The sequence below is a fragment of the Paenibacillus sp. NPDC056579 genome (assembly GCF_042793215.1).
Classification (GTDB): domain Bacteria; phylum Bacillota; class Bacilli; order Paenibacillales; family NBRC-103111; genus Paenibacillus_S.
In genome coordinates this window covers 344,595-459,937 of record NZ_JBHTVD010000003.1, presented here as the reverse complement: position 1 = coordinate 459,937, position 115,343 = coordinate 344,595, and the positions used below count along the sequence as shown (strand labels likewise).

General features: G+C 51.1%; 106 protein-coding genes, 1 other RNA gene and 1 other annotated feature (2 of these 108 cut by a window edge). Of the genes, 96 read left to right on the top strand and 11 right to left on the bottom strand.

The genetic code is table 11. The features are described 5' to 3' along the window. The 10 genes from ACFQ88_RS14665 to ACFQ88_RS14620 all read left to right on the top strand — a co-directional run. Nucleotides 1–424, top strand: the 3' end of a protein-coding gene (locus ACFQ88_RS14665) for a class I SAM-dependent rRNA methyltransferase (protein WP_379454589.1). 944 nt of this gene lie to the left of the window's left edge; only the last 424 of its 1,368 coding nucleotides appear in the window; its start codon lies off the left edge, out of view; its stop codon occupies nucleotides 422–424. A 218-nt stretch (nucleotides 425–642) separates the two neighbouring features. Next, nucleotides 643–1,227, top strand: a complete 585-nt coding sequence (locus ACFQ88_RS14660) for a nitroreductase family protein (protein WP_379454907.1) — start codon at nucleotides 643–645, stop codon at nucleotides 1,225–1,227. 155 nt (nucleotides 1,228–1,382) lie between these two features. Then, nucleotides 1,383–1,814 carry an ester cyclase gene (locus ACFQ88_RS14655; RefSeq protein WP_379454588.1) on the top strand — a complete coding sequence of 144 codons (432 nt, stop codon included), beginning with the start codon at nucleotides 1,383–1,385 and terminating at the stop codon, nucleotides 1,812–1,814. Between the two features lie 113 nt (nucleotides 1,815–1,927). Further along, the gene (locus tag ACFQ88_RS14650) at nucleotides 1,928–2,395 is read left to right on the top strand and encodes a MarR family winged helix-turn-helix transcriptional regulator (protein WP_239627081.1); all 468 of its coding nucleotides are present in this window, start codon (nucleotides 1,928–1,930) and stop codon (nucleotides 2,393–2,395) included. A gap of 189 nt (nucleotides 2,396–2,584) precedes the next feature. After that, complete coding sequence (locus tag ACFQ88_RS14645) at nucleotides 2,585–3,685, top strand: rhamnogalacturonan acetylesterase (protein ID WP_239627078.1); 1,101 nt, start codon at nucleotides 2,585–2,587, stop codon at nucleotides 3,683–3,685. A gap of 272 nt (nucleotides 3,686–3,957) precedes the next feature. Next, on the top strand, nucleotides 3,958–7,668 hold the full coding sequence (gene addB, locus ACFQ88_RS14640) for a helicase-exonuclease AddAB subunit AddB (RefSeq protein ID WP_239627076.1): 3,711 nt from the start codon (nucleotides 3,958–3,960) through the stop codon (nucleotides 7,666–7,668). After that, on the top strand, nucleotides 7,649–11,701 hold the full coding sequence (locus tag ACFQ88_RS14635) for a UvrD-helicase domain-containing protein (RefSeq protein ID WP_379454587.1): 4,053 nt from the start codon (nucleotides 7,649–7,651) through the stop codon (nucleotides 11,699–11,701). Before addB ends, ACFQ88_RS14635 begins: the two co-directional genes overlap by 20 nt. Nucleotides 11,702–11,786: 85 nt before the next feature. Next, nucleotides 11,787–12,941, top strand: a complete 1,155-nt coding sequence (locus ACFQ88_RS14630) for an exonuclease SbcCD subunit D (RefSeq protein ID WP_379454586.1) — start codon at nucleotides 11,787–11,789, stop codon at nucleotides 12,939–12,941. A 59-nt stretch (nucleotides 12,942–13,000) separates the two neighbouring features. Next, the gene (locus ACFQ88_RS14625) at nucleotides 13,001–16,468 is read left to right on the top strand and encodes an AAA family ATPase (RefSeq protein ID WP_379454585.1); all 3,468 of its coding nucleotides are present in this window, start codon (nucleotides 13,001–13,003) and stop codon (nucleotides 16,466–16,468) included. 43 nt (nucleotides 16,469–16,511) lie between these two features. Next, nucleotides 16,512–18,674 (top strand): stalk domain-containing protein, encoded by a 2,163-nt coding sequence (locus tag ACFQ88_RS14620; protein WP_379454584.1) that lies wholly within the window; start codon nucleotides 16,512–16,514, stop codon nucleotides 18,672–18,674. 3 nt (nucleotides 18,675–18,677) lie between these two features. On the opposite strand, the gene ACFQ88_RS14615 is transcribed toward ACFQ88_RS14620, so the two are convergent. Continuing rightward, on the bottom strand, nucleotides 18,678–20,633 hold the full coding sequence (locus ACFQ88_RS14615) for an FAD-dependent oxidoreductase (RefSeq protein WP_379454583.1): 1,956 nt from the start codon (nucleotides 20,631–20,633) through the stop codon (nucleotides 18,678–18,680). Nucleotides 20,634–21,115: 482 nt separating this feature from the next. Here ACFQ88_RS14615 and ACFQ88_RS14610 point away from each other — a divergent pair, with 482 nt between their 5' ends. The 24 genes from ACFQ88_RS14610 (at nucleotide 21,116) to rnpB (ending at nucleotide 41,954) form a co-directional block, all read left to right on the top strand. Then, a complete protein-coding gene (locus ACFQ88_RS14610; protein ID WP_239627064.1) occupies nucleotides 21,116–21,460 on the top strand; it encodes a histidine triad nucleotide-binding protein in 345 nt (114 codons plus the stop codon). Nucleotides 21,461–21,566: 106 nt separating this feature from the next. Beyond that, complete coding sequence (gene rpsU / locus ACFQ88_RS14605; protein ID WP_010491812.1) at nucleotides 21,567–21,740, top strand: 30S ribosomal protein S21; 174 nt, start codon at nucleotides 21,567–21,569, stop codon at nucleotides 21,738–21,740. Between the two features lie 12 nt (nucleotides 21,741–21,752). Continuing rightward, nucleotides 21,753–22,196 (top strand): GatB/YqeY domain-containing protein, encoded by a 444-nt coding sequence (locus ACFQ88_RS14600; RefSeq protein WP_239627062.1) that lies wholly within the window; start codon nucleotides 21,753–21,755, stop codon nucleotides 22,194–22,196. Between the two features lie 156 nt (nucleotides 22,197–22,352). Further along, on the top strand, nucleotides 22,353–23,744 hold the full coding sequence (locus ACFQ88_RS14595) for an NfeD family protein (RefSeq protein WP_379454582.1): 1,392 nt from the start codon (nucleotides 22,353–22,355) through the stop codon (nucleotides 23,742–23,744). A 74-nt stretch (nucleotides 23,745–23,818) separates the two neighbouring features. After that, nucleotides 23,819–24,811, top strand: coding sequence for a flotillin-like protein FloA (floA, locus tag ACFQ88_RS14590; RefSeq protein WP_239627058.1), 993 nt, complete (start codon nucleotides 23,819–23,821; stop codon nucleotides 24,809–24,811). Between the two features lie 33 nt (nucleotides 24,812–24,844). Further along, nucleotides 24,845–25,354: a hypothetical protein gene (locus ACFQ88_RS14585; protein WP_379454581.1), complete on the top strand. Its 510-nt coding sequence runs from the start codon at nucleotides 24,845–24,847 to the stop codon at nucleotides 25,352–25,354. Nucleotides 25,355–25,541: 187 nt separating this feature from the next. Then, a complete protein-coding gene (gene yqfC, locus ACFQ88_RS14580) occupies nucleotides 25,542–25,820 on the top strand; it encodes a sporulation protein YqfC (protein ID WP_239627054.1) in 279 nt (92 codons plus the stop codon). A 14-nt stretch (nucleotides 25,821–25,834) separates the two neighbouring features. Next, a complete protein-coding gene (gene yqfD, locus ACFQ88_RS14575; RefSeq protein WP_379454580.1) occupies nucleotides 25,835–27,016 on the top strand; it encodes a sporulation protein YqfD in 1,182 nt (393 codons plus the stop codon). Between the two features lie 31 nt (nucleotides 27,017–27,047). Further along, nucleotides 27,048–28,022: a PhoH family protein gene (locus ACFQ88_RS14570; RefSeq protein WP_379454906.1), complete on the top strand. Its 975-nt coding sequence runs from the start codon at nucleotides 27,048–27,050 to the stop codon at nucleotides 28,020–28,022. Between the two features lie 38 nt (nucleotides 28,023–28,060). Beyond that, the gene (locus tag ACFQ88_RS14565; protein WP_379454579.1) at nucleotides 28,061–30,313 is read left to right on the top strand and encodes an HD family phosphohydrolase; all 2,253 of its coding nucleotides are present in this window, start codon (nucleotides 28,061–28,063) and stop codon (nucleotides 30,311–30,313) included. 3 nt (nucleotides 30,314–30,316) lie between these two features. Continuing rightward, entirely contained in the window at nucleotides 30,317–30,889 is a 573-nt protein-coding gene (gene ybeY / locus ACFQ88_RS14560) for an rRNA maturation RNase YbeY (protein ID WP_379454578.1), read from the top strand. Nucleotides 30,890–30,897: 8 nt separating this feature from the next. Then, nucleotides 30,898–31,587, top strand: coding sequence for a diacylglycerol kinase family protein (locus ACFQ88_RS14555; RefSeq protein ID WP_239627040.1), 690 nt, complete (start codon nucleotides 30,898–30,900; stop codon nucleotides 31,585–31,587). Nucleotides 31,588–31,606: 19 nt separating this feature from the next. Further along, nucleotides 31,607–32,026: a cytidine deaminase gene (gene cdd, locus ACFQ88_RS14550; protein ID WP_239627037.1), complete on the top strand. Its 420-nt coding sequence runs from the start codon at nucleotides 31,607–31,609 to the stop codon at nucleotides 32,024–32,026. Next, on the top strand, nucleotides 32,023–32,934 hold the full coding sequence (era, locus tag ACFQ88_RS14545) for a GTPase Era (protein WP_239627035.1): 912 nt from the start codon (nucleotides 32,023–32,025) through the stop codon (nucleotides 32,932–32,934). The genes cdd and era overlap by 4 nt, the downstream gene beginning before the upstream one ends. 160 nt (nucleotides 32,935–33,094) lie before the next feature. Then, nucleotides 33,095–33,241 (top strand): YqzL family protein, encoded by a 147-nt coding sequence (locus ACFQ88_RS14540; protein WP_379454577.1) that lies wholly within the window; start codon nucleotides 33,095–33,097, stop codon nucleotides 33,239–33,241. A 29-nt stretch (nucleotides 33,242–33,270) separates the two neighbouring features. Next, the gene (gene recO / locus ACFQ88_RS14535; protein ID WP_379454576.1) at nucleotides 33,271–34,017 is read left to right on the top strand and encodes a DNA repair protein RecO; all 747 of its coding nucleotides are present in this window, start codon (nucleotides 33,271–33,273) and stop codon (nucleotides 34,015–34,017) included. Nucleotides 34,018–34,211: 194 nt separating this feature from the next. Next, nucleotides 34,212–35,024, top strand: coding sequence for a pyruvate, water dikinase regulatory protein (locus ACFQ88_RS14530; RefSeq protein ID WP_239627029.1), 813 nt, complete (start codon nucleotides 34,212–34,214; stop codon nucleotides 35,022–35,024). Nucleotides 35,025–35,119: 95 nt separating this feature from the next. Further along, on the top strand, nucleotides 35,120–35,581 hold the full coding sequence (locus ACFQ88_RS14525; RefSeq protein ID WP_379454575.1) for a YaiI/YqxD family protein: 462 nt from the start codon (nucleotides 35,120–35,122) through the stop codon (nucleotides 35,579–35,581). Between the two features lie 40 nt (nucleotides 35,582–35,621). Continuing rightward, a complete protein-coding gene (gene dnaG, locus ACFQ88_RS14520) occupies nucleotides 35,622–37,454 on the top strand; it encodes a DNA primase (RefSeq protein ID WP_239627025.1) in 1,833 nt (610 codons plus the stop codon). Between the two features lie 42 nt (nucleotides 37,455–37,496). Further along, nucleotides 37,497–38,612 carry an RNA polymerase sigma factor RpoD gene (gene rpoD, locus ACFQ88_RS14515; protein ID WP_239627024.1) on the top strand — a complete coding sequence of 372 codons (1,116 nt, stop codon included), beginning with the start codon at nucleotides 37,497–37,499 and terminating at the stop codon, nucleotides 38,610–38,612. Nucleotides 38,613–38,738: 126 nt separating this feature from the next. After that, the gene (locus ACFQ88_RS14510; protein WP_379454574.1) at nucleotides 38,739–39,569 is read left to right on the top strand and encodes a hypothetical protein; all 831 of its coding nucleotides are present in this window, start codon (nucleotides 38,739–38,741) and stop codon (nucleotides 39,567–39,569) included. A 2-nt stretch (nucleotides 39,570–39,571) separates the two neighbouring features. After that, entirely contained in the window at nucleotides 39,572–40,342 is a 771-nt protein-coding gene (locus ACFQ88_RS14505) for a tRNA (adenine(22)-N(1))-methyltransferase (RefSeq protein WP_379454573.1), read from the top strand. Then, nucleotides 40,309–41,424 (top strand): Nif3-like dinuclear metal center hexameric protein, encoded by a 1,116-nt coding sequence (locus tag ACFQ88_RS14500; RefSeq protein WP_379454572.1) that lies wholly within the window; start codon nucleotides 40,309–40,311, stop codon nucleotides 41,422–41,424. The genes ACFQ88_RS14505 and ACFQ88_RS14500 overlap by 34 nt, the downstream gene beginning before the upstream one ends. 120 nt (nucleotides 41,425–41,544) lie before the next feature. Then, an RNA gene (rnpB, locus tag ACFQ88_RS14495) (RNase P RNA component class A) lies at nucleotides 41,545–41,954 on the top strand. Nucleotides 41,955–41,998: 44 nt separating this feature from the next. On the opposite strand, the gene ACFQ88_RS14490 is transcribed toward rnpB, so the two are convergent. Continuing rightward, entirely contained in the window at nucleotides 41,999–43,927 is a 1,929-nt protein-coding gene (locus ACFQ88_RS14490; RefSeq protein ID WP_379454571.1) for a S8 family peptidase, read from the bottom strand. A gap of 196 nt (nucleotides 43,928–44,123) precedes the next feature. Between ACFQ88_RS14490 and ACFQ88_RS14485 the strand changes: the two genes are divergently transcribed. From ACFQ88_RS14485 to ACFQ88_RS14425, 13 genes are all read left to right on the top strand, one after another. Further along, nucleotides 44,124–44,624 carry a YpuI family protein gene (locus ACFQ88_RS14485; RefSeq protein ID WP_239627017.1) on the top strand — a complete coding sequence of 167 codons (501 nt, stop codon included), beginning with the start codon at nucleotides 44,124–44,126 and terminating at the stop codon, nucleotides 44,622–44,624. An 84-nt stretch (nucleotides 44,625–44,708) separates the two neighbouring features. After that, entirely contained in the window at nucleotides 44,709–45,839 is a 1,131-nt protein-coding gene (locus ACFQ88_RS14480) for a glycoside hydrolase family 15 protein (protein ID WP_379454570.1), read from the top strand. 48 nt (nucleotides 45,840–45,887) lie between these two features. Next, entirely contained in the window at nucleotides 45,888–46,091 is a 204-nt protein-coding gene (locus ACFQ88_RS14475) for a DUF1540 domain-containing protein (protein ID WP_239627014.1), read from the top strand. Between the two features lie 29 nt (nucleotides 46,092–46,120). Continuing rightward, nucleotides 46,121–46,525 (top strand): hypothetical protein, encoded by a 405-nt coding sequence (locus ACFQ88_RS14470; RefSeq protein ID WP_379454569.1) that lies wholly within the window; start codon nucleotides 46,121–46,123, stop codon nucleotides 46,523–46,525. A 145-nt stretch (nucleotides 46,526–46,670) separates the two neighbouring features. Beyond that, nucleotides 46,671–47,384, top strand: a complete 714-nt coding sequence (locus ACFQ88_RS14465; RefSeq protein ID WP_379454568.1) for a lytic transglycosylase domain-containing protein — start codon at nucleotides 46,671–46,673, stop codon at nucleotides 47,382–47,384. 242 nt (nucleotides 47,385–47,626) lie between these two features. Next, nucleotides 47,627–48,793, top strand: coding sequence for a cysteine desulfurase family protein (locus tag ACFQ88_RS14460; RefSeq protein WP_379454567.1), 1,167 nt, complete (start codon nucleotides 47,627–47,629; stop codon nucleotides 48,791–48,793). A 2-nt stretch (nucleotides 48,794–48,795) separates the two neighbouring features. Further along, the gene (thiI, locus tag ACFQ88_RS14455) at nucleotides 48,796–49,998 is read left to right on the top strand and encodes a tRNA uracil 4-sulfurtransferase ThiI (RefSeq protein WP_379454566.1); all 1,203 of its coding nucleotides are present in this window, start codon (nucleotides 48,796–48,798) and stop codon (nucleotides 49,996–49,998) included. Between the two features lie 60 nt (nucleotides 49,999–50,058). Beyond that, a complete protein-coding gene (locus ACFQ88_RS14450; protein ID WP_379454565.1) occupies nucleotides 50,059–50,727 on the top strand; it encodes a TerC family protein in 669 nt (222 codons plus the stop codon). A 199-nt stretch (nucleotides 50,728–50,926) separates the two neighbouring features. Next, nucleotides 50,927–52,774 (top strand): translational GTPase TypA, encoded by a 1,848-nt coding sequence (gene typA, locus ACFQ88_RS14445; RefSeq protein ID WP_239627008.1) that lies wholly within the window; start codon nucleotides 50,927–50,929, stop codon nucleotides 52,772–52,774. Between the two features lie 104 nt (nucleotides 52,775–52,878). Continuing rightward, nucleotides 52,879–53,148 carry a YlaH-like family protein gene (locus ACFQ88_RS14440; protein WP_239627006.1) on the top strand — a complete coding sequence of 90 codons (270 nt, stop codon included), beginning with the start codon at nucleotides 52,879–52,881 and terminating at the stop codon, nucleotides 53,146–53,148. Between the two features lie 34 nt (nucleotides 53,149–53,182). After that, a complete protein-coding gene (locus ACFQ88_RS14435) occupies nucleotides 53,183–53,620 on the top strand; it encodes a hypothetical protein (protein ID WP_379454564.1) in 438 nt (145 codons plus the stop codon). A 293-nt stretch (nucleotides 53,621–53,913) separates the two neighbouring features. Then, nucleotides 53,914–54,186 carry a hypothetical protein gene (locus tag ACFQ88_RS14430; RefSeq protein ID WP_379454563.1) on the top strand — a complete coding sequence of 91 codons (273 nt, stop codon included), beginning with the start codon at nucleotides 53,914–53,916 and terminating at the stop codon, nucleotides 54,184–54,186. Between the two features lie 177 nt (nucleotides 54,187–54,363). Continuing rightward, nucleotides 54,364–54,816 (top strand): pyridoxamine 5'-phosphate oxidase family protein, encoded by a 453-nt coding sequence (locus tag ACFQ88_RS14425; RefSeq protein ID WP_239627000.1) that lies wholly within the window; start codon nucleotides 54,364–54,366, stop codon nucleotides 54,814–54,816. A 43-nt stretch (nucleotides 54,817–54,859) separates the two neighbouring features. Here the strand turns inward: ACFQ88_RS14425 and ACFQ88_RS14420 are convergent, their stop codons facing one another. Further along, complete coding sequence (locus ACFQ88_RS14420; protein WP_239626998.1) at nucleotides 54,860–55,408, bottom strand: YhcN/YlaJ family sporulation lipoprotein; 549 nt, start codon at nucleotides 55,406–55,408, stop codon at nucleotides 54,860–54,862. A 104-nt stretch (nucleotides 55,409–55,512) separates the two neighbouring features. On the opposite strand from ACFQ88_RS14420, the gene ACFQ88_RS14415 reads away from it, so the two are divergent. Next, entirely contained in the window at nucleotides 55,513–56,844 is a 1,332-nt protein-coding gene (locus tag ACFQ88_RS14415; RefSeq protein ID WP_239626997.1) for a PhoH family protein, read from the top strand. Nucleotides 56,845–56,895: 51 nt separating this feature from the next. On the opposite strand, the gene ACFQ88_RS14410 is transcribed toward ACFQ88_RS14415, so the two are convergent. The 3 genes from ACFQ88_RS14410 to ACFQ88_RS14400 form a co-directional block, all read right to left on the bottom strand. After that, complete coding sequence (locus ACFQ88_RS14410) at nucleotides 56,896–57,387, bottom strand: hypothetical protein (RefSeq protein ID WP_379454562.1); 492 nt, start codon at nucleotides 57,385–57,387, stop codon at nucleotides 56,896–56,898. Nucleotides 57,388–57,486: 99 nt separating this feature from the next. Further along, complete coding sequence (locus ACFQ88_RS14405; protein WP_379454561.1) at nucleotides 57,487–58,584, bottom strand: hypothetical protein; 1,098 nt, start codon at nucleotides 58,582–58,584, stop codon at nucleotides 57,487–57,489. 113 nt (nucleotides 58,585–58,697) lie between these two features. Then, nucleotides 58,698–59,684: a hypothetical protein gene (locus tag ACFQ88_RS14400; RefSeq protein WP_379454560.1), complete on the bottom strand. Its 987-nt coding sequence runs from the start codon at nucleotides 59,682–59,684 to the stop codon at nucleotides 58,698–58,700. A 135-nt stretch (nucleotides 59,685–59,819) separates the two neighbouring features. Here ACFQ88_RS14400 and ACFQ88_RS14395 point away from each other — a divergent pair, with 135 nt between their 5' ends. Continuing rightward, a complete protein-coding gene (locus ACFQ88_RS14395; protein WP_379454559.1) occupies nucleotides 59,820–60,938 on the top strand; it encodes a class I SAM-dependent methyltransferase in 1,119 nt (372 codons plus the stop codon). Between the two features lie 61 nt (nucleotides 60,939–60,999). Here ACFQ88_RS14395 and ACFQ88_RS14390 read toward each other — a convergent pair whose 3' ends face one another. Further along, on the bottom strand, nucleotides 61,000–61,230 hold the full coding sequence (locus ACFQ88_RS14390; protein WP_239626992.1) for a DUF2626 domain-containing protein: 231 nt from the start codon (nucleotides 61,228–61,230) through the stop codon (nucleotides 61,000–61,002). A gap of 372 nt (nucleotides 61,231–61,602) precedes the next feature. Here ACFQ88_RS14390 and ACFQ88_RS14385 point away from each other — a divergent pair, with 372 nt between their 5' ends. The 3 genes from ACFQ88_RS14385 (at nucleotide 61,603) to ACFQ88_RS14375 (ending at nucleotide 63,746) form a co-directional block, all read left to right on the top strand. Next, on the top strand, nucleotides 61,603–62,250 hold the full coding sequence (locus ACFQ88_RS14385) for an RsfA family transcriptional regulator (protein WP_239626990.1): 648 nt from the start codon (nucleotides 61,603–61,605) through the stop codon (nucleotides 62,248–62,250). A 107-nt stretch (nucleotides 62,251–62,357) separates the two neighbouring features. Beyond that, on the top strand, nucleotides 62,358–63,329 hold the full coding sequence (locus tag ACFQ88_RS14380; protein WP_379454558.1) for a ketopantoate reductase family protein: 972 nt from the start codon (nucleotides 62,358–62,360) through the stop codon (nucleotides 63,327–63,329). A 21-nt stretch (nucleotides 63,330–63,350) separates the two neighbouring features. Beyond that, nucleotides 63,351–63,746: a DUF3397 domain-containing protein gene (locus ACFQ88_RS14375; protein ID WP_239626985.1), complete on the top strand. Its 396-nt coding sequence runs from the start codon at nucleotides 63,351–63,353 to the stop codon at nucleotides 63,744–63,746. Between the two features lie 65 nt (nucleotides 63,747–63,811). On the opposite strand, the gene ACFQ88_RS14370 is transcribed toward ACFQ88_RS14375, so the two are convergent. After that, nucleotides 63,812–64,168: a helix-turn-helix domain-containing protein gene (locus ACFQ88_RS14370; protein ID WP_379454557.1), complete on the bottom strand. Its 357-nt coding sequence runs from the start codon at nucleotides 64,166–64,168 to the stop codon at nucleotides 63,812–63,814. 172 nt (nucleotides 64,169–64,340) lie between these two features. Here ACFQ88_RS14370 and ACFQ88_RS14365 point away from each other — a divergent pair, with 172 nt between their 5' ends. The 37 genes from ACFQ88_RS14365 (at nucleotide 64,341) to ileS (ending at nucleotide 107,597) form a co-directional block, all read left to right on the top strand. Next, nucleotides 64,341–65,330 (top strand): asparaginase, encoded by a 990-nt coding sequence (locus ACFQ88_RS14365; RefSeq protein ID WP_239626979.1) that lies wholly within the window; start codon nucleotides 64,341–64,343, stop codon nucleotides 65,328–65,330. A 391-nt stretch (nucleotides 65,331–65,721) separates the two neighbouring features. Then, nucleotides 65,722–67,377 (top strand): peptide ABC transporter substrate-binding protein, encoded by a 1,656-nt coding sequence (locus tag ACFQ88_RS14360; protein WP_379454556.1) that lies wholly within the window; start codon nucleotides 65,722–65,724, stop codon nucleotides 67,375–67,377. A 271-nt stretch (nucleotides 67,378–67,648) separates the two neighbouring features. Beyond that, nucleotides 67,649–68,584, top strand: a complete 936-nt coding sequence (locus ACFQ88_RS14355; protein ID WP_239626975.1) for an ABC transporter permease — start codon at nucleotides 67,649–67,651, stop codon at nucleotides 68,582–68,584. Continuing rightward, nucleotides 68,584–69,498, top strand: a complete 915-nt coding sequence (locus tag ACFQ88_RS14350) for an ABC transporter permease (RefSeq protein WP_379454555.1) — start codon at nucleotides 68,584–68,586, stop codon at nucleotides 69,496–69,498. Before ACFQ88_RS14355 ends, ACFQ88_RS14350 begins: the two co-directional genes overlap by 1 nt. A 66-nt stretch (nucleotides 69,499–69,564) precedes the next feature. Beyond that, nucleotides 69,565–70,590: an ABC transporter ATP-binding protein gene (locus ACFQ88_RS14345; RefSeq protein ID WP_379454554.1), complete on the top strand. Its 1,026-nt coding sequence runs from the start codon at nucleotides 69,565–69,567 to the stop codon at nucleotides 70,588–70,590. Next, a complete protein-coding gene (locus tag ACFQ88_RS14340; protein ID WP_379454553.1) occupies nucleotides 70,587–71,543 on the top strand; it encodes an ABC transporter ATP-binding protein in 957 nt (318 codons plus the stop codon). The genes ACFQ88_RS14345 and ACFQ88_RS14340 overlap by 4 nt, the downstream gene beginning before the upstream one ends. 159 nt (nucleotides 71,544–71,702) lie before the next feature. Beyond that, nucleotides 71,703–73,343: a bacillithiol biosynthesis cysteine-adding enzyme BshC gene (gene bshC, locus ACFQ88_RS14335; protein WP_239626966.1), complete on the top strand. Its 1,641-nt coding sequence runs from the start codon at nucleotides 71,703–71,705 to the stop codon at nucleotides 73,341–73,343. Nucleotides 73,344–73,430: 87 nt separating this feature from the next. Continuing rightward, nucleotides 73,431–74,693 carry an adenosylhomocysteinase gene (locus ACFQ88_RS14330; protein ID WP_239626965.1) on the top strand — a complete coding sequence of 421 codons (1,263 nt, stop codon included), beginning with the start codon at nucleotides 73,431–73,433 and terminating at the stop codon, nucleotides 74,691–74,693. 178 nt (nucleotides 74,694–74,871) lie between these two features. Then, nucleotides 74,872–75,939 (top strand): DUF4349 domain-containing protein, encoded by a 1,068-nt coding sequence (locus ACFQ88_RS14325; RefSeq protein WP_239626963.1) that lies wholly within the window; start codon nucleotides 74,872–74,874, stop codon nucleotides 75,937–75,939. A gap of 117 nt (nucleotides 75,940–76,056) precedes the next feature. Beyond that, nucleotides 76,057–76,494 carry a division/cell wall cluster transcriptional repressor MraZ gene (gene mraZ, locus ACFQ88_RS14320; protein ID WP_239626960.1) on the top strand — a complete coding sequence of 146 codons (438 nt, stop codon included), beginning with the start codon at nucleotides 76,057–76,059 and terminating at the stop codon, nucleotides 76,492–76,494. Nucleotides 76,495–76,523: 29 nt separating this feature from the next. Next, complete coding sequence (gene rsmH / locus ACFQ88_RS14315) at nucleotides 76,524–77,474, top strand: 16S rRNA (cytosine(1402)-N(4))-methyltransferase RsmH (protein WP_379454552.1); 951 nt, start codon at nucleotides 76,524–76,526, stop codon at nucleotides 77,472–77,474. A 58-nt stretch (nucleotides 77,475–77,532) separates the two neighbouring features. Then, the gene (gene ftsL / locus ACFQ88_RS14310; protein ID WP_239626956.1) at nucleotides 77,533–77,964 is read left to right on the top strand and encodes a cell division protein FtsL; all 432 of its coding nucleotides are present in this window, start codon (nucleotides 77,533–77,535) and stop codon (nucleotides 77,962–77,964) included. 24 nt (nucleotides 77,965–77,988) lie between these two features. Further along, nucleotides 77,989–80,283 carry a penicillin-binding transpeptidase domain-containing protein gene (locus ACFQ88_RS14305; protein ID WP_379454551.1) on the top strand — a complete coding sequence of 765 codons (2,295 nt, stop codon included), beginning with the start codon at nucleotides 77,989–77,991 and terminating at the stop codon, nucleotides 80,281–80,283. 81 nt (nucleotides 80,284–80,364) lie between these two features. Next, nucleotides 80,365–82,299, top strand: coding sequence for a stage V sporulation protein D (locus ACFQ88_RS14300; RefSeq protein ID WP_239626952.1), 1,935 nt, complete (start codon nucleotides 80,365–80,367; stop codon nucleotides 82,297–82,299). Nucleotides 82,300–82,394: 95 nt separating this feature from the next. Beyond that, a complete protein-coding gene (locus tag ACFQ88_RS14295; protein ID WP_379454550.1) occupies nucleotides 82,395–83,885 on the top strand; it encodes a UDP-N-acetylmuramoyl-L-alanyl-D-glutamate--2,6-diaminopimelate ligase in 1,491 nt (496 codons plus the stop codon). After that, nucleotides 83,878–85,281 carry a UDP-N-acetylmuramoyl-tripeptide--D-alanyl-D-alanine ligase gene (locus ACFQ88_RS14290; RefSeq protein WP_239626949.1) on the top strand — a complete coding sequence of 468 codons (1,404 nt, stop codon included), beginning with the start codon at nucleotides 83,878–83,880 and terminating at the stop codon, nucleotides 85,279–85,281. The genes ACFQ88_RS14295 and ACFQ88_RS14290 overlap by 8 nt, the downstream gene beginning before the upstream one ends. Nucleotides 85,282–85,451: 170 nt before the next feature. Beyond that, nucleotides 85,452–86,414 (top strand): phospho-N-acetylmuramoyl-pentapeptide-transferase, encoded by a 963-nt coding sequence (gene mraY / locus ACFQ88_RS14285; protein WP_239626948.1) that lies wholly within the window; start codon nucleotides 85,452–85,454, stop codon nucleotides 86,412–86,414. Nucleotides 86,415–86,417: 3 nt separating this feature from the next. Continuing rightward, entirely contained in the window at nucleotides 86,418–87,839 is a 1,422-nt protein-coding gene (gene murD, locus ACFQ88_RS14280; protein ID WP_379454549.1) for a UDP-N-acetylmuramoyl-L-alanine--D-glutamate ligase, read from the top strand. A 55-nt stretch (nucleotides 87,840–87,894) separates the two neighbouring features. Beyond that, complete coding sequence (gene spoVE, locus ACFQ88_RS14275) at nucleotides 87,895–88,992, top strand: stage V sporulation protein E (protein WP_239626946.1); 1,098 nt, start codon at nucleotides 87,895–87,897, stop codon at nucleotides 88,990–88,992. A 5-nt stretch (nucleotides 88,993–88,997) separates the two neighbouring features. Then, a complete protein-coding gene (locus ACFQ88_RS14270) occupies nucleotides 88,998–90,065 on the top strand; it encodes an undecaprenyldiphospho-muramoylpentapeptide beta-N-acetylglucosaminyltransferase (RefSeq protein ID WP_379454548.1) in 1,068 nt (355 codons plus the stop codon). 205 nt (nucleotides 90,066–90,270) lie between these two features. Next, entirely contained in the window at nucleotides 90,271–91,176 is a 906-nt protein-coding gene (gene murB / locus ACFQ88_RS14265) for a UDP-N-acetylmuramate dehydrogenase (protein WP_239626944.1), read from the top strand. 15 nt (nucleotides 91,177–91,191) lie between these two features. Beyond that, nucleotides 91,192–92,460 (top strand): UDP-N-acetylglucosamine 1-carboxyvinyltransferase, encoded by a 1,269-nt coding sequence (murA, locus tag ACFQ88_RS14260; protein ID WP_239626940.1) that lies wholly within the window; start codon nucleotides 91,192–91,194, stop codon nucleotides 92,458–92,460. A 141-nt stretch (nucleotides 92,461–92,601) separates the two neighbouring features. After that, a complete protein-coding gene (locus ACFQ88_RS14255; protein WP_239626938.1) occupies nucleotides 92,602–93,498 on the top strand; it encodes a cell division protein FtsQ/DivIB in 897 nt (298 codons plus the stop codon). 178 nt (nucleotides 93,499–93,676) lie between these two features. Beyond that, entirely contained in the window at nucleotides 93,677–94,927 is a 1,251-nt protein-coding gene (gene ftsA / locus ACFQ88_RS14250; RefSeq protein WP_239626935.1) for a cell division protein FtsA, read from the top strand. A 44-nt stretch (nucleotides 94,928–94,971) separates the two neighbouring features. Next, complete coding sequence (gene ftsZ, locus ACFQ88_RS14245; protein WP_239626933.1) at nucleotides 94,972–96,102, top strand: cell division protein FtsZ; 1,131 nt, start codon at nucleotides 94,972–94,974, stop codon at nucleotides 96,100–96,102. 260 nt (nucleotides 96,103–96,362) lie between these two features. Continuing rightward, nucleotides 96,363–96,818, top strand: coding sequence for a flavodoxin (locus ACFQ88_RS14240; RefSeq protein ID WP_239626932.1), 456 nt, complete (start codon nucleotides 96,363–96,365; stop codon nucleotides 96,816–96,818). Nucleotides 96,819–97,123: 305 nt separating this feature from the next. Continuing rightward, on the top strand, nucleotides 97,124–98,044 hold the full coding sequence (gene spoIIGA / locus ACFQ88_RS14235; RefSeq protein WP_379454547.1) for a sigma-E processing peptidase SpoIIGA: 921 nt from the start codon (nucleotides 97,124–97,126) through the stop codon (nucleotides 98,042–98,044). Nucleotides 98,045–98,167: 123 nt separating this feature from the next. After that, nucleotides 98,168–98,890 (top strand): RNA polymerase sporulation sigma factor SigE, encoded by a 723-nt coding sequence (gene sigE, locus ACFQ88_RS14230; protein ID WP_239626930.1) that lies wholly within the window; start codon nucleotides 98,168–98,170, stop codon nucleotides 98,888–98,890. Nucleotides 98,891–99,060: 170 nt separating this feature from the next. Next, on the top strand, nucleotides 99,061–99,843 hold the full coding sequence (gene sigG / locus ACFQ88_RS14225; RefSeq protein ID WP_079910477.1) for an RNA polymerase sporulation sigma factor SigG: 783 nt from the start codon (nucleotides 99,061–99,063) through the stop codon (nucleotides 99,841–99,843). A 178-nt stretch (nucleotides 99,844–100,021) separates the two neighbouring features. Then, nucleotides 100,022–100,321: a YlmC/YmxH family sporulation protein gene (locus ACFQ88_RS14220; protein ID WP_239626929.1), complete on the top strand. Its 300-nt coding sequence runs from the start codon at nucleotides 100,022–100,024 to the stop codon at nucleotides 100,319–100,321. A 196-nt stretch (nucleotides 100,322–100,517) separates the two neighbouring features. Further along, a complete protein-coding gene (pgeF, locus tag ACFQ88_RS14215; RefSeq protein WP_379454546.1) occupies nucleotides 100,518–101,375 on the top strand; it encodes a peptidoglycan editing factor PgeF in 858 nt (285 codons plus the stop codon). A gap of 29 nt (nucleotides 101,376–101,404) precedes the next feature. After that, nucleotides 101,405–102,088, top strand: a complete 684-nt coding sequence (locus ACFQ88_RS14210; RefSeq protein WP_379454545.1) for a YggS family pyridoxal phosphate-dependent enzyme — start codon at nucleotides 101,405–101,407, stop codon at nucleotides 102,086–102,088. Between the two features lie 162 nt (nucleotides 102,089–102,250). Then, nucleotides 102,251–102,685 (top strand): cell division protein SepF, encoded by a 435-nt coding sequence (locus ACFQ88_RS14205; protein WP_239626924.1) that lies wholly within the window; start codon nucleotides 102,251–102,253, stop codon nucleotides 102,683–102,685. Nucleotides 102,686–102,706: 21 nt separating this feature from the next. Beyond that, a complete protein-coding gene (locus ACFQ88_RS14200) occupies nucleotides 102,707–102,976 on the top strand; it encodes a YggT family protein (protein ID WP_239626921.1) in 270 nt (89 codons plus the stop codon). A gap of 10 nt (nucleotides 102,977–102,986) precedes the next feature. Continuing rightward, nucleotides 102,987–103,769, top strand: coding sequence for a YlmH family RNA-binding protein (locus ACFQ88_RS14195; protein WP_379454544.1), 783 nt, complete (start codon nucleotides 102,987–102,989; stop codon nucleotides 103,767–103,769). A 178-nt stretch (nucleotides 103,770–103,947) separates the two neighbouring features. After that, nucleotides 103,948–104,427 carry a DivIVA domain-containing protein gene (locus ACFQ88_RS14190; protein WP_239626916.1) on the top strand — a complete coding sequence of 160 codons (480 nt, stop codon included), beginning with the start codon at nucleotides 103,948–103,950 and terminating at the stop codon, nucleotides 104,425–104,427. Nucleotides 104,428–104,506: 79 nt separating this feature from the next. After that, nucleotides 104,507–104,766 (top strand) — a binding site (T-box leader). Nucleotides 104,767–104,828: 62 nt separating this feature from the next. Next, a complete protein-coding gene (gene ileS / locus ACFQ88_RS14185) occupies nucleotides 104,829–107,597 on the top strand; it encodes an isoleucine--tRNA ligase (protein ID WP_379454543.1) in 2,769 nt (922 codons plus the stop codon). A 158-nt stretch (nucleotides 107,598–107,755) separates the two neighbouring features. Here ileS and ACFQ88_RS14180 read toward each other — a convergent pair whose 3' ends face one another. Further along, entirely contained in the window at nucleotides 107,756–108,514 is a 759-nt protein-coding gene (locus ACFQ88_RS14180; protein WP_239626912.1) for a TraR/DksA C4-type zinc finger protein, read from the bottom strand. Nucleotides 108,515–108,621: 107 nt separating this feature from the next. On the opposite strand from ACFQ88_RS14180, the gene lspA reads away from it, so the two are divergent. The 6 genes from lspA (at nucleotide 108,622) to ACFQ88_RS14150 (ending at nucleotide 112,631) form a co-directional block, all read left to right on the top strand. Next, nucleotides 108,622–109,113 (top strand): signal peptidase II, encoded by a 492-nt coding sequence (gene lspA, locus ACFQ88_RS14175; RefSeq protein WP_379454542.1) that lies wholly within the window; start codon nucleotides 108,622–108,624, stop codon nucleotides 109,111–109,113. A gap of 35 nt (nucleotides 109,114–109,148) precedes the next feature. Further along, nucleotides 109,149–110,072 carry an RluA family pseudouridine synthase gene (locus ACFQ88_RS14170; RefSeq protein WP_239635489.1) on the top strand — a complete coding sequence of 308 codons (924 nt, stop codon included), beginning with the start codon at nucleotides 109,149–109,151 and terminating at the stop codon, nucleotides 110,070–110,072. Nucleotides 110,073–110,087: 15 nt separating this feature from the next. Beyond that, nucleotides 110,088–111,242 (top strand): aminotransferase A, encoded by a 1,155-nt coding sequence (locus ACFQ88_RS14165; protein ID WP_379454541.1) that lies wholly within the window; start codon nucleotides 110,088–110,090, stop codon nucleotides 111,240–111,242. Between the two features lie 189 nt (nucleotides 111,243–111,431). Beyond that, nucleotides 111,432–111,812, top strand: a complete 381-nt coding sequence (locus tag ACFQ88_RS14160) for a hypothetical protein (protein WP_239626906.1) — start codon at nucleotides 111,432–111,434, stop codon at nucleotides 111,810–111,812. A gap of 4 nt (nucleotides 111,813–111,816) precedes the next feature. Next, the gene (locus ACFQ88_RS14155) at nucleotides 111,817–112,245 is read left to right on the top strand and encodes an SRPBCC family protein (RefSeq protein ID WP_379454540.1); all 429 of its coding nucleotides are present in this window, start codon (nucleotides 111,817–111,819) and stop codon (nucleotides 112,243–112,245) included. Beyond that, complete coding sequence (locus tag ACFQ88_RS14150) at nucleotides 112,242–112,631, top strand: ArsR/SmtB family transcription factor (RefSeq protein WP_239626901.1); 390 nt, start codon at nucleotides 112,242–112,244, stop codon at nucleotides 112,629–112,631. Before ACFQ88_RS14155 ends, ACFQ88_RS14150 begins: the two co-directional genes overlap by 4 nt. Before the next feature lie 156 nt (nucleotides 112,632–112,787). On the opposite strand, the gene ACFQ88_RS14145 is transcribed toward ACFQ88_RS14150, so the two are convergent. Together ACFQ88_RS14145 and dapD are read right to left on the bottom strand one after the other, a co-directional pair. Beyond that, on the bottom strand, nucleotides 112,788–113,948 hold the full coding sequence (locus ACFQ88_RS14145) for an N-acetyldiaminopimelate deacetylase (protein ID WP_379454539.1): 1,161 nt from the start codon (nucleotides 113,946–113,948) through the stop codon (nucleotides 112,788–112,790). Nucleotides 113,949–114,114: 166 nt separating this feature from the next. Then, nucleotides 114,115–114,825, bottom strand: coding sequence for a 2,3,4,5-tetrahydropyridine-2,6-dicarboxylate N-acetyltransferase (gene dapD, locus ACFQ88_RS14140; RefSeq protein WP_239626896.1), 711 nt, complete (start codon nucleotides 114,823–114,825; stop codon nucleotides 114,115–114,117). A gap of 385 nt (nucleotides 114,826–115,210) precedes the next feature. On the opposite strand from dapD, the gene pyrR reads away from it, so the two are divergent. Beyond that, nucleotides 115,211–115,343: the beginning of a bifunctional pyr operon transcriptional regulator/uracil phosphoribosyltransferase PyrR gene (gene pyrR, locus ACFQ88_RS14135; RefSeq protein WP_379454538.1), read on the top strand. 425 nt of this gene lie beyond the right edge of the window; 133 of the gene's 558 nt are visible here — the first part of the coding sequence; the start codon lies at nucleotides 115,211–115,213; the stop codon falls past the right edge of the window.

The window sequence follows — 115,343 nt, the reverse complement described above, 5'->3', positions numbered from 1 at the left end:
ATACTTGCGTGAGCAGGTGAAGGGGCTCGAGCAGCGTAAGGAAAGAGCACATGCGGACAAGAAGAAGGTCGATACCTCTCAACCCTTGTCATCCAAAAGCAAAACGTGGGACGTCGTCATTCTCGACCCTCCGGCGTTTGCCAAAACGCGCAGCGCTGTCGAAGGCGCTTGCAGAGGGTACAAGGACATCAACCTTCACGGGATGAAGCTGGTCAACGAGGGCGGCTATCTAGTAACCGCCAGCTGTTCATATCATATGAAGCCTGAACTATTTCTAGAAACGATTCACGCTGCGGCGGCCGATGCGAATAAAATACTGCGTTTGATCGAGTTCAGAGCGGCAGGGAAAGATCACCCGCGGATTTTAGGGGTAGATGAAGGAAACTATCTGAAATTTGCTATTTTTGAAGTGCGGAGCAAATAGAACGATGTAGCCGTTGTTTTTGGTTCTATACCAAAGACAGCGGCTTTATTTTTTGAGCGGTGCCAATGGTTCCGACAAGAAAAGGCTGCAGCCGGGCTTGAATTTTCGCGGCACCGCTTTTATAATGTGAAATGGGAATGATAATTATTCTCAAGAATAATTTACGGTAACAAGTCCATTGATATAAGAAAAGGTGGCTATTATATATGACGGATTTCATGAAATTATCTATGTCCTTGGGAGAGGCAATTGCAGGCCGGCGCAGCATCGGCAGGGTGAAGCAGGATCCGGTGGACAAACAGCAGATCGAAGCGCTGCTGGATGCCGCCAATTGGGCGCCGAGCCATCATGCAACCGAGCCGTGGCGATTTTTCGTAATGACAGGCGGCGGCAGACAAAAGCTGGCGGATGCATATGCCGATATTGCGGCGGAAGGCGCAGCGGGTTCGGCAGTGGAAGAGCTCGAGACGATACGCAGCAAAGCGGCGGGCAAGGCGTTTCGCGCTCCGGTCGTAATCGCTGTGGCGGTATCGCCATCCGACGCTCCATCCGTGAACCGGATGGAGGAATTCGCGGCCGCTCACAGCGCAGTGCAAAATATGCTGCTGGCGGCGCACGGTTTGGGTTTGGGCACGATCTGGCGCTCCGGAGAACCGATGTATCACCCGCGGATGAAGCAAGCCTTCGGACTCGCTCCGTCCGATGAATTGGTAGGCCTGGTCTATGTTGGCTACCCTGACATGCAGCTGCTTCCCGGCAAGAGAAGACCCGTATCCGAGAAGACGGTCTGGATATCCGAGTAATAAATGCTCCCTGTTGCAAGGCATTATTGCCCTTAGCGATAGGGAGTTTTTTGATGGCTCGAAATTTTAGTCAATTTACTTGACTAAATACGAAACGGAGTTATAATCATATATAGTCAATTAACTTGACTATATTATGAGGTGGAGGGCTGAATATGAAAGCTGAAACTAATATGGAAACGGTACGTTCTTTTATTCAGGCATTCTGGAACGAAGGCAATCTCGCGTGTACGGATCAGTATATAACCGAAGATTATGAGGATCATGCTTACGTCCCTAATAACGTAATTGGACTCAAGGAGACGGCTCGCGTCCTGCATACTGCATTTCCGGATCAGTGCTCTGCCGTAGAAAGCATTGTGGCGCAAGGTGACCGCGTTGTCGTAAGACTTGCAATGACAGGAACCCATTTGGGCTTGTTTAGAGGGACAGAAGCTACCGGCAACCGTGTGGATGTTAAGGTATATCGCGAATATCGGCTTGTTAACGGTAAAATCGCTGAGCATTGGGCGCTTTTCGACACGGTCTCCTTGCTGCGCCAAATCGGAGCGGAGCTTCACCAGCAGCCAGCCTGCCGAATTAAATAGCTTATGAAATGCTTAAGGTCGCTCTTTCATCGGGCGGCCTTAGTTATTTTCAGGAATCGTGGTAAAATGGATGGATGAGTTTGCTGGATCGAATTCTAGGAGGGGACAGAGCATTGGCGCACGAGGCACCGGGATACGAGCTTACGATTCTTTTTGCAACTGCATTTCGCTTGGCGGTAGACGAATTGCATGATGAATTGGCCAAGGCAGGATTTGACGACGTTCGTCCGTCTCACGGATTTATTTTTCAAAAGCTATCCCATGGAGGCGCAACGGGTAACGAAATAGCGGATCATCTTGGAATTACCAAACAGGCTGCCAGTTTGACAATAGATTATTTGGAAGAGCGGGGTTATGTCAGCAGGGAGCCGCATCCATCCGACCGCAGGGGGAAGCTCGTCGTATTAACGGAGCGTGGCTGGCGATGTATCCGAACTACGGAAGCTGTATTTTCCTCGATAGAGCGACGTTGGGAACAGATGGTTGGAGAAGAAGCCATACGATCGCTCCGCCACGATATGCGGGAATTGGTTCACAGCTTTCCCAATGCCAAGCCTGGAGCGTTTCGTCCTGTCTGGTAGCGGACATGGTTCGACGTCCCTCCTGCAGTCTGGTTTCAAAAATTGATAAAATGCGAAATTATTCGGATTGAATTCAGGGGGCTAAGCGCTTACTATAAGGTAATATTAACAAAAGACCGATCGCTGACTTAGTTTCATATCATCATGTTTCGAGAAGTCAGCGACATTACCGCTTGTTGGAGGAACCTAATGAAAATACAATTTGCTTTTCATCCCAATGAAACAAGCTCAGAATTTATTCCCGTGACACTGAATACTTCGTACAGCAGCGCCAGAGGCTATGGCTTCTCCCAGTCGGTGCATCCCTCTAGGAACGAGGATTTACGCGATTCGTGGCCTGGGGATTATTTTCTTCAGCCGGTGCCGACGTTCAGAGTGGACGTGCCTTTCGGCAATTATTCCGTTACCTTAACATTGGGGCACCCGGATGCTCCATCCGCGACGACGGTCAAAGCCGGTCTCGGGCGGTTGATGCTGGACAATATTCATACCGCTCCAGGACAGTTCGTCCGGGAAACCTTTGCCGTGAGAGCCGAGGACGGACAGCTGAAGCTGGCGTTTTCCGGCGCTGCGCCGAGCGTTTACGCCATAGAAATCGAACGGGCGGGAGAGATGCCTACGTTATTTTTGGCAGGAGATTCTACGGTAACCGACCAGCCCTCAGGCCAGTATCCTTATGCGGGATGGGGCCAAATGTTCCCGAAGTTTCTGACGGCGGACATTGCGGTATCCAACCATGCGCGCTCGGGCAGAAGCTCCAAAAGCTTTATTACCGAAAACCGGCTGAATCATATTTGGAATCAGATAGCTCCTTCGGATTTCTTACTCATTCAGTTCGCTCATAACGATGAAAAGGACAACGAAGGCGGGACGGACGCTTTCACTACGTACCAGCACTATCTGAAGCAGTATATTGACGGTGCACGGCAGAGAGGCGCTTATCCGGTGCTTGTATCGCCGATGCACAGACGCTTTTTTGATGCGCGGCATTGCATTGAGAATACCCACGGCGATTATATCGAAGCAATGCGGCAGCTGGCTGAACGCGAGGAGGTTCCTTTTCTGGATTTGGCAGGCAAAAGCAAGCGGCTGTTCGAGGAGCGGGGCGAAGAGGCGACCAAACGTATTTTTATGTGGGCGGAGCCGAACGAATATGCCAATTTTCCGGATGGGGCGCAGGATAACACGCACTTTACGGAATACGGAGGGGTTGAAATTGCACGGCTTGTGACGGAATGTATCCGCGAGGCCGGAGTGGAGCCTCTCCAACATTATTTGCGGTCTAACTAAAAAACGGATCTTACGAAACCGGAGCTGTCGAAGAACAGGTGCCGGTTTTTTTCGTGCGATTCAATAAGCTTAGAGCGCGCACCAACGTACCATCATGGCTTCGTTTCGAGGTAATAGAACATATGTTCTCTGTGTGGTATAATATGAACCAAAACATCCCTTAGCCCAAAAAGAGTGTTTTTTGGTAGAATAATAGAATTAGAGTGAAATGTTACTTTCTTATGGCTACCTATATCCAAGTGACTATTGTACATAGATGAGGAGGAAGCTCCATGGCATTCCGTTTTGTGTTGGGAAGAGCGGGCAGCGGAAAAAGCGAATACTGCCTGAGCAGTATTAAAGAGAAGCTGCTCGAAGCGCCAAGCGGACGTCCGCTTATTCTTCTGGTTCCCGAGCAGGCGACCTTTCAGGCTGAATATGCGTTGGCTTCGACTCCGGAGCTGGGCGGAACGCTGCGGGCTCAGGTGCTCAGCTTTCGAAGACTCGCCTGGCGGGTCATGCAGGAGGTCGGAGGGACTGCGAGACTGCCGATTGACGATACGGGGAAAAAACTGCTGCTGCACAAACTATTACATAAGCAACGCGACCGTCTAAAGCTATTTTCCGCCAGTGCGGATCAGATGGGCTTCATAGAGAAAATAAGCGATTTATTCAAGGAATTCAAACGGTATTGCATTACATCGGAAGGGTTGGAATCATTCTACAGAAGCTCGCCCGTTCACGATCAATCGTCTTCAATTAAGGATAAGCTGCATGATCTTCAGCTGCTGTACGGGGAATTCGAGCAGGAGCTGTCACGCACTTATTTGGACGGGGAAGATTTCCTGACGCTGCTTGCCGCCCAGCTGCCCAAGTCCGATTATGTTCGCGGCGCCGAATGCTGGATTGACGGCTTCCACGGGTTTACTCCGCAGGAGCTTGCGGTTGTTGAGAGCATGGTTGCTTCGTGCCGGGAAGTTACGATGACTTTGAATCTTGACCGTGAATATAGGCTTGGGGATATGCCTCACGAATTGGATTTGTTCCATCCGACGGCAAGAACTATGCTTCAGCTGCAGGAACGGCTCGACAAGCTGCATATTCCGGTTAGGGAAACGATTCTGCTGCAATGCGATCCCCCCGTAAGGTTTAAGGACAGCCCGATGCTGACGCATCTGGAAAAGGAGATGGATCAGCGGCTGAAGAAGCCATATCGTTCCGCTGGCAGCGCATCGAAAGAGAGGGACGGGGTCAAGCTGACGGCTGCGGTAAGCCGGAGAGCGGAAGTGGAAGGGACCGCGCGGGAGGTTTTGCGGCTCGTTCGAGAGAACAATCTCAGGTTCCGGGATATCACGGTGACGGTGCGAAATGCGGAAGCCTACGGCGAGCTGCTGTCGGCTACGTTCACCGATTTCGGCATCCCGCATTTTTTCGATCAAAAGCGGTCCGTCATGCACCATCCCGTAGTGGAGCTTATCCGTTCTTCGCTTGAGGTCATAGAGCGTTACTGGAAATACGATGCGGTGTTCCGCTGTGTGAAAACAGAGTTTTTCATCCCTCTGGAGCAGAAAGCAGACGGGATCCGTCTGGACAGGCATGCTATGGATCAGCTGGAGAATTATGTGCTTGCCTTTGGCATTCAAGGCTCGAAATGGTTCGATGGAAAGCCTTGGACCTACTCCTTGCGTTCGAGCTTGGAGCAGCCGGATGCAGCGGCCAGCGAGACGGAAGCGGCTTTTATACATAAAATGAACGTTTGCCGCAATAGTGTGGCACAACCGCTGTTCAAGCTTCAGGAATCGATGAGACGGGCCAAATCCGTCATGGATAAAGTAAAAGCATTATACGAGCTGCTAGTTGAGCTGCGCGTTCCGGACAGGCTCGAGAGCTGGAGCCAGCGGGCGATAAATGAAGGCAAGCCGGAAAAGGCGAGAGAACATGCGCAAGTATGGGATCGGGTTATCGATATGTTCGATCAATTGGTCGAGCTGATGGGAGACGAAGAGGTAACCACGGAGATGTTCGCAGGTCTTCTGGAAACCGGAATGGAGAGCATCAAGCTTGGATTAGTGCCCCCGTCGCTGGATCAGGTACTGATTGGAAGCATGGACCGTACCCGGTCCGGCAATGTAAAGCATGTGTTTGTGCTCGGAGTGAATGAAGGCGTGCTCCCTGCGAAGATGAAAGAGGACGGCGTGTTAAGCGAGCCGGAGCGGGAAACACTGACGGGCCTTGGATTGTCCATGGCTGAAGGGAGCCGGAGGAAGCTGCTGGACGAGCAGTTTTTGATTTACTGCGCATTTTGTACGCCTTCGGAATGCTTGTGGCTTAGTTATCCTCTCGCGGACGAGGAAGGGAAGTCATTGCTGCCATCCGATGTGATCCGGCATATGAAGCGCATGTTCCCAGAGATCAAGGAACGGCTCATGATGGCGGAGCCTTCAGCGGACATGTCCGCCACGGAGCAGCTTGGCTATATTGCGCGCCCCGAGAAAGCCATGTCGTACCTCGTAGTTCAGCTAAAGGGCTGGATGAAGGGAGAGACGATATCGTCCGTATGGTGGGACGTATACAATTGGTTTGTTCGTCAGCCCGGCTGGAGCGAGCGACTCAAGCAAATGCTGCAGGCGCTGACATTTACGAATGAAGCCATGCCTTTGACGCCGGATACAAGCCGGCAGCTGTATGGAGAGCATGTTCTGACGAGCGTCTCCAGAATGGAGCGGTTTGTAGCGTGTCCATTCTCCCAATTCGCATCACACGGCTTGCGGCTGCAGGAACGGCGTATTTTCCGCCTGCAGGCTCCCGATATCGGGCAGCTGTTTCACGCTGCGCTCAGCATGTTCGCCGAGCGGATAACCGAGGAAGGAGGCGACTGGGCGAATCTGACCGCCGATGATTATTTGGTCAAGGCGGGAAATGTTGTCGATTTGCTGGCGCCTAGACTGCAAAGCGAAATTTTGTTCAGCTCTCAGCGCTACTCGTACATTGCCCGCAAGCTGAAGCAGGTCATCGGGCGCTCGGCGCAAATGCTCGGAGAGCATGCCAAGCTAGGGCAGTTCGTGCCGGTGGGGCTCGAGATCGGTTTTGGGGCGGATCAGCCGATTCCTCCGCTTTCTTATATGCTTGAGAACGGCATCCGGATGGACGTCAGAGGGCGGATCGACCGAGTCGATCGTGCGGATACGGAGCAGGGGACGCTGCTGCGGGTCATCGATTACAAGTCAAGCCCGACGGCCCTGCAGCTGTCGGAGGTGTACTATGGCTTGTCGCTGCAGATGCTCACGTATCTGGATGTCATATTGACCCACGCCAACGAATGGTTAGGGACGGAGGCCAAGCCTGCAGGTGTCCTTTATTTCCATGTGCATAATCCATTGCTTCAGACGCAGAACCGGATTTCTGAGCAAAAAGCGGAGGAGGAGCTTCGCAAACGGTACAAAATGAGAGGCTTGATCCGTGCCGATGCGGAAACGGCCCGAATGATGGATACGACGCTTGTGAAATCGAGCGGTCATTCCCAGCTGATTCCTGCGGCCTTGAAGAACGACGGGAGCTTCTACAAATCGTCGTCCGTCGCGGACGACGCTCAGTGGGACGTGCTTCGAAGCTATGTGCGCAGGACGATTAAAGGCATAGGAACGGCAATGACAAGCGGCGATGTCGCAATCAAACCGTACCGTATGGGTACGGAAGCCGCATGTACTTTCTGCTCGTTCAAGCCGGTCTGTCAGTTCGATACGCAGTTTGAAGCCAACGAGCACAAGGTGCTGACGCCGGTCGGCAAGGAGCGGGCGTTGGAGATGATGAAGGAACGGGTTGAAGCGCTGCCTGCTCCCCAAGTGATTCCGTTTCGCCCTGCCAGATCGGCGGTCCAAGCGGGCAGAAAGCTGGAGCGAGCTGCTATTGAACAGAAAGAGGATACTACGGCAGAGCAGCTGACGCTGTTCGATGAGCCGGACGGGAAATCGGGAGGTGAACCGGATGATCAACAAAATACCTAAGCCTGAGAATGCCTCGTGGACGGACGATCAATGGGATGCGATTACGATTCATGGCCACGACATGCTGGTCGCTGCGGCAGCAGGCTCGGGAAAAACGGCCGTCCTGGTGGAACGGATTATTCGGCGAATATCCGACGAGCAGGAGCCGGTGGATGTCGACAGGCTGCTCGTCGCTACGTTTACGAATGCCGCTGCAGCGGAAATGAGACACCGGATTAGTGAAGCGCTGGAAAAAGCATTGGAGCTTCATCCCGGGTCAGACCATATCCGCAGACAGCTTGCATTGATCGGCAGAGCGTCTATTACGACGCTGCACTCCTTTTGTCTGGAAGTGATCCAAACGCACTATCAGACCATTGCTTTGGATCCGGGGTTCCGTATCGCCAACGAAACGGAGAGCGAGCTTATGCGCCAGGACCTGATCGAGGAGCTGTTCGAGGAACAGTATGGCGCTGCCGAGGAAGGCGGAGATTTTTGGCGGCTGGTGGACGGTTTCAGCGGGGAAAAGAGCGACGATGTGCTGTACCGGCTGGTGCAGCGGCTCTACGACGAATCCCGAAGCCATCCGCGTCCGGCCGCATGGCTGCGTGAAATGGCCGCCATGTTCGACAGGAGCCCGGATGATCCGAACCCTTGGCTGCCCAGCTTGCTGGCATCCGTTCAGCTGGAGCTGGAAGGCATTGCCTCCATTCTGAGGGAAGCCGTACGAGTGGCCGAGCAGCCTGGAGGCCCTGCCCCTTACCTTCAAAACCTGCAGGATGATATCGAAGCCGTGAACTATCTGCAGCAGGTGGCAGGCTATTCGTGGGAGCACCTATACGAGTCGTTTCAAGGAGCTTCCTTCGGAAAGCTGAAGCCGTGCAAGGGAGATCAATACGATAAAGAGCTGCAGGAGCAGGTGAAGGAGCTGAGAAGCCGTGCGAAGGATCAGCTGTCCGACCTGACGGAGGAGCTGTTTGCTCGCACACCCCAGCAGTACGACGAAGAGCTGCGGCAAATGGCTCCGGTAATGAAGACGCTGGTGGAGCTTGTCATTGAATTCGGCCGAAGATACCAGGAAGCGAAGAAGGCCAAAGGCCTTGTCGATTTTGGCGATTTGGAGCACTATTGCCTGCAAATATTATCCACGGTGGATGAAGACGGCGATGCCATGATGCCGTCGCAGGCTGCGCTCGGCTACAGAGAGCGATTCGTTGAAGTACTGCTTGACGAATATCAGGATACAAACCGCGTTCAAGAGTCTATCGTAGCTCTGATCTCAAGGGAGGCGCCGGGCAACCGGTTTATGGTCGGTGACGTCAAGCAGAGCATTTACCGGTTCCGGTTAGCTGAACCCGGCTTGTTTCTTGGTAAATACAAGAGCTATCAGACCGAAGGTACAGAGCCTGGACAACGAATCGACCTCGCCCGTAATTTCCGGAGCCGGTTGTCGGTAGTCCATGGGGTTAACTATATTTTCAAACAGCTGATGGGCGAAACAGTGGGGGAGATTTCTTATGACGACCGTGCCGAGCTGAAGTACGGTGCCGCTTATTATCCTGAATGGGACGTTCAGAGTAACGGTACGGAAGCGGCCGAGCTGATTTTAATTGACCGAACGGAGCAGGATACGCCGTATAGTCCGGAGGATGCCGACAAGGAAGGCGCAGCGCAAGATGCGCCGGGCGAAGAGGGCGAATCCGCGGACAAGCTCGACCCGGCTGCAGAAGCGCGCGAGCTGGAGACGGCGCAGCTGGAGGCGAGAGCTATTGCTGCACAAATCCATCAGCTGCTCGGAGCGGGGGGCACAGGCGCATTCCAAGTGTTCGATAAATCAACAGGCGGCAAAAGAGACATTACGTTCCGGGACATGGTTATTCTGCTCAGAGCTACTCAGCAGTGGTCCCCGGTGTTCATCGAAGAGCTGAAGCAGCAAGGAATTCCGGCATATGCCGAGCTGAACAGCGGTTACTTCTCTGCAACGGAAGTCGAGATGCTGTTATCGCTGCTCAAAATTATCGACAATCCGTATCAAGATATTCCGCTCGCCGCCGTCCTGCGCTCACCGCTCGTTCAGTTGACGACCGAGCAGCTGGCGCAAATCCGGATTACAGGCAAGCATGGTGCTTTTTATGACGCCGTACGGGCTTACATAGGTACGCACAGAAACGAACAGGAGCATGAAAAGACGACGCTGGCAAGCGATGATTATGAGCCGGCGGAAGCGGAAACGGAAACGGAAACAGTCGAGATCCAGGAAGCCTGGAAGGAAGTCGCTGCAGGAATTGATGATGTTGTCGGAGTGAGCCGGGTTTCTGAAGGAAACGTTCTTGAATCGGCCCTCGATGAGGACTTACTGCAAAAGCTGCAGCTGTTTATGCGCAGACTCCGCTCCTGGAGGGAAGCTGCCCAGCAAGGCACATTATCCGAACTGATTTGGAATATATACAGCGAAACCGGAATTTACGATTTTGTCGGAGGCTTGCCCGGAGGGCAGCAGCGCCAAGCTAATTTGCGCGCATTGTATGACCGGGCGAGACAATATGAGGCGACGTCATTCCGCGGGCTGTTCCGTTTTCTCCGGTTTGTCGAGCGGATGAAAGACAGCGGTGGCGACTTGGGGACTGCGCGCGCGCTAGGTGAGCAGGAAGACGTTGTTCGCATCATGTCGATACATAAAAGTAAAGGACTGGAATTTCCGGTCGTGTTCGTCGCAGGGATGGCGAAGCGGTTCAATCAGCGTGATTTGACCGATGCGTTTATGGTTCATAAAGATTTGGGTTTCGGTCCGAAGCTGATGGATGCGGATGCGAGAATCAGCTATCCTACGCTGCCGTGGCTTGCGATCCGCCGCAAAATGCGGATGGAAATGCTGGCCGAGGAAATGCGTGTGCTCTATGTTGCATTGACCAGAGCACGGGAGAAGCTGTATCTGCTTGCTACGGTGAAAGGATCGGACAAGCTGCTCCAGAGCTGGTCGCGTTTAGCGGAGCATGAGGATATGCTGATGCCGGACGATACGGTTGCCAAGGCGCGGTCTTACTTGGACTGGCTTGGACCTGCTTTGATACGGCATCCGGATGGTCATGCGCTGCGTGAAGATGCCGCTGCTGCATACCGGAGGCCGGAATGGCTGCTCGATGAGCCTTCCCGATGGGAGATCCGCTGGGTTCGTCCTGAGGCGTTCACCGCGATGGCCGAGGCGGCCGCCGTCTACGAGGTTTCGGCAGAGAGGATGCAGTCGGTACTCAGGCTGGAGACTGTCGATGGCGAAACGGGGGAGGGAGGACCGTTCGAATCCTCCGTATGGAACAAGCTGTCATGGACGTATTCGAATGAGCAGGCGTCCACACTGCTTTCCAAAACGTCGGTCACTGAGCTGAAACGGATGTCGGAGCACCATAAGCTGCTGGAGCTTGTGTCTGACGAGCCTTTGGAGCCGGTTCTGTTGGAAACGCAGGAGCGGAAAAAAGGATTTCGCCCGGCCATCGTCCGCCGTCCGAGATTCATGGAGCAGACGAAGCTGAGCGCTCCGGAACGCGGAACCGTATTTCACTCGGTGATGCAGCATATGCCGGTCCATTTCGAGCCAACTGTTCATGAGGTGAAAGAAACTTTGGCGAATATGGTCCGTAAGGAATTGTTGACGGATGCACAAAGCGAAGTAGTCGATGCCGAAGTCATCGTATCCTTTTTCCGGAGCCCGCTGGGACAAAGATTGCTGAAGTCTGCGGCAGTTCACCGTGAAGTGCCTTTCAGCTATGGGCTTCCCGCAAGGGAAGTTTACGGGAATACGGATCCGGCCGTTTCGGAGGAGACGATCCTGCTGCAAGGGGTTATCGACTGCCTGTTCGAAGAGCAGGACGGGCTGGTGCTGCTGGATTATAAGACCGACCAGCTGAAGGGCGGAGGAACGGCTGCACTGCAAGCCGTGAGGGAAAGGTATCAGCTGCAGCTCGATTTGTATGCTCAGGCGGTTTCTAGAATATGGAAAGAACCGGTATTGGCTAAATACATTTTTTTATTTGACGGTGCTCATATATTGGAGCTGTAGCCGGAAAGGCATTTTCAAAAGAATAAATGAAATTTTGAGAGATGAGCTTGATATAGAAGGAGTCAAGAGAGGAGGAACTGAATCCATGCGGATATTGCATACCGCGGACTGGCATTTCGGCCGGACGCTGGAAGGAAGAAGCCGGATGGCCGAGCAGGAGGCGTTCGTGGAGGAGCTGGTTCGGATGGTGAACGATCAGCAGATTGACCTCGTGCTCCTTGCAGGGGATGTCTATGATTCGGTCAATCCTCCGGCTGCGGCGGAGCAGCTTTTTTACGACGCGCTTGCCCGGTTGGCCGATAACGGCAAGAGACCGGTGGCGGTCATAGCGGGGAACCATGACCATCCCGACCGGCTGGCGGCGGCTGCGCCGCTGGCGCAAAAGCTTGGAGTCCGGCTGGCAGGCCTGCCGGAGGACCGGCATGAAATCATCCCCATAGCAAGAACGGGGGAGCGAGCTTGTTTGTTTTCGCTGCCGTATCCTTCTGAATCGCGCTTAAAAGAGCTGTTGACGGATCACGTTGAGGAAGAGCTGCTGCGGGTCGCTTACTCGGACCGCGTCAAATTTATCGCTTCGCAGCAGGCGAAGCATTTCAGCCTACATACTGTCAATTTGCTGATGAGCCATATTTACGTGCTGGGTGGGGCGGAGAGCGAATCGGAGCGGCCGATTCAAGTAGGCGGCGCTTATACGGTCGATACGGAGGCATTGGCGGTAGGAGCGCAGTACGTTGCCTTGGGCCACTTGCATCGCCCCCAAACGATAAAATCTTCCTCGCTGATGAGGTACAGCGGGTCGCCGCTTGCCTACAGTTTCTCCGAAGCGGGACAAGCCAAGTCGGTGACGGTGCTGGATGTTGGCCCGGGAGAGGTGCCGAAGCTGGAGGAGCTGTTCTTGTCGAGCGGCCGCCCGTTGGTCAAGTGGAAAGCGGCCGACGGCTTAACGGAAATTCATCAATGGCTTGCGGATGGCAAAGATGCCGGAGCCTGGATCGATTTGGAAGTACATATGTCGGAAGCGATGTCGATGGAGCAAATCCATATGCTGCGCAAAGCGCATGAAGGCATCGTCAACATCCGGCCCATTTATCCGGAAATGGAAGCGGCCGCGGCTTCCGCTGTTTCAATGAACAGCATGCCGATGGACGAGCTGTTCCGCCGCTATTATGCACGGCAAACCGGAGGCGCGGAGCCGGAAGCGGAGCTTGTCCGGTTGTTTATGGAGCTGTTGGAGGCGTAGCCGGAAATTGACATACGATTGGAATTGCATCATATGCATGGAAAGGGGGATGGCTTGCCATGAGGCCGATTTATTTGCAAATGGCCGGGCTTCAAAGCTATAGAGAGCTTCAAGAGATTGATTTCACAGCATTATGCGATGCCGGCGTATTCGGTATTTTCGGACAGACAGGCAGCGGCAAATCGACGATTCTCGATGCGGTGACGCTGGCGTTGTTCGGCAAAGTGGAGCGTGCCGCCAACGGTACGCAGGGCATAATGAACCATGCCGAGAACACGTTGTCGGTATCGTTTACTTTCGAGCTGGGTCATGCGTCAGGCGCGCAGCGTTACCGCGTGGACAGGCAGTTCAAGCGCGGAGGCGATGTGTCGGTCAACAACACGGTAAGCCGTTTGATTCGATATCAGGACGGAGAGACCGTAGTCCTCGCGGATAAGGCGGGTGAAGTGAACCAGCAGGTCCAGGATGTATTGGGCCTGTCGATGCAGGACTTCACCCGGGCGGTTGTGCTGCCGCAAGGAAAGTTTGCGGAGTTTCTCGCCTTGAAGGGCAGCGAGCGCAGGCAAATGCTGCAGCGGCTGTTCCATCTGGAGCCGTACGGCGATCAGCTGAGTGCCAAAACCGCCGTCCGCTTCAAGGAAACGGACGTGGCGATCAAAGAGCTGCAGGCCGAGCAGCAAGGGCTCGGCGACGCTTCGCAGCAGGCGCTGGACGCCGCGGCGGCCGCGCTTGCGGATGCGGCGCAAGCTTCGCAGCAGCTGCGGGCGCAGCTTGCCGCGTGCGAGACCCGCGCCGCCGAGCAGCGCCGCATCCGCGAGCTGCAGCAGGCGCTCGCGGCCGCGCGGGAGCAGCTCGCGCAACACGAGGCCCGCGCGCCGCAGGTGCGGGCGCTGCAAGCGCAGCTCGCCCGCGCGGCGCAGGCCGAGCTGGCGCGGCCGTACGCGCAGCAGCTCGCGCAGGCGCAGGCGCGGCTAGCCCGCGAGCGCAGCGCCTTGGGCGGCGCCGAAGCGGAGCTTGCGCGGGCGCAGGCCGCGCTTGCCGCGGCGCAAGCGGCGCACAAGCAAGCGCGCGATGCGCTGGCTGCGCAGGAGGCGCCGCTGCTGCTGCGGCTCGACAAGCTGCAGCAGGCGCAAGCGCTGGCGGCGGAGCTGGCGCAGCAGCGCGCAGCGGCAAGCCGGCTCGCGCAGCAGACGGAGCAGGCGGCCGGCCAGCTCGCGGCCGCGCGGGAGCAGCTGCAGCGTGAGCAGGAGCTGCGAGACAAAGCCGTCAAGCGCCAGGCGGAGCTTAAGGCGGAGCTGAAGCTGGCAGAGGTGCCGAGCGCCGAGAGAGACCTGCTGCAGGAAGCGCTGCAGGAGAAACGGGCGATCGAGCAATGGCGCCGCCAGCTGGAGGAGCAGCGTGCCGAGCTGGAGAAGCACGGCAAGGAGCTGCAAGCGCTCGAGCGCGAGGAGGGCGCGGTGCAGGAGCGGGAGAAGCAGTGGGGGCAATGGCTGGCCGGCTGGCTCCAGGAAGCGGCACAGGCGTATGCCGAGGCGAAGGAGCAGGAAGCCAAGCTTGGCCGGGTGCTTGCCGCTATACCCGCTTGGATCGCGGAACATAAGGCAAAGGGGCGCGAAGCGGAACGGAAAGCGATGGCGGCTGCCTTGGCCTCGCAGCTGGAAGCGGGGGACCGCTGTCCGGTATGCGGAGCTACGGAGCATCCCGAACTCTTCACGCTGCATGAGCACGAAGCTTCGCTGCAAACCGAAGGCGATGCGGCGATGGCACGACTGGAGGAGCAGCAGCTTAGGGCAAGGCAGCAGCAGCTGTCGGCGAGCCAATTGCTGCTCAGCTTGAACGGGATCGTGCAGCAATGGAAGCCGGTGCTTCCCCAGCTGCAGCATAACGATTCTCTCGCCGAAGCGGCGGCAGCCGTACAAGCTTGGGAGCAGACGAACGATAGCGTCGCAGGCGGCGTTGTCCGTACTGCGATAGATGAGCTGCTCGGAGAGGCGGAGCTGTTGACCGTGCTGCAGTCGGTCGAAGACGAGCTGCTGCAGCTCAGCAGACGATATCTAGCGATGCAAAAGCGGCAGCAGGAGCTTCTGCAGCTGCGCGGGCAGATCGACCGTGCGATGGCGGAGCAGCAATCCCGCCGGCAAACCTTACATACATTCATCGCGTCAGCGAAAGAGAAGACCGACCGACTGAAAGAGACCGTCGCCGCGCAAACGGACGAATGGAACCGGAAGTTTGCTGGCGTTGATTTTGACCGTGTCGAAGCGGCGGCAGAGCAGCTGAGGCTTCAGCAGCAAAAAGCGGACGACCTTCGCGAACGGTTGGACAAGAGCGTTACTTTTATAGAAGAAAAGCTGAGCTTGATAGGGCAAGTCCAGGAGAAGCTGAACGAATTCGACCGGCAAACGGTCCAGCTGCAAACCGAATGGAAGCATTTGCAGCAGCAGGTGTCGGAAAAAGCGGATCGGCTGAAGGATTGGGCCGGAGAAGAAGAGGTCGGTCCTCAATTAATCCGCGTGTCGAACCAATTGGAGCAGCTGCGGGGAGCCAATGAGAAGACGAAGCTCGATTACGAGCAGGCACAGTTATCCGGCCAGGAAGCGGCAGCAGCGATGGCGGCAGCCTCTCAAGCGGTTCAGACCGCAATGGAGCAGGCGGCCAACGCAGAGAAGGAGTGGGACGCGCAAGCCAAGCTGTACGGCTTCTTGAAGCCGGAAGACGTAGAAGCGGCGAGGATTGCCGATGCGCTGAGGCAGACTTGGGCTGAAGAGGTCGAGGCTTACGGCAAGCTGGAGCATCAGCTTAACGTGCAGGCGCGGCAGCTGTCCGAACAGCTTGGCGACCGCATGGTTACGGATGCTGAATGGGCGCAGCTGGAGGAAGAGCTGGCTGAATGCAAGAAGCGCGACGATGCGGCTTTGCAGGCCAAGGCAAAAGCCGAGCGCGATTGGGAGTCGCTGCAGGAGAAGCATGCACGGTGGACCGAGCTGGAAACGAAGCGAATAGCCCGCCAAAACGAGCTTACGCTGCTCAGCAAGCTGCAGTCGGTGCTGCGCGGCAACGCGTTCGTGGAATTTTTGGCCGAGGAGCAGCTGATGCAGGTAAGCCGTGCAGCGACTGAACGGTTAGGTCAGCTGACCCGCCAGAAGTACGCCATCGAGGTGGATTCGGCCGGGGGCTTCATTATCCGGGACGATTCGAACGGCGGCGTCAAGAGGCCCGTTACTACGCTTTCGGGAGGAGAAACGTTCCTGACTTCCTTGTCGCTGGCGTTGGCTTTATCGGCGCAAATCCAGCTGAAAGGGCAGTATCCTCTGGAATTTTTCTTCCTGGATGAAGGGTTCGGTACTCTCGATCAGGACTTGCTGGAGACGGTTATCGTTGCGCTGGAAAAGCTCCATATGGATAAGCTCACGGTCGGGGTAATAAGCCATGTGCCGGAGCTGAGGGCCCGTTTGCCGAGAAGGCTGGTTGTGCTTCCTGCCGAGCCAGGCGGAAAGGGCAGCAGAGTGTTCCTTGAGACGTTATAAAGCAATTCAATATGGATACTACAGCGAGAGGAGACAACCGATTATGAATATCCGACAATGGACGAATCGCTGCCTCAAAGGGCTCACTGCATTGTCCTTGGCCGCCGGGCTGCTGCTCGGGGGCTCCCAAGCGGAGGCGGACCCGATATGGGACCGCTGGCAGGCCGCGGATGCCGCCGTCAACAGCGGCAACCCTGCAGGTGCCGTGCCGCACTGGCAATTTCTTGTGGAGCATTATGCTTCAATACAGGACTGGCATAGTGCCGCTTTGTTCTGCGGAAGACTGGACGAATACTTTGACAGTATTCAAGATTACGACAATGCTATCCGCTACTACGAGCTGGAGAACAAATATTGGCTGATGGACGGAAAGGATTGGGGAGCTGTCGATCTGCAGCGCGCCGAGCAAATACGGACGATTGTAGATGTCTACATGAGTACGCAGGATACGGAGCTGTTGAAAAAGCAGGCGGCACCGGCCAACGGCAAATTGGCGAAGTTCGAGCCGGAATACGGAACGTATATCGGTATGTATTCCGAGCAGGACCCCGCAATGCAAAATTATTTTACACGCTCCGAATCGATCTACGGGAAAAAGCACGCCCTGTATTTGGCCTATTCTCAGCTGGACAAACCGTTCCCGCAAGCCTATGCCTCAAGGGCGAAGGAAGCGGGGGCCGCGCTGCAAATAGCCTGGGAGCCGAGCAACGGCTTGGACTCCGTGCAGGACAACGACTATTTGCGCAAATGGGCACGCGTGGCCAAGGCGAGCGGAATTCCTATCTTTTTACGTTATGCTAGCGAAATGAACGGCAATTGGGTCGTGTGGCACGGCGATCCGCAAAAGTATATTGAGAAGTTCCGTCTTGTTCACGATGTGATGGCGGAGGAAGCGCCGAACGTTGCGATGGTTTGGAGTCCCGGCGACGTTCCCGCTTACTCCATGGATGTCTATTATCCAGGCGACGAATATGTCGATTGGGTAGGGGTCAGCATGTATACGGAGCCGTATGAGAACGGAGATCCGAAGCAGGGGAATATGCAGGCGACCAGCCCGGTTGAAAGGCTGGATTACTTGTACAAGACTTATTCGGACCGCAAGCCGCTGATGATCAGCGAAACAGCCGTGTCCCATTACGCTCACATTCCTCAGGAATCGTTCACCGATTATGGGCTGCTGAATTTGCATCGGCTGTATGAGATTATGCCGCTGAAATATCCCCGGTTGAAGTCGATCACCTATTTTAACGTCGATTTGAAGGACCGGGAATCCCGCAACAACTACTTGCTTGGTGCGAACGAGGCGATGAAGAAGCTGTACAGCTCAATGGTTTCGAGCCCGTTGTATTTGACGAAGGTCGAACAGGGAGCCAAGCCTGCGGATGGCGCAGGCCATATAAAGCTGTCTGATAGCGGCAATACATTCACCGAAAAAACGAAAATAACGCCTTGGATCAAAATACCGGATATATATATCGGGAAAGTGGATTATGCCATTAACGGGAGCGTGGTAAAGTCACAAACCAATCCGCCTTTCGGATTCGAGCTCGATGCAGGACAAGTTCCGGAAGGATCGCGGCTGGAGCTGACCGTGTACAATCGAAGCGGCACCAAGGTTGCGTCCAAGTCGCTGCCGCTGTCATCACAGGTTACGGTTACGCTGGACGGCAAACGGCAATCGTTCGAGCAGCCGCCGGTCATTCGCAATGGCAGCACTTTGACGCCGCTGCGCGCCATCTTTGAAGCTATGGGGGCGACCGTCACATGGGATGCCGCTACCCAGACGGCAACGGGGCGCAAGGGGAATACGAGCGTCTCCTTGAAGGTCGGCGACAAGCAAGCTGTCGTGAACGGCAAAACCGTTGAGCTGGAGGTACCCGCCTTGCTTGTCAACGGCTATACTATGGGACCGGCGAGGTTTATCGGCGAAGCCTTCGGCGGACAATTGCAGTGGGACGGCAAGACAAGAACCGTCCAAATGAAGAGCGGCGGCAGCGCATCCGCTGCCGCCAAAGACGGAGCGGTTTCCATAGCCGGGCCGCAGCCGACCAATAGTCCCGCTCCACTTATACCAGCAAACGAGCAAAAACCCGATTCTCAAGAATCGGGTTGGCTCCACTATGTGGCAGCCGCACTGCTTCAGGTTCACAAAATGATGCAGGCAGCCGCGGCATGGATAGCCAATCTTGTGGCGTCCATCCTATAATTTTTATACTCTGGCCGGAACTTTAACATCCTCGATAATCGACTTCGCGACTTGACGGGCGCTCGAAAACGCTCGTTCCGCCAATTCACCCTTCCCGACGCAGCCGTCGCCGCAGAAATAGAAAGGCACATGATCCAGACGGGTTGGAAGCAGCTCGTTCGTTACAATGTTTTTAACGCTCGAAACCATTGCTTTTTTGGATACCCGTTTTACAGCTGTTTCATCGCGCCAGCCCGGATAATAGTGATCGAACAAATTCTCCATTTGCTTCGTTTTGGTTTCCAAATATTCTTTGCGCTCCTGCTCATCGCCGAACGAATCGCTGAGGTAGGCGATACCTTGCAGCAATTGGCCTCCATCCGGAACCAGCGTGTGATCCGTAGCGGAAACGTCGCTTATGAACATTTTATTATCCATATCGCTGATGTAGGAGAATGGACGGGCGACGACACGCTTCAGACCGATATCGTATACCATAACCTCGGTTGCCGTATTGTTCTCGAATGGAGCCAGGAACGGTTCCCAAGGAGTCCCTTTCAGCAGCTTGCACGTCTGCTGTACCGGCATCGCGAAGACAACACGGTCGAACGCTTCCTCGCGGTTTTTCGTTTTAAGAATAAATTTCCGATCCTCGTAACGGATGGCATCGACGCCTTCTTGAAGCGCAAGCTCCCAGCGCCCGGAAATTTCGATTTTTTGACGGAGCTGATTCGTAATGACCGCCCAGCTGCCCAGAACATAGTTTACAGGCCGGCTGGACAAGAACAGGTTATGATAATATTCGCTGATTACAGAACCAGGAACCTTGCGGGCTTCCTCCGGCGCAATAAAGAAGTTCGAGCATACCAAGTGCTCCCACAGCTCTTTGACATCTTCATCCGCATCGGAATGGGCCAAATAGTCGCCCAATGTATCGTAATTTTTCAAGTTATGGATATTGCCGATAATCGCCGCGATTTCACCGACGAAGCGAACCTTTTGCATCGTATTCAGCAGCTCGGTCTTCATCAGATTGACGAAATCCAGCGGAGCGGGTGTCAGGTGATCGTTCTTGGCATACATGACCTTGCGCTTATCCACCTGCTTGGAGCTGAACGACAGCCCCAGCTCGCGTTCCATAGCCGATAGCTCATGACGGTCGATGCCGTACACGGCGTGCGCGCCGTAGTTCAGCGTAAAGCCGGCTTTTTCATATGTAAATGCGCGGCCGCCGAACTGAGGACTTCTTTCAAATAGAATTCCTTCTACACCGTGCTGCTCCGACAAGTATGCGGCTGCCGTCAAACCGGCTAATCCGCCGCCAATAATTGCTACTCTCATTTTTACTTCCTCCTTAGCGCTGTGCGCAAGCCAAGTTTTATGCATACCGGCTTGCTCCGTTTCTACCGAGATGGATGGTTCATGTTGTTCAGAACGTAGACCTGACCAAACCCAAGCCAGGTTGCTGCGCATCATAGCGGGCAATTCTTTATTCTCCTGCGTACACCACATCCATAGAGTTCCTCTATACGAAGTGATCAGCAGCCGGACCTTGTTCGGATCGGGCAGCCAGCGAAGCAGCCGCTCATGAAGCAGCTGATACTGTTCCTCCTCTATGGCTTTCACCGATTCGTTCTGCAGCGATAAAGCGATCAGACTCCGCACGAGACGCGGGTAAGCTTGAATATTGGACGACAAGTCTAAAAAAAGCTTGGTAATATGTCCTTCCAACGATTGCACCTGTGAGGGTGTCTTAACAGCCCATTCGGTAATCGTGTTCATTTGCTTGCGTGAAATTTCGCGCAATATTTCGTCTTTTCCCTGAAAATAATGATAAAAAGTTCCTTTAGATGTATTCGTAGCGGCGATGATATCGTCGACGGAAACCTGCTCGTAGCCTCGTTCCATAAATAGCCGGAGCGCAACCTCAGCCATGTACTCCCGCTTTTTACGCGTTGCCTCCCTCATCAACCGGCTCATCTCAAGCTCACCTCACAACTCTTTTCGGCTCCATTATACATAATATTAGACTGGTAGTCTAGAAGTGTGGGTGCACTTTATTTTTCACGGTTTTCGTCTATTTTGCGCATCAGCGGCAGCCCGCTATTACACCAAATAAACCAAAGCGGCGTATCCCGTATCTTTGCTTATTTTTTACCCTGAACCGTCATCGATGACTCCGCATTTCAATGAATGGAGCAGGTGACTCAGGCAACTGATTTTCACACGGATCAACGTCTCAAAGAAAGAACATTCATTCGATTCAATCGGCGAAAACCCGCTTTGTATCCTATTCTTTGCATTTCTTTTACAAATCTTTAGATGTACAGTTTCTTTTTTGGCGAAAATTAGGTATATTATTAGGAGAAAAACTTCTATCGGGGTTCTTTTATAGGAAGCGACCGTGTTTAGAGGCCAATAATAAACCGTCATAGTTTATGGAGCTGGGAGGACAACCCGTCATGGATTGTATATTTTGTAAGATTGTTGAAGGATCAATTCCTTCCAAAAAAGTGTATGAAAATGAGCACGTACTGGCTTTTCACGACATTCAGCCTGCCGCTCCCGTACATATTTTGATCATTCCCAAGAAACACATAGCAACCATGAACGATGTTGAGCCCGGCGACTGGGGCTTGATCGGTGAAATTCATCGCGCCGCCCAAGAAATTGCCAGACAGGAAGGTGTGGCCGAAAGCGGCTACCGGCTCATCAATAACTGCGGTAAAGACGGAGGACAAGTAGTTTTTCATATTCATTATCACCTGTTAGCTGGGGAGAAATTAGGTCCGCTCAACGCCAAGTGAAGAATCTTTTTCCTTAGGTTGACACCTAGTTTATGTATACCATATAATGAGGTTTGATGAACGCTTTTTTCGTCTTGGACGGTCTGTTCGGAGGGAGGGAAAACTGGTGTCAGAAACTCGAGTTCGCAAAAATGAAACTATAGATGCTGCACTTCGTCGCTTTAAGCGCTCCATCGCAAAAGATGGCGTATTAGCGGAGGTAAAGAAACGCAAGCATTATGAGAAGCCAAGCGTGAAACGTAAGAAGAAGTCAGAGGCTGCTCGTAAGAGAAAGTTCTAGGAGGCTTAATCGATGAGCTTAAGCGAGAGATTAAACGAAGATATGAAGCTTGCGATGAAGAGCCAAGACAAGTTCAAACTCACCGTAATCCGTATGGTTCGTGCAGCTATCAAGAATATTGAGATAGATCAGCGTAAAACCTTAGATGACCAGGAAGTACTTGACGTTTTGAGTCGCGAGATCAAACAGCGCAAAGATTCCCTCCAAGAATTTGAAAAGGCCGGACGTGAAGACTTGGCCGTTACCGTTAAGGCAGAGATAGAAATTCTGATGGAGTACTTACCGCAACAGTTATCTGAGGAAGAAGTAAAAGCCATTGTACAGCAGACCATCCAAGAAGTGGGTGCTTCTTCTAAAGCGGATATGGGAAAAGTCATGGGTGCATTAATGCCTAAGGTGAAGGGACGGGCTGATGGCAAGATTGTCAATCAGGCTGTTCAACAACTCTTATCATAGCAGTGAGAAAGAACATTCCTTTCGGGGGATGTTCTTTTTTTGTGCTGCCAGCTTCATAGCTTCCAGGAATATTTTGCATGTTTGAATCGAATAGGCTATGCTTTACGTAGTATTTTATGGATAGTTGGAAAATGGTTCAAAGGAGGTCATTTGCAGATGTCGATTGCCAAGCCTGGCTCCTTGCTATTCAGATTGGCGTTTCTGCTGCTTCTGACGGTGCTTCTGCTGATGCCGTTGGCAGCGGTGTATGCGGCCGACAGCACCAAAGGCACAACCGCTTCGGTTCCGCTCTCGGCTCCCGTCGTGGTCATTCCGGTGCACCAGACGGTGGAAACCGGGCTGCAGAGGTTTCTGGAAAGAGCCTTCAAGGAAGCGGAGGAAGCGCATGCGATGTACATTATTTTGGACATCGATACGCTAGGAGGACGAGTCGATTCGGCAGAAGAGATTGGGAAGCTGATCGTGAACAGCAAAATACCGACCATAGCTTACGTTCATGGCCGGGCGGTGTCTGCGGGAAGCTACATTGCCTTAAATGCGAACAAAATTGCCATGGGACCGGGAAGCACTATGGGTGCGGCTGCGGTTGTAGACGCTTCCGGCAGCGAGATTGACAATGTCAAGGTCATCTCGCACTGGGCCAGTCAAATGCGCTCCGCGGCTGAGCTTAGAGGACGGGATCCGTTAATTGCCGAAGCCATGGTCGACAAAAACGTGGGTGTTGAGCTGAAAGCGATTAACAAGACGGTGCCGAAAGGGCAGCTCGTTTCCTTAACGGCTGACGACGCGGTGAAGGTAGGGTACGCCGAAACGAAGGCAGCCGATTTGAATGAAGTGGTGCGGTTCATCGGCGCTGCGGAGCACCCGGTCATTCATCTGAACCCGTCCGCAGCGGAGAAGCTTTCGCGCTTTTTGACCCAACCAGTGGTAGCTACACTACTTTTGTTCATCGGAATTGCAGGAATTGTGATTGAGCTGTTCGTACCAGGCTTCGGAATCCCGGGAATTATCGGGCTTCTCGGTTTCGGGCTTTACTTTTTCGGCCACTATATCGTCGGGTTTGCGGGGGTGGAGGAAATCGCGCTCTTTATTATCGGCGTCGTCCTTCTGATCATCGAGATTTTCGTGTCCAGCTTTGGTATTTTGGGGATACTTGGCATCATCAGCTTATTCAGCAGCGTCGTCATGGCGGCCTACAGCACGAAGCAGGCTGCATTAAACCTGACGATCGCCAGCGTACTGGCCATTATCGTCGTCATTATTTTCATCCGAATCTTCAAGCATCGCGGAGTCTGGAACCGATTCATTCTGAAGGATAAGCTCACCGCGGAGCAGGGATATACCTCCTCGACTACAAGAAGCGATTTGCTGGGCAAATCCGGCGTCGCGCTTACTCCTCTTCGTCCTGCGGGTGTAGTAGCCGTAGGGGAGGAACGTATCGATGTCGTCACCTCGGGCGAATTTATTGCCGTCAACAAACCGGTAGTCGTCGTTCTGGTGGAAGGCTCGCGAATCGTGGTGAGAGAAGCTCATGAAATCGTGCACTAAAGCGTTGAGATGACGCTGCAGCAACTGCCGGGCTTGTACCGGTCAAAATAAACCTACTGGAGGTACAGATTTTTATGGATCCCATTGTGTATTTCTTTTTGTTGGCGGCCATCATCATTATTGCGCTGTCCGTATTCTTAAGCTTCGTACCGATCATGCTGTGGATTTCCGCGTTGGCATCGGGCGTACGGATCGGCATCATTACGCTGGTTGCTATGCGTTTGCGCCGCGTTATTCCAAGCCGTATCGTCAATCCGATGATTAAAGCGACGAAAGCCGGACTGGACGTTACGATCAATCAGCTGGAAAGCCATTTCCTGGCGGGCGGTAATGTGGATCGTGTCGTCAATGCGCTGATCGCGGCTCACCGCGCCAACATTCATCTGGAATTCGAACGGGCGGCTGCTATCGACCTCGCCGGTCGTGATGTGCTTCAAGCGGTACAAATGAGCGTTAATCCGAGAGTTATCGAAACACCGGTCGTTTCCGCTGTAGCAAAAGACGGTATTGAAGTTAAAGTTATTGCACGGGTCACGGTTCGCGCCAATATCGAACGACTTGTCGGCGGCGCCGGCGAAGAGACGATCATCGCTCGTGTAGGTGAAGGGATCGTTACGACGGTCGGTTCGTCCGGATCGCATAAAGACGTGCTTGAAAATCCGGATATGATCTCCCGGACAGTGCTTGGCAAAGGATTGGATGCGGGTACGGCATTTGAGATCTTGTCCATCGATATCGCGGATGTGGATGTAGGCAAAAATATCGGCGCCCACCTGCAGACGGAGCAAGCGGAAGCAGACAAACGTATTGCGCAAGCGAAAGCAGAAGAGCGCCGTGCGATGGCGGTTGCGCAGGAGCAAGAGATGAAAGCCCGAGTTGTCGAGATGAAGGCGAAAGTAGTGGAGTCGGAGTCTCAAGTTCCGCTCGCCATGGCGGAAGCGCTGCGCGGAGGCAAGCTTGGCGTTATGGACTACATGAATCTGAAAAATATCGACGCCGACACGCAAATGCGTTCTTCTATCGGCGGCAAAACCAGCGACAGCGGCAAAAGCGATGAGCAGGAATAACGCCTCCAGATTGCATCGAAGGAGCGTGCCGGCATGAATATCATAGAATTTTTGTTGAAAAACTGGTTTATTCTCGCCATTATCTTCATTGTGCTTAATAACATTTGGAAAAATGTGAAAGCACGTTCTGGCGATGGGGGGAACAAGTCTGCCCCCAAGCAATCGATGCCTCCTTTCGGAGGAGGCGGTAGTGGAAGCGGAGGCTGGGGAAAGCCGGTCAAGCAGCAGCCGGCCGTTACCAAAACACGACAGCCTGTAGTTCGTTCTGAGCAGCCTAAGGAAGCGAGGGAACCTAGACTTCAAGAAATGGCTAAAGGGCCTCAAACGGTTGATAACGGCGTTTCAGAGCGCGATATGAGGCGGGAGTCTTCTCGGGAGGCGCTGCGAACGCGCAAATTGCCGTCGGAGAGGTGGGGGATGCCATCCGAGCCGAAGCAAGAGGGTTCTTTGCAGCCGATTAAACAGGATACTTTGGCGCAAGCGGTAGTCTGGGCCGAAATTCTAGGCCCTCCGCGGGCGAAGAAGCCGTATGGTAAAAAATAAATAGCCTTACCCATAAAAGCGATAAGAGCATCGGTCTCCAACACAGGTTGGGGCCGGTGCTTCTTTGTTTTTTAGAATCATGCAATACGTTCTTCCACCTCTCATAATTGCCGTCCTTCCAGCATATGGTGTAAATAGCCTATGCTGCGTTATTCGCGGCCAAATTCATGCCTTGAGGGGGAACCGTATGCGCAGTCTGACACGAAGATTCAACCAATTCACCGCCAAGCTGCTGGACCTTCCCCAAGATGTCGTAATGGACCTGCCTCGAATGACGATGATCGGGAATATGCAGCTGTACATTGAAAATCATCGGGGCGTACTGCATTTTTCCAGCGATTATTTACGATTGGCGCTATCCAAGGGGAGCCTGGAGGTACGAGGCAAACAGCTGGTGATTCGGGCGATTTTATCGGAAGAAGTGTTCATTGAAGGGGTTATAGAGGACATAAAAATTATCCCGTAAAGAGGTGTTCGACATTGAAATCATCGTTTCTCTTATCGCTGCGAGGATATGTCAGGGTTGATGTCAGAGGGGCACGAATCGATCGGCTGATCAATGAATTGACGGAAAAGCGGATGACAGTGTGGGACATTCGCTTGTTGGACGAGTCCCGTGCGGAGCTGTTCATCCTGATCAAGGATTTTTTTCGTCTTCGTCCGCTGCTGCGCAAGACAGGCTGTCGCGTACATGTCAAGGAAAGACATGGGATGCCGTTTCTCTTGGACCGGCTGGAAAAAAGAAAAATTTTCGCCATCGGCATCATCGGGTTTGTCGTTGGCTTATATTTACTGTCGTCGATCGTTTGGCAGGTGCGCGTCGAAGGTAATGAGCTGCTCAGCACGCAGCAAATCCTGGAGGCGGCCAAAGAACAGGGAGTATATAAAATGCAGTGGAAGCATCGCCTGAAAAATCCGGAAACATTGGCCAAGACGATTCAAACCCATCTGCCCGGCACCGCATGGGTCGGAGTTGAAATTCACGGTACGCATATCGTGATCAAAGTGGTGGAAGCAACGATACCGGAGAAGCCGCCTCTGCTCAGCCCGCGACACCTGGTTGCATCGAAAAACGCGATGGTCACCTCGATATTGGCGGAGAAGGGGAAGCCTGTCGTTAAGCAGAATACGTATGTCCGAAAAGGGGACATCCTTATATCCGGCGTCATCGGCGACGATGTAAACCGCCAGACGGTTGTGGCGTCCGGAGAGGTAAGAGGTCTAGTGTGGTATACCCCGAAGGTGGAGGTACCGCTTGTTCATCAATATAAGGCTTACACAGGCGAGACGAAGGAGCGGCAATATGTTGTATTCGGTAACCGGGCCTTACAGCTAACGGGATACGGGAAGCTCGCCTTCGATCAATTCGAAACGATTGGGGAACGGAAAACGCTGCAGTGGAGAAACTGGGTCCTGCCGGTAGGCTGGCTTAAAGAACGCGTAATGGAGGTACGGCAGCTGGAACGGACGCTGGATCAGGAAGAGGCGAGAAAGCTCGGTTTGGAGCAGGCTAAGCGAGAAATCATCGCGTCAGCAGGCAAGGATGCCAAGGTGATAGGCGAAAAAATTTTGCATGAAAAGACGGAGAATGGTAAAGTTTATATGGAAGTACATTTGGAAGTGGAAGAATCTATCACTGCAGAGCAACCTATCGTTCCATAACGCGTTCGCATGAAGGAGAAGAGGCCTGTTGATCGACAACGCACGAATCGTGAAAGTATCACTGAAAAATACGGCGGAAGGGCTGGCGCTCTTTGGACCGCAGGACAAGTTCCTGCATCTGATCGAAGAGCAGACCTCTGCCAAAATCCGCTCCCGCGAAGAAGAGATCGTCATTCAAGGCGAGCCGGGCGAGCTGGATTCATTGCAGCAGCTGTTCGAGGTATTGCTGGAGCTTGTGCGCAACAATTACATACTGAACGAGCGGGACATTCATTACGCAATCGAGCTTGCAAAGCAAATGAAAGCCGATCAGCTGCTGGATCTTTTTAGAGGGGACATCGCTACTACCCATAAAGGGAAGCCCATCCGGGTGAAAACGATCGGGCAGAAGCAGTATGTGTCTACGATCAAGCAGAAAGATATTGTGTTCGGTATCGGTCCTGCAGGAACGGGGAAAACGTATATCGCCGTCGTGCTTGCCGTATCGGCACTTAAGGAGGGCAAGGTCAAACGGATCGTGTTGACCCGGCCAGCGGTGGAAGCCGGAGAGAGCCTGGGATTTCTCCCCGGGGATTTACAAGAAAAGGTTGACCCTTATTTACGTCCATTGTATGATGCTCTTAATGACGTCCTGGGGCCGGAGCAAGTAGTGAAATCGCTCGAAAGAGGGCTCATCGAGATCGCACCGCTGGCTTATATGCGCGGCAGAACTTTGGACGATTCCTTTATTATTTTGGATGAAGCGCAGAATACGACGCCGGAGCAAATGAAGATGTTTTTGACGCGGCTCGGGTTCGGCTCGAAGATGGTTATTACCGGAGACGTGACGCAGATCGATTTGCCTCGCGGAAAATCGTCCGGTCTTGTAGAAGCGCAGCGTATCTTGAAGCATGTGGAAGAAATTGGTATGATTGAATTTGCTGAAGCGGACGTGGTCAGACACTCATTGGTTCAAAAGATTATTGTCGCTTACAATGAGGATAAAGAAAAACAGCTCGACCGTTAAAACATGGGGATAAGCTAAGAAAGGGTTGACCTTTCGGGATGAAAAACCAGGTTTCCATTCAAGGCAAGTTTCAATACCGGCTGGCAGGCTGGAAATATAGCGCACCTGTGCGCTTTCTTCTGTTTCTTGTGCTGGTCGTCATTTTCTATACGGCATTAATGGGCAAGCTGATTCCGCAGACGTTCGATATCCAGCTAGGCTCTACGGCCGAGAAGGATTTGCTCGCTCCAAGGGCTGTGGAAAACGCAGTGGCGACGGAGAAGGCCAAAGAGGATGCGGCGCAGCGGGTGCAGCCCGTGTACCGGATCGTTGCCTTGAAGAACGAAATGATCATCGAGGCGATGTTCGAGAAGCTGCAGCAAATCAATGCGGATACGGAAGTAACGCTTGGCGATAAAGTGAATATTTTCAAGACGGTCATTCAAAATATTATTGACGATCATGTGGATAAGCAAGCCAAATCTTATACCGCAAGCGGCCAATACAACGAGCCGATGCTGCAGGAAATGCGCAAGAAAATCAGCGAGCAGCAGTACCGTATACCGGAAGAGACCTACTATAAGCTGCCGCGGGTGGCCAAAGAGGATTTGACCGCGATGGAGCCGGTTGCCAAAGATATCGTGACCCGGCTTATGAACGATCAGATAATGGATGCGCAGACTGCAAGGGCCAAGGTGGCCGAGCTCGTCAACACTTCGACGCTGACCAAAAGCACGACGCGCGAAATTGTGCTCGAGCTGGTAAGAGCGGCTATTACGCCGAACAAGTTTTTCGATCAGAAAGGCACCGATGAAGCAAAGGGACATGCCCGAGATAATGTGAAGCCGGTGTTCATCAATAAGAACGATGTACTCGTGAAAAAGGGCGACATTATTACCGAGGAAATATATCAGCGCTTAAGCGGGCTGGAGATGCTCAGGGACGATACCAGCTACTGGCCTAAAATAGGGCTTTTGCTCATTACCATGATGTTCGGGCTCGTCATGTATATGTTCGTCAAGCAGAGCAGCTTGGCGATAAGCCAGAACAACGCCCAGCTGTTAATGTTAGTTCTTATAATGCTTATCAATATACTTGGAATGAAGCTGTTCTCGCTCGTACAAAACCTGGATTACCCGTATATCGGCTTTTTGGCTCCGACCGCGCTCGGTGCGATGCTGATTGCGATATTGCTTGATACGAATCTTGCGTTTATATCCACGGTGTTGTTCAGCGTAATGGCGAGCGTCATCTTCAACACGGATCATCAGCAGACGTTTGACTTCCGGTATGGACTCGTTACGCTAGTAACGTCCTTTGCCGCTATTTTCTCGATCCAGCGCGCCAGCCAGCGGTCTTCCATCCTAAAGGCGGGGATCATCGTTTCCTTGCTGGGCATGGTGTGCATCGCATCGTTATTGCTGCTGGATGATCATGAGACGAAGCAGACGATGTTGTTCGCGCTTTCTTTCATCGTCGGAGGCGGATTGCTTACAGCCGTGTTTGTCATCGGCCTGCTGCCCTTTTTCGAAGCGGCGTTCGGCATTCTTTCGCCGTTAAAGCTCGTTGAGCTGTCGAACCCGAACCATCCGCTGCTGCGCAAGCTTCTGACCGAAACGCCGGGCACGTATCATCACAGTGTCATGGTCGGCAATTTGGCGGAAGCTGCAGCCGAAGCTATCGGTGCTAACGGGCTGCTGTGCAGGGTAGGGGCTTACTATCACGATATCGGCAAGACGAAGCGCCCGAATTATTTTATCGAGAACCAGACGAATATCGAGAACCCTCACGACAAAATGGATCCGAACTTGAGCAAATCCATTATCGTGGCTCATGCGCGGGACGGTGTCGAGATGCTGAAGGATTACAACATTCCGAAGCCGATCCGGGATATTGCCGAGCAGCACCACGGTACGACGCTGCTGCAATATTTTTACCACAAGGCCAAGAAAATCGCCGAAGCGGAGAACGAGCCGAAGCCGGTGGAGGAAGCGGACTTCCGTTACCCTGGGCCGAAAGCCCAGTCCAAGGAAGCGGCGATAGTCGGGATCGCGGATTGTGTGGAGGCCGCGGTGCGCTCGCTCCGCAGTCCGACGCTGGAGCAAATCGATACGATGGTACGCAAAATCATCAAAAGCCGTCTGGACGACGGGCAATTCAACGAATGCGACTTGACCATCAAAGAACTGGATCTTGTCGCCAAAATATTGAACGAAACACTGCTCGGCATTTTTCATTCGAGAATCGAATACCCTAACGATCTGCCCGCGCAAAATCAGGACGGGGCGGCTAAGCAGGGAAAAAGGAGTTAACGTATGAGCTTGCGGCTGGAATGGAACAACGAACAAAATGAATTTCCTGTTTCGGAGGAGCTGATTGTGAAGCTCCGTCAGCTTCTGCAGCTTGCAGGCGAAGCTGAGAATATACGGGATGGAGAGGTTGCTCTGACCTTTGTCGACGACAATGAAATTCGCCGGCTGAACAAGGAATACAGAGGCCTCGACAAGCCGACGGACGTGCTGTCCTTCGCGATGCAGGAGATGGGTGACGACGAAATCGAGATCGTATTCGGCGAAATGGAAGAGGAAGATCTTGAAGACAGCCGTGCCCTAGATGCGGACGGTCGTGACGATGACGACCAGGACGAGCATGATGAAGACGAAGAATACGAAGCATTTGAAGAGCCGCTCGGCGATATTATCATTTCGGTTCCTCGGGCGATTGAGCAAAGCGAGGAGTACGGCCACTCGGTGGATCGGGAGCTCGGTTTCTTATTCGTGCACGGCTTCCTGCACCTGATCGGTTACGACCATCAGAGCGAAGAGGAAGAGAAAGTCATGTTTGCTAAGCAGGAGCACATTTTACAGCAGGCAGGATTAACCCGGTGAGACCGCAGGTGAAGTGGCACAGGAGCTTTCGCTTCGCATATGAGGGCGTCAAGTATGCATTAGCCACGCAGCGGAACATGAAGTTCCATTTTTTCGCAGCTTTCGTCGTTCTGGTGATGGCTTTGTTCTTCCGTCTTCATAAGCTGGAAATCCTGTTTATTTTACTTGCCGTTACGATGATGATCGTAACGGAGTTGATTAATACGGCTGTCGAAAAGGCCGTCGACCTTGCCATGCCGGACCGCCATCCGCTGGCCAAAATAGCCAAGGATGTGGCCGCAGCCTCCGTACTGGTGTCTGCGGCTTTTGCCGCTATTGTCGGCATGATCGTGTTCTACGAGCCGGTCGACCGGCTGTTCCGCAATGTAAAGGGCCAGGAAGGTCCGGTATTTTCCGCGGGAATGATTTGGATCCTGTTATGCTTGGTCGCTTTGACAGTAATTGTAGTGGAGACCCGATTTTCCTCGGGAGGAAAAAGAGTGCAGCCGAGCCTGCTCTCGGCACTTGCTTTTGCAGTTGCGACCTTTATAGCTTGCTACGCAACCATCACCTTTATTGCGCTGCTCGCGTATTTATTGGCCTTTTTGGTCATGATGGTATTATACGATAAACGGAAGAGAGGCTTTCCCGCGCTGCTATTGGGCGCAGTAATAGGGAGCTTCGTATCCGTGCTGGCTTATTACTTGGTACACATTTAATCGAATGGGGATGAGTCTTATGGATCGGCAAGCATTAGTCGCGTTAGCTAAGCAAGCTATGCAAAACGCTTATGTACCCTATTCCCGTTTCCAGGTGGGGGCTGCGCTTCTGGATAGCAGCGGGAAGGTCCATTTGGGCTGCAATGTCGAGAACGCGGCTTATTCCCCTACGAATTGCGCTGAGCGGACTGCTCTATTCAGAGCGGTTGCCGATGGAGAAGCCCCGCAGTCTTTTCAAGCATTGGCCGTGATAGGCGACACTCCGCTTCCGATAACGCCGTGCGGCGTTTGCCGGCAGGTCCTTGTTGAATTGTGCCGTCCGGATATGCCGGTGTATTTGGCGAATACGAAAGGGGATATTGCCGAAACGACCGTGGGCGCGCTTCTGCCGGGAGCTTTTACAATGAATGATCTTAATGGAGGAACTGACCGTAAATGACATTGAATTCGAATAAACAAGCATTTAAATCAGGCTTTGTAGCTATTATAGGCCGGCCGAATGTAGGCAAATCCACATTGATGAACCAGGTGATCGGGCAAAAAATCGCGATCATGTCGGACAAGCCGCAAACGACCCGCAACAAAATCCACGGCGTGTATACGACGGATGAAGCACAGATCGTCTTCCTCGATACGCCGGGCATCCATAAGCCGTCTTCCAAGCTGGGCGATTATATGATGAAGGTGGCGGAAAGCTCCTTGAGCGAAGTGGACGCCATTTTATTTCTGATCGATGTTGTGGAAGGGTTGGGCGGAGGAGACCGCTTCATTATCGAGAATTTGAAGAAAATCAAGACCCCGGTCATTCTGGTCATGAATAAAATCGATCAGGTGCAGCCGGAAGAGCTTCTGCCGATCATTACAACGTATAAGGATTTGTATCCTTTTGCCGAAATCGTTCCGATCTCCGCCATTCAAGGAAACAATGTAAACACATTGCTTGCACAGGTGGTCAAGTTTTTGCCGGAGGGCCCTCAATACTATCCTGCTGACCAAGTCACCGACCATCCGGAGCAGTTTGTTTGCGCAGAGCTGATTCGCGAGAAAATATTGCATTTGACCCGCGAAGAGATTCCGCACTCCATTGCCGTCGCGATTGAGGATATGAAAGTGGCCGAGAACGGAGTCGTACATATTTCCGCCGTCATTTACGTGGAGCGGGATTCGCAAAAAGGGATTATTATCGGGAAAAAAGGAGCGCTCTTGAAAGAAGTCGGGCAAAAGGCGCGGCAGGATATCGAAGCGCTGCTCGGCTCGAAAACCTTCCTGGAGCTATGGGTCAAAGTGAAGAAGGACTGGCGCAACCAGGAGCGCGTTCTGCGCGATCTCGGCTTCCGCAACGAATAGCAGGCTGGTGAGCATCTTGCATTCCATGCCAGTTATTACTTGGCATACTTCCACCTCAAACGTATCATCCTAATGATGTCGACAATATTGTTCATCCTTTTGCCTTAGCTATTAAGTAACCTTCTTATAGTGAAGTGCTCAGGAGAGGAGATGGATACACATGAGAGATTTTTCGTGGAAGTATTTTTCGATGACCGGGAATGTGGATGCTTACCTGCTTTACAAGGAAATTCCGTTTGATGAGCATAGCTCCGACGTTGAATTGAAGGAGGAGTCTTCGCCGGACGATGCAGACGGGTTACAATAACCTTTGGTCAAGGCATGGGGGAACGGACGATGCAATACAGAGTACAGGGGATCGTTATCCGCAGTATGGATTATGGGGAAGGAAATAAAATCATCACTTTGCTTACGCTCGAATTCGGCAAGATGGCAGTCATTGTCAGAGGAGCGAAGAAAGTGAAAAGCCGCTATGCATCCGTTGCCCAGCTGTTTACGTATGGCGATTATTTATTTTTCAAGTCAGGGCAGCTGGGTACGCTGAACCATGCGGAAATAACGGATTCGCATCACCGGATCCGGGACGATTTGTATAAAGCGGCTTATGCCTCCTACATGGCGGAGCTGACCGATCGGATGCTGGCCGATCAGGAGGCTAACGCTTTTTTGTTTGAGCAGCTGAGAGCCGCGCTGCAAGGTCTCGAAGAAGATAAGGACATGCAGATTATAGGCTTCATGTACGAAATGAAAATATGGATGCATGCCGGTTATTTGCCGGAGCTCGATGCATGCGTTTCCTGCCGGTCGGTGCAAGGAGATATGCGGTTCAGTGCAGGGATGGGAGGCATCTTATGCGACCGCTGCCGGGGCAAAGACCCTCAAGCAATCCCGCTGTCGGCCGGCATGCTGAAGCTGCTGCGCATTTTTGCCCAAGCCGACATCCGCAGGCTGGGACAAATCGATGTGAAGCCTGAAACGAAGCAGGCTTTAAAGCAACTGATGCGGAGCTATTTTGACGCTCATATCGGGCTCAACTTGAAATCTCGCCATTTTCTCGAACAAATGGAGAAATACGGCGTATAAAGCTTTGACATTAATCTTGCTGTTTGGTAATATAATATATTAACATTAAAGACGACTTCTCGTCCGGCACCCTCTTTTATGCTTTATGCCGGCGGGAATTTTTTGTTTGAAGAGGGAATCCTGTTCAAGCAAGCGAAACAAATCGCTGTTACATACGTATTAATAGTAGCTTGTCTAAAGAAAGTAGGTTGATCATGGGGGAACAAACGAATCCGATAATCTACGTTGCTTCCGATTCTGCGGGAGAGACGGGGGAGGCTGTGGTTCGCGCGGCCATGGTGCAGTTTTATCCTCAGCCGGTGGATATGCGCATCGTTCCTTTTTTGGAGGACAGGGCGGGAATCGACAGACTCATCCAAACGGCGAAGCAAAGGGACGGAATCATCGTATTTACGCTCGTCATCCCGGAGCTGCGCGATTATTTGGTCGAGCAGGCGATTCGCAGCCAGCTGCAATACATTGATTTGCTTGGGCCGATCATAGGCTCGCTTGAGAAGAAGCTGCAGCAGGAGTCGCGCCATCAGCCGGGCATGATACATCCGCTGGATGAAGATTATTTCAAGAAGGTCGAAGCGGTCGAATTTGCGGTGAAGTATGATGACGGAAGAGATTTCAACGGCGTGCTGCAAGCCGATATCGTGCTGGTCGGTGTATCGCGAACGTCGAAAACCCCGTTGTCCATGTATTTGGCCCACAAAAAGTTCAAGGTCGCCAATGTTCCGCTGGTGCCGGAAATTCAGCCGCCGGAACAGCTGTTCACCGTATCGAACAAGAAAATCATCGGGCTTCGCATTACTCCGGAGAAGCTGAACGTGATCCGTTCGGAGCGACTGAAAATGCTCGGCTTGCCTCAGGATGCAATGTACGCAAATGTCGAAAGAATCAATATGGAGCTCGCATTTGCCGACAAAATCATGAAAAGGCTGGGCTGCCGAATCATTGATGTGTCAAACAAGGCTGTCGAAGAAACGGCGAGTTTGATCATCGAATTGCTCCAAAGCCGATAAACGGTTTTTTCCCGATGGGGAGCAGGATTTTTTATTTCTTCATCGTATATAATATTACGGTGGTACTTAAGTACGAATTCGATAGGACTTGAATTATGACTCATAAAATCATTGTGGATGCCGACGCTTGTCCGGTAAAGTCGGAAATCGTCAAAGCTGCGGCGCAGTTTCATGTCGATGTGGTGATGGTTGCTTCCTTCGATCATCGCTTGTCTCCGATGGACGGCGTGCAGATTGTTCAAGTCGATCGTTCCGATCAATCGGTCGATCTGTATATTGCAAACCGGATAGCTCCCGGAGATATTCTGGTGACGCAGGATTTCGGGCTTGCGGCTCTTGCTCTCGGCAAGAAAGCCATCGCTCTCTCCAACCGCGGCCAGCAATACAGCGACAGGACAATCGATTTTTTGCTGGACCGGAGGCACGAGCAGGCGAAGCAGCGGCGCGGAGGCAAGCATTCCAAAGGGCCGAAACCGTTTACCGACGAGGATCGACATTTTTTTCTACATTCTTTGACAAAACTTTTGATATCCTTGCAGGAGATTGCGGAGAGGTAGCGAATAGTAATACGTGTTAATGGAATTGAAGGTGGATAGGATGAGTAACGGACGCATTCCTGAAGAAATCATTGAAGCGGTCCTGAAGCATCATGATATTGTAGATGTCGTCGGCCGCTATGTGCATCTAAGCAAGCAGGGCCACTACATGAAAGGGCTTTGCCCTTTTCATTCGGAGAGAACGCCATCTTTCACCGTCACACCTGAAAAGCAAATCTATCATTGCTTCGGCTGCGGAGCCGGAGGCGGCGTTATTCAGTTTTTGATGGCGATGGAAGGATACACCTTCGCGGAAGCGATCAGTCAAATGGCCAAGGACGCCAATCTGGATATCGGAATCGACCCGAGGTCGGATCGCCGTTCCGAGCAAAACCCGGAGAAGACGAAGCTCCTCGAAGCTTACGAGCTTGCCGGCAAATTATATCAATATATATTGAAGAATACCGAGCAGGGCAAGCAGGCTTTGCAATATTTACGATCACGGGGTTTGAACGACAAGCTTATCGAAACGTTCGGCATCGGCTACGCTCCTACCCAATGGGATACGTTGACCCAGCTGCTCGAACGGAGGCAATTTCCTTTACCTTTAATGGAAAAAGGCGGACTCATCTCTTCTAGGCAGGACGGCCAAGGTTATTTCGACAAGTTCCGCGACAGGATCCTGTTTCCGATTTATGATTGGAAGGGCCAGCTGATAGCATTTGGCGGCAGGGCGATGGGAGATGTGCAGCCGAAATATTTGAACAGCCCGGAATCCATGCTGTTTTACAAAAGCCGAAGCTTGTATAATATCCATTTATCCAGGCCTCATATCCGCAAATACCGGCAATTGGTGCTGTTCGAAGGATATGTAGACGTCATCAAGGCTTGGGAAGCGGGGGTTACGACAGGCGTTGCCACCATGGGAACGGCTTTGACGGAAGAGCACGCAGAGGTCATCCGCAAGCAAGCCGATCAGGTTATCGTCGCCTATGACGGCGATTCCGCGGGTCAGGCCGCTGCCTACAAGAGCATTCCGATTCTCGAAAAAGCGGGCTGCGTTGTCAAGATTGCAATGATCCCGAACGGGCAAGATCCTGACGAGTATATTACAAGTAACGGTTCTGAACGATTCGTACGGGAAGTGATTGAAGCTGCCGTACCGTCGATCAAATATAAACTTCTTTATTTTCGCAAAAATTTCAAACTGCAAGAGGATGGAGAAAAGCTTCGGTACATCCAGCAAGCGCTCAAAATTATTGCCGATATTCCTTCACCAATTGAAAGAGAGCACTACGTTAGAGAGCTGTCATCCGAATTTCGTTATTCCTATGAAGCGGCGCTTCAAACTTTGAATGAAATTAGACTCCAAGCGGAAAAAAACAACAGGTTCGGGGATAATAAAGACAAAGCGTGGAATAATGTTATGAATGACGGAACACCTCGAGAGCGAAGTCCTTCCTTATCTTTAGCTTATCATAATGCTGAACGCCAGCTCCTGGCCATCATGATGTACGACCGGGAAGTAACACAGCAGGTGGAGCGGGAGCTGGGGGACCAGTTTAACGTAGATGCGCACGCGGCTCTGGCTGCTTATTTGTACGCTTATTTTGCACAAGGCTTCGAGCCGAACGCAAGCAGCTTTATTGCTATGCTTCAAGAAGCCGAGCTGGAAAGCTTGGCGAGTTCTATTGCGATGATGGGCAATTCTCACGGGGTCAACGATCAAGTCATCGACGATTACATCCGGGAAATAAAAAAATATCCGCAGCAGCAGCTAATTGAGCGAAAAAGAGAAGAAATGATTTCCGCAGAACGTTCAGGGGATATCATACGTGCTGCACAAATAGGCATTGAGATTATTTCCCTAGAAAAGCAATTGAAATCATCCTAGTTCCATAACGGGGGATGACTCTAGGGAGGAGGGAGTTGGATTATGGCGAACGATCAACGTACGGAGATAGAGACTGAGTTGACGTTAGAGCAAGTCAAGGAGCAGCTGATTGAGCAGGGCAAGAAGCGTTCCTCTTTAACCTACAAAGATATTATGGAGAAGCTGGCTCCGTTTGATCAGGATCCTGAACAGATCGATGAGTTTTTCGAGCAGCTCTCGGAAATGGGCATTGATGTAGGCAATGAATCGGACGAAGATAATGATATGAATCCGGATCAGGATCAGGACGATTTTCATTTTGACGATGATTTGTCCCTTCCGCCTGGGATCAAGATCAATGACCCGGTTCGTATGTATTTGAAAGAAATCGGCCGCGTGCCTTTGCTATCGGCAGAGGATGAGATCGGTCTCGCGAAACGGATCGAGCTCGGAGACGAAGAGGCCAAACGCCGCTTGGCGGAAGCTAACCTGCGCCTTGTCGTAAGTATTGCAAAACGCTATGTGGGCCGTGGCATGCTTTTCCTCGATTTGATTCAGGAAGGCAACATGGGCTTGATTAAAGCGGTTGAGAAATTCGACCACGACAAAGGCTTCAAGTTCAGTACGTATGCAACCTGGTGGATTCGTCAGGCTATCACTCGCGCTATTGCCGACCAAGCCCGGACGATCCGGATTCCGGTTCATATGGTGGAAACGATCAACAAGCTGATCCGCGTATCGCGTCAATTGCTTCAGGAGCTCGGTCGCGAACCGATGCCGGAAGAAATTGCGAAAGAAATGGATTTAAGCGTGGAAAAGGTTCGGGAAATTATGAAAATCGCGCAGGAGCCGGTATCGTTGGAAACTCCGATCGGGGAAGAGGACGATTCGCATCTGGGAGATTTCATCGAGGATCAGGAAGCGCTCGCTCCTGCCGATGCCGCGGCATACGAGCTGTTGAAGGAACAGCTAGAGGATGTATTGGATACATTGACCGAGCGTGAAGAAAATGTACTTCGGCTTCGTTTCGGGCTGGACGACGGACGTACCCGCACCTTGGAGGAAGTGGGCAAGGTGTTCGGCGTAACCCGCGAACGGATTCGTCAAATCGAAGCAAAAGCATTGCGCAAGCTGAGACATCCTAGCCGAAGCAAGCGTCTCAAAGATTTTCTTGAATAAAGCAACTCACCTATTCGACCTTTCTGCGCTCGTTGCAGTCAGGTCTAATTTTTTGTTTCACCTCAACCGATAAAAGGAACATGTCAAGAATGAATTTCAAAGGATTGAAGAGGTGGAACGATACTGATGGATGAAAATCGTAAAATCATCATTCGCGAAATAGAGCGCTGGCGCAAAAGCAAGCTGCTGCCCGAGCATTACTGCGATTTTTTATTAAACCTTTATTTAGAGGAAGGCACCGGTAAGCCTTCGGCCGGATTTATGGGCATCACGCCGGCTGTTATAAAAAACAGTAATTGGAAAATATGGATGCTGATCTTCGTCATCATAGCGGCTATTTCTTTAACTGCTCTTAATTTTACCGCTTTTGAATTGCCAATGCAAATTGGCGTTTCTTTGCTCTTCTTATTTATTTGCTATGCGTTAGGGAGCATACAAAATAAAAAGGAGCCGGTTCGTGCGCAAATTTTGTTCGGTATGGCATCTTTATTTCTGCTCTTTATAGGCGTATACTTGCTGCGAATTCACCAAGTCGATGCGCCCGTATGGTTCGTAGGCTATGTTGTGCTCTGCAGCCTGGTATGGCTGTTAACCGGTCTGTTGGCCCGGCTGCTGCTATTCCAGCTAAGCGGCTGGGTCGTGCTTGTGTTTTGCTACGGATGGCTGCTGCATTTCCAGCTGGACACGATCAACTGGCTGACGCTGGAGCTCAGCTGGGTTCCGCTGTGCTTATTGTTCGGATGGCTGGGCTGGATGCTGCATGAGAAAACGAAGCAAATCGCAACCGTATTCCTTATGCTGAGCTGCATCGTTTGGTTTATGCCTGAATTGTATGGTATGCTTTATGCCGAACAGTATGGAGAGCAAACCGTACAGCTGGCGTTAATCGGGAAATTGTTTACCGAAGCCGGATTGTTATTCGCATTTAGAAAAAAATGGACAGAGTGGGTTGCGTAAATATGATACGATTGTCAAAACGACTTGAAATGATAGCGAACCAAGTGCCGGAAGGCAGCAGGCTTGCCGATATCGGCTCCGATCATGCGCTGCTTCCAACGTATTTGGCGCAGAAGGGACGCATCGCGAAAGGCATTGCGGGCGAGGTAAACCCAGGCCCTTACCAGGCTGCGTCGAGACAAATTCGCGAAGCGCGTTTGACGGATACGATAGATGTCCGGTTAGGCAACGGACTTGAAGTCATCTCGGCCGGCGAGGTCGACGTTATTACGATTGCCGGTATGGGCGGAGCATTGATAGCAAGCATTCTTGAGGCAGGCAAGGAGAAGCTCCCGGGAGTAAGCCGGCTGGTGCTTCAACCGAATGTAGGCGAGGCGATGGTCCGTCAATGGCTGCTGGACCACCAGTGGGTGCTTTCGGAGGAAATGATTCTTGAAGAAGACGGCAAAATTTATGAAATTTTGACGGCAGTCCCGTCCGGGCTTGCCTCGACATCTAACGATGAAATCTACAGGGATCAAACGCTTGCCGGGGAAATGCCCGTCCAGCGCGATTGGCTTTTGAAAATGGGTCCGTATTTGCTGCAAGACCCGACACCGGTCTGGTTCGCCAAATGGGATCTGGAATACGGCAAGCTGGAGATGATTCGCGGACAGCTGGCGCTGTCGGAACAGCCGGAGGCCAAGCAGAAGCAGCGGGAAATCGAAGAGGAAATGAAAACGATCAGGGAGGTATTGGCTTGTTTGCAAAAGGACAAAGCATCATCCAACTGATGGAAGAACTGGCGCCCAAGCATTATGCCGTCGCCGACGATAAAATCGGGCTGCAGCTCGGAACATTGAATAAAGATGTGCTGAATGTGCTGATTGCGTTGGACGTGACCGAAGAAGTCGTGGACGAAGCGATCCGTCTTCAGGCAAACCTCATCATAGCTCATCATGCCATCATCTATAGGCCTTTATCGCATTTGCAGACGGACACGCCGGCAGGCAGGCTGTACGAGAAGCTGATCAAGCATGACATCGCGGTCTATATCGCGCATACGAATCTTGACGTAGCCGAAGGCGGCGTTAATGATATGATGGCCGAGGCTCTGGGCCTGACCGGGCTGTCGCCGCTTGAGGATATTCATACGGACAGGCTGAAGAAGCTGGTCGTCTTCATTCCTGAGGACCACTTGGATAAAGTGCGGCAAGCGCTGTTTCAAGCGGGTGCAGGCTGGATCGGCCAATACAGCCATTGCAGCTTCAATATTGAAGGGACAGGAACGTTTGTTCCTGAAGCGGGCAGTGAGCCGTTCATCGGCAAGCAGGGCAAGCTGGAGCAGGTAAAAGAGGTGCGGCTCGAAACGATTATCCCGCAGAGCATCGAACGCAAAGCGATTCAGGCTATGCTGAAAGCCCATCCGTATGAAGAAGTGGCGTACGACTTATATCAGCTTGACTTGAAGGGACGCAGCTTCGGCTTGGGCCGTGTAGGCAAGCTGGATGAGGCTGTAACGCTCCAGGAGCTGTGCGAGCGTGTGAAGCAAGCCTATGACGTTCCCGTCGTAAGGCTTGTAGGCGATCCCGGCAAAGCAGTGCGTAAAATCGCCGTGCTGGGCGGATCGGGAAGCCGCTACGTGCGGCATGCGCTATTTGCCGGCGCCGATGTGCTGGTTACCGGCGACATCGATTATCATACAGCCCAAGACGCTTTGGCTGCTGGGCTTACGATCATTGATCCGGGCCATAACGTCGAGAAAATCTTGAAGCAGGGAGTCGCGGACTACTTGCGGCGCAAGCTTCAGGAGAAAAAGTCCGATACTCAAGTCATTGCATCGCAAATCAATACGGAGCCGTTCCGTTTTGTTTAAAGCTTTCGGCCGCCGCTTTGTACACTATTTAGCAAAAAGTCGATGATTTGGCGGCATTGGCAGTAACGTGAAGGTTGTTTTTTGTTTCGATTCGCTGTATACTAGCAAATGCACATCAGGAAAGCTTGACAGACAATCGCTGGTGAGAAATCACGAGAGGAAAGTCCGGGCTCCGCAGGGCGGGATGCTGGATAACGTCCAGTCAGCGCGAGCTGAAGGCTAGTGCCACAGAAATGGACCGCCGATGGCTTAAGGGTTATCCTTTAAGCACAGGTAAGGGTGGAACCGTGGTGTAAGAGACCACGAGGACCTATGGTGACATAGGTCCTGGTAAACCCCATTTGGAGCAAGACCTAGTGGAACGCAAGTCTCTTCGCGAGACAGTCCTTGCCCGGGACGCGTTCGGGTTGGTCGCTTGAGCTGTTCAGCAATGTTCAGCCTAGATAGATGATTGTCGCTTCAACGGTGGGAGGGTGGTACCCGTTATGACCACTGGAAGTACAGAACCCGGCTTACGGCAAGCTTTCCTGGAACCGAAGAAAAACCGCCCTTTAACAAGGCGGTTTTTGTGCTGTTATGGTCTTCCTCTTAGCCGATCGAGCAATCTTTGCGTCCATGACACAGAAGGCGGATTGCTTTCCGTTCCGGCTGCTGAAGGATTTTGCAGTGCTTGCGGATTTTTGCTGGCTTCCGCTTTTTTCAGAGCGGCTACGACGTCGATCAGACCATAGCCGAAATACTTATCTTTACCTGCGGGTCCGACATCCTGAGCGGTATCGCGCATAATTTGCATAACCTCGGTGTTTTTAAGATTCGGGTTCACCGAGCGGATAAGAGCGGCCAACGCCGTAACATGCGGACTGGCCATCGAAGTGCCGGACAAAGCCGCATATTGGTTATGCGGGTAGGTGCTGGCGATGCTGACTCCAGGCGCCGCAACATCGATATAATCGCCGAAGTTGGAGAAGGATGCTTTATTCTTGTTGGCATCGGCGGCACCTACGGCAAACACTTCCGGATAAGCGGCGGGATAGCCCGGCGTTTCCGTATTGTCGTTGCCGCTTGCTGCAATCAGAACGACATCGTGATCGAAAGCATATTGAATCGCATCGTGGAGGAAGCTTGCATCCGCATAGTTGCCAAGACTCATATTGATTACCTTGGCTCCGTTATCGGTCGCCCATATGATGCCTTGCGCTACGGAATAGGTGCTGCCTGCGCCGGTCTGGTCCAATACCTTGATCGGCATAATGCGGTTGTACCAGCTCATGCCGGCTACACCCAAATTGTTGTTGACGATGGCGCCTACGACTCCGGCAACGTGGGTTCCGTGACCGACATCGTCCAGCGGTGGAGAATCGGAATTGACGACGTTAAAGCCGCTTACGAGCTGGTCCTTCAAGTCAGGATGGTTGAGATCGACTCCGGTATCGACAATAGCGACTTTAATATCCTGAGAGCCTTTGGTTATCGACCAGCCGGGCTCGGTTTCGATAATCGGCAAGTTCCACTGGTAACGCTGATACAGCGAATCGTTAGGCTTAACGCTGTTCTGGTCCTGATTTTGCGAAGCGGCCTGAGCGCGCTCCGTATCCGTCGCTGCGTCAACGCCCTCGCTATTGGTTAAATACAAAAAGTGAGGCTCCGCGTAAACGACGTTCCATTTTTGAAAATAATTCATCAGCTGCTTAGCTTCCATTTGCCCGGATTCGAATACGTAGGTATACCCAATCTTCCGGTAATGGGTAGAGCCGATTTCCGATTGGATTTTAGCCAAATCCGCAGGGGAAGGGTCCTGCTTGAACCGGACTACCACCTGATTCACATGATAATGGCTTGTCCCTTCGTTTTCCTCAGGATGGTCCACCTTGACATCCTTCAGCGTTTTGGAATCGACCGATTCGATTTTGTAACGATTATCGCTTGGATAAGTGACGATACGCAGGTTTTTTAGCTGATGATCCTCGACCTGCTTCAAAATGGTTTGCTTTACAACGCCTAGGGCAGCGATATCGGAATCGTTGGACGGTACGCCGATGACGAAATGGGTAGAGCCGTTGTACTGAAACGGTGCGGATTGATAGCTTTGGCCTTTATCCGTATGTTCTTTGGCCAGCTTCAGCTCCTTTTGGACATGAGCGCCGGTGGCCGGGTCCTTGAAGTCCACGGAGCCGGACTGGATTCCCTCATCTACGGACTGAGTCTTCGTAGCAAGAATCAGCTTCTCCATATGAGGGTGCTCCTTCTGAAGCTCTTGCAGGCCGCTCAGCTTAGCTTCCGCAGGCTGCTGCTTCACCTGGTTCAATATCCGTTGAAGCTCCAGACTGCATTGCGTCCGGCACAAATGGTCCGTAAGCTGCATGTCCTGCGACAGCGTAGTTTGCTTAACCTTCAGCTCTTCGGCTGGCGTAAGGCTTGCAATACGCGGCGCTCCTTCGTTGCGAGGAAAGAGGAGTGCGCCGAAAGCAAGCAGTAGCGCGAAAGACAAGGCATATTTCCACATGGATAGGACTCCTTTACCTTCTGGTTTACCTTTAGTAATCTCCGCAACGAGATTTTCTTACAACCGGAAATCATCCCCTCGGTTTTTTGCCGATAGTCCTTTTAGCTATTACTTTTACAAACATTTTGTGGTACGATGGACTAAGATATCATTTCTTAACCGATGTTTTGTTTTAAATACAGGAGGTCTTGAATTTATGGCGACGTTTAATGTCAAAAATGTGTGTGAAACTACAAAAACCAAATTGAGCGATGCGATCGCTAAACTGGAAACTTTTCTAAACGAACATTCCTTGCAGCAGCTGAATTCCGAAATGGATTCCACGATGGAGGAATTTTATAAGGGGTATTTGTCCGACACTCGGCACTTGCTTGTATTTTGCGAGGTAGCTTACGAGAAGCTCGGCGTCAGCTTGCGTCGTCCTACATTCAATGTTGAGTATGCTGAAAAAGTGCTTTACGAAGTATACCACAGCTGCGTCAACAGCTTCTTTTATCCGAAAAACGAGTGCTATTCTGAAGACGGACGGTATGCCTACACAGGACAAGACGCCATCCGATTCCGTAAAAAACCGAACCGCGCCGTTCGCGATTTGACGATTGAGCTGTCCAAAATTTTCGAAGCGCTCCGCGAAGAGCTGTCTTATTACGAAACCGACTATATTACGCAAAAACGTATGCAAGGCGAACGCGTATAATCATAACAACATGGAAATACTTACTAAAAGAGATGCTGACGCGCATCTCTTTTTGTTTAAACGAAAGGAGTGGTCCTACGGGCTATGACCGAAACGATCACAGTCCATGAGCTGGCTAAAATCAGCCGGCAATTGATTTTATGGAATCAGCACCCTGCGGGAAGCTATGTCGCTTGCCCTTTATTTTCCCATTACGGATTCAGCTGGCTTAGAGACGGCAGCTTTATTGCATATGCTATGGATATAGCGGGAGAGAAAGACAGCGCCGGACGTTTCTACGAATGGGTTCGTCGCGTGCTGGACCGGCAGAAGGACCGGGTGGAGCAGCTGCTGCACAAGCATGCGAATGGCGAGACGATTGCTCAGCATGAGTTTTTACATACAAGATACCATCTCGACGGCAGAGACGACGACCACTCGGAATGGGGACATTTCCAGCTGGATGGATATGGCGCATGGTTATGGGGCGTTGCCGAGCATTGGAAGAGAACCGGCATTGATGAGCTGCCGGAATCGTTTCGTTCCAGCGTTGAGCTGACGATCCGCTATTTGTGCGCGTTCTGGAAGCAGCCGAATTTCGATTGCTGGGAGGAGCGCAACGATCAAATTCATCCGTCGACACTGGCCTGCATCTATGGAGGGCTTTCTTCGATCCATCGGTTTGTGCATATGCCGGAAATCGCTGATGTTGTGAATGATATCCGCTTATTTCTTCTGGAGCATTGCATCCATCCGGAAAAAAAATACTTCGTCAAGAGCATCCGTCCTGCGGCGGATTCAAATAGCTATGATATCGGCTTTGAGGGTGTAGACGCGAGTTTAATGTGGCTCGCTCAGCCGTTTCAAGTATTCGGAGTTGATCATGCCATCATGAATGCTACATTGGCCGAGCTTGAAGCCCGATTGAAAAGCGCCGATGGCGGCGTTCGACGATATGTCGGGGATGAATACTACGGCGGCGGAGAGTGGATATTGCTAACCGCATGGTATGGATGGATCGATTACAGCGCCGGCCAATATGAACAAGCTGCCGAGTCGCTCCAGTGGATTGCCCGTCAAGCCGACGCATGGGGAAGGCTTCCTGAGCAGGTATTCCATTCTCTGGCTTCGAAGGATACTTACGAGCAATGGGTGCATAGATGGGGAACTCCAGCTACGCCATTGCTTTGGTCTCATGCGATGTATCTTGTGCTATATTCCCAGCTTTACGGTTAGTATAACATCACCCTGTTTCCGGGCACTCCTAAGTAAGGGGTGATGATGATGCCAGATGTGAAATGCAGCGTTGCCAACTGTACTTATTGGGCGGAAGGCAATAATTGTGCAGCCAAGTCCATCATGATCGAGATCGACAAGCATGCCAATGCCGATCTGAATTCCGAATTTGCTGAAGATTTCGAAGGCCATCAGGACCAGGCGACAAGTGTGCGCAACACCTGTTGTCATACGTTCAAGGCCAAGAAATAACCATCAGCCTGATTCGGGAGGATTATCACATGAGCGATAAGGAGAAACGCGAGACCTCTTCCGGCAAGCAGCGATATTCCTTCGAGCAATTGCATAAAGAGTCGGGCATGAACGACAAAGAGGAATACGCGGCGGATATGTCGGCTGCGTACGGCGGACCGCTCCAAGCACCGGTAGAAGTGTCCGGAACCAATGAGAGAAGCATGGAAAATGCAAGGGGAGGCACTGCTGCAAACAGCCGTTGGCTGGGTTATACGGCGCTGGCCTTAGCCATTTTATCCATGTTCATGCTTCCGGCAATTCTGGGCAGCGGGGCCATGTTGATTGGCGCCATTGCATTCGGTTTGGGAAGCCGCGCTTTAGGAGTATGGTCTGTTATTCTTGGTCTTATTTCGTTGGCGGGTTACTTTCTGCTTGTCCCGCTTTATTCGTAACGGTATGTCTATGAAACGACGGGAAGCAGGCCTTCAGGCCTGTTTCCTGCTTTTTAAGGCAATTTATGCAAAAAATAGCTGGATGGCAGGTCCAAAACAGTGTACAATGAATGGGTGAATCTTTGAACAGGGAGAGTCCGACTTGATGAACATTCAGCCGAGTACAATCAAGGAGCTGCTTCAGCTGCAGCTGCTGAACCAATTGAGCCTGTTATCTTCTTCCGACTCCCCGGCGGGAAGCGAAGATGATTCCCCATTTTCGGATATATTGAACAGCTTCTTGTCCGCCGCAACAGTACCGAACAAGATGACCTCTGGTGCTGACACTGCGGCGATCGACGGCAGACTTGGTGCCAAAGCGCCCTTAAGGCCGGGCTATGTTCCGGATTTGGCATGGGGCACGAGCATGAATCCGTTATACGGATCCCGAGACAGCTTCGCGGCTGACGCTTTGAATCCGCTGATAGATCAGGCAAGCCGGCGTTACGGTGTGCAATCGAGTTTGGTGAAAGCGGTTATCGACGCCGAATCGTCCTTTAACCCGAATGCGGTTTCCCGGGCAGGCGCCAAAGGATTAATGCAGCTCATGGATGGAACGAGCAGAGGGCTGGGAGTCAGCAATCCGTTGGATCCCGAGCAGAACGTACACGGCGGAACGCAGTACTTATCCGGCTTATTGCGCAAGTATAACGGCAATCGTGCCGTTGCTCTCGCCGCTTACAACGCGGGTCCGGGGCGCATAGACCGGTTGGGCATAACGACGGATCAAGAGCTGATGTCGAAGCTGCACCTGCTGCCGTCCGAAACGCAAGATTACGTAAGCAAAGTGATGAGGCTTCAACGGCAGTATGAGGCTTGATTGAACAAGCATGACCGAGACCTTCTGTAAGCGTGCCGATTTCGGGATGTAGCTTAAGAAAGGTCTTATTTTTACCACAATAGAATTGATATGATTCGAAATTCGGATGCAAACATTCTATTTGGCGATAAAAACAACCTCTAAACGCGGCCGTTCCTCTGTGAAAGGTCTCGGTAGAGGTTTTTCTCAATGTTTTTTCAGCCATAACCCTGGTTAAGCAGCAAAAATAGGAGGAGATGAACTTGATTTATCTGGATTATGCAGCTACGACGCCTCCTTACGACGAAGTAGCCGAGACGATGATACAGGTGATGAAACAGCATTTCGGCAACCCTTCGTCACTGCATCGCGTCGGCGTGGAAGCCGAGCAGCTCGTTCGTCAGGCACGAACGGTCATTGCAAAATGCTTGCAGGTTCGGCCTGAAGAAATCCGGTTTACCTCCGGCGGCACGGAAAGCAACAATATGGCTATTCAAGGCGCAGCACGCCAATACCGCCATAGAGGAAATCATTTGGTTACGACGGTCATTGAGCATGCGTCGGTGTATGAAACGTTCCGCGAGCTGGAGCGGGAGGGATTCCGGGTGACGTATTTGCCTGTCGACGAGACGGGCTGCGTAAAGCTGGAAGAGCTCAAGCAAGCGGTATCCGACGAGACGATTCTGGTGAGCGTTATGGCGGTAAATAATGAAATGGGACGTATTCAGCCGATTGAGGAGATTGGAGCGATATTGAAATCGCATCCGAAGACGCTGTTTCATGTCGATGCCGTTCAGGCGGTCGGCAAGCTGCCGCTGGACCCGGTGAGGGACCGGATCGATCTGCTGTCCTGCTCGGCGCATAAGCTGCGCGGCCCGAAAGGGGTCGGTTTTTTGTATTGCCGGCAGGGCTTGGAGCTTCATCCTCTCGTCTTCGGAGGCGGGCAAGAATCGGGATTGCGTTCCGGTACCGAGAACGTCCCGGCTATCGTCGGAATGGCCAAAGCCGTACGCATCGCCTTTGAGCAGCGGCGGCAGTTTGCAGAGCATACCGCTCGGCTGCGCGAGCGTTTCGTCGAGGGGATCCGCGCCATCCCGGAGCTGACGCTTAACGGATCGGAGCATGCGGAACATATGGCGCCGCACATTGTTCATTTTTCATTCCCGGGTATGAAGTCGGAAGTTCTTGTTCATGCTTTAGAACAGCACGATATGTACGTTTCGACCCGATCGGCCTGTTCCTCGGGAGCCAATCTGCCAAGCCGGGTGCTCCATGAGATGGGGTATGACGATGAAAGGGCCGCGAACGGGATTCGAATCAGTTATTCTTTAAGTCAGAGCCTGGAAGATGCGGAACGGTTCTGTACCGCGTTGCAAGCCGTAGTGGAGCAATTGAAGCCGGCGATGAAGGCACAGCATAAACGGAGGTAGCAATGAAACCGGATTTAATCGTTCTCCGCCATGGGGAGCTTACTTTAAAGGGGAAGAATCGGCACCGGTTCGAAAAAACCGTGTACGATCAGATCAGAAAGGCAATGAAGCCCTTTGCCAAGCTTACCTTTTTACGGGAATTTGGCAGAGTGTACATGGAGTTGAATGGAGAACCATATAATGAAATAGAGCACCGATTGAAAAAAATTATCGGGCTGACCTCATTCAGTCCGGTACATACCGCACCGCTTGAGCTGGAGGCCATACAACAAAGAGCGTTGGATGCGATGGCAAATCTCGAACATTTGCCAAGCAGCTTTAAAGTATCGGTACGGCGGGTGAACAAGCAATTTCCCCATTCCTCTCAAGAGATGAACAAGCTGGTAGGCGGTTACGTTCTTCGAGAGTATCCCGGACTAAAGGTGGATGTAAACCACCCCGAAGTCGAGCTGAGAGTAGAGCTTCGCGAGGAGAAGGCTCTCGTGTTCTCCCGTGTGATCCAAGGTGTCGGAGGCTTTCCTCTTGGCACTAACGGCAAGGCGATGCTGATGCTCTCGGGCGGTATCGACAGCCCGGCGGCAGGGTATTTGGCTCTAAGGCAGGGCTTGAAGGTTGAAGCGGTTCACTTTCACAGCTATCCGTATACGAGCGAAAGATCGCAGCAAAAGGTCAAGGACCTTGTATCCAAGCTGGCGGAGTATGCCGGCGATATCAAGCTGCATCTGGTACCGTTTACCAGCTTACAGACGCGAGTCCATCAGTCATATAAGAAAAATTTGTTAATAACCGTCTTACGTAGAGCAATGTTCCGAATTACGGAGAGGCTAGCCGAAGAGAACGGAGCTTCGGCCATCGTGACCGGCGAGAGCCTCGGGCAGGTTGCAAGTCAAACGTTAGGCAGCATGAACATCATCGGACGTGCGGTTGATCTTCCGGTTCTGCAGCCATTAATTTGCATGGAGAAGCAGGAAATTATCCGCATTGCGGAGATGATCGACACCTACGACATTTCTATACAGCCTCATGAAGATTGCTGTACGTTATTTTTGCCGCCGTCGCCCAGCACAAATCCGAATCTGCGAGTTGTGGAAGCGATTGAACAGAGCATGGAGTGGCTCGACGAGGAGATCGATCGAGCGGTGGCCGGAACGGAAACGATCTGGATCCAGGCTGGGGAGCAAACTCCGTTCTCGTCCTTTTTCTAAGACGGGATGAAGATGGAATAAACAAAGTGGTTCAAAATGAAATGTGGAGGGTAACGGGAAATGTGGGAATGGTTTCTATTATTTTTGCAAATTATGCTGATTAACATCGTACTAAGCGGCGACAATGCCGTAGTCATCGCGCTTGCGAGCAAAAACCTGCCTGTTCACCAGCGGAAGAAGGCGATCTGGTGGGGAGCATTCGGAGCTATCGGCCTGCGCCTTGTTCTGACGGTCATTGCCGTATACGTATTGACGATCCCGTATATTCAGGCGGCAGGGTCGCTGCTGCTGATGTGGATTGCCATCAAGCTGCTGATTGATGATGAAGGCCACGCCAACGTGAAGGAAGCTTCGACGCTCGGCAAAGCGGTCTGGACTATTATCGTCGCCGACTTTGTCATGAGCCTCGACAACGTTCTGGCAATTGCAGCCAAAGCGAATAATGATTTGACCGTTATCATTCTCGGGATCGGCTTGAGCGTTCCGATTATCATTTGGGGCAGCACGCTTGTCATGAATTTACTCAATAAATATCCGATCCTAGTATTGCTGGGAGCAGGGATTCTCGGATATACGGCAGGCGAGATGTTCGTGAAGGACGAGAGCGCTTCTCATTTCGTGCTCGGGAACACGCCGCACTGGATCATTCCGCTGGCCACTACGATCATCGTCGTTCTAACCGGAGTGTTAAAGAAGCTGCTGGCCAAGCCGAAACCACACCACTCGTAACCGGCACATGTTAAAAGGTTGTAAATGGAACGGCAAAGTTGTCGCTTTGCCTTGCCTTTTGCAGCATTTCCACGTATAATAAACATAAATGTCAAGCGTCGGCGCTTATGTCCGACGCTTGTTTTGTGGAACGGGCCCCGGTTGTTCCTATAATGGAGCAAGGAGAGAAGGGTCAAACTAAGGAGAGGTAAGGGAAAACATGCATTCAAGAGATAAAATCCGCAACATTGCGATTATTGCTCACGTTGACCATGGTAAAACAACTCTGGTAGACAAATTGCTGCAGCAATCCGGTACGTTCCGTGAGAACGAAGCGGTTCAGGAACGTGTAATGGACTCCAACGATTTGGAGAGAGAGCGCGGCATTACCATTCTCGCCAAAAATACCGCAATCCAATATAAAGAGTTTTTGATTAACATCGTCGACACCCCTGGACACGCCGACTTTGGCGGCGAAGTAGAACGGATTATGAAAATGGTTGACGGTGTTTTGCTCGTTGTCGACGCATTCGAAGGCACGATGCCGCAAACGAAATTCGTACTTCGCAAGGCTTTGGAGCAAAACCTGACTCCTATCGTCGTTGTTAACAAAATCGACCGTCCGAATGCCCGTCCTGCCGAAGTGGTGGACGAAGTGCTCGATCTGTTTATCGAGCTTGGCGCGAATGACGATCAGCTCGACTTCCCTGTTGTGTATGCATCCGGCTTGATGGGAACCTCCAGTCTGGAGCCTGAGCCTGAAAAGCAGGACAGCAACATGCAGGCCATTTATGAAACGGTAATTAGCCATATCCCCGCACCGACGGAGAGCGTCGAAGATCCTATGCAATTTTTGGTAACTTTGATGGATTACAATGAATACTTGGGACGTATCGCTATCGGTCGCGTAAACCGCGGTATCGTGAAACAAGGACAGCCGGTTGCGGTTATTAATCGCGAGGGCGTAACGAAGCAAGCACGTATCGAGAAGCTGTTCGGCTTCCAAGGCTTGAAGCGGATTGAAGTGGATCAAGCGGGTGCGGGAGATATTGTCGCTATCGCAGGGATTAAAGATATTAACATCGGAGAAACCATTGCAGACCCTGCTAATCCAGAAGCGCTGCCGGTACTCAAAATCGACGAGCCTACGCTGCAAATGACGTTCCTCGTCAACAACAGCCCGTTCGCGGGACGCGAAGGCAAATGGGTTACTTCCCGGAAGCTTCGCGAGCGTTTGTTCAAGGAGCTGGAAACCGACGTAAGCTTGCGCGTCGATGAAACCGACAGCCCGGATGCATTTATCGTATCGGGCCGCGGCGAGCTGCATCTTGGTATTTTGATCGAGAATATGCGCCGTGAAGGCTTCGAGCTGCAAGTTTCCAAGCCGGAGGTTATTATCAAGCTTATCGACGGTCAAAAGATGGAGCCGATCGAGCGTCTGATCATCGATATTCCGGAAGAAAGCATGGGCTCCGTAATGGAGAGTCTCGGAACCCGCAAAGCGGAAATGGTAAACATGATCAACAACGGCAACGGCAACGTTCGTCTGGAATTCCTGATTCCGGCGCGCGGCTTGATCGGATACCGTACGTACTTCTTGACGCTGACCCGCGGCTACGGTATTATGAACCACGCGTTTGACAGCTACGGTCCATATTACGGAGCAGGAGTCGGTGGCCGTCACGAGGGCGTGCTCGTATCGAGCGAGACCGGCACATCGACCATGTACGGCATGCTGTCCGTAGAGGATCGCGGTATTCTGTTCCTGGAGCCGGGTACGGAAGTATACGAAGGCATGATCGTCGGCGAGCATACGCGCGATACCGACATCATCGTCAATATTTGTAAAGAGAAGCAGCTGACCAACATCCGCTCTGCGGGTAAAGACGATACGGTGAAGATGAAGACTCCTCGTATTTATTCTTTGGAGCAAGCTCTCGAATATTTGAACGACGACGAATATTGTGAAATTACGCCGAAGTCCATTCGTCTGCGCAAAAAGATCTTGAATAAGAGCGAACGCGAACGTGCGGAGAAACACCGCAAAATGGCTGAAGCTAACGCATAACATGCACCCGAGGGAAAGCTCTGATGATTCAGGGCTTTCTTTTTCAACAACCTGGAATACGCATACATTGCTTTGACTTTTCAACAAAAGGGGGTTCAATCATTATGACCGAATGGTTTCGCGAGCATCCGTTCATTACTTACCTCATTATTTTTGTATTGATCACTTATGTGTATAACAGAGTGTTCAAAACTCGCAGACTGCCTATTTTGAAAGAGGCTATCATCTATCTCATGCTGGCGCTGGGAGCGGGGATGCTGCTGTTGTTTCAATTGGGAGCGCTGCCGATCATCCCGAGCTTGTCCGTAGCGGTAGCTATGATGTTCCTGGTGAAGATACGGTACTTCATTCAGGGGCGTGCCAAAAAGCAGTAGTCTTGCGCACTTAAACGTTAGCGGGGTGCTTATGATGGGGAAATATTGGCTGGTACCTGTTGTGTACGAGGGAACGGTAATGATATTGTCGGACGAGCGGATAGCTCTGGCTCCGCAGCCTGCGGCTGAGCGATTTCTTCAGCTGGCGAAATCGGTCCATCCTCGCATGCTGATCCCTTTTAAGGCGAATTTGCTCCTCAGCGACGATTCAGAAGCGGCATGCGGGGTGGATGAGACGCCGTTTGATCTAGCTTCGGGCAAGCCTATCCGTTTCGGTGACGGCATGCTGGAGCTATCCCATTGTGCGGAGGCCTACCTCGATAAGGTGCCGACGACCGCGGAAATGCGCCATCATCTTCAACAATGTCATGAGTTGAAGGCGCCTGCGACGGCGGACGAACCAATTGCGGGCTGGCTGCATACGATGAACAAATGGAATGAGAAGGGCTTCTCCATCCTGCTGCTTAGCTGATACTTAATCTGAAAGGCTGACGTAAGATATTACAAACCAGGTTTGAAATTTAACGATACGGGAAGTGGAGATATGCCTCGGAAGAGTTTACGTCCGCCTTTGAAATTGGTGAAAATACCATTATATATAATAAAAATTCACTGATTTCAACAGCGGCTGGAGGGGCATATTCCACTGGAGTATGCAAGTAAAATTTCATTCCCTAGATTTACGACGTCTGCTTTTCTTTCGAAAACCCAAGCACCGCTTACGACGCAAGCTTTCCTTCGGAAAGCTCTTAGGAGGACAACAAAGTGAAATTGGAGGACGCCTTTTTTAACTGGCTGCAAATGAAGATTGTATCCGAAGCGAGACCGGACGACCGGGCGGCGGAGGACACCAGGCTGTTTTTTGAAGAAATACTGCGCGAAGACCACTCCGTCACCTCCTACCAAATCACAGACGATGACAGCAAAATCGTGATAACCTACCAGATCGGCGAAGAAGTCAAAAAGCTTCAGTTCGAAAAGGAGTACGCCGAGCAGCTGCTCACGGATATTAATTCCAATCCTATCTACAATCAGTGACATATATATAGGACGCCTTCGATACAATAAATTAAACATGTTCGAAAGGAGTGTCCGACAATTATTGGAGTACATAGCAGCAAGTACCATAGCGCAACTGTCTGTGGTTGCCAAGCAGTTCCTGTGCTATAATGAGGTTACATTAACACAATAAAGAGATACACAGGAGGGGTAACCATGGCAGAAACGATCACAGTTCTGCAGGAGCCTTTAATGGCATCTTTGCAAAAAGAAGCTCTTGCGCTGCTCAGCACTATTGATTTTGAATCCGGTGGTCCGAGCATGAATGCGGTATCCTGGCTCTATGCCAAAGATCCTGAAACCATTCGCTTCGCTGTGGATCAAAGGTCCCGTATTATTACCAACCTGAACAACAATGATCTCGTTAATGTCACTTTCATCGGAGCGGGGTCCGTACATGCCATTTACGGAAAAGCCCGGCAGGTGACGAATGTATTGGACGGGGTTCCGTTCAAATTGGCCTGCTATGACATTCAAATCACCGCGGTACGCGATGCGATGTTCTATGGCTCGCGCATTTCGGTTGCGCCTGAATATGAGAAAACCTACGATAAACGCGCAGCAGATAAGCTGGATGCGCAAGTTTTCGATGCTATGAAAAAAGCCTAGAATGCTGCTGATTCTAGGCTTTTTCTCCATATGACTCAAACCGCTACATTTGTTGATTCGGCATTTGCGGTTCCGTGCTTCTCGGTGACGGCGGCGCAGGCTGCACGTCCCTCGGAATTTGCGGCATAATCCGGCCGATGATCTCCGCCATCTCTTCGGCAAACCCGCTTATCGGCCGGCCGCCGGCAATGCTTTCTCTAATTTTGCGAAGCCTTGCGGCCATATCCATATCCGCAGTAACTACAGCATTAACGCCGTAAGGATCTTTCTTTAAAGCTTCCGCGACCGATAGTTTAATGGTTCCGATTTTGGACCGGTCCATATCCGGAGGCAAATTGATCCCGACTACCGCCGTGTTCCCGAAAACGACGCAATTGGCGCTTTCAACCTGAGGTATGCTGGTGGCGATTTGCTCCAAACGTTCGGAGACAGCCCGGGAATCGACGATTTCTTTTTTCTGAGGCGCCGTCTGCTGCACCTGAACTTGTCGATTCGCATCATTCGTCGGGGAGGGGGAAGCTCCATTCTTTGGTGATTGGTTACAACCTACCAATACAGACAACAACAGAATACTGTAGACAAACATTCTCATTAGTCATCGACCCTTTCTATCCCTTAATTGCTGCGGTTAGTTTGTCCTTACTAGTTGATTCCTATGTATTACGGCAACCAAACACCGGCCTGGGAGGGACTCAAATGGAAAAAATTTTTGTATTGGATACCAACGTATTATTACAGGATCCTAACGCAATATTTGCTTTTGAGGATAATGAGGTCGTCATTCCCGCCATTGTGCTGGAGGAGATCGACAGCAAGAAACGTAATGCGGATGAGTTGGGACGCAATGCCAGACAGATCTCTCGGATGATGGACAGCCTGCGTTCCAAGGGAAGGCTGTATGAGGGAATACCGCTGCCGAACGGCGGCAGTCTGAAGGTAGAATTGAATCACAGGAGCTTTGCCAAGCTGCAGGAAGTGTTTGCCGAAGTGACGAGCGACAACCGGATCTTGGCGGTCGCGCTGAATTATCATCTGGAAGAGCAGGAGAAGGCGGTGCCGCGGCCCGTCATCATTGTAAGTAAAGATACCCTGGTGAGGATTAAAGCGGATGTGCTCGGATTGACGGCGCAGGATTATTTGACCGACCGGATCGTCAACATGCCGGATATGTATATGGGCTATTTGACCATTCACGCGCATCCTTCGATCATCGACGAATTTTATTCGTACCGTTTTTTGAGCGTAAATTCCTTGAATTTGGCCTACCCGCTGCACCCGCATGAATTCGTTATTTTGAAAGATGAGATGGGTACCTCGAAATCCGCGCTGTTGAAAGTCAATGCGGAAGGAAAGAAGCTGGAGCCGTTATATTTAAGTAACGATCCGATTTGGGGGATAGGAGCCCGCAACGCGCAGCAGCGTATGGCGCTGGAGCTTCTGCTGAACGACGATATCCCGATCGTTACGCTGACGGGCAAGGCCGGCACAGGGAAGACGCTCTTGACGCTAGCGGCAGGATTGATGAAGGTAGAGGATGAACGCAAATATAAGAAGCTGCTGATTGCGCGTCCGGTCGTTCCTATGGGCAAAGATATCGGATATTTGCCGGGCGAGAAGGAAGAGAAGCTCCGCCCGTGGATGCAGCCGATTTACGATAATTTGGAATATTTATTCGATACGAAAAAACCGGGCGATATCGATAAAGTGCTGGCGGGTCTCGGCAGCATTCAGGTGGAAGCGTTGACGTACATTCGCGGCCGCTCGATTCCGGGGCAGTTTATCATCATCGATGAAGCGCAGAACTTATCCAAGCATGAGATCAAGACCATCGTCTCGAGGGTCGGAGAGGGCAGTAAAATCGTTTTGCTGGGCGATCCCGAGCAAATAGACCATCCGTACCTGGATGCCTCCAGCAACGGCCTCACGTACGTTGTAGAGCGTTTCAAGGGGCAGCAAATCAGCGGACATATAACGCTGGAGCGCGGCGAACGCTCCCATCTCGCTCAACTCGCGGCAGATTTGCTCTAGCATAAGAAAAACAGCGGTTCCAGCTTGTATCACTAAGCCGGAGCCGCTGTTTTATTTATGGATGAATTGAACCGTACAGCGGTATGCAGCAGCGATTCTGAGCATAAGCTCATCCGACTGCGCTTGCGCAACGTAGAAGGTTTCGTCCTCCCGGCCGAACCGGGCCAGCAAATGCTCGTCCATCTGCAGGGCTGCCTGCGCAGGCTCGGCGCCGGGACCGTCTTCGCGGATAGTAAATATACAGGCCGCATCGCTGTATACATATACATGCTCGGATCGGCTGATCAAGCCGAAATCGGTAAGCGTAGGCAACACATAGACAGGGGGAGGAAGAAGGATCAGATCCAAATCCTCAAAGGGGATTTTATACTGCTCCATAATCGGGTAGGCGGCATCGCGCTCTTCCGTCTCCGAGAAAATGAGCAGCTCCTTATCCCTGTCAAATAGAGGCGCCTTAGCGGCCAGCGCTTTGACGATCTGCGCATAAAATCCAGGAAGCTTACCGTCCGGAAGCTCCATTAGCAATCCGTATTTTTGCTCCATTATTCTCCCCCGTATTCTTTAAGGAATTGTCATGATTGTTTTTGCCGGAACGTTATCACTATTATTCATCAAAAACCTTTGCGTTGCAACGGCAATAGATTATAAGGCCAGCTTAAGGAAAATACTCAGCTTCCCTTCCTGCAGACGAACATCGGTTACTTGCAGGAACGAGGCGATGCTTTGCGGGTAAATGCCCAGGTCGAAATCCTTCTCCATGGCTTCGATAGTAGTCTGTGGCAAGTCGAAGCCGTTGAATTTGAGCTGACTCATATGAAATCGGATATATTTGCCCTTTACGCTTTCCTTCGTCGCGATTTCGTAGCTCCCCTTAATCGCCACTTCCATTTGATCCTGCTTCCCCGTCGCTATAACCTGTGAATCCTTGAAACGAAATGTCATATTGTTGAATAACGGATTTTTGGTACGAAGGAATGCATTAAGCTCTTGGTCCGTAATCTGGAATGTGTACTGAAAGCCGTTCATGATCAGATGGGTGTTTTTACCGTCGGCACCGGTGGCGTTGACTAGTTCGGGAAGCTGTTTCATAGCCTGTGCCAACGCGGTGAAATACGTTCTAAACAGCGGAATGCCTTTCTCCTGCCACTGGACGGTCAGATCCGTTATTTGCTTTAGAACGGGCGCTGCATCGGCCTGCATGGAGAGCTCCGTATCGATTTGCCGTTGAAGCAGAACCTGCTGCTCCCGCTGCTTCGTATACCGGTCTTTCGATTGCTGCAGAGCGTCTTGAGAGGAACGAAGCGACGACGTGAGATCCTTAAGCTGCCGTTCGCTATCCTTATAAGCTTGCAGCGTTCTATGGTCGTTGCCGAGAATCATTTGCATATATTCGAACATGACGAGGGCTTCCTTAAAAGAAGAGACGGTAAAAAGCAGCATCCAGAGCGATTCGCGATCGCCCATATAATACGCTCGTAGTATCTGGCCGGCATGCTTTTTCGTTTGTACGGATAAAGCCTGCTGCTCATGGAGCCGCTGCTCCGTCGAGGCAAGCTGCAGGACAAGCTTCGACTGCTCCTGCTCGATTCGCGCCAGCTCTTGATCGATTTCGAATACGGTCAAGCTCTTTTGCAGCAGCAGCTTCGTATCATCGTTCGCGGCAAGCGCGGGGCCGGCTAAAAGAGACAAGCATAGGCTAAAGCAAATCAGGATGCAGGCTGCTTTGGGCAAGGGCCTCATCAGGCATTGTTCCTTTCTGAATGGAATTCCTAATCAGATTATCACAACTCTATGAAGAAATGGGCAAAAAAATACTTCTTCCGAAGAAGAAGCAGGTCAAGCTATAAAATTCGTTATTTTTTACCGGCATCCGCAGGAGCAGGCTTCACCAATCGCAGCAGTTCGTCGAGCGACTTTTGCTTGGCCGGCGTCTCCTGAGTGAAAGCGGGATTTTGGTTCACCTCGGATAAGGTTTGAGTCCATACAAGCTTATTCTCGTTCGTGCTTGTTCCTGTGGCAAATACGAGCGACCACGTTTGCTCGCGAATGTAGCCGTCATTGTCGATGCGCAGATTGATGCTGCTTGGGGCATGGAGTTTGATCTGCTGCAGGGAAGCCGTCAAGGAGTCGAGCGTTCCCGCGTTGGACAATCCGTTGGTTTTCAAGCTGTTCATCAGCCCCGGGATCACGGTCGCTTTAAGATAATCGTTGAACGCTTGCTCGTTCTTTTTGTTCACATCGATCGTGATGCTCTTAACCGGAGTGCCGTCTTGAAGCGTAGCTTGATCCTTGGCGGTTACGAGCCATTTGGGATCGATGCCGTTCAGCAATTGCTTCGTTAATTCAGCGGTCAAATGACCTGTATTTTTCAGCGGGTCGGCCGAACCGTTGGCGCCGGATGCAGCCGGAAGTCCGGAAGCAATGGGGAGCACCATGTATTCGTCCTGCTTATTTAACGGTGGCATATGGAAAAACAATTTGCTATCTTTAATGATGACGGGGATCGCGATCGCGGAGCCGCCATTCGGAGTCACGTTCAAAGTCGTCTCCATTCGCGACGGTTCCAGAGAAGAGACGCCCTTGTACTCGATTTTGCTGTCTTTGAGCAAAGCGAACAGCGTTGCCGTCACCGGGCTGGCTTGGCCGATCAAGGAAGCGTCGGCTTTCAGCTCGATGGAGCCTTGGAAACGATAATTGATGATCTGCTCCTGCTTGCTGACGGCTTGGAGCAGTTCCTGCTTGACCTGTGTATTGTCCGTACAGCCGGTCATGAACAAGGCTATTCCAATGGTTAACAGCAAAGCAACGATAACGGTAAACTTACGATAGGCGAACAACATAAAAGCCCCTTCCAAATGAAATCGAACATATCTATGAAACATCCTTCAATTATAACGACTATGGGCGAATTTGTCTTTAGTCAAAAGGTGACATGTTTCAAAGGAATTCAAGGGTCTGAAGGGGGAGGAGAAATCATGATTCAGGGGAATCCGCAGCTGGTCCGGTCGATTGTAGAACAAATCCGCCGAAGCCCGGATCAGGCTATTTCGTTTCACGATTACATGGAGCAGTGCTTGTATCATCCGGAATACGGCTACTACATGAGTGATAGGACCAAAATCGGGCGTGAAGGCGACTTTTATACCAGCTCCTCGATCGGAACGATCATGGGGGAGGTGCTGGCTCGGTACATAGCGTCTCAGGCTGCCTATTTCGGCCCTGGGGCCGCGTTAAGGGTAGTGGAGTGGGGTGGCGGAACCGGAAGGCTTGCAAGGCTGATTCTGGACGAGCTGAAGCGTCTGGATACAGACCTATATGAGCGGACCGCATATATTAGCGTAGAGAAAAGCGAGCGCCATAGGGCTATGCAGCAGGATGCGCTTACCGAACATAAAGAACGAGTACAATGGATGACGGACGAGCAATGGCGGAGTCAAGGCCCATGGGAGAACGTTATCATCTTCTCGAACGAACTGCTCGATGCGTTCCCGGTCCACCGGATTCAGTGGATCGGAGGGAGACCGTATGAGCTGTATGTAGAATGGGACGAGAGCGGTCAAGCCTTCGCGGAACAACCGTTCAGATTGGTGGAAGAAGACGAGCCGCTCGGGACGTATTTACACGCTCAAGAGGTCGACTTTCAGGAAGGACAGCAGCTGGAGGTGAACCTTCACGCGCTGGACTGGATTCGCAGCATTGGAGCGGCAGTGGGCCGCGGACAGCTGATAACCGTCGACTACGGCGATCAGGCGGAGGAACTGTATGCGGAGCACCGGATGAAGGGGACGATTATAGGCTACCGCAGCCACATGGCGTCGGAGCAATTTTATAGCGCTCCGGGATGGCAGGACATCACGTCGCATGTGAACTTCACGGCTCTGATTCGCGCCGGGGTGCACGCGGGCCTGCGGTTAAAGAGCTGTACGACGCAGAAGCAGTTTTTGCTAGAGAACGGCATCCTTCAGATGCTGCAGGACGCCATGGGCGCGGATCCGTTCAGCGAGGCGGCCCGCCGAAACCGGTCGATTCGCCAGCTGCTACTGAGCGATCAGATGAGCGAGCTGTTCAAGGTGCTTGTACAAGAAAAAAGGTGAGTCCGCTCAGTGCGGCTCACCTTTTTCCTATGCCAATCCAAGTTCATATCGGGGAAATGCTTTAGATGGACATTTTGAAGAAAGACCAGTACGTGAATCCCGTAAAGGAAATAATCATGTACCCCCAAAAAAGCAATATGTAGGTACGTTCGGATAGTTTCAAATATCCCAACAATACGAAGATAGCCGTTTGGGCAAAAAAGAGCATTGCCATCGGAACCAACTCGCCGGCCAGCGCCATCAATCCGATAACCAATGTCCAAAAGCCAAGCACGCGAAACATGCGATCCATTGTGCATCCCCCTTCCCTTACGAGTTTCCGTGAGAAGCCAAAAGCGAATCATTATCGTTCGACCCATTTTTCTCACTGGCGTTATTTACTATTAGACATTATAACGGTTGCTTCAATTGGTGTAAACGTCCAATACGTGACGAATTTAAAACAATTTGTGTTTGCCATGATCTTAAGCTTTCCCTAACGCCCGCCAATTCATGTATGAGTCCCTTAAAAAATGGCAATACAAAATAGTAGAAAACGATTCTATGAACTCTACTATGGGCATAGAGATGAAGTAACGCAACATTCCATGTCTTAACTTTTCAATAGATGTTTGGATGGAACAGGGATGTTTGATTACCCAGGGGTTAGGAGGACTGCTATTGTATGACAGCTATCAGACAAGATGCTTGGAGCGAGGAAGACGATTTAATATTGGCGGAGGTGACATTGCGTCACATTCGTGAAGGTAGTACACAGCTAACCGCCTTTGAGGAAGTGGGCGAGAAAATCGGCAGAACCGCCGCTGCTTGCGGTTTCCGCTGGAATAGTTTTGTAAGAAAAAAATACGAGGCTGCTATTCAAATTGCAAAAGCCCAAAGACAAAAGAGGAATCAGCAGAAAAAGCATTCCGGATTCGCTGCCGTTTCCAACAATACGGCGGTTTTGGACCATAGCGATCATGTAAAAGCGAACGATTCTTTTTCCGAGGAATCTATTTCTATTGATGCGGTGATCCGTTTCTTGAGGCAGTGGAAAGCGACGTATCAGGAAATGTCCCGCCATATACGCCATTTGGAGAAAGAATTAAGCGAGAAGACGGACGAACTCGAAAGATTGCGTGACGAGAACGACGTCCTGAACAAGCAGGTCAATGAAGTCGAAACGGATTATCGCGTCGTGAACGATGATTACAAAGCGCTTATTCAAATTATGGATCGTGCACGGAAACTGGCCTTTCTTGTAGAGGAAGAAGACGAGGGCAAGCCTAGATTCAAGATGGATGCGAACGGTAATTTAGAAAGAATAGATTGAGAGCGGCTCCGCGGCTACGGCTTGCGGAGCTTTCGTTTGTACGGGCTAGCTGATATGATGGTGGAGAACAATGGAAACGGCGAAGGTAGTTCAAAGGGGATAGAGTCATGAAGGTAAGAGTCATAGGTGCAGGGGCGCTTGGCTTGCTGGTCTCGGCGTCGCTAGCATCCGCAGGAGCCGACGTAGAGCTTGTGACAAGAACGCGGGAGCAGGCAGAGCAGTTAGAGATGGACGGCTTGCTGCTGACAAGAGCAGCGCCGGAAGGCGGGCGCGAAAGCGTGAAGGTTCATCCTCCGGTTGCGTCATGGGATGAGTGGATAGCTCAGCCGTGTACGCAGTCTGCGACCGAGATTATTGCGCTGACCGTGAAGCAGTCAGCCGTAACGGATGAATTGGCGAAGGTTCTTGCAGAGCGGCTCGGTCCGTCGGCCCATCTTGTGTGTTTTCAAAACGGCATAGGCCACACGGATATTTTGTCGGCACGCATCAGTCCTTCTCAGATCATGCTCGCGGTCACGACGGAAGGGGCGTTAAAGCATTCGCCGACGGAGGTGGAGCATACCGGCCGAGGCATCACCTGGCTCGGAGGCATGATTCCGGCAGGGAATCGACACGACGATGAAAAAATGTTAAAAAAACTGCAAAATGTGCTGCAGAATGCAGGATTCGGCGTCTCTTTGTCGAACCAAATGACTAGTAAAGTATGGAATAAGCTGCTGATAAATGCCGTAATCAATCCGTTGACTGCCATATTGCAAATTGCGAACGGAAAGCTGCTCGAGCTGCCGGCTTCGCGCGAGCTTATGCGTCTGCTGTATGACGAGGGGGTCACGTTGGCGGACAAGCTGAATATCGAGCTGGCCGAAGATTTATGGGAGCAGCTGGAGACCGTATGCCGCCGAACCGCGGCGAATCAATCGTCCATGCTCCAGGATGTTCGCGCCGAGCGGCTAACGGAGCTTGACGCCATTACGGGAGGCTTGTTGGCCAAAGCGCACCAGACAGGGATTCAGCTGCCGACACACGAAACGGTGTACCGATTGGTCCGGTCCATAGAGCAGCAGTGGACTAAAAAATAGGTAGGAGCAGGTGATCTGGCCGTGAGCGCGTTCATGGGGTGGCTGCAAACTCTGTACACTTTTTTGGCGCTAGTTCCGTTTGTTTCGTTTTTCGCAACTTGGGGTATAACATACTATGTAACGAAGGATAAAAAGAAGGCGACTTATCTTTCGGTCGATGTGACCACGTTGTTTTTGATCGGTTCCGTGGCCGTCATGACGCGGCAGCTGTTTGAGACCGGTCTTGGGCTTTGGGCGATGATCTTGTTGTTCCTGATCGCCGGAGGCTTGCTGGGCAATATGCAAAATCGGGTAAAAGGCAAGATCGACCCTGTGAAAATCGGAAGAACGCTGCTTCGTCTCGGATTTGTCGTCCTATCCGCCTGCTACGTACTGCTGGTATTTATCGGAATAGGGAAATATATTGTTGCAAGCTGATAATAATAATACATAGAGCCGCCAGTTGGACACTGCCCTGCTAAGCGAGAGGGAGTGTCCGCCGTTCATTCTCCTTCCATTCCCCGGACCGTTCTTATAAAGGCAACGAGATGCTTTACCTCTGTGGGGGTAAGGGCTTTGCCGTCCAATAGTAAACTATCCTTCTCCAAACATAATAAGTCCATTTTGATGATTGCAGCTTTTTTTTCGTTAGGAAATTTGGGATCATGTACTCGACCTAATACATAGTCTATCGAAGTCTCAAACAGATCAGCCAATGCCCGTATAGCCTCCAGTGACGGTTCGCGATAGCCTGATTCGTAGCCTGCGTAGGTGCTTTTTGCAATGCCGAGCCGGTCAGCGGTGTACTGAATAGACCAACGTTTACTTTTTCTCAATTCGGTTAATCTATTTAAAACCATATTTTATTTATCCCCCTTAGTTCAAATCCCATTATAACACCGGGAATGCGATACTCAAGAGTGTTGTTCGCGATACGCGTAATTATCGCTTGATTTATCGATTTTTCATGAATATAATAGGATAGAAAAGTCGCAATAAGCGTACGATATGATTTCATCCGAGGTGCGGATCATGAAAAAACTACTTCTGTTGGCTACAGGAGGAACCATTGCTGCCGTTCAAGGCATGGAAGGATTGGCTCCCGGCATGGATGCGGATGAGCTGATAAGCTTTCTAGACGGCAAGAATCAAGATTACCGTCTGGACAGCAAGCTTCTAATGAATATTGACTCCACCAACATGCAGCCCGAGTCCTGGGTGAAAATTGCCGAAGCCATATACGAGAACTACTCTCAATATGACGGCTTCGTTATTACCCATGGAACCGATACGATGGCATATACCTCAGCAGCGCTTTCCTACATGCTTCACAATGTGAACAAACCGGTTGTTATTACCGGCTCCCAAGTCCCTATCAATGTCAAGAAAACCGATGCCAAGAGAAATGTGCTTGACTCGATCCGTTTTGCGTGCGAAGACACAGGCGGCGTTTTTTTGGTTTTTGACGGCAGAGTCATCAGAGGCACGAGAGCGGTAAAAATCCGTACCAAAAGCTACGACGCTTTTGAAAGCATTAATCACCCTTACATTGCCTATATTAGCGGCTCCGAAGTCAAATACGTCAATGCGATGCCGCCAAGAACGAGCAAAAAGCTCAAGCTGGATCCGTTACTGAATCCGGATGTGTTCTTGTTAAAGCTGGTTCCGGGAACGAAGCCCGAGATTTTCAACTATTTGCAGCCTTTATACCGGGGTGTTATTATTGAGAGCTTCGGCAATGGAGGCATACCGTTCCAAGGAAGGGATTTGCTGCCCAAGGTGAGAGAGCTGATCGCATCCGGCGTTGCAGTTGTTATTACGACGCAGTGTTTGGAGGAAGGCGAAGACTTGAACCTGTACGAGGTAGGCCGCAAAGTTTCCAAAGATCTGATTATTTTGTCGGGAGATATGAATACCGAAGCGATCGTTCCCAAATTAATGTGGGCATTAGGCAAATCAAACGACCTCAATGAGGTTAAAAAGATTATGGAGACTCCCGTCAATTACGATATTACGATTTAGCCATACTAATGATGAGCGGGCAGCTTTGCCGTGAACAGCCATAACTGCATAATCAAACTTGCACAGGACATAATAGGTGAGAATGTAAGTTATTTGAAAAACGTGTGCCAAGTTTATTTTGTGCTGCTTTGTACCGGAAGGTGCAGGTTAATTTGAATATTCAGGAACCGTTGGCAAGGCTCGTCTCCTTTTTACCATTTAATTGACCATGGTATAATATTCAACTAGCATTAATTGACCGTTGGTTGTATAATTTTTTATTGGTAACGGTTTCAAGTATTTACAAAATTAAAAAAATACTTTATTATTCAAGGGTGTTAATTCTGGGTGAGGTTTTCTGACATCATTCGGAGATGCCATATAATTACATATCTATCAGAGGAGGATATCTATGAAGTTGAAAAAACTTCTAGTCCTGGCCACAGTAACAGCCATGTTCGGTACCGTTGCTGCAGGCTGTGCGGACAACACGAAGAATCAAGCTGGGGGTACAGACACAAAAGCGCCGGCTCAAGAATTGAGAATAAATCTATCTGCTGAGCCGCCTGCATTGGACAGCTCTATTGCAACAACCAACCCTACATTTACGATTATCAACGCCATCAATGAAGGGTTGTACCGTTTGGATGCGGAAGGCAAGCCACAGCCTGGACTTGCCAAAGAATTACCGAAGATTTCTGCTGACGGTCTGGTATATACGATTACATTGCGTGACGGCTTGACTTGGGCGGACGGCACGCCTTTGAAAGCAAGTGATTTTGAATATGCGTACAAGCGTACGTTGGACCCTGCTACCAAAGCGAAATATGCGTCCATGCTGTCCTGGATTAAAGGCGGCGCTGCGCTGAACACAGCGAAGCCGGAAGAGGTTGAAGCGAAGAAAGCGGAAGTCGGCGTAAAAGCTAAAGATGACAAAACGCTGGAAATCACTTTGGAGAAGCCGGTAGCATTCTTCACCGACCAATTGTCCATGCCGATCTTCTTCCCGCAAAAGCCTGATTTCGTTAAAAGCCAAGGCGACAAATACGGCGCTGACGCTGATAAAGTTATCGGTGCAGGACCGTTCAAGCTGGAGAAATGGGATCACGAGCAGCAGCTGATTCTTGTGAAAAACGACAAGTACTGGGATGCAGCGAACGTGAAGCTGAACAAAGTTACGGTTAACGTTGTAAAAGATGCAAGCACATCCTTGAACATGTACGAAACGAACCAAGTGGACTTGACTGAGCTGAAAGGCGACCAGTTCAAAATGTATCAAGGCAAGCCAGACCTGGCTTTGAAAAAGGAATTTGTATCCTCCTATGTCATGTTCCAAACAAAGAAAGTTCCGGCATTTGCTAACGCTAAAGTTCGTCAAGCACTTGGCATGGCAATCGACCGCAAAGCTTTGAATGAAGTAGTTCTTGGCGGAGCATCCATTCCGTCTACCGGTTTGGTACCGGGAACGGTTCTTGACGGCAACAAGCAAGAATTCCGTAAGGTTGCCGGCGATGCACAGCCTGCATACGACCCTGCCAAAGCAAAAACATTGCTGGCTGAAGGCTTGAAAGAGCTGAATATGACATCACTGCCTACATTCAAGCTGACTTCCGACGATACGGATACTTCCAAGAAGACGATTGAATTTATTCAAGCGCAATGGAAGCAAAACCTAGGCGTTGACGTCACCGGCGAGCCGTTGCCGTTCGCGCTGCGCGTAAAAAACATGCAAGAAAACAATTTTGACTCCTTGATTGCTCTATGGGGCGCTGATTACAACGACCCTATGACATTCCTGGATATGTGGGTTTCCGATAACAAATCGTTTAACTACATGCAGTACTCCAGCCCTCAATACGACCAATTGGTTAAGGGTGCCGATAAAGAAATCGATTTGGCTAAACGCTCCAAAATGCTGATCGATGCCGAGAAGCAGCTTATGAGCGATATGCCTTTGGCTCCGCTTTATTTCCGGACAAGACCATATGCGAAGAAAACCAATATTGACGGTTTAATTCTTCCGGCTATGTCCAAAGAGTGGGAATTGAAATGGGTTAGCTTGAAGTAATTGCAGCAAGCTTTTAGCCCTTGCACAGGCTGAAGTTGTTCATCAATGGGGCCGTTCTGAAAGCCGTTTGGAACGGTCTCATTGTTATTTTTTTTGCAGGTTAAGCATGCCCGAAGCGTATTGTCTATTTGGATTGAAGTTGAGCTGCTTCGCAAACATAGTCCTCCTCTGCAACATTGAGTCTATGCTTGCGAAGCAGTTTGGCTCCATTAGAACCCGGGACTGACTGTGAGATTTTTATTTTTTTTTAATTAAGTACAGGAGGTGTATTATGCTTCGCTACACATTGCGTCGTTTAGTCTATATGGTCATTACCTTGTGGCTGATCGTCACGTTCACCTTTGTGCTTATGAAAAATTTGCCGGGTGATCCATTCGGTGAAGACACGCTAAAACTTACTGCAGAGCAGAAGCAGCTTTTATATGCACAGTACGGCTTGGATAAGCCGATTTGGGAGCAGTACTTGAAGTATATGAATAATGTCATTCACGGGGACCTGGGTGTATCGTATGCTTTTCCAACCCGGAAAGTGACCGAAATTATCGCGCAAGGCTTTCCGGCTTCGCTGGAATTGGGGCTTTGGGCGCTGTTAATTGCGATTGTGGTAGGTCTGATTCTGGGGATCATCGCGTCTTTGAATCATAACAAGGGCTGGGATATCGGGGCGATGTTTACCGCTGTTGTGGGGATTTCCATTCCTTCGTTCGTCTTGGCGCCTCTGTTGTCTTATTTTATCGGCGTTAAGCTCGGTTGGCTGCCTGCGGGGATGTGGACCGGTGCCTCCAGCAGGGTGCTTCCTGCCATTGCTCTATCATTTGGTACCATAGCGATATTGGCACGTTTGATGAGAACGTCCATGCTCGATGTATTAAGTCTGGATTATATCAAAACGGCTAAAGCGAAAGGCTTATCGCAGCGAGCCATCGTAATCCGCCATACGCTCAGAAACGCTATTTTGCCAGTCGTAACCGTAATCGGACCGGTATTCGTCAACTTGATTACAGGCACGCTGGTCGTTGAGCAAATCTTCGTCGTACCAGGTCTCGGGAAGCACTTTGTCCAATCCATTTATTCGAACGATTATACGATGATTACCGGATTGACTATTTTTTATTCGTTCTTATTAGTTGTTGTATTGTTCATCACCGATATTTTGTACGGATTGGTTGATCCACGTATACGTCTGACTAAGGGAGGTTCCAAGTAATGCAAATATCGAAAGATATGTTTCAGCCCGTAGCCAAAGGAACGGACCGTGGAGATGTCATCGTACGTCCATCTATGACTTATTGGCAGGATGCTTGGAGAAGGCTTAAGAAAAATAAGCTGGCTATGTTCGGTCTTATCACATTGATCGCGCTGTCTTTGCTTGCAATCTTCGGACCGATCTTTTCGCAATATGATTATGCTACGCAAAACTATGACATTAAAAACCTGAAGCCGTCCGCAGAGCACTGGTTCGGTACCGACGATTTCGGCCGTGACTTGTGGGTTCGTATTTGGTGGGGAACTAGAATCTCGCTTGCCATCGGGATTACCGCAGCTTTGCTCGATTTGGTGTTCGGGGTATTATACGGAGGCATCTCCGCTTATTATGGCGGTCGTGTCGACGATATTATGCAGCGTATTATCGAAATTATTTACTCGATTCCTTTCTTGTTGATCTCCATCCTGCTCATTGTCGTAATCGGCCCCGGATTTAAAACGATCATTATCGCGTATGCGATAACCGGCTGGGTACCGATGGCACGGCTCGTACGCGGTCAAATTTTGACGTTGAAGGAGCAGGAATACGTTCTTGCAGCAAGGACGCTTGGCGCTAACGGCGCTCGCATAATTCTGAAGCATTTGGTGCCGAACGCACTCGGCTTGATTATTGTACAGATTACGTTTATCGTTCCGTCCGCTATTTTTGTGGAAGCATTTTTGAGCTTTATCGGTCTGGGAATACGGGTTCCTCTAGCTTCCTTGGGCGCTCTCTTGTCTGACGGCGCAGGCGCTATTCGTTTGTACCCGCACCGCATTATTTTCCCGACTATTATTTTCAGCTTGATTCTGATGAGCTTCAACCTGCTTGGTGACGGGCTTCGCGATGCGCTGGATCCGAAAATGAGAAAGTAATGGAGAGCAGCTAAGCTCTCGAATCGGGCTTACGCCCTACATCAAAGCATGCAGGAGGTGCCAACCATGAGTAAAAATATATTGGAGGTTAAAGACCTCAAGGTATCCTTCCGCACATATGTCGGTGAAGTACAGGCGGTACGCGGTGTTTCTTTTGAGCTTAAAAAAGGAGAAGTGCTGGCGATCGTTGGTGAATCCGGCTGCGGAAAATCCGTTACTGCACAAACCATTATGAGACTGATTCCGTCCCCGCCAAGCGTTATTAAAGGCGGCTCGATCAAATTCGACGGCAAGACGGAAATCACTCAATGTTCAGATAGACAAATGGAAAAAATTCGCGGTTCCGAGATGGGCATGATCTTCCAGGATCCTATGACCTCTCTGAATCCGACGATGACGATAGGCAAACAAATTACGGAAGGCCTTATCAAGCATCAAAACGTGAGCAAAGCTGCGGCAAATGAACGTGCCATTGAAATTTTGAAAATGGTAGGAATTTCCAATCCGGAAGGCCGTATTCATCAATACCCTCACGAGTTTTCCGGCGGTATGCGCCAGCGCGTTATGATTGCCATTGCATTGGCCTGTAATCCGAAGCTGCTTATCGCAGACGAGCCTACCACAGCTCTTGACGTGACGATTCAAGCGCAAATCATCGATCTGATGAAGTCCTTGTCCGAAAAAACGGAAGCTTCGATCATCGTCATCACCCACGACCTCGGCGTTGTGGCGGAGATGGCTCAACGAGTAATCGTTATGTACGCGGGTAAAGTTGTCGAGCAAGGCACGGTTGACGAGCTGTTCTACGATCCGAAGCATCCTTACACATGGGGACTGTTACGTTCCGTACCTCGGCTCGACCACGATGCCGACAGCGATCTGGTTCCGATTCCGGGCACGCCGCCGGATTTGTTCGCTCCGCCGAAAGGCTGCGCGTTCGCTGCCCGCTGCCCTTACGCGATGAAAGCCTGTCTGGAGTTCGATCCGGAGCATACGAAGCTGACCGAGACGCATTCCGCAGCCTGCTGGCTGCTTCATCCCGATGCGCCTAAAGTGGAACGACCTGTAGAAGTGGGAGGTGCAGCACGATGAGCGGGAAACCATTATTGGAAGTTCGCAACCTGCAAAAGCATTTTCAGGTGTCCAACGGAAAAACGCTGAAAGCCGTAGATAATTTGAACTTCTCCATCAATCAAGGGGAGACGTTCGGTCTCGTAGGCGAATCCGGCTGCGGTAAATCGACGGCTGGCCGGACGATCATCCGCCTTTATGAGGCTACCGGCGGGGAAGTATTGTTTAATGGTGAAAACATTCACAATCTCCGCGGCCGCAAGCTGAACGAGTTCCGTCGTCAAATGCAGATGGTGTTCCAGGATCCGTACGCATCCTTGAATCCGCGGATGACGGTAGGGAACATCATCGCCGAGGGCGTCGATATCCATGGCTTATATACCGGAGCGAAGCGCAAAGAACGCGTGTTCGAGCTGCTGGAAGCCGTAGGCTTGAACTCCGAGCATGCGAGCCGCTTCCCGCACGAATTTTCCGGCGGACAGCGACAACGGATCGGGATTGCCCGTGCGCTGGCCATCGAGCCTAAGTTCATTATCGCCGATGAGCCGATTTCCGCATTGGACGTGTCCGTTCAGGCGCAGGTGGTCAATCTGTTCAAGAAGCTGCAAAAAGAGCATGGTTTGACGTATTTGTTCATCGCGCACGATTTGGCGATGGTTAAGCATATTTCCGACCGGATCGGCGTTATGTACCTTGGCAAGCTGGTTGAGGTTACAACCTCCGACGAGCTGTACGCCAAGCCGCTGCATCCGTATACGGAGTCGCTGCTTTCCGCCATTCCGATCCCGGACCCGGAAGTGGAAAGAACCCGCGAGCGGATCATTCTGCAGGGCGAGATTCCAAGCCCGCTGAATCCTCCGAGCGGCTGCCCGTTCCGCACCCGTTGTCCGAAGGCGATGCCGGAATGTGCGGCTTCGATGCCGGAGTTCAAGGAAGTAGAGCCGAATCACTATGTAGCCTGCCATTTGTATTAATTTATATAATAGGAAGAAAGCCGGAACGTTCGGGGCAGCTCTGCCTGCGGACCGACCGGCTTTTCGTTTCCTATTAGCGCATTTTCTCTTTTGACGATTGTGCCGAACATGTGTACAATCAAGGAGTACATAATTAGTAATAAGAGAGGCGGCGGAACCTTGTTGAACATACAATCGATTCATTGGAAATCCAGCCAGCCTATGACTGAGGATTATATACGAAACTATGACAAGGTCAGCTCCTTGTACGATTATAATCCGTGGGACAGCTCTTCCTGGCAGGAGAGGGCGGATTGGCTGGACCGTGGGCGGGCTAAGGCTGCGGATCGCGAGCAGGTGGCCGACGTGCTGGCGGCCTTCAATCAGCGGCTACATAACGCTCCGGAAGCTATGCAAGCAATTGAACAGCTGCGGGACGACCGGGCTGTATGCATTGTCGGAGGCCAGCAGGCCGGATTGTTAACGGGACCCGCGCTGGTTATTTATAAGGCGGTAACCTTGATCCGCTCGGCGCGTCAAGCGGCACAGAAGCTTAACCGTCCCGTCATCCCCGTATTCTGGATCGCCGGGGAAGATCATGATTTCGATGAAGTGAATCATATCTATTCCTTGACGCAGGATATGCAGGTGAATAAAATCAAGATTGACCACCCCGGCGGAAAGCGCAGCTCCATCAGCAAGCTGGGCATTTCCGGGGAGCAGTGGGAGGAAGCCCTCCGCCAGCTGGATGAATCGCTGATTCCGACCGAATTCAAGGCGGCATGGATGGATTCCCTTCATACCATTGCGGCTGCATCCTCTACGCTCGTCGATTTCTTCGGTCAGCTTATCGCCAAGCTGTTCGGCTCGTACGGACTCGTGCTGCTGGATTCGGACGACCCTGCGCTGCGGAGTCTGGAAGCGCCATTGTTCCGTGAGCTTATTACGGATCATGCAGCCTACTCCGACGCTTATCATCGGGGCAAAGCCCAGGTGCAGGCTCTCGGCTATTCTTCCCAGGTAGACATGCATGAGCGCGGCGCCAACGTCTTCGTTTTCGATGAAGGGGACCGTATCCTTCTTTATTCCGCGGAAGGCGGCGGCCGGTTTACCGATAGGAAGCAAGAGAGGGAATATTCCTTGCCGCAGCTGATGGAATGGACCGAGACGGCTCCGGAAAGATTCAGCAACAACGTGCTGACCCGTCCGCTGATGCAGGACTATGTTCTTCCCGTGCTCGGAACGGTGCTTGGTCCCGGGGAAATAGCCTATTGGGGGCTTACGAAAGAAGCATTTCATCGCGCCGCAATGAAGATGCCTATCATCATTCCGCGTCTGGAATTTACACTGCTGGAAGGCACCGTGCAGAAAAACATGCAGAAGTACGGACTCACTCTGGAGGATGTACTGTACCGGCTGGATGAGAAGCAGGAGCAGTGGCTTCGTGAGCAGGACAGCCTCAAGCTGGATGAGCGCTTCGAGCAGGTGCGCAGCCAGTTCAAGGATAGCTATCAGCCCTTGGTCGAGCTGATTGCCGGCGTGAACCCGGGACTCGGCAAGCTGGGTGAGACGAATATGGGCAAAATTATCGAGCAAATCGGTTTCCTCGAGCAAAAGGCAGCCGATGCGGTCCGGTCCCAGTTCGACGCATCCATGCGCCAATTCCAGCGTATCGGCCTATCCGTATTGCCCCTGGGCAAACCGCAGGAGCGGGTTTACAACATCTTGACGTATTTGAATAAATACGGCAATGAATGGCTTCAAGAGCTGATTGACGGCGACTATGAGCATGACGGTCAGCATAAGATTTGTTATTTTTAAGTTCGAGCAATCCTGTTCAACACGCGATTCTACATAGGGGTTATTCGGCCGGCTGTCCGGCATCATTTTACACTAGGAGGAGCAACAATGAACACTAAAGAACGCAGCATTATCAGAGACCTGTCTTTGGCGCCGGAAGGCCATTTGAAAATCGATTGGGTTAACGCCCACATGCCGGTATTGAACCGCATTCGCGAGCAATTCGAGAAGGAACAGCCGTTCAAAGGGTTGAAGGTTGCGATTTCCCTTCACTTGGAAGCCAAAACGGCGTATTTGGCCAAAGTCGTTAAAGCGGGCGGAGCGGAAGTCGCTATTTGCGGCAGCAACCCGTTGTCCACGCAAGACGATGTGTGCGCTGCACTGGTCGAGGACGGAATTACGGTATTCGCGAAGTACAATCCGGATCCGCAGGAATATAAGGATTTGCTCGTGAAAACGCTGGAAACCGAACCGGACCTGATTATCGACGACGGCGGCGACCTCGTTTCGGTATTGCACTCCGAGCGTAAAGATTTGCTCAAGAAAGTTCGCGGCGGCGCTGAAGAAACGACAACCGGTATTTTGCGCTTGAAAGCAATGGAAAAAGACGGCTCGCTTCAGTTCCCGATGGTAGCTGTTAACGACGCATTCTGCAAATACTTGTTCGATAACCGTTATGGTACCGGCCAATCCGTATGGGATGGCATCAACCGTACGACGAACCTCGTCGTAGCGGGCAAAACTGTCGTAGTAGTAGGCTACGGCTGGTGCGGTAAAGGGGTAGCCCTTCGTGCCAAAGGACTTGGCGCCAATGTTGTTGTAACCGAAATCGACGCTATCAAAGCGGTTGAAGCTTACATGGACGGCTTCGCTGTTATGTCGATGGAAGAAGCTGCCAAAGTGGGCGACTTCTTTGTAACCGTTACAGGCAACCGTGACGTTATCCGCGGCGAGCATTATAAAGTGATGAAGGACGGAGCGATTCTGTCCAACGCAGGACACTTCGATATAGAGGTTAACAAGCCAGAGCTTGATGCTCTTTCCGTATCCAAGCGTACGGTTCGCCGCAATATCGAGGAATACACGCTTCAAGACGGCCGCAAGTTCTACCTGATCGCAGAAGGACGCCTGGTCAACCTGGCTGCCGGAGACGGCCATCCTGCTGAAATTATGGATATGACCTTCGCACTGCAAGCGATGTCCTTGAAATATGTAAATGACAACTACCAAAATATCGGCAAAAAAGTAGTCAACGTACCTTACGAGCTGGATGAGCAAGTAGCCCGCTATAAGCTGGCTTCCATGGGAATTTCCATCGATTCCTTGACGGAAGAGCAAAAATCCTACTTGGACAGCTGGGCGGAGCATTAATCCCTGAGTCTTTCGTATCGACAGCCTTTCCCATCGCGGGAGAGGCTGTTTTTTTGTTTCCGGGCAGCTTTATTGTCAATTCGATGCAACAATCCCATAATCCACCACGTTATTAAGGTAGCGCCGGCATTAGGGTCAAAGTAAGAGGCGCAAGCTGCATTCCACAGGGGGGATTGAAATGCAAGCCGAAACAAGAAGAAGAGAATGGCCATGGTTTAAAATGAGCAAGTGGGCTGTCGCAGCACTGCTGGTAGTAGTTATCGCCGGATGCGGAGCTGCGGATCAAAGCAAGCAGTCGGCGTCCAGTGCGTCGCAGGAGCTGGCCTTCGCAGATTCCAAAGCAGCGGCGGACACTAGTGCCGGAGGCGCTAACAAGGCGACGCCCACGGCTTCGATGGCAGCCCAGTCTGCCCAGGCTGGCAGCGCTGCGGACGCGTCCAAGCCGGCGGACAGCTTCAATGGGAGCGGAGCCGAGAGCACGGTGGACCGCAAAATCATTTATCGCGCCAATTTGACGATGCAGGTCGAGAAGTTCGATGAGGCGCAAAGCAAGATCGAAGCCGCGGTCAATCAGGCGGGAGGGTATGTGCTGCAATTCAGCCAGAATGAAACCCAGTATGAGAAGAACGGCACGTACATGATCAAGGTTCCTGCAGGCGGGTTCAGTTCCCTGCTGAATCAACTGGAGAAGATCCACCCGTCCACGCAAAAAAATATGCAGGGGCAGGACGTGTCGGAGGAGTACGTCGATTTGAGCGCAAGGCTGAAGGCGAAGCAGGTGGTGGAAAGCAGGCTTATCGCGTTTATGGAGAAAGCGTCGAAGACCGATGAGCTGCTAGCCTTTTCTACCGAGCTTGGTAAGGTGCAGGAGGAAATCGAGCGAATCAAAGGCCGGATGCGGTATTTGGATCAAAATGTAGCCTATTCGACGATTGAGCTGAGGCTATCGCAAAAAATCGGCTCTGCCGCCGTCATCAAGGCACAGGATGGGGGACCATTGATGCAACGGGCTGCCGCAGCCCTCAACGGGAGCGCCGCCGTACTGCTGCTTGTTTTCCAATGGATAGTCGTTATCGCAGCGGCGATTTTGCCGGTCTTCCTCGTGCTTGCCATACTGGCGGTACCGTTCTGGCTGTGGAAGCGCTCGAGAAGTAAGAAATTGCTCGAAATTCGTAAAAAGCTGGCTGAAGAAAATGAAGATTTCTCGGGAAATAAGTCGGAGAACGATGACGGCTCAGCGAGCTGAAAATGAAAATGTTTGAGGAAATCCTGCTCTGTAGCAGGATTTTTTGTTTTTGTGGAGAAATGTAACTATACAGGTGGTGGAAAGTGGGGTAAAGTGGTGGAAAGGGGTGAGGGTTGAATGTTCATGGGGGAATTCCAGCACAGCATCGATGATAAAGGTCGTATGATTGTGCCGGCTAAATTTCGCGAATCCCTTGGACCCTCCTTCATCGTTACCCGCGGCTTGGACCAGTGCTTGTTTGTATACCCCAGGGAAGAATGGAGCGTGCTGGAGCAGAAGCTCAAGGCGCTGCCTCTTATGAAATCGGACGCCCGCGCGTTTACCCGTTTTTTCTTTTCCGGAGCTACCGAATGCGAGCTGGATAAGCAAGGCCGAATGAACATACCGAATAATCTCATCGAGCATGCCAAATTGGAAAAAGACTGCGTTGTCATCGGGGTTTCCAATCGGGTCGAGATTTGGAGCAAGCAAATGTGGGAATCCTATTCCCAACAATCGGAAGAATCGTTTAACGAGATCGCCGAGAAGCTTGTGGATTTTAATTTTGATTTATAGACCCCGACGAACACAGGAGGATATGCATCATGTTTCATCACATCACCGTTTTGAAAGAAGAAGCCGTAGAAGGACTGGATATAAAGCCGGACGGCGTCTACGTCGATTGTACATTGGGAGGGGCGGGACACAGCTCCGTCATCGCATCCCGGTTGAACGAACAGGGACTGCTCATAGCTTTCGACCAGGATGACGCCGCTCTCGCTAACGCTGAAACCAAGCTGGCGCCTTACATGGATAGAGTGAAGCTTGTCCGCAGCAACTTCAGGGATTTGGAGGCGCAGCTGCGGAACATTCCTCAGGCTATGAAGGACGGCAAGCCGCAGGTGGACGGAGTCTTGTTCGATCTCGGCGTGTCTTCGCCGCAGTTAGACGAGGCGGACCGCGGCTTCAGCTACAATCACGATGCCGAGCTGGATATGCGAATGGATCGAACGGCGGAATTGACGGCCAAGGAGATTGTGAACGAATGGCTGGAGCAAGAAATTTCGCGCATCTTGTTCGAGTATGGCGAGGAGAAGTTTTCCCGCCGCATTGCGGCGAATATAGTGGCAGCACGCGCCAAAGGCGCTATCGAAACGACGGGGCAGCTCGTGGAGCTGATCAAGGAATCGATTCCTGCGGCGGCACGGCGCAGCGGGCCGCATCCTGCCAAGAGAAGCTTCCAGGCGCTGCGCATCGCGGTGAACGACGAGCTCGGCGCCTTTGAGGAAGCGCTGGAGCAGACGATCCGCTGTCTCGCGCCGGGAGGACGAGCTGCAGTCATTACCTTCCATTCGCTGGAGGATCGCATCTGTAAGCAGACGTTCGCCAAATATATTGAGCGCTGCACGTGCCCTCCGGATTTTCCGATGTGTGTTTGTGGGAAGAAGGGGACGCTCAAGCTCATTAACCGCAAGCCGATCGAAGCGGGAGACAACGAGCTGGAAGCCAATCCGAGAGCGCGATCGGCTAAGCTTAGAATTGCCGAGAAGCTGTAGCATAACAAGGACGATACTATTAATAATGGATCCGCGGAAGTGAAGGAGGAGAAACTGCATGCCTGCATATATTCATGGGAATTTGGCGGTCGAGCAAAAGTCTGGCCAGAAAAAGGTAAGTGTCAAAGAAACGAAGAAGGTTGTTTACCGCAACAAATCGCTCCCTGTACAAGAGAAGCTGCTCTACTTGTTCACCGTGCTTGTCTGCGTAGCCGTCGCCAGCCTGATTATATGGCGCTATGCGCAAATCTATGAAATGAACACGAAAATTTTGAAGCTGGAGACCGACATCCAGAAGCTGCAGGCTGAGAATAGCGTGTTGAAGCATAAAGTGGACGGGCTGTCGAGTCCCGACCGCTTAAGACAAGAAGCGACGAAGTTAGGCATGGTGCCTCCGGACGATAAGCAGATCAGCAAAATACCTAGACAAACTACCGGAAGCCCATCCAAAGAGACGGCTGCCAACCAGAAAAAGACGGAAACCCCGTAATCATCTGACTTGGAGAGTGACTATATGAACAAGAAAGTGAAGCTGAGATCGCTACTTATCGGGGGGGTATTTACCCTCCTTTTTGTTGCTCTGGTGGGCAGGCTGTACTGGGTACAGGTCGTGGACGGCAAGGAGCTTCGCGCCGAGGCGCAAAAAAAATGGGAAAAAGAAGAAGTGCTGCGTCCCGTACGGGGAATGATTAACGACCGCAACGACAAAGTGTTGGCGGAGGACGCTCCTGCGTTTACTCTGGCTCTCAATCCGAAGATTATCCAGAGCAAGCACTTGGAAGTGACGGTAGCCAAACGGCTTGCCGATTTGTTGAAGACATCGGACGATCCTGCTTCTATCGCTGCGCTGGAGGAGAAGATTTTATCCCGCTTGACCAAGCAGTATTCGGTAACGAATCCTCAGGTCGAAATTCGCAATGAAGGCTGGAAAATTGACGCCGAGGTGGCCGAGCAAATCAAATTGCTGGTAGAGGAGCTTAAGAAGCAAGCGAATACGAACAATGTCGGCATTTCTTTGTTAAAGGAAACGAAGCGGTTTTATCCCGGCGGCAAGCTTGCTTCCCATATTTTGGGTTACAGCGATAAAGAAGGCAATCCGATCATGGGATTGGAGTACAAGTTTGATGAGGCCCTCAAAGGGATTCCCGGCTCCCTGATGTACGAGAAGGACCGTACCGGCGTCGAGCTTCCCGATTCCAAGGTAACTTACCAGCCGGCTATTGACGGCAATAATGTAAGGCTGACGATAGACAAAAACATTCAATTTTACATAGAGAGCGCACTTGAAAAAGTATACGACCAGTATCGCCCCAAAAGTATTACGGCGATAGCGGCCGATCCGAAAACGATGGAAATTCTCGGAATGGCCAGCTTGCCGAACTTTAACCCGAATAAATATTGGGAGTCGAAAAATCAGAGCGACTTTTTCAATAACGCTATAGGCTCCCAATATGAGCCGGGCTCCACTTTCAAGCTGGTTACTTTGGCTGGTGCGGTGGAAGAAGGCATATTTAACCCGAACGATACGTTTATGTCCGGCTCGATTCAAGTTCCGGGCAACCGGCTGCATGACCATAATATTGTCGGGTGGGGACCCATTTCCTATTTGGACGGGTTGAAGCGCTCAAGTAACGTTGCATTTGTCAAGCTAGGCTATGAAAAGCTGGGCAAAGACAAGCTGGTGCAATATATCGACAAGTTCGGCTTTGCCGCCAAAACCGGGATCGATCTTCCGGGCGAGGTTGCCGGTATGGTACGGTTGCGCAATCCCGTCGAATATGCGACAGCGACGTACGGTCAAGGCTTGACCGCAACCTCGATCCAGCAAACCGCTGCTTATGCGGCTATCGCCAATGGCGGCAAGCTGATGTGGCCACATATTGTAAAGGAAATCTATAATCCGAAGACCAAAGAAGTGATTCAATCGTTCGAGCCGAAGGTCATTCGCCAGGTCGTATCCGAAGCGACGGCTAAGCAAGTGAGCGGATATTTGGAGCAGGTCGTAAGCGACCAAGCGATTGGTACCGGTAAGAAGGCGGCCATCGAAGGCTACCGCGTAGCCGGGAAGACGGGAACAGCGAATAAAGTCGAACCGGGCGGCAAAGGGTATGCCGAGGGCAAATGGGTTATTTCGTTCATTGGCTACGCCCCTGTCGAGGATCCGCGAATTCTTGTGACCATCATTGCCGACGAGCCTGATCTTGGCGGTGACTACCATCGGGGCAGCGAGGTGGCTCCGCCTGCATTCAAGGAGATCGTCTCGCAAACGCTTCGTTACATGGGAGTTCCATCCTCGACGCAGCAGACGAAAGCTCCGGAGAAGGAAATCAAGGCGACCGTGCCTGATTTGATCGGGCAAACGGTGGAGCAAGCGAAGACAACGATGAACAAATACGGTATTGCCGTTGAAGCGATAGGCAAAGGCCCTAAGATCACCGCCCAATCTCCGGCGCCTGGTACAGAAATCGGAACTACGCAACGAATTTATTTAACCATGCAGGATACGGGAGGAGACCCGACGGTTCCCGATCTAACCGGGAAGTCGCTCAGGGATGCGCTCGAAGTATGCTCCTTCCTCAAGGTGAAATGCCAATCCAACGGAGAAGGCTACGTGGCCTCCCAAACCGTTGCGACAGAGGGCGATGTGAAAGTTGTTACCCTGCAGCTTAAGCCGTACAGCGAGCTGATTCAAACGCCGACGGGCGATACGGCTGCCTCCAAATCGGATAACAAGCCGCCGGCCAAAACATCCGATGGTGCCAAGACAACAGATACTTCCGGCAAAAAAGGTACAACAACAACCAGATAGCTTGTTCTATCCCCTGGTTGTCCCGAATAGTCTGGATATGAAACAATCTAGACAACCTTTCGGGAGGGGAGAACAACGTCCATGAGGGCATCGAATGTTACGGTTCGACGTCGGCTGTTTGCCGCTTTAATTGTAGGAACGGTTTTGTTTATGGCGCTGATCGTGAGGCTCGGGTACGTGCAAATTTGGATGGGTACCGAGTTGTCCGAGAAGGCGGAGCAGCTGTGGAGGCGCGATATTCCTTTTGAAGCGAAGCGGGGAGAAATATGGGATCGAAGCGGTGTGCAGCTGGCGTACAATATCAGCTCGCCGACGATTTACGCCATCCCGGCGCAAATTAAGGATATGAAGGCAACGGCCGCACAGCTAGCGAACATGCTGCAGGTTACCGAAGAATCGGTATTCAAGCAAATTAACGTTCGGAAATCGAGCGTGCGCATACAGCCTGCAGGACGCAAAATTACGCAAGAGAAAGCGAATGAAATCAGGTCGCTGGAGCTGCCGGGAATCATTGTAGCCGAGGACAACAAGCGGTATTATCCGTTCGGAGGTCTTGCGGCTCATATTCTTGGGTTTACCGACGTTTATAATAAAGGCTTGACGGGCATAGAATTGAAGTATGACAAACTGCTTACCGGATTGCAAGGCAGCCTTTCGTATTTGGCGGATGCGCGTGGCGGGAGAATGCCCGACTCTTCGGACGAATATGTGAAGCCCCGTGACGGTATGAACCTGCAGCTTACGATTGATAATCACCTGCAGTCGATATTGGAGCGTGAGCTCGATCAGACGATGGTGAAGTACCAAGCGAACAATGCCATTGCCATCATGATGGATCCGAACAACGGGGAAATATTGGCTATGGGTTCGAGACCAGGCTTTGATCCTGGCCACTTCCGTGATTTTCCGAAGGAATCGTACGACCGCAACCTGCCGATCTGGATGACGTATGAGCCGGGTTCGACCTTCAAAATCATTACCCTGGCCGCAGCGCTGGAAGAAAAGAAGGTCAATCTTACGGAGCCGTTCTATGATCCGGGCTCGATTGAAGTTGCCGGCGCGAGGCTCCGCTGCTGGAAGCGCGGCGGCCACGGGAGCGAAACATTCCTCCAGGTCGTGGAAAATTCATGTAACCCCGGCTTCGTCGTTATGGGCCAGCGGCTCGGCAAAGACACGCTGTTCAACTATATTTCAAATTTCGGCTTCGGCCGCAAAACGGGTATCGATCTGAACGGGGAAGAAAACGGAATCATGTTCAAGCCATCCAAGGTCGGGCCTGTGGAATTGGCAACAACCTCGTTCGGGCAAGGCGTATCGGTAACGCCCATCCAGCAAATTACAGCGGTTTCTGCCGCCATTAACGGAGGGAAGCTGTTTAAGCCGCATGTAGCCAAAGGCTGGTACAGTCCGGAATCGGGAGATTTAGTCGAGACTGTGAAGCCGGAGCTGGTCAGACAGGTCATCTCGGAGAGCACCTCCAAGCAAGTTCGGGAAACGCTCGAGAGTGTCGTAGCTAACGGTACCGGCCGCAATGCATTTATTGAAGGGTATCGCGTCGGCGGAAAGACGGGTACCGCGCAAAAGGTAATCAACGGCCGTTATTCGGCCAATGAGCATATCGTCTCCTTCATCGGCTTTGCGCCTGCCGACGATCCGAAGGTAGTTGTGTATGCGGCTGTAGATAACCCGCAAGGCATTCAATTCGGCGGACTGATCGCCGCTCCTATGGTTAAGAAAATAATGGAGGACGCGCTCCATTATATGAATGTTCCTGCGCGCAAGGATCAGCTGGAGCGCAAGTACGTGTATGGCGATACGAAAACCGTGCAGGTACCAAGCTTGATCGGCATGAGCATTACTGATATTTACGAGGATTTGAACTCCGATTTTCTGCTGGCCAAGTCGGGTGTCGGCCAATATGTAGTCAATCAGGTGCCTAAAGCGGGAGTAAAAGTAGAGCAGGGCTCCACCATCCGCATTTATTTATCGGATACCGCGCCGCCACCGGGATCTTAAGAATAACAATTTCTATGAAAATGAAAATTTGGGCTTTTCATTGAGGCGATTTTTGTCCATAATAGATACCATGTGTTAAAAACGGAGGGTAACTCATGCAGCTAAAGGAACTGGCATCTCAGCTTGCGGTCAGCCGCATTTTGGGCGACGCGGAGACGGAATTCACCGGAATACAGACCGACTCGCGCAAGGTTCGGCCGGGAGATCTGTTCCTGTGCATTCCCGGCCTTGTAACCGACGGCCACCAATTTGCAGCCAAGGCGGTCGAACTCGGGGCTGCGGCATTGGTTGTCGAGCATGACGTCGACGTTAACGTGCCGAAGCTTCTGGTCAAGGATAGCCGGTACGCCATGGCGGTCATCGCCAATTATTTCTACGGCTATCCAAGCCGTGAAATGAAGCTGATCGGGGTAACGGGCACGAACGGCAAGACAACCAGCACGTACTTGATCGACGCCATTTTGTCGGATCAAGGCTTTCGTACCGGATTGATGGGAACGATTCAGATGAAAATCGGATCGGAAATCACCTTAATGGAACGAACGACGCTCGAAGCCATCGATCTGCAGCGAAATTTGCGTCTGATGGCTGACGCGGGAACCGATTATTGCGTGATGGAGGTTTCCAGCCATGCGCTCGATTTGGGCCGGGTGAAGGGCTGCGGCTTCCGAACGGGGATCTTCACGAATCTGACGCAAGACCATCTTGATTACCATGAAACGATGGAGCAGTATCAAGCTGCCAAAGGGCTGCTATTTTCCAGAATGGGAAACGAATTTCACGGAGACCCGAGCCGTCACTCCTACGCTGTCCTCAACGCGGATGACCCTGCCTCGGACTACTACGCGAAGCAGACCGCAGCTCAGGTCATCACTTACGGGATTGATCGGCAGGCTGACGTTCGCGCGGAAGATATTCAGATCACGTCCAAAGGAACGCGGTTCCGCTGCGTCACGTTTCGCGGGACCGCAGACTTCCATACGAGACTGGTCGGCAAATTCAACGTCTACAACGCGTTGGGGGCCATTACGGCCGCATTGCTTGAAGGCATTCCGATTGAAGCCGTCAAGCAAAGTCTGGAAGCCGTACAGTCGGTTGACGGGCGGATGGAGGTCGTCGACGGCGGTCAGCCGTTCCTCGTGCTCGTCGATTACGCCCACACGCCGGACGGACTGGAGAATGCGCTATCCACTATCAAGCAGTTTGCTGCAGGACGCATAATTACCGTCTTTGGCTGCGGGGGAGACCGTGACCGCAAGAAGCGTCCGCTGATGGGGAAAGTGGCGGCGAGCTACAGCGACTATTTGTATGTAACGTCCGATAATCCGCGCTCCGAGGACCCGCGAAGCATACTGGAGGACATCATACCCGGGATCGAGCAGGCAGGCATGTCGAGCGACCGATTCGAATTGATCGCGGACCGCAGGGAAGCGATACAAAAAGCCGTTGCTCAGGCAACCTCTGACGATGTAGTATTGATTGCGGGGAAAGGGCATGAAACGTATCAGGAAATCATGGGCGTCAAGCATGATTTTGATGACCGCAAGGTTGCCAAGGAAGCGATAAGGGGACGATACCGTGATTAGACGAACATTAGGACAAATAGCGGCGATGGCAGGCGGAAGCTTGGCGGAGGAAGAGTGGGCCAACATCCCGGTCGGAGGCGTATCCAAGGATACGCGAACGATCCAGGAGGGCAATCTGTACATTCCGCTGATCGGTGAATCGTTCGACGGACATCAATTCGTGGATGACGCGGCTTCCAAGGGAGCCGCAGCCTCCTTATGGCAAAAGGATCATGAGCAGCGGCCTGCGGATTTACCGCTGATTCTGGTGGATGATACGCTGGAGGCGCTGCAGAAGCTTGCCAAAGCCTATAAGTCAGAGCTCGCTGTGCGTATCGTCGGCATTACCGGCAGCAACGGGAAGACGACGACTAAAGATATGACGGCTTCGGTGCTTGCCACGACCTTCAAAGTGCACAAAACGATCGGGAATTACAATAACCACATCGGCCTGCCTCTGACACTGCTTCAGCTGGATGAGAACACCGAGATCGCCGTGCTGGAGATGGGGATGAGCGGACGGGGTGAAATCCGGCTTCTGTCCGAGCTTGCCGAGCCGGAGATCGTATTGATTACCAATATCGGTGAAGCCCATTTGCTTCAGCTCGGCAGCCGGGAGGAGATAGCCCGGGCCAAGACGGAAATTATGACCGGTCTTCAGCAGGACGGCACGTTGGTGTATAACGGCGATGAGCCTCTGATCGAGAAGGTGCTTCCGGAGCTTAAGCCCAATGAAGGGATGAAGGCTTCGCGCTATCACCGGGTCCGTTTCGGAGCGAATCAGGATAACGATTTGTATCCTAGTGAAACCCGAATGGATGCGGCAGGCACGCATTTTACCATACCGCGTTTTCAAGATGTTGCTTTTTATATCCCGCTGCTTGGGTTTCATAATGTCATTAATGCATTGGCTGCGGTTGCCGTCGGCGTCCATTTCGGTATTCCGGCCGCACGTATCGCTGAAGGATTGAGAACGAGCACGATGACGAGTATGCGGATCGAGAAGCTTCAGGCTCCATCGGGGCTGACCATTTTGAACGATGCTTATAATGCCAGTCCTACATCCATGAAGGCGGCGTTGAAGCTGCTTCAGGAGCTTACCGGGTACAATCGCAAGATTGTCGTTCTGGGAGATATGCTGGAGCTGGGAGAACAGGAGGCGGAGTTCCACCGTGCAATCGGGCGGGAGCTTGATCCGAAGCAGATCGACCGGGTTTACGTCTTCGGGAGACTGGCACAATACATTGCCGAAGAAGCCTCTGTGCACTACCCTTCGGGGCGCGTATTCGCCTTCGACGACAAGAGCAGGCTGGCTCAAGCGGTCGCCGCTGTTGCATCGCCCGACGATGTCGTTCTCGTGAAGGGCTCCCGCGGGATGAAGCTTGAGCAGGTCGTGTCACTGCTGCAGCAATTATAACGGTTTTACGAAGTAACTTTCCTTCAGAAAGTTTGTAGATGATGCTTACGAAGTAACTTTCCTTCGGAAAGTTTGTAGATGATGCTTACGATGTAACTTTCCTTCGGAAAGTTTTTAGATGATGCTTACGATGTAACTTTCCTTCGGAAAGTTTTTAGGGGGACTTAATTGTGGATTTTAACGTGGTCATGATCACATTGGGGGCAGCTTTCCTGCTAGCCGTCATCATGGGCCCATTATGCATACCGCTTCTCAGGAGGCTGAAATTCGGGCAGCAAATCCGTACCGACGGACCGCAAGGGCACTTGAAAAAAGCGGGCACGCCGACCATGGGAGGCACTATCATTCTGCTTGCACTGGCATTGGCCGTATTGCGGTTTGCCGATAAAAGCATGGAAATGGTCATTTTGCTGATCGCAACGCTAGGGTACGGTTTGGTTGGATTCATGGACGATTATATTAAAATATTTTTGAAGCGGTCTTTAGGTCTGACAGCAAGACAAAAGCTGCTCGGCCAGCTGATTGTCTCGATTATAGTTTGTATTTTGCTCGGTCAAATCGGTCACAGCACCGATGTCCGCATTCCTTTTATCGATTATACGATTCCGATGGGATGGCTGTATTATCCTTTCGTTGTCTTGATGATGCTCGGTACGTCCAATGCGGTCAACTTCACCGACGGACTGGACGGCTTGCTGGCGGGTACGAGTGCAGTTGCTTTCGGAGCTTATGCCATTATCGCGTTGAATAATACGCAACCGGACGTAGCCATTTTCTCCGCAGCGATGGTTGGAGCCGTGCTTGGTTTCCTTGTATTCAATGCCCATCCGGCCAAAGTGTTCATGGGGGATACAGGTTCGCTCGGAATCGGAGGCGGGCTTGCGGTCGTAGCTATTTTGACCAAAGCGGAAATTCTACTTGTGCTCATCGGCGGCGTGTTCGTCGTAGAAGTGCTTTCTGTTATTATTCAAGTCGTTTCCTTCAAAACGCGAGGAAAAAGAGTATTTAAAATGAGCCCGATTCATCATCATTTTGAGCTTGTAGGCTGGTCCGAATGGCGTGTCGTCATTACGTTCTGGGCTGTGGGCATCGTGTTGGCGGGAATCGGACTATTTCTGAACGAGGTGTTGTAGCATATGAAGCATCCACGGTCGTATCGAAACGAACAAGTGGTAATATTGGGCTTGGCTCGCAGTGGAGTCGCTGTAGCCAAGCTGTTTCACGAGTTGGGAGCCAAGGTAACCGTCAACGATAAGAAAGAACGAAACCTATGCCCTGAGGCCGATGAACTTGCGGCTCTGGGTATTTCTGTTATTTGCGGCAGTCATCCGTCCGGATTAATTCATGAGGATGTTAAGCTCGTTGTGAAAAATCCCGGTATTCCGTACACTATCGAGCCTATCGAACGTGCACAGGAGCTCGGGATCGAAATCGTTACAGAGGTGGAAGTCGCCTATCACGTATGCAAGGCTCCGATGATCTGTATTACGGGCTCCAACGGCAAAACGACCACTACGACATGGATCGGTATTATGCTGGAGAAAGCGGGTTTGAAGCCGATCGTGGCGGGCAACATCGGGCGCGCTTTGACCGAGGCCGCACTCGTTGCCGAAGCGGATAACCATATGGTTGTGGAGCTGAGCAGCTTTCAATTGAAGGGTACATACGATTTCAAGCCGCGGATCGCGTGCTTGCTGAATATTTATGAGACGCATCTGGATTATCACGGATCAATCGACGATTATATTGAATCGAAGGCGAAGCTGTTCGCCAACCAGGGAGCTGACGATACGGCCGTTCTTAACTGGGACCAACCGGTATGCCGTCAAATCGCATCGAGCGCCAAGGCGAACGTGCTGCCATTCTCGATTCAAGAGGAACTGGAATACGGCGTATTTGTCACACCTACCTTCAAGGAATCCGTTCCTGCGGAAGACAGGCACATTGTATACCGCGATAAAAAGGGCTCGGTTCATCGGATTCTCGGCGTAAAGGAGATCGGCATTCCGGGAACGATGAATGTAGAAAATGCGCTTGCCGCGTCTTGTGCCGCGTTGACGGCGGGGGTGTCTATCGATACGATAGCACAGGTGTTGAGAGAGTTCCGCGGCGTCGAGCACCGGCTGGAGCACGTGGCTACGAAGGACGGCGTCGACTATTATAACAATTCCAAGGCGACGAACCCTGCCGCAAGCATCAAAACTATCGAATCGTTAGAGCAAAAAATCGTCCTGATCGCAGGCGGCCTTGACCGCGGATCGGATTATATGGAGCTTCTGCCCGTATTTCAGTCGGGTCGCATTAAAGGCATCGTAGCGTTGGGCCAAACGAAAGATAAAATATGTCATGTTGCTAGACTTGCAGGCATGAGCCTCGTAAAAACGGTCGATACTGCTAACAATGCGCAGGATGCGGTCAACGAGGCGGTTCGGGAGGCAGCCGACATGGCGGAAGCGGGAGACGTCGTTCTTCTGTCGCCGGCGTGTGCCAGCTGGGACATGTTTCCTTCCTATGAGGAAAGGGGAAGCATGTTTAGGCAGTCCGTGCATAACCTTTAAGAGGGGGGCATACAAGCCTACCCTACCATTTTGTTAAGGTTAAGAGGTGGCGCGTATGGCGAAAGCACGGTCTGCTCCGGATGTAACGTTATTGGTCTGCACGATGATGCTCTTGGCAATAGGTGTGGTGATGGTGTACAGCGCCAGTGCGGTGCTTGCATTTCATGAATTCGGCGATTATTTCTATTATTTGAAAAGGCAGCTTTTGTTCGCCGCGCTCGGAATCGTGGCGATGTTTTTCACTATGAACGTGGATTACTGGATATGGAAAAAGTATGCCAAAATCGCCCTGATCGTCTGTTTTGTCCTGCTGATCGTCGTACTGATTCCCGGCATCGGCGTCGTTCGCGGAGGCGCGCGAAGCTGGCTCGGCATCGGCTCCTTCGGAATACAGCCGTCCGAGTTTATGAAGATGGGCATGATTTTATTTTTATCGAAGCTGTTATCCGAGCAGCAGAACAAGATTACGCTGTTTACGCAAGGCTTGCTGCCGCCTCTCGGGCTGATGGGGCTCGCATTCGGTCTCATCATGCTGCAGCCGGATCTGGGCACAGGGGCTGTGCTTGTAGGTGCTTCGCTGCTTATTATTTACACGGCGGGAGCACGGATTTTGCATCTGTCCTATCTTGGTATGGTTGGCGTTGTAGGCTTCATCGGGCTGATTATCGCAGCTCCTTATCGATTGAAGCGAATCACGGCGTTTTTGGACCCGTGGCAGGACCCTCTTGGCGCAGGCTATCAGGCGATACAGTCGCTCTATGCGATAGGACCCGGCGGACTGGTCGGTCTCGGACTCGGCATGAGCCGTCAAAAGTACAGCTATTTGCCCGAGCCGCAGACGGATTTCATCTTCTCCATTATTGCCGAAGAGCTAGGCTTCATCGGTGGCTCCTTCGTTCTTGCTTTATTCATGCTGCTTGTTTGGCGGGGAATGCGTACAGCTATTACGGCCCCCGACACATTCGGCAGTTTGCTTGCGACCGGCATCGTAGGCATGATTGCGGTACAGGTCGTTATTAACATCGGTGTGGTTATCGGCATGTTTCCGGTTACCGGCATTACGCTTCCGCTGATTAGCGCTGGCGGATCGTCGCTTACGCTGATGCTGACCTCCATCGGCATTCTACTAAATATATCCCGTTTTGCGAGGTGAACGGCTTGAAAACCATCGTCTTTACAGGAGGCGGTTCAGCAGGACATGTCACTCCAAATCTTGCAATTATCTCCAAATTGAAAAAGCTGGGCTGGGATATCCAATATATCGGCTCCCGAGACGGCATAGAAAAAGATATTATTCATCATGCAGGCATTTCGTTTCATCATATATCGTCCGGCAAGCTCCGCAGATATTTTGACTTGAAAAACATCAAGGACCCGTTCAAGGTCGTCAAAGGGATCGGAGAGGCGTACATGCTGCTTCGCAAGCTGAAGCCGGCCATCGTGTTCTCCAAGGGCGGCTTCGTCTCCGTACCGGTCATAGTGGCAAGCTGGTTGAACCGGATTCCCGTCATCAGCCACGAGTCGGACATGACCCCGGGACTGGCGAATAAAATTTCCATGCCGTTCGTCACCCGGATGTGCGTCAATTTCCCCGAATCGCTGAAGCATATCAAGGGCGATAAAGGGATCTGCACCGGACTTCCAATCCGCGATCAAATTTTGCAGGGCAAGGCAAGCCGTGCTTACGATTTATGCGAGTTTCACAAGCAAAAGCCGGTGCTTCTCATCATGGGCGGCAGCTTGGGGGCCCAAGCGATCAACAAGGCCGTCAGAGACGCGCTGGACCCGTTATTGGAGCGATTCCAGATCGTACATATTTGCGGTAAAGGGCATGTGGACGACACTTACGCCAAACGCAGGGGCTACAAGCAGTTCGAATTCATCAACGATGAGCTGGCCGATGTGCTGGCGATGACCGATATCGTATTATCCCGGGCCGGAGCGACCTCGATCTTCGAATTCCTGGCTCTTGGCAAGCCGATGCTGCTCATTCCTCTAACGAAACAGGCGAGCCGTGGGGACCAGATCCTCAATGCGGCCTCCTTCGAGAAAAAGGGCTACGCCCGTGTATTGTTCGAAGAAGACTTATCGGCGGAAACGCTCGTTCAAAGTCTCGACGGAGTTTACGAGAACAAAGAGAGCATCGCGAACAATATCCGAACGACCCAACAAAGCAATGCCGCCGACACGATTATCGACCTGATTCAACAAATCAGTCTGAAGTAACTTTCTCGTTAAGAAGAAACTATTTGGGCGATTGTCACACTATTTCCGATTGAACATAAACTACACTATAACCGTGACAGACAACGGAGCATGCATGACAGTACGGAAAAAGCCGGCACCACCGGCGTTAGTTCGTTCCTGATCATTCCGGTTTTCGGCATTGCCGAGGCCGGCAGCCCGGAGGTTCTGTGGAGGAGGTTTTCCCATGCAACAGGTCATTACTCAATTGCTGAGCGGCGAATTCGGCGAATGTCGGCTGAATGAACCGCTGGCGCCTCATACCACTTGGAAGATTGGCGGACCGGCCGATGTTCTGCTCATTCCCGAAACCAAAGAGCAGCTGGTCGAGGCCGTCAAGCTGCTGCACCGGCATCAAACGACTTGGACCGTTCTCGGACGCGGTTCCAACATGCTGGTATCCGATAAAGGAATACGAGGAATCGTAATCAAGCTCGGGCCGGTGCTGGATACAGTGCGTTTTGATGGCGACGTCGTTTATGCCGGAGGAGCTTATTCGTTTATCAAGCTATCCGTCATGGCCGGCAAGGAAGGGTTGACCGGTCTGGAGTTCGCCGGAGGCATTCCGGGAACGGTAGGGGGCGCCGTCTACATGAACGCCGGAGCTCATGGATCCGATGTGTCACGAATACTGTTAAGAGCTGAAGTTCTGCTCCCGACAGGTGAATTGGTTACCATGCAGCAGGCGGATTTCGAGTATTCCTATCGGCATTCGTTATTGCAAAAGCAGCCGGGAATCGTTACAGAGGCGGTATTCCAGCTGAAGAGCGGGGACCGCAAAGAAATCGCCGGAGCGATGGCGGCTTACAAAGACCGCCGCAAGCGGACCCAGCCGCTGCATATGCCTTGTGCGGGGAGTGTATTCCGCAATCCGGAAGGTCATTTTGCTGCGAAGCTTATTGAATCGGCGGGCTTGAAGGGTTACCGCGTCGGTGGAGCCCAAATATCGCCAATGCATGCCAATTTCATCGTCAACACCGGGCAAGCGACAGCTAAGGACGTGCTCACCCTCATTGAACAAGTGCAGCGGACTGTATTGGAAATGTACTCCGTCAAGCTTGTACCTGAAGTATTGGTGGTGGGTGAGCGGTAAATCGGAGGTGGGACTTTGGAAAAGTTGGTTATCGAGGGCGGGAGACCTCTATCGGGAGCCATCAAGATTCACGGTGCGAAGAACGCCGCATTGCCCATATTGGCAGCAGGCATGATGGCGGATGGTACGATTACGATTCACAACGTACCCGACCTGTCGGACATTCAGGTCATGCTGAGCATACTAAAGGCTCTAGGTTGCCGCACGGAGCACCAGGACGATAGAGTTACCGTCAACACATCCACAGCGCATTCGCATCACATCCCTGAGCATCTGATGAGTCAGATGAGATCCTCCATCTTTTTGATGGGGCCGTTGTTGGCGCGTTTTGGTAGAGTGCAAGTCTATCAGCCCGGCGGCTGCGCGATCGGAGAAAGAAAGATAGATTTACATTTGAAAGGACTCACTGCATTAGGAGCGCAAATAGAGGAGTCCGGCAATATGATTGTGTGCACAGCCAAGCAATTGCGCGGTGCAGAGATCGTACTTGATTTTCCGAGTGTTGGTGCTACGGAAAATATTATGATGGCTGCTACGATGGCCGAGGGCTTGACTACCATTTCCAATGCAGCCAGAGAGCCGGAAATACAAGATTTGCAGAATTTCCTGAATGCGATGGGAGCTAACATTATTGGAGCGGGTACCGATACGATAACGATCGAAGGGGTATCCGAGCTGACTCCATGTACTTATCGCATAATTCCGGACCGGATCGTCGCCGGTACCATGATGATCGCAGCAGCTGTTACTCGAGGGAACGTTACCCTGGAGAACGTATGTCCCGCCCATTTGACATCGGCGATTCATGTGCTGAAGCGCGCAGGTGTTCAAATAGCGATTAACGGTGATATAATGAATATAAGCTGCTTATCGCGGCCCAAAGCAGTAGAACGCATCGTCACTTCGCCGCATCCTTCATTCCCGACAGATTTGCAATCGCAAATAATGGTATTGCTATCATTGGCCGATGGGCTGAGCATTTTGAAAGAGACCGTGTTTGAAGGCAGATTCAAGCATGTCGACGAGCTTTCCCGCATGGGTGCCGACATCCGTCTGGATTTGAATTCAGCGTTTGTCAGAGGCGTTCCCAGACTGTACGGTGCTACCGTTGAAGCAACCGATCTAAGAGCCGGAGCCGCGCTTGTAATCGCAGGTCTTGCCGCTCAAGGAACGACGGTCATTGAACAAATTCATCATATTGACCGGGGGTATGACCGGATCGAGCTCATGCTGTCCCGTCTCGGAGCCAATATCAATCGTGTGCTGCCTGTTCCTTCCGAATAACTCATTACGAACTTATATCATGATTCCTATGAACATTGCCGCTGATTTATCCCCTCTTTTTTAGACGGGGATACCAGCGGTTTACATAGTTTCCGCTTACGAAGAAGGCTTTCCTTCAGAAAGCCCTTAGGAGGGACAACCTTGCACCCCGAACAAAGATTGCCTGTCATCCAGAAACCGAAACCGAAGGCAAAAACAAAATCAAGAAGCAGCAGAAGACTGCTTTTGTTTCTTTTTTTATTTTTCATCATTCTGCTGTGCATTCTATTCTTCCAATCGTCTCTCAGCAAGATTACAGCGGTCGAAGTCAAGGGTCAGGAGCTGCTGAAGGCCGATGCGGTATTACAAGCATCCCCGGTCAAGGTAGGGGATCATTTCTTTTCCGTTACTTCGAATTATATCGAGGAGCAGATCGAATCGCTGCGAATGGTAGAGTCGGCGAAGGTGACCAAGCATTTTCCCGGTGTAATCGAGATTGAAGTCAAGGAATATCCGAGAGTTGCCTACCAGTTCAACGCCGAGAATCAGCCTGAGGCGATTCTTGCAGACGGGAGCGTTGTCGCCGTATCGGGAGATGTCAACTTCGTGATGGACAAGCCCATTTTAACGGGGTGGGGAAGCAACGAGGAATTGAAGAATAAGCTGTGCAAAGCGCTCGCTTCGGCTTCGCCTTCTACATTAACGGATATTTCGGAAATCAAACCGGATCCATCGGAATCGTACCCCGACCGGATCAAAATGTATACCCGTTCCCAGTTTGAAGTGATTACAACCGTCGGATATTTGCCTGAGAAGCTGAACTATTTGGGTACTTATATTACCAGCCTGAAGGAAAATAAAATCAATACCGGCGTCCTGAAGCTGCTGGAGGCGGACACTCACGCCCCCTTCGATACCGATGCCTCCAAGGGCAAAGACAGCGCGTCCAAAGACACCAAAACAGACCCGAAAAAGGACGCCGTCAAAGAGAATTCGACCAAAGCTCCAACAGGTAAAGATACGAAGACACAGGACAAAGAAACACCGCGAAACGGGTAGAAAATAGCTACTCAATCGCTAGAATTAATGATAGAATTGAAGTTACGGTATGTTTAGGCGCAAATGTATAAAAAAATTTGCGAAAAAAGAGGGAAAATCCCAGTCGTGTGGAATATGTACAGAAGCTTTCTTTTCATCGATGCTCATATCTATTAAAAGTCATAGGAGGTGCCACAGGTTGAGCAGCAATGACATCATTGTTAGTTTGGACATCGGTACATCCAAAGTTCGTGCTATTATTGGGGAAGTCGTTAACGGCGCCATTAATATAATAGGGGTTGGATCTGCCGACTCGGAAGGTATTCGCAAGGGAGCCATTGTCGATATCGATCAGACCGTTCAATCGATTCGCAACGCGATCGATCACGCAGAACGTATGGTAGGTATTCAAATAGCAGAGGTTTACGTTGGAATTTCCGGGAATCATATTGCTTTGCAATCTAGCCATGGCGTAGTTGCCGTTTCCAATGAAGACCGAGAAATCGGGGATGAGGATATCGAACGCGTCATTCAAGCCGCGAAAGTAATTCCTCTAGCACCTGAACGCGAGATTATCGGAGTCGTACCGAACCAATATTTGGTGGACGGACTGGATGAAATCCATGATCCGCGCAGCATGATCGGCGTTCGTCTCGAAGTCGAAGCAACTATTATTACCGGCGCCAAGACAGCGATACATAATCTTCTTCGCGTTGTCGAGAAAGCGGGAGTGAAAGTCGGCGGCTTGATTCTGATGTCTTTGGCGGCGGGACATTTGTGCCTGTCGAAGGACGAGAAATCCGTCGGAACCGTGCTCGTTGATATTGGCGCAGGACAAACGACGATTGCCGTTTTTGAACAAAACAATTTAGTCGCCACATCCACACTGCCGATCGGCGGCGAGTACATAACGAACGATATTTCGATCGGGCTTCGTACTCAAGTGGATATTGCCGAGAAGATCAAGCTGAAATTCGGCTGTTCCGTCATCGAGCATGCTGCTGCCGATCAAGTATTCAAGGTCAATCGGATAGGTAGCAACGTGGATAAAGAATTTTCGCAAGTGGATTTGGCCAATATCGTAGAACCCCGCGTGCAGGAAATATTCCATTTAATCCATTTGGAAGTACAGCGCCTCGGTTTCTCCGAGCTGCCTGGAGGCTATGTGCTGACTGGCGGAACGGTATCCATGCCGGGTGTTTTAGCTGTTGCTCAAGCCGAGTTAGCTACATCTGTCAGAATTGCCGTACCTGATTTCATCGGCGTTCGCGACCCTTCTTACACTAGTGGAGTAGGGATTATCCAATATGCTTCCAAATATTTGAAAACCGCCAAAACGAACAGCGCAGTGAAAAAATCCGTCTCGAATCCAAAAAAACCATCCGCGGCCAGCGAACAAAAGCCGTCGGCCATGGAACGATTCAAGAATTGGTTGAGCGAGTTTATTTAAGGGTGCGCCTGACTTATGAAGCTTAATGAGGGGGACAATAGAGTATGTTTGAATTTGATATGGACGTGGATAGTCTAGCAAAAATAAAGGTTATCGGTGCGGGCGGCGGCGGTAGCAACGCCGTTAACCGCATGATCGACAACGGAGTGAAGGGCGTAGAATTCATTACGGTGAATACGGACGCTCAAGCGCTTCAATATTCCAAATCGGATCAAAAGATGCAGATCGGAGATAAGCTTACCCGCGGATTGGGTGCAGGTGCCAACCCGGAAGTAGGGAAGAAGGCGGCTGAAGAATCTCGCGAGCTGATCTTCAATACCTTGAAAGGTGCCGACATGGTATTCGTCACCGCCGGTATGGGCGGCGGAACAGGTACGGGTGCGGCTCCCGTTATTGCTGAAATCGCCAAGGAATGCGGAGCGCTTACAGTTGGCGTCGTAACGAGACCGTTCACGTTCGAAGGCCGTAAACGCGCAATGCAGGCAGAGCAAGGGATCGCAGCTTTGAAGGAAAAAGTAGATACGCTGATCGTCATTCCTAACGACCGATTGCTCGAGATCGTTGACAAAAAGACGCCGATGCTGGAAGCATTCCGCGTAGCCGATAACGTTCTTCGTCAAGGCGTTCAAGGGATTTCCGACTTGATCGCCGTACCGGGACTTATCAATCTTGACTTTGCCGACGTAAAAACGATTATGACCGAGCGCGGTTCTGCTCTGATGGGTATTGGAGTCGCAACGGGCGAGAACCGGGCTGCAGAAGCTGCTAAGAAGGCGATCCAAAGTCCGCTTCTGGAAACTTCCATCGACGGCGCTCGCGGTGTATTGATGAACATTACAGGTGGTGCCAACCTGTCGTTGTACGAAGTCAATGAAGCAGCGGATATTGTTGCTTCCGCGTCCGATCTGGAAGTCAATATGATTTTCGGTGCCGTTATCGACGAGAAGATGAAGGATGAAATTCAGGTGACTGTAATCGCTACCGGATTTGAACATAAACCGGAAGTTCAACAACAGCGCAGACCTGTTGGCGGTAATACCTCCTCGCAGGAGTCTGCACCAAGTGACAACCGAGGCACAAACAATTTGCGTCCTTTCGGCGGTCAAACGTCAAGCGATCAATTGGATATTCCGACCTTCCTACGCAACCGCGGAAGAAACGGAATGGATAAATAAGCAGTGCCTTAGGTAACCCCAAAGCTCTCTTTCCTGGTGGAAGAGGGCTTTTTTTATTGTTCGATACGACAAGAAGGAAAATGAAAGCAGGTCCCAGAACAAGATTGGCGTAAGAAAAAGCAGGGAGCCGTGCTAGCAAAACTACCAGAGCCTATGAAAAAACTATTGACAACAAAGATGATAATGATTATCATTTACATGTATTTGATAATGAGAATCGTTATCATCTGATTATGCATACGGACTGGGGAGGAACTAGCATGGCAAATGTAATTATGATTTTTGCAAGCATGACAGGCAATACAGAGGATATAGCGGATGCAATAGCAGATGGTGTAGTCGAGGCGGGTGCAGAGCTTGTCCAGAAAAATGTAATGGATAGTAACCCATCCGAGCTGGAACATTATGATGGAATTTTGCTGGGAGCTTATACTTGGGGCGACGGTGATTTGCCGGACGAGTTTCTTGACTTTTATGATGATATGGACGATCTGGATTTAACCGGAAAAAGAGCTGCCGTCTTCGGTTCTTGCGATTCTTCTTACTCGGAATACGGCGCTGCCGTGGACACACTCATTGAAAAGCTGAAGGAGCGTGGAGCGGAGGTTGTATTGGATGGACTCAAGATTGAATTATCTCCATCGAAGGAAGAAAAAGAAGATTGCAAAAATTATGGCAGCCAGTTTGTTCAAGCTTTGAACGGAAATTCGCAATAGCTCTTACATATGAAATGTTGGAATAGATGTTACTTAACGCATGGAGGACCGGAGAAGGAGGGGGCATAAGCCCTCTCTTTTTTCATTAACGGATGACAGCTTATAAACATGATGTACAGTGAGACGGCAGCCTAACCAGCGATTACAGGTCAAGCTTGTCCTCATTATTGCAATCCAAAATCTGACAAAAAAAGTTGCACCTAATCGGCAAGTTTAGACAGACTTTGGAATAAGCTTACTATATACTTGTCTCATTCGCTCAAATCAATGAATGAACCGGCCAAGTGCCAGGAGGGAAACGGGAAATGATCGTATACGTGGATATCATTTTCCTGATCAACATGCTCATTGATGCGGCACTGCTGCTGGCAACGGCAAAATCTCGAAAGTTAACGTTTCAATGGTGGAGGCTTGTATGCTCGGCATGTCTCGGCGGGGTTTATGTCGTGTTCTTGTTTTTTCCGCCGCTTTCCTTTTTGTTCACCTTTGCGGTGAAGTTCCTATTGTCTCTAATGATGCTCCTCATCGCGTTCGGATATGGAGGGATGCAGCATTTCTGGCGGAACGTGGGGGCTTTTTATGTAGTTAATTTTGTAGCGGCCGGTGCTATCGTAGGTGTTCATTATTTTTGGATGTCGTCGGGCGAAGTGATCAACGGCATTTTATTTACTCAATCCGGCGGTTTGGAGCACAGGCTGCAGATCGGGCTGCTGTTCGTTATCGTTGTGCTGTTCTCTTCTATCCTGTTGTATCGTTATGTTCAGCAGGCTGCCAAGCGCAAGGAAGAGATGTCCTCCTATTTTGCCAAGGTGGACGTGCACATCGATGAGTTCGAATCCAGCTGTACAGGGCTGATTGATACCGGCAATCAACTGTACGATCCGCTGACCAAAACGCCGGTCATGGTCATGGAACTCTCCCAGTGGGGAGAAAAAATACCGGAATCGTGGAAGAAACGAATCGAGAAGTCCGAAGTCGACCAAATTGTAGGAGCGATAGGAACCGATGAGTTTGAATGGCAGGATCGGCTCAGGCTGGTTCCATACCGGGGTGTGAACCGAAGCACGCAGTTTATGCTGGCAATCAAACCGGATCGGGTAGTCATCACGTATAACGACAAGCAGTTCGAAACGTTAAAGGTGCTGATCGGACTGGACGGTGGCAAACTGAGCGCGGACAATGCCTATCAGGCGATCATCCATCCTACGCTGCTGCAATCCTCCTGAGAATGAGGCAGTAATCTGAGAGCAGTAAATCATGAGGTATCGGATTAGCCGGAGATGCGACCGAATCAATGTCTTATAACTTGAACGAATCCATTATGCACAATGCTAAGGAGGAACACGAATATGCTCTTGAAGTTGAAGCTCATTCTGCAAATCTATTATTTCCGTCTTTTGCTGTTTCTTGGCCTCAAAGGGGAGGAGATTTACTATATCGGCGGAAGTGAAGCCCTGCCTCCTCCTTTGACACGCGAAGAGGAAGAATACTTGCTGGAGAAGCTTCCTTCGGGAGATGCAGCTATTCGTGCCATGCTGATTGAGAGAAATCTGCGGCTGGTCGTTTATATTGCCCGCAAGTTTGAGAATACAGGAATCAACATCGAGGACCTCGTATCGATTGGCGCGATCGGTCTCATTAAAGCGGTGAACACGTTTGACCCTGAGAAAAAAATCAAGCTGGCCACCTACGCATCTCGCTGTATTGAGAATGAGATCCTTATGTATTTGCGCCGTAACAGCAAAATCCGTACGGAGGTTTCGTTCGACGAGCCCCTCAATATTGATTGGGACGGGAACGAGCTCTTGCTATCGGATGTGCTGGGAACCGAGAACGATACGATCTATCGCAATATCGAGGAGCAAGTGGACCGGAAGCTTCTGCATAAAGCATTGGATAAGCTCTCTGAACGGGAGAGAACGATAATGGAGCTGCGCTTCGGCCTTCAGGACGGAGAGGAGAAGACGCAGAAGGATGTTGCGGATATGCTTGGGATATCGCAGTCATATATATCGCGCCTGGAAAAGCGCATTATCAAAAGGCTGCGCAAGGAATTCAATAAAATGGTGTAAACTGGAAAAAAAGTTTTTTCGCTCCGATGAAAGCGAATCCGCGCTTGATTTGCTTGGAAATTTGCTCCGCTTGCCTTTCCGGCGGTTGTACAGGAAGGTGTGACCCACGCATAAAAATGCAGACCGAGGAGATAATTAACAGTAATGTTTCTCCTTGGGAGGTAATCACGGTGACCCGAAACAAAGTCGAGATTTGCGGTGTGGACACTGCAAAGCTACCTGTTCTTACCAACGCGGAAATGCGTGAATTATTCGTTCAACTTCAAACGAACAACGAGAGAACGGCAAGAGAGAAATTGGTCAACGGCAACTTACGATTAGTGCTGAGTGTCATTCAACGATTCAACAATCGCGGTGAATATGTAGACGATCTGTTTCAAGTCGGCTGTATCGGACTGATGAAGGCAATTGATAATTTTGATCTGAGCCAAAATGTTAAGTTTTCCACGTATGCAGTACCTATGATTATCGGAGAAATACGACGCTATTTGCGTGACAACAACCCTATCCGGGTATCCCGGTCCTTACGGGACATTGCTTATAAGGCGCTGCAGGTTCGCGACAGCCTCACCAACCAAAATTCCCGCGAGCCTACGATTTACGAAATCTCCGAAGCGCTTAATGTGCCTAAGGAGGATGTCGTGTTTGCACTGGATGCGATACAGGATCCTGTCTCCTTGTTTGAGCCGATCTATCATGACGGTGGAGACCCGATTTACGTGATGGATCAGATTAGCGACGACCGCAACAAGGATGTGTCCTGGATTGAAGGCATCGCGCTGCGGGAAGCTATGCGGAAGCTGAATGACCGGGAAAAGATGATCTTGTCCATGCGCTTCTTTGATGGAAAGACGCAAATGGAGGTTGCTGATGAAATCGGCATATCCCAGGCACAAGTTTCCCGATTGGAGAAATCGGCGATATCGCAAATGCAAAAGCACGTAAAAAATTAACCGATCTTGCAATAGTCCGAGACCTGACTCGCCTGGCCAACCGGGAGAGAAGGGTCTTTTTTTCTTGAATATGGACATTTTGCCCAAGTTCTACATATAGTAAATATATAGTATGCGCGAGCATACCAATCGTTGGTCAGTCGGTAAATAATACATGAGAATACGTGGTGGTTGCAGCGTGAAAATATCGGATTTTCAAACCAAGGACGTAATCAATATTGTGGACGGTAAAAAGCTCGGACAAATAACGGATTTGGAATTGGATCTGCGGCAAGGGAGAATCGAATCGATCGTCGTGCCTAATGGCGGACGCTTCTTCGGATGGTTCGGGGGAACAACGGACGTCGTCATCCCGTGGAAAAACATCGTCAAGATAGGCATGGATGTTGTTCTGGTTAAGCTGGACGATGTAAGAACCTACCGGCAGCAGGAGGAAATGGAAGCCGGGCAGGAATTTAACCGGCAATATAGGGGGTAACACCCCGATTCAAGCTGGCAGGCACACTAGAAGACGCCCGATTCACGGGGCGCTTTTCGATGTGTGTTATTTTTTATGTTGTGTTTGTGAGGAATATTGGAACATTTTTGAAGCTTTGTTTTGAGGTTTTGTTTCTCCATCGTGTATACTGGTAGAGAGAGGATATACGGAAATCGAGGGCGAGGGGTTGATTGGATTGGAACCATTTGTCTTGCAAAAGGTGGAGAACGGGTGCGAGCTGTTTTATATAAAAAGCTGGATGAACCAAAATACAGGCTTGACAGCAGGATTTACATCCCGGCTCGGAGGCGTCAGCAAAAGCGAGTTCGGCAGCTTGAACTGCGGCCTTCACGTAAATGATATTCACGAAGACGTGGTAAGAAACAGAGAGAAGCTCGCGGAAGCACTAAGGGTCGGGCTGGATCAATGCACTTATGCGGAACAGGTGCACGGGAACGAGGTACAGATCATTACCCGGGAGCATGCGGGTGCAGGGATTGATTCCAGGGAGCGGGCCATTCAGTCCAAGGACGCTTTCATAACGAATGAGCCGGGACTGTTTCTGCATGCTCTGTTCGCGGACTGCGTACCGCTGTTGTTCTATGATCCGGTACAAAACGCTATCGGCCTGGCACATGCGGGCTGGAAGGGGACTGTTCTGCAAATAGCCAAGAAGACGGTGGAGGCTATGAGTCTCCATTACGGTACGGCGGCTGATGATGTTTTGGCTGCGATAGGGCCATCCATTCGTGATTGCTGCTATGAGGTGGATGAGCATGTCATATCCCGAATCCGTCAGTCCATGGATGAGCTGCAAATTAGAAATGAACAGGAAGACGGCGGTTCTCCGATTTATGCAGATAAAGGAAACGGGAAGTATAACTTAAGCTTGCAACAAATGAACCGACAAATTATGATAAAAGCAGGAATTTTGCCGTCTCGTATCGAAATGAGTAGTTTATGCACAAGCTGCCGAACGGATTTGTTCTTCTCCCATCGTAAAGAAGGCGGAAAAACAGGACGGATGGCGGCATGGATCGGCCTATACGAATAGGCAACATGGAATAGAGGTGACTTCGCGTTTTGCTATTGACGCAATCTATACCCTTAGTGGAAGAACGAATTTCGAATGCGTGCGCACGCGCAGGACGCGACCGCAATGAGGTTCAAATTATTGCAGTAACCAAATACGTATCGCTCGAAACAACCGGTCTCGTCCTTCAGCACGGTCTCCAGCATATCGGTGAGAACCGGTGGCAGGATGCACAAGCCAAATGGGAAGCTTTCGGCGATCAAGGGACATGGCATTTTATCGGACATCTGCAGACGAACAAAGTAAAGGATGTTGTCGGTAAATTTGCCTATATCCATTCATTGGACAGGCTGTCGCTTGCAAAGGAAATCGATAAGAAGGCGGCCGCGCTTGGTATAACAGCACAATGCTTTATACAGCTGAATGTTTCCGGAGAGGAATCGAAGTACGGCCTCCCTCCGGAGGAGTTCGCAGGATTCATTGATGCGATCCGTTCACTGGAGCACATCCGGGTGGTAGGACTGATGACTATGGCGCCTTATGAAGCGGAGCCGGAGGCAACCAGACCGGTATTCCGGGGACTCCGGGAATTGAGGGACGAGCTGAACCGCAACAAGGTGCTTGGCTACGAAGTGCCGCATCTGTCGATGGGGATGTCCAACGACTTCGAGGTCGCGATCGAAGAGGGAGCGACGTGGATTCGTCTCGGCTCCGTACTGGTGGGTAAAGAATAAGTAAGTTTGGACTACGGCGAAATCAAGCGTATGCTTACGATGCAAGTTTCGGCTGCTGCGAAACTCAGTGATGCTTACGAAGCAAGTTTCGCCTGCTGCGAAACTCAGTGAATGCTTTCGACGCAAGTTTCACCTTCGGTGAAACTCTAAGGAGGAGAGGACATGGGCGTAATGAACAAATTCATGAATTTCTTGGGATTACAAGATGAAGAAGAGATCGTGGAGCGGGAACGAGTCGTCGAACAAACCGTAGAAGAACCTGAAACCAATCCATTAGAGCAACGTAAAAATAAAGGAAACATCGTAAGCATACACTCGCAAAAAAATGTCAGAGTAGTCCTGAATGAACCTAAATCGTACGAGGATACCCAGGAGATTGCCGATCATTTGCGTTCGCGGCGTCCAGTTGTCGTCAACCTGCATTTGGTCCGTCCGGATCAGGCGACCCGAATCGTCGATTTCTTGAGCGGAACGGTCTATGCTCTTAACGGATCTATTTCCAAGATTGGTCCGAACATTTTTCTATGTACACCGGATACGGTTGAAATTCACGGGTCCATCTCGGAAATACTGAATCATGAAGGCTACTCTCAATAATTTGAAATCGAGGTGACCAGCTTGTACAACTCTATTGACGGCTACATTTACACCCTTGTTGAAATCTATACATATATGCTGATCGCCTACGTGCTGCTGTCCTGGCTGCCTGCTGCAAGAGACAGCTTTGTCGGCGAAATCCTCGGGAAGCTGTGTGAGCCTTACCTGGGAATTTTCCGTCGCTTCATCCCTCCAATTGGCGGAATGATCGATATTTCTCCCATCATCGCTTTGATCGCGCTAAGATTTGTCGGCGAAGGCATCCGGGCGATTGTGAACTTTTTTGTATAGGTGATTGGAATTGAGCGTAGATAACATTTACTCGCATTTTCACCCGGATGAACACCGCTTTGTGGATAAGGCTGCGGAGTGGGTCGCCAAGGCGGAGCAGCATGACGCGAAGCTAACGGATTTTTTGGATCCGCGGCAAGCTTTTATTGTAGAATCGTTAGTGAACCGAAGTATGGACGTGCAGGTGCGGTTTGACGGAGGGCATGACGGCGCGGAACGAAGAAGAGCGCTCATCGCTCCGGACTACCGGGTGCTGGATGACGAGGACATGGGAATCAGTCTGATCGCAGTATCTTCGCTGGATGATAAGCTGAAGGAGCTGGATCACAGCGATTACATGGGAGCTATTCTGGCACTCGGGATGAAAAGGGACAAAATAGGCGATATTCATGTATCGGATTCGGGCTGTCATTTCCTCGTAGCAAGCGAGGTAGCGGACTATATGCGGCTTAATCTGCAGCAGGTGCACCGGGTGCATGTGCAGACGGAAGCTCTGCCGCTGGAGAAGCTTCAGGCCGCGGACACGAAGCTGGGGGACATCAACCTGTCCGTCGCCTCCATGAGGCTGGATGGGATCGTGAGCGACGTATACCATTTGAGCCGTGCCAAAATCTTGATTCCGATCAAAGCCGGTCGGTGCAAGGTGAATTGGAAGCAAGAGGAGGATCCGAGCAAGCCGCTGAAAGCGGGTGATGTCGTATCAATGCAAGGATTCGGACGGTTTAAGGTGCTGGAAGTTGAAGGCGTAACTAAAAAAGGAAGATTTCGAGTGAAAGTCGGCAAATATGTATAATTGCCGATTTTTTTACCTCATGGGATTGCGGCAGGTTAAAGCGATAAAGCATCGAGAACGATGGAATTACATTTTTTTACGAAACAATGCAGGAAAATGAAGGCTGCTGTCGAATATAGCATTACGCGTCTGACAAGTACTTAATCGGGATGTTGCAAAATATTCAGGAGGTGCAGCAATGGCTTTAACACCGTTGGATATACATAATAAAGAATTTGGCCGTTCGTTCCGCGGTTATGATGAAGATCAGGTAAACGAATTTCTCGATCAAGTGATTAAAGATTACGAAGCGCTTATTCGCGAGAACAAGGATTTGCAAAATCAGCTGGCGACGATTCAAGAGCGGCTGGATCATTTTGCCAATATCGAGGAAACGTTGAGCAAAACGATCATCATCGCTCAAGAAGCTGCTGACGAAGTGAAATCGAATTCCAAGAAGGAAGCGCAGTTGATTATAAAAGAAGCGGAAAAGAACGCAGATCGTATTATCAACGAATCGCTGGCAAAATCGCGCAAAATTGCAGTGGAAATCGAGGAGCTGAAGAAGCAGGCTTCGATTTATCGTACACGTTTTCGCACCTTGCTGGAGGCTCAGCTGGAGCTGTTGGGCAAAGAAGACTGGAGCTCCCTGGAACGGATGGAACTCGAGCATTCCTAATCGGCCGTAGTTCCATTGTGGGCTAAGTTGACTAGGCCTTATTTATTCGCTATACTCCGTAATAGTAAAGTAAAAGATAGCTAAAGCGTTGACTGGGACGAGTACTTTATCTCATGCATGGTTCAGCGAGTCGGGAGCTTGGTGGAAGCCCGTCCTGTGCAGTAAAGGAATATCACCCATGAGCGTCTCTTGAAAACCAGTAAAGAAGATCGGATGATCCCGTTATCGATCGTTGAGCGAAGGCATATTGTCCGGCAACCGGTTCATTGTAATATATGATACTGGAGCGGCAGCGATAGCCTTAATCAGGGTGGTACCGCGAGACTTCTCGTCCCTATGGGGATGCGAGGTCTTTTTTTCATGAATGGAGAAACAGAAGAAGCGAAAGGATTGAAGGAACGATGGATTATGGTAAAACGTTAAATCTGCTGCAGACCGAATTTCCGATGCGCGGTAATTTGCCGCAAGCCGAGCCTAAAATGCAGGAGCATTGGAATGAAATCGATATTTACCGTATGGTGCAGGAAAGCCGCAAAGGCAAGCCGAAATTTATTTTGCACGACGGGCCTCCCTATGCGAATGGAGATATCCATATCGGCCATGCAATGAATAAGATCTTGAAGGACATTATCGTTCGGTTCAAAACGATGCAAGGGTTCGACGCGCCTTATGTACCGGGCTGGGATACACACGGCTTGCCGATCGAGCAAGCTATCGCTAACGGCGGTAAAGTGGACCGCAAAAAGATGAGCGTGCATGAGTTCCGCGAATATTGTAAGGAATATGCGCTTCAATGGGTGGAGAAGCAAAAGGGGCAATTCCGTCGTCTCGGGATTCGCGGCGATTGGGACAACCCGTATATTACGCTTCAGCCGAAATACGAGGCTCAACAAATTCGCGTGTTTGGGCAAATGGTGAATAAGGGCTACATTTACAAAGGTTTAAAGCCGGTATATTGGTCTCCTTCTTCCGAGAGCGCACTGGCCGAAGCGGAGATTGAGTATAAGGATAAGCAATCGACTTCCATTTATGTCGCTTTTCAAGTGAAAGACGGCAAAGGCAAGCTGCCGGAAGATGCGTCTATCGTCATTTGGACAACGACTCCTTGGACGCTGCCTGCGAACCTAGGGATCAGCCTGCATCCTGAATTTGACTATGCTCTCGTACAAGCTGACGGCAGAAAGTTCGTGCTTGCGGCAGGTCTGCTCGAAGCGGCATCCAAAGAAATCGGCTGGACAGACGTAGAAGTGCTGTCGCAATATAAGGGCAGCGAGCTGGAGCATGTGCTGTGCCAGCATCCGTTCTATGACCGCACGTCGCTGGTTATGGTAGGCGAGCACGTTACGCTTGAAGCCGGAACTGGCTGCGTACATACGGCTCCGGGCCACGGTGAGGACGACTTCGTTATTGGTCAACGCTACAATCTGGGCGTATTGTGCCCGGTTGACGATCAAGGGCATTTTACAGCGGAAGCTCCTGGCTTTGAAGGCATGTTTTACGAGAAGGGCAACAAGATTATTACCGACAAGCTTCAAGAATCCGGACATCTGCTGCACATGAGCACGATTCAGCATCAATATCCGCATGACTGGCGGACGAAGAAGCCGGTTATTTTCCGTGCTACCGAGCAATGGTTTGCCTCGGTCGATAAATTCCGTCAAGAGATGCTCGACGAAATCAAACGGATTAACTGGACGCCTAACTGGGGCGAAGTGCGGCTGCACAATATGATTGCCGACCGGGGAGACTGGTGTATTTCCCGTCAGCGCGTATGGGGCGTTCCGATCCCGATCTTCTACTGCCGCAGCTGTAATGAGCCGCTGGTAAACAACGACACGATCGAGCATGTGGCTCAATTGTTTGAAAAGGAAGGTTCCAACGCCTGGTTCCAAAAAGACGAAAGCGAGCTGCTGCCGAGCGGCGCGGTTTGCTCGAAATGCGGACACGACCATTTCCGCAAGGAAACGGACATCATGGACGTTTGGTTCGATTCCGGCTCCAGCCATGCAGCCGTTCTCGAAACTCGCGACGAGCTGCAGTGGCCTGCCGATCTGTATTTGGAAGGCTCCGACCAATACCGCGGCTGGTATAACTCTTCCCTGATTACTGGCGTAGCCGTACGCGGTCAAGCGCCTTACAAAGGCATTTTGAGCCATGGCTTCACGTTGGACGGAGAGGGCCGCAAAATGTCGAAGTCGTTGGGGAATACCGTGGACCCTAACCAGGTTTGCGATAAGCTCGGTGCCGATATTTTGCGCTTGTGGGTTTCGTCGGTCGATTATCAGGCGGATGTTCGTATCTCTGATAATATTTTGAGTCAAATTACGGAAGTGTACCGGAAGATTCGCAATACGCTTCGCTTCCTGCTTGGAAACTTGTCCGATTTCAATCCGGCAGCCGACCGCGTAGCGGCAAGTGAAATGAGCGAGCTTGACCGGTTTGCAATGATCCGATTGAACCGGATGATCGAGCGGGTCATGAAAGCTTATGACGCCTACGAATTCCACATCGTGTACCAAGCAGTCCATCATTTCTGCGCAGTAGAGATGAGCGCGTTCTATCTTGACATCTGCAAAGACCGCCTGTATGCAAGCGCTCCGGCTGATGCTGGACGAAAAGCGGCGCAAACGGTATTATATGATGCGCTCACGGCAATAACTAAATTGATTGCTCCAATTCTGCCACATACAGCGGATGAAGTATGGAAGTATATTCCAGGTGTTGAGCTGGCCAGCGTACAGCTGAGCGAGGCTCCACAAACCGATAGCTCCTTGTTTGATGAAGCGGTAGAGAGCAAATGGGAGCAATTCATCGCCGTACGCGATGATGTTCTGAAGGCGCTGGAAGCGGCGCGCAAGGAAAAAGTAATCGGTAACTCTCTCGGTGCTTCCGTTCACGTGTACCCTGATGCAGCAACGCACCAGCTGCTGCAAGGCTTCGAACAATTGGATCAATTGTTCATCGTATCCGACGTCGTTGTTCACGAAGCGGGTACAGCCGCTCCTGAAGGCGCACATGCGTACAAAGGACATTCGGTGAAAATTGAAGTGGCAGAAGGCGAGAAATGCGAGCGCTGCTGGATTGTCACACCGGAAGTCGGTCACGATCATGAGCATCCGACGCTGTGCAAACGCTGCGCGGGAGTTATCAAGCTGAACACCGGTGCTTAAGTTATAAGCGGGCGCCCGGCAAGGCTCTTCAACAGTCTTGCCGGTTCGCTCGTTACTTTGGTTATAGTGGAGGAAGCTGGTCAAGAATCCTAACAGCGAAATATGTGGGATGGATGGGGCTTTTAAATATCGAAATTAGAAGTCAGCAACACTGGACCTTAATCATAATAATTTTCGTCTTCTATCGATTGCTCGGGTTCCAGCAAGCCCTCACCTTCGCCATTGTGCATGTAGTCCTGATAGGCTCTGTTTCTTACAACGGTGACGTGTTGTCCGTACATGTCCGTAGCCAAAAAGCTTTCAAAGGATTCCACATAGCCGTAGGTTTCTTCGGCCTCTACTTCCATATCGTTATAATCGTCCGATACGTTAGGATTTTCAGCCATTGCCGGGCTGTTGGAGGTACCCCAGCTTTCGACGATCTGCCATGCATCTTCGCCGTCGAACTGGTTTTGCTCCGGAAGCTCGTCCAGGCTTGTTCGGCCGAAAGGCGGTGCCAAAAGCTGTTCTTCCACCGGACGCCTTTGAGACAAGCTCGGATCCGGCACATGCTCAACGCAATAAGCGGTCGATGGAATGGCTTTGAGTCGTTCATAGGATATAGGTGCTCCGCACGTGCGGCAGTAGCCGTATTCACCCTTCTCGATCCGTGACAAGGCATCATTGACATCCATCAGATGGCGTTCCCGGTTTTCATGCAAGGCAATGTCCTTGCTTCGTTCAAACATTTCGGAGCCTACATCGGCCGGATGATTGTCATTGGTCGATAGTTCGCCGGTTTGGTCGCGCATGGAATCGTGAAGACCGAAATGATCGTTTTCTTGCATATGCGTTTCGAGCCATTGCCGTTCTTCCTGAAGCATGGTTTCCAATTGTTCCAGCTGACGGGAATCCAATGAGTTCGGGTGATTCGTCATAAGAGACGCCTCCTTTTAGAAATCACAATACTCCTATTTTTTGCGGGAGCTTTTCTTTTTACATAGGAAAATCATTGTATCCCAGGAAGCGATAAGGAGATGAAACATTGATTTATTACATCTATGCAGTGATCGTGCTGATTTTGGACCAGGTTACCAAGTGGCTCATTGTCAACAATATGACGATTGGCGAGTCGCGGCCGGTCATCGGCGAGTTTTTCCAAATAACATCCCACAGAAACCGCGGGGCCGCATTTGGCATTTTGCAGGATCAGCGCTGGTTCTTTATCGTCATTACGATCATTATCGCTGCGGGAGTGATTTGGTATTTGCAAAAAACGCGCAAGGAAGGCCGCAAATTGCTTCCTTTCGCTTTGGGCTTGCTGCTTGGCGGCGCATTGGGCAATTTTATCGACCGGGCTTTGTTCGGAGAAGTCGTCGATTTCCTGCAATTCCGGTTTCAATTCAATTGGTTCGGAACTCATGTAGATTATACGTATCCGATCTTTAATGTGGCCGATTCCGCTATCGTGGTTGGAGTCATTCTCATTTTCGTCGATTCGTTAATCAGCTGGAGAAATGAAAAGAAAGGCGCGTAACGAAAATGTCAGTTTCCGATCAGGATCAAGAACAAATGGATAATACGCTGGAATGGACAGCGGAAGCCGGAGACCGCGGCGAGAGGATCGACAAATTCATTACCGAATCGCTGGAGGAGGAGGTCTCGCGAACTCAGGTCCAGCAATGGATCAAGGACGGGTATCTCAAAGTAAACGGCGGCGAAGTGAAAGCGAACTACAAGCTGGCTGAAGGCGACAAGCTGCTGCTGACGATACCGGAGCCTGAGGAGCTGCGTCTGGAGCCTGAAGCGATTCCTCTCGATGTAGTGTACGAAGACTCGGATGTCATCGTAGTCAACAAACCGCGGGGGCTCGTAGTCCATCCTGCGCCTGGCCATTACAGCGGCACGTTAGTGAATGCCCTGTTGTATCATTGCAAGGACTTGTCCGGTATTAACGGTGTAATGAGGCCGGGCATTGTGCACCGCATCGACAAGGACACGTCCGGCTTGCTGATGGCGGCCAAAAACGACCTGGCTCATGCCTCTCTCGCCGCGCAGTTGAAGGAGCATTCGGTCAACCGCAAATATTTGGCTGTAGTTCACGGGAACGTTGCTCACGATCATGGAACTATCGAGGCTCCGATCGGGCGCGATCCCCATGACCGCAAGCTGTACACCGTGACGGAGAAGAATAGCAAGCGGGCGGTAACCCATTTTGTCGTTCTGGAGCGGTTCGGCGATTACACGCTGGTGGAGCTGAAGCTCGAAACCGGCCGTACGCATCAGATTCGGGTTCATATGAAGTTCATCGGGCATCCTCTGGCAGGAGACCCTGCCTATGGTCCGGCCAAAAACAAAAGCATCACAATGGAAGGACAGGCGCTGCATGCGGCGATCCTCGGATTTGTTCATCCAAGAACGGGAGAGCAGCTGCAGTTTGAGGCTGAAATGCCCGAGGATATGAAGCATCTGCTTCATGTGCTAAAAAATCGATAAGGACGGATCGAAGTCATGGAACATTTGATTAACCCCAAGGTTAAGGATATTCAAATTTCGGGAATCCGGAAAATCTCCAATCTGGTCAGCACGTATAAGGATGCACTTACCTTAACGATCGGCCAGCCGGACTTCCCGACTCCGGATCATATTATGACGGCCGCCAAAGCAGCGATTGATGCGCACAAAACAACGTACACCCCTAACCCGGGAATGCTGGAGCTGCGTCAAGCCGCCGCGGCCTTCGTGAAAAGCAAATATGACCTTACATATAAGCCGGAGACGGAAGTCATAGTAACGACCGGGGCCAGCCAAGCGCTTGATATTACGCTTAGAACCATTTTGGAGCCGGGCAGCGAGGTGATCCTGCCGGGACCGATTTATCCGGGGTATGAGCCGCTGGTGCGTTTATGCGGTGGAGAGCCCATTTATGTCGATACAAGAGCAAACGGGTTTAAACTGACGGCGGACCTGCTGGAGCCTCACATAACGGAAAAAACGCGATGCATCATTTTGTGCTATCCGTCCAACCCGACAGGCCGGGTGCTGAGCGAGGAAGAGCTGAACGAGATTGCGCGGCTGCTTGAGAGCAAATCCATTTTTGTAATCTCCGATGAAATTTACAGCGAACTTATATATGATCAGCCTCATAAATCATTGGCGACTATCGGTACGATGAGAGAGAAGACAATTGTCATTAACGGGCTGTCTAAATCGCATTCGATGACCGGCTGGCGTATTGGATTTACATTCGCACCTGAGTATTTGTCGCAGCATATGGTAAAGGTTCATCAATATAATGTGACTTGTGCCAGCTCGATCAGCCAATATGCGGCTCTGGAGGCATTGACCAACGGTGTGGACGATGCGCTTCCAATGAAGCAAGCTTACATTCAACGTAGAGATTACGTCTATGACAGGTTGACGAAGATGGGATTTGAATTGGAGAAGCCGGAGGGAGCCTTTTATTTGTTCCCGTCGATCGAACGGTTCAAGCTAAGCTCCATGGATTTCACGATGAAGCTGCTGGAAGAGCAGCGGGTTGCTGTCGTTCCGGGCGATGCGTTCTCCATTTATGGCGAAGGATATATCCGTATTTCGTACGCTTATGCAATGGAAGTGCTCGAGCAAGCAATGGATCGCATGGAGACCTTCGTGCGCACATTATAAACAGAAGGATGCAGGGAAGTGATTCCTGCGTCCTTTTTCTTTTTACCGGGTAACAATAATTTAAGCGGAAGAAAAAGGGGATTGACGTGAAACCAAAAGGTTTCGTATAATACAAAATGAAACCAAAAGGTTTCGCATTTAGTTGCATCAAAGAAGCAATCTTATTGTTGAAGAAAGGAACCGCTATTCATGAATGAGGCGTTACTGAAGAAGCTTCGCTACAAAGAGGGAAGAGCCCTGGTAGTCAACGCTCCTGCAGGGTACAAGCTGGGAGTAGAGGGCACGGATACAGCGGAGGGGTTGTACGAGTTTGTGCAGCTGTTTGTAAGCAATGCGGAGGAATTGAAGGAGCGGCTTCCTCAGGTTACACCGTTGTTGAAGGAGGATGCATTGTTCTGGATCACTTATCCGAAGCAAAGCTCGAAGCTCAAAACGGATATTAACCGGGATGTTTTATTCACACTGGTCGCCGAGCTGTCTCCATACCGGTGTGTCAGCAACGTAGCCGTCGATGAGACATGGTCTGCGCTGCGGTTTCGTCATCAGGATAAAGTAAAAACGAAAAATTAGGAGGATGTTTATGAGCACTAATACCGTACCCGATATTCGTCAAACCGTTACATTGAATGCACCGATTCAAAAAGTCTGGAGTGCAGTGGCAACCGCCGATGGAATAGGCGCCTGGTTTATGCCGAACAATTTCGAGCCTGTGCTCGGATACGAGTTCCATTTGAAAGCCGGTCCTTTCGGCGATTCGCCTTGCAAAGTAACGGAGCTTGACCCGCCAACACGGCTTTCCTTCACATGGGGGAAAGACTGGACGCTTACCTTTGAACTAACCGAGCTCGAAGGCAAGACCGAATTCACCCTGATTCATTCCGGATGGGATATAGATAAAGTAACCGAATTCGGTGAAACGCACCAAGTCGTGCACGAAAGAATGTCCAACGGCTGGATCGGTATCGTGCAAAAGCTGAGAACGATCATTGAAGACTCGCAATGAGCTCCGCTTCGCCCAAGGTTGATGTATTCCAGGCGATTGCCGATCCGACGCGGCGGAAGTTGTTAAATCTGCTGGTGGAGGAGGAGAAGCCCGTTACGGTACTCAGCAGCCATTTCCCAATGAGCCGAACCGCCGTATCGAAGCATCTTCGCATCTTGTCGGATGCAGGTCTTGTGAAGGAAAGAAAGGTAGGGCGCGAGACGCGTTACCGGCTGGATACCGAGCCGCTGCTTGAATTGAAGCGCTGGCTTGCCTTCTACGAGAGGTACTGGGAGAATAAGATGGCCGCGCTCAAACGGTTTGTTGAGGCCGATGAAAGTGGTCCATCGTCTGGAACGATCGAACTGGTGGAGAATCGTAAGCCGTCGGAGAGCGGGGGAGAATGACCGAACGGATCGCTCTGTTCCGTATGTACTGACGTAAAAAAACGGATGTATGAACGACTCTGGTACTCGGTCGTTTGAAGGTCATAATATAAAACCGCTCATGGAGAGGATTGGAGTAAGTAATATGTATCCATCCTCGTCAATGAGCGGTTTTGTTTATTGTTGTTCGTCCGACTTCCAACGGAAGTATCGGCTTATGGTGTCGATAGCTAGGTCGATAGCCTGTTCATTAGGCTCGATCTTGGCATGATGCAAGCCGTAAGGAGTATCGACGCCGAGCCAGAACATGAATCCGGGGATCGTCTCCAGGAAGTAGCCGAAGTCCTCGCCCGTCATCGCTTCGGTGCATTCAATGACCTGCATGAGCCCGTTGTCGCGAACCCAGTCCATGAATTCCGCCGTCGTCTCCGCATGGTTGAATACTTGCCGGTAGTTCGCCCCGTAATCGATATCGACCTTGCATTGGAACGCGGTTTCCATACCGGCTGTCAACGCTTCGATGCGGGATTTAATCAAAGTCATTGTTTCCGCGGACAAGGTGCGGATCGTTCCTTCAAGACGCGCCTTCTCTGCGATGATATTTTGCTTGGTGCCGCCGTCGATCTTACCGATGGTAATAACGGCCGAATCCAACGGATTGACATTGCGCGATACGATCGTCTGCAGCTGGGTGACAAGCTGACAAGCTGCGATAACCATATCATTGGCATTATGCGGAAACGCGGCGTGCCCGCCTTTGCCCGTCAGGTCAATGAACAGCTCGGACGTATTGGCGAACAAAATGCCAGGCTTGGTCGCTATAGTCCCGACAGGATATTCGGGAGCAACATGAAGCGCTACGATCTGATCCGGCATCCAATCTCGAAGCTCCTCACATTCAAGCATCGGCTTCGCACCGCCCGGCCCTTCCTCTGCAGGCTGGAAGATGAATGTGATATCGTCGCGGATCGGCTGATTGACGATATGGGTCAATACGCCAAGTCCGATAGACATATGCACATCGTGTCCGCACGCGTGCATATAGCCCGGATGGGTGGAGCGGAACTCATAGCCCGTATCCTCCGCAATCGGAAGTCCGTCCATATCGGCACGATACCCTAATCGGCGGGTTGGCGCCGTGCCTTTGACGTTAACAAGGATGCCTGTTCGCCAAGTGCGGACTTCGATTCTCTCCTGGGGGAGTGTGCAGATATAATCGAGCAAATATTGCTGTGTCTTGAATTCGGCAAAGCCAGCCTCGGGAATTTTATGCAGGTCGCGCCGAATGGATACGAACCGGCTTGGCGATGCGACAGTGCTAGTTGTAGAGTTAGACATGTAAAGAGCTCCTCCTAAGCAGGATGGTATTACGATTGTACTTCATACGCACAGCGCGTAATCGCGCAAAATTTCTATCCTTGACGCAGCGTATTCCTTAAAAGCAGATGATCCTATACAAAAAGCCCGGCGATAATCGCCGGGCCCTTGCAGAGGGCACCTAGCCTTACAGGGTGCGCAGGTCTTGAAGAATTTCCGTTTTGGACTTCGTTTTAGCGTCAACGGTTTTGATCACGCGAGCTGGAGCTCCGGCAACAACCGTATTTTCTGGAACGTCGACAGTTACTACTGCGCCAGCTGCTACTACGGAGCCTTTGCCGATACGAACGCCTTCGAGGATAACCGCGTTAGCGCCTACGAGCACGTCGTCTTCGATAACAACCGGTTGAGCTGATGGAGGCTCGATAACTCCGGCAACAACAGAACCGGCGCCGATATGGCACATAGCTCCGATTTTGGCGCGGCCGCCTACTACCACGTTCATGTCGATCATAGTGCCGGCACCGATGGATGCGCCGATGTTGATCGAAGCGCCCATCATGATAATGGCATTGTCGCCGATAGCTACTTTATCACGGATAATAGCGCCCGGCTCGATGCGAGCGTTGATGTTTTTCAAATCCAGCATAGGGATGGCGGAGTTGCGGCGGTCGTTCTCAACGACATAGTCTTCGATTTTGGCTTGGTTCTCGTCCAAAATGCGCTTTACTTCCGTCCACTCGCCGAATACGACGCCGCTTTTGCCGGAAATAAACGATTGTACGGCGGAGCCGAAGTCAATGGATTCCAGATCGCCTTTTACATATACTTTCACTGGGGTTTTTTTCGTGCTGGTTTTAATAAAATTGATAACTTCTTCTGTATTCATTTCCAACATCTTAGGTTCCAACTCCTTATGTAAAATAACGGGTGACTGTCCATATGCCGCCCGGTGAAATCATTCCTTTTCTTTATAGCATAAAAGCGGGGTTCTAGCAATGCGCCTCGACATACATCGACAGTTGCTATTGACAGCGGGTGTCGAACATGGGATAATGCTTGTAACTGAATAGCACCTTTAAAATCAGTCCAGAGAGGCTGGCAAGGTGAACGATTGGATGGAACGGGATTCCAGAGATAGGCAGCAGTCTGCGCGTACAGACTCTCTATCCTCATGCCCGCTTCTCTCCTTGTGTCCGCAAACCTTGCCTAAGTGCAAGGTTTTTTTTGTGGGATTCAATCGCTAGCCTAACACTATTCATTGATGCAGGAGGTCGGAGACCTTGGCCCAGGAAGCAGAGCACGTGTTAATGGACGAAACGGGAATGCGAAGAGCGCTGACCCGGATCGCTCACGAAATTTTGGAAAGAAACAAAGGCTTCGAGAATTGTGTGCTTATCGGTGTTCGGACCCGCG

Excerpts from the sequence above, each read along its gene's own strand:
- ACFQ88_RS14305 (WP_379454551.1), top strand. The coding sequence starts at position 77,989 with ATGAACAAGAAAGTGAAGCTGAGATCGCTACTTATCGGGGGGGTATTT.
- ACFQ88_RS14180 (WP_239626912.1), bottom strand. The coding sequence starts at position 108,514 with ATGACGAATCACCCGAACTCATTGGATTCCCGTCAGCTGGAACAATTG.
- ACFQ88_RS14405 (WP_379454561.1), bottom strand. The coding sequence starts at position 58,584 with ATGAGGCCCTTGCCCAAAGCAGCCTGCATCCTGATTTGCTTTAGCCTA.
- ACFQ88_RS14540 (WP_379454577.1), top strand. The coding sequence starts at position 33,095 with ATGAGAGATTTTTCGTGGAAGTATTTTTCGATGACCGGGAATGTGGAT.
- ACFQ88_RS14240 (WP_239626932.1), top strand. The coding sequence starts at position 96,363 with ATGGCAAATGTAATTATGATTTTTGCAAGCATGACAGGCAATACAGAG.
- ACFQ88_RS14395 (WP_379454559.1), top strand. The coding sequence starts at position 59,820 with ATGATTCAGGGGAATCCGCAGCTGGTCCGGTCGATTGTAGAACAAATC.
- ACFQ88_RS14410 (WP_379454562.1), bottom strand. The coding sequence starts at position 57,387 with ATGGAGCAAAAATACGGATTGCTAATGGAGCTTCCGGACGGTAAGCTT.
- ACFQ88_RS14400 (WP_379454560.1), bottom strand. The coding sequence starts at position 59,684 with ATGTTGTTCGCCTATCGTAAGTTTACCGTTATCGTTGCTTTGCTGTTA.
- ACFQ88_RS14345 (WP_379454554.1), top strand. The coding sequence starts at position 69,565 with ATGAGTAAAAATATATTGGAGGTTAAAGACCTCAAGGTATCCTTCCGC.
- ACFQ88_RS14330 (WP_239626965.1), top strand. The coding sequence starts at position 73,431 with ATGAACACTAAAGAACGCAGCATTATCAGAGACCTGTCTTTGGCGCCG.
- era (WP_239627035.1), top strand. The coding sequence starts at position 32,023 with ATGACATTGAATTCGAATAAACAAGCATTTAAATCAGGCTTTGTAGCT.
- ACFQ88_RS14325 (WP_239626963.1), top strand. The coding sequence starts at position 74,872 with ATGCAAGCCGAAACAAGAAGAAGAGAATGGCCATGGTTTAAAATGAGC.
- ACFQ88_RS14660 (WP_379454907.1), top strand. The coding sequence starts at position 643 with ATGAAATTATCTATGTCCTTGGGAGAGGCAATTGCAGGCCGGCGCAGC.
- ACFQ88_RS14380 (WP_379454558.1), top strand. The coding sequence starts at position 62,358 with ATGAAGGTAAGAGTCATAGGTGCAGGGGCGCTTGGCTTGCTGGTCTCG.
- addB (WP_239627076.1), top strand. The coding sequence starts at position 3,958 with ATGGCATTCCGTTTTGTGTTGGGAAGAGCGGGCAGCGGAAAAAGCGAA.
- rpoD (WP_239627024.1), top strand. The coding sequence starts at position 37,497 with ATGGCGAACGATCAACGTACGGAGATAGAGACTGAGTTGACGTTAGAG.
- dnaG (WP_239627025.1), top strand. The coding sequence starts at position 35,622 with ATGAGTAACGGACGCATTCCTGAAGAAATCATTGAAGCGGTCCTGAAG.
- ACFQ88_RS14385 (WP_239626990.1), top strand. The coding sequence starts at position 61,603 with ATGACAGCTATCAGACAAGATGCTTGGAGCGAGGAAGACGATTTAATA.
- ACFQ88_RS14610 (WP_239627064.1), top strand. The coding sequence starts at position 21,116 with ATGGATTGTATATTTTGTAAGATTGTTGAAGGATCAATTCCTTCCAAA.
- ACFQ88_RS14510 (WP_379454574.1), top strand. The coding sequence starts at position 38,739 with ATGGATGAAAATCGTAAAATCATCATTCGCGAAATAGAGCGCTGGCGC.
- ACFQ88_RS14525 (WP_379454575.1), top strand. The coding sequence starts at position 35,120 with ATGACTCATAAAATCATTGTGGATGCCGACGCTTGTCCGGTAAAGTCG.
- ACFQ88_RS14165 (WP_379454541.1), top strand. The coding sequence starts at position 110,088 with ATGGAACATTTGATTAACCCCAAGGTTAAGGATATTCAAATTTCGGGA.
- ACFQ88_RS14350 (WP_379454555.1), top strand. The coding sequence starts at position 68,584 with ATGCAAATATCGAAAGATATGTTTCAGCCCGTAGCCAAAGGAACGGAC.
- thiI (WP_379454566.1), top strand. The coding sequence starts at position 48,796 with ATGAAACCGGATTTAATCGTTCTCCGCCATGGGGAGCTTACTTTAAAG.
- ACFQ88_RS14475 (WP_239627014.1), top strand. The coding sequence starts at position 45,888 with ATGCCAGATGTGAAATGCAGCGTTGCCAACTGTACTTATTGGGCGGAA.
- ACFQ88_RS14150 (WP_239626901.1), top strand. The coding sequence starts at position 112,242 with ATGAGCTCCGCTTCGCCCAAGGTTGATGTATTCCAGGCGATTGCCGAT.
- ACFQ88_RS14355 (WP_239626975.1), top strand. The coding sequence starts at position 67,649 with ATGCTTCGCTACACATTGCGTCGTTTAGTCTATATGGTCATTACCTTG.
- ACFQ88_RS14630 (WP_379454586.1), top strand. The coding sequence starts at position 11,787 with ATGCGGATATTGCATACCGCGGACTGGCATTTCGGCCGGACGCTGGAA.
- ACFQ88_RS14530 (WP_239627029.1), top strand. The coding sequence starts at position 34,212 with ATGGGGGAACAAACGAATCCGATAATCTACGTTGCTTCCGATTCTGCG.
- ACFQ88_RS14425 (WP_239627000.1), top strand. The coding sequence starts at position 54,364 with ATGGCAGAAACGATCACAGTTCTGCAGGAGCCTTTAATGGCATCTTTG.
- ACFQ88_RS14160 (WP_239626906.1), top strand. The coding sequence starts at position 111,432 with ATGAATGAGGCGTTACTGAAGAAGCTTCGCTACAAAGAGGGAAGAGCC.
- spoIIGA (WP_379454547.1), top strand. The coding sequence starts at position 97,124 with ATGATCGTATACGTGGATATCATTTTCCTGATCAACATGCTCATTGAT.
- murB (WP_239626944.1), top strand. The coding sequence starts at position 90,271 with ATGCAACAGGTCATTACTCAATTGCTGAGCGGCGAATTCGGCGAATGT.
- ACFQ88_RS14585 (WP_379454581.1), top strand. The coding sequence starts at position 24,845 with ATGAATATCATAGAATTTTTGTTGAAAAACTGGTTTATTCTCGCCATT.
- ACFQ88_RS14415 (WP_239626997.1), top strand. The coding sequence starts at position 55,513 with ATGGAAAAAATTTTTGTATTGGATACCAACGTATTATTACAGGATCCT.
- ACFQ88_RS14615 (WP_379454583.1), bottom strand. The coding sequence starts at position 20,633 with ATGAGCCGGTTGATGAGGGAGGCAACGCGTAAAAAGCGGGAGTACATG.
- recO (WP_379454576.1), top strand. The coding sequence starts at position 33,271 with ATGCAATACAGAGTACAGGGGATCGTTATCCGCAGTATGGATTATGGG.
- ACFQ88_RS14295 (WP_379454550.1), top strand. The coding sequence starts at position 82,395 with ATGCAGCTAAAGGAACTGGCATCTCAGCTTGCGGTCAGCCGCATTTTG.
- ileS (WP_379454543.1), top strand. The coding sequence starts at position 104,829 with ATGGATTATGGTAAAACGTTAAATCTGCTGCAGACCGAATTTCCGATG.
- typA (WP_239627008.1), top strand. The coding sequence starts at position 50,927 with ATGCATTCAAGAGATAAAATCCGCAACATTGCGATTATTGCTCACGTT.
- ACFQ88_RS14655 (WP_379454588.1), top strand. The coding sequence starts at position 1,383 with ATGAAAGCTGAAACTAATATGGAAACGGTACGTTCTTTTATTCAGGCA.
- ACFQ88_RS14485 (WP_239627017.1), top strand. The coding sequence starts at position 44,124 with ATGGCGACGTTTAATGTCAAAAATGTGTGTGAAACTACAAAAACCAAA.
- cdd (WP_239627037.1), top strand. The coding sequence starts at position 31,607 with ATGGATCGGCAAGCATTAGTCGCGTTAGCTAAGCAAGCTATGCAAAAC.
- ACFQ88_RS14600 (WP_239627062.1), top strand. The coding sequence starts at position 21,753 with ATGAGCTTAAGCGAGAGATTAAACGAAGATATGAAGCTTGCGATGAAG.
- yqfC (WP_239627054.1), top strand. The coding sequence starts at position 25,542 with ATGCGCAGTCTGACACGAAGATTCAACCAATTCACCGCCAAGCTGCTG.
- ACFQ88_RS14645 (WP_239627078.1), top strand. The coding sequence starts at position 2,585 with ATGAAAATACAATTTGCTTTTCATCCCAATGAAACAAGCTCAGAATTT.
- floA (WP_239627058.1), top strand. The coding sequence starts at position 23,819 with ATGGATCCCATTGTGTATTTCTTTTTGTTGGCGGCCATCATCATTATT.
- ACFQ88_RS14390 (WP_239626992.1), bottom strand. The coding sequence starts at position 61,230 with ATGGATCGCATGTTTCGCGTGCTTGGCTTTTGGACATTGGTTATCGGA.
- ACFQ88_RS14465 (WP_379454568.1), top strand. The coding sequence starts at position 46,671 with ATGAACATTCAGCCGAGTACAATCAAGGAGCTGCTTCAGCTGCAGCTG.
- murD (WP_379454549.1), top strand. The coding sequence starts at position 86,418 with ATGAAGCATCCACGGTCGTATCGAAACGAACAAGTGGTAATATTGGGC.
- ACFQ88_RS14155 (WP_379454540.1), top strand. The coding sequence starts at position 111,817 with ATGTTTATGAGCACTAATACCGTACCCGATATTCGTCAAACCGTTACA.
- dapD (WP_239626896.1), bottom strand. The coding sequence starts at position 114,825 with ATGTTGGAAATGAATACAGAAGAAGTTATCAATTTTATTAAAACCAGC.
- ACFQ88_RS14340 (WP_379454553.1), top strand. The coding sequence starts at position 70,587 with ATGAGCGGGAAACCATTATTGGAAGTTCGCAACCTGCAAAAGCATTTT.
- ACFQ88_RS14620 (WP_379454584.1), top strand. The coding sequence starts at position 16,512 with ATGAATATCCGACAATGGACGAATCGCTGCCTCAAAGGGCTCACTGCA.
- mraZ (WP_239626960.1), top strand. The coding sequence starts at position 76,057 with ATGTTCATGGGGGAATTCCAGCACAGCATCGATGATAAAGGTCGTATG.
- ACFQ88_RS14480 (WP_379454570.1), top strand. The coding sequence starts at position 44,709 with ATGACCGAAACGATCACAGTCCATGAGCTGGCTAAAATCAGCCGGCAA.
- ACFQ88_RS14470 (WP_379454569.1), top strand. The coding sequence starts at position 46,121 with ATGAGCGATAAGGAGAAACGCGAGACCTCTTCCGGCAAGCAGCGATAT.
- ACFQ88_RS14440 (WP_239627006.1), top strand. The coding sequence starts at position 52,879 with ATGACCGAATGGTTTCGCGAGCATCCGTTCATTACTTACCTCATTATT.
- ACFQ88_RS14625 (WP_379454585.1), top strand. The coding sequence starts at position 13,001 with ATGAGGCCGATTTATTTGCAAATGGCCGGGCTTCAAAGCTATAGAGAG.
- ACFQ88_RS14635 (WP_379454587.1), top strand. The coding sequence starts at position 7,649 with ATGATCAACAAAATACCTAAGCCTGAGAATGCCTCGTGGACGGACGAT.
- spoVE (WP_239626946.1), top strand. The coding sequence starts at position 87,895 with ATGGCGAAAGCACGGTCTGCTCCGGATGTAACGTTATTGGTCTGCACG.
- ACFQ88_RS14365 (WP_239626979.1), top strand. The coding sequence starts at position 64,341 with ATGAAAAAACTACTTCTGTTGGCTACAGGAGGAACCATTGCTGCCGTT.
- ACFQ88_RS14490 (WP_379454571.1), bottom strand. The coding sequence starts at position 43,927 with ATGTGGAAATATGCCTTGTCTTTCGCGCTACTGCTTGCTTTCGGCGCA.
- ACFQ88_RS14370 (WP_379454557.1), bottom strand. The coding sequence starts at position 64,168 with ATGGTTTTAAATAGATTAACCGAATTGAGAAAAAGTAAACGTTGGTCT.
- sigE (WP_239626930.1), top strand. The coding sequence starts at position 98,168 with ATGCTCTTGAAGTTGAAGCTCATTCTGCAAATCTATTATTTCCGTCTT.
- ACFQ88_RS14190 (WP_239626916.1), top strand. The coding sequence starts at position 103,948 with ATGGCTTTAACACCGTTGGATATACATAATAAAGAATTTGGCCGTTCG.
- ACFQ88_RS14565 (WP_379454579.1), top strand. The coding sequence starts at position 28,061 with ATGAAAAACCAGGTTTCCATTCAAGGCAAGTTTCAATACCGGCTGGCA.
- rsmH (WP_379454552.1), top strand. The coding sequence starts at position 76,524 with ATGTTTCATCACATCACCGTTTTGAAAGAAGAAGCCGTAGAAGGACTG.
- ACFQ88_RS14205 (WP_239626924.1), top strand. The coding sequence starts at position 102,251 with ATGGGCGTAATGAACAAATTCATGAATTTCTTGGGATTACAAGATGAA.
- ACFQ88_RS14300 (WP_239626952.1), top strand. The coding sequence starts at position 80,365 with ATGAGGGCATCGAATGTTACGGTTCGACGTCGGCTGTTTGCCGCTTTA.
- ACFQ88_RS14435 (WP_379454564.1), top strand. The coding sequence starts at position 53,183 with ATGGGGAAATATTGGCTGGTACCTGTTGTGTACGAGGGAACGGTAATG.
- ACFQ88_RS14420 (WP_239626998.1), bottom strand. The coding sequence starts at position 55,408 with ATGAGAATGTTTGTCTACAGTATTCTGTTGTTGTCTGTATTGGTAGGT.
- ACFQ88_RS14450 (WP_379454565.1), top strand. The coding sequence starts at position 50,059 with ATGTGGGAATGGTTTCTATTATTTTTGCAAATTATGCTGATTAACATC.
- ftsZ (WP_239626933.1), top strand. The coding sequence starts at position 94,972 with ATGTTTGAATTTGATATGGACGTGGATAGTCTAGCAAAAATAAAGGTT.
- ACFQ88_RS14360 (WP_379454556.1), top strand. The coding sequence starts at position 65,722 with ATGAAGTTGAAAAAACTTCTAGTCCTGGCCACAGTAACAGCCATGTTC.
- ACFQ88_RS14170 (WP_239635489.1), top strand. The coding sequence starts at position 109,149 with ATGGATAATACGCTGGAATGGACAGCGGAAGCCGGAGACCGCGGCGAG.
- ACFQ88_RS14595 (WP_379454582.1), top strand. The coding sequence starts at position 22,353 with ATGTCGATTGCCAAGCCTGGCTCCTTGCTATTCAGATTGGCGTTTCTG.
- ybeY (WP_379454578.1), top strand. The coding sequence starts at position 30,317 with ATGAGCTTGCGGCTGGAATGGAACAACGAACAAAATGAATTTCCTGTT.
- ftsL (WP_239626956.1), top strand. The coding sequence starts at position 77,533 with ATGCCTGCATATATTCATGGGAATTTGGCGGTCGAGCAAAAGTCTGGC.
- ACFQ88_RS14505 (WP_379454573.1), top strand. The coding sequence starts at position 39,572 with ATGATACGATTGTCAAAACGACTTGAAATGATAGCGAACCAAGTGCCG.
- ACFQ88_RS14145 (WP_379454539.1), bottom strand. The coding sequence starts at position 113,948 with ATGTCTAACTCTACAACTAGCACTGTCGCATCGCCAAGCCGGTTCGTA.